The sequence below is a fragment of the Gorillibacterium sp. CAU 1737 genome (genome assembly GCF_039888655.1).
Taxonomy (GTDB): domain Bacteria; phylum Bacillota; class Bacilli; order Paenibacillales; family NBRC-103111; genus Gorillibacterium.
On sequence record NZ_JBDQQO010000001.1, the window covers coordinates 1 to 115,343 of the forward strand.

At 56.0% G+C, this 115,343-nt stretch carries 104 protein-coding genes and 2 riboswitches (1 of these 106 running past the window's edge); of the genes, 76 read left to right on the forward strand and 28 right to left on the reverse strand.

Annotated features, from left to right (window positions below; genetic code table 11):
- Positions 1 to 169 precede the first annotated feature (169 nt).
- The 4 genes from AAFN83_RS00005 to AAFN83_RS00020 all read right to left on the reverse strand — a co-directional run bounded on the left by AAFN83_RS00005 (position 170) and on the right by AAFN83_RS00020 (position 4,927).
- Positions 170 to 2,107 (reverse strand): LPXTG cell wall anchor domain-containing protein, encoded by a 1,938-nt coding sequence (locus AAFN83_RS00005; RefSeq protein WP_347766264.1) that lies wholly within the window; start codon positions 2,105 to 2,107, stop codon positions 170 to 172.
- 299 nt (positions 2,108 to 2,406) lie between these two features.
- On the reverse strand, positions 2,407 to 2,835 hold the full coding sequence (locus tag AAFN83_RS00010) for a DUF4183 domain-containing protein (protein WP_347766265.1): 429 nt from the start codon (positions 2,833 to 2,835) through the stop codon (positions 2,407 to 2,409).
- 80 nt (positions 2,836 to 2,915) lie between these two features.
- The gene (locus AAFN83_RS00015; RefSeq protein WP_347766266.1) at positions 2,916 to 3,302 is read right to left on the reverse strand and encodes a DUF4183 domain-containing protein; all 387 of its coding nucleotides are present in this window, start codon (positions 3,300 to 3,302) and stop codon (positions 2,916 to 2,918) included.
- Between the two features lie 83 nt (positions 3,303 to 3,385).
- A complete protein-coding gene (locus AAFN83_RS00020) occupies positions 3,386 to 4,927 on the reverse strand; it encodes an NAD(P)H-hydrate dehydratase (protein WP_347766267.1) in 1,542 nt (513 codons plus the stop codon).
- A gap of 192 nt (positions 4,928 to 5,119) precedes the next feature.
- On the opposite strand from AAFN83_RS00020, the gene map reads away from it, so the two are divergent.
- Positions 5,120 to 5,878, forward strand: coding sequence for a type I methionyl aminopeptidase (map, locus tag AAFN83_RS00025; RefSeq protein ID WP_347766268.1), 759 nt, complete (start codon positions 5,120 to 5,122; stop codon positions 5,876 to 5,878).
- Between the two features lie 115 nt (positions 5,879 to 5,993).
- Here map and AAFN83_RS00030 read toward each other — a convergent pair whose 3' ends face one another.
- On the reverse strand, positions 5,994 to 6,305 hold the full coding sequence (locus tag AAFN83_RS00030) for a dehydrogenase (RefSeq protein ID WP_347766269.1): 312 nt from the start codon (positions 6,303 to 6,305) through the stop codon (positions 5,994 to 5,996).
- A gap of 170 nt (positions 6,306 to 6,475) precedes the next feature.
- Between AAFN83_RS00030 and AAFN83_RS00035 the strand changes: the two genes are divergently transcribed.
- From AAFN83_RS00035 to AAFN83_RS00085, 11 genes are all read left to right on the forward strand, one after another.
- On the forward strand, positions 6,476 to 7,438 hold the full coding sequence (locus AAFN83_RS00035) for an aldolase catalytic domain-containing protein (RefSeq protein ID WP_347766270.1): 963 nt from the start codon (positions 6,476 to 6,478) through the stop codon (positions 7,436 to 7,438).
- Positions 7,439 to 7,646: 208 nt separating this feature from the next.
- Positions 7,647 to 8,258, forward strand: a complete 612-nt coding sequence (gene uptA, locus AAFN83_RS00040; protein ID WP_347766271.1) for an undecaprenyl phosphate transporter UptA — start codon at positions 7,647 to 7,649, stop codon at positions 8,256 to 8,258.
- Positions 8,259 to 8,313: 55 nt separating this feature from the next.
- Positions 8,314 to 8,880 carry a thioredoxin family protein gene (locus AAFN83_RS00045; protein ID WP_347766272.1) on the forward strand — a complete coding sequence of 189 codons (567 nt, stop codon included), beginning with the start codon at positions 8,314 to 8,316 and terminating at the stop codon, positions 8,878 to 8,880.
- A 25-nt stretch (positions 8,881 to 8,905) separates the two neighbouring features.
- Positions 8,906 to 9,532 (forward strand): MBL fold metallo-hydrolase, encoded by a 627-nt coding sequence (locus AAFN83_RS00050; RefSeq protein ID WP_347766273.1) that lies wholly within the window; start codon positions 8,906 to 8,908, stop codon positions 9,530 to 9,532.
- Between the two features lie 140 nt (positions 9,533 to 9,672).
- Complete coding sequence (locus tag AAFN83_RS00055) at positions 9,673 to 10,056, forward strand: ATPase (RefSeq protein ID WP_347766274.1); 384 nt, start codon at positions 9,673 to 9,675, stop codon at positions 10,054 to 10,056.
- Between the two features lie 196 nt (positions 10,057 to 10,252).
- Positions 10,253 to 10,762, forward strand: coding sequence for a sigma-70 family RNA polymerase sigma factor (locus AAFN83_RS00060; protein ID WP_347766275.1), 510 nt, complete (start codon positions 10,253 to 10,255; stop codon positions 10,760 to 10,762).
- Complete coding sequence (locus tag AAFN83_RS00065) at positions 10,755 to 12,191, forward strand: DUF4179 domain-containing protein (protein WP_347766276.1); 1,437 nt, start codon at positions 10,755 to 10,757, stop codon at positions 12,189 to 12,191. Before AAFN83_RS00060 ends, AAFN83_RS00065 begins: the two co-directional genes overlap by 8 nt.
- 962 nt (positions 12,192 to 13,153) lie before the next feature.
- Positions 13,154 to 13,939, forward strand: a complete 786-nt coding sequence (locus AAFN83_RS00070; protein ID WP_347766277.1) for an Imm49 family immunity protein — start codon at positions 13,154 to 13,156, stop codon at positions 13,937 to 13,939.
- Between the two features lie 457 nt (positions 13,940 to 14,396).
- The gene (locus tag AAFN83_RS00075; RefSeq protein ID WP_347766278.1) at positions 14,397 to 14,792 is read left to right on the forward strand and encodes a hypothetical protein; all 396 of its coding nucleotides are present in this window, start codon (positions 14,397 to 14,399) and stop codon (positions 14,790 to 14,792) included.
- 544 nt (positions 14,793 to 15,336) lie between these two features.
- Complete coding sequence (locus AAFN83_RS00080) at positions 15,337 to 15,657, forward strand: DUF7716 domain-containing protein (RefSeq protein ID WP_347766279.1); 321 nt, start codon at positions 15,337 to 15,339, stop codon at positions 15,655 to 15,657.
- A gap of 131 nt (positions 15,658 to 15,788) precedes the next feature.
- On the forward strand, positions 15,789 to 16,238 hold the full coding sequence (locus AAFN83_RS00085) for an SMI1/KNR4 family protein (protein ID WP_347766280.1): 450 nt from the start codon (positions 15,789 to 15,791) through the stop codon (positions 16,236 to 16,238).
- Between the two features lie 86 nt (positions 16,239 to 16,324).
- On the opposite strand, the gene AAFN83_RS00090 is transcribed toward AAFN83_RS00085, so the two are convergent.
- Positions 16,325 to 17,245: an aldo/keto reductase gene (locus AAFN83_RS00090; protein ID WP_347767334.1), complete on the reverse strand. Its 921-nt coding sequence runs from the start codon at positions 17,243 to 17,245 to the stop codon at positions 16,325 to 16,327.
- A 241-nt stretch (positions 17,246 to 17,486) separates the two neighbouring features.
- On the opposite strand from AAFN83_RS00090, the gene AAFN83_RS00095 reads away from it, so the two are divergent.
- The 8 genes from AAFN83_RS00095 to rpiA all read left to right on the forward strand — a co-directional run bounded on the left by AAFN83_RS00095 (position 17,487) and on the right by rpiA (position 26,237).
- Positions 17,487 to 17,759, forward strand: coding sequence for a DUF1294 domain-containing protein (locus AAFN83_RS00095; protein WP_347766281.1), 273 nt, complete (start codon positions 17,487 to 17,489; stop codon positions 17,757 to 17,759).
- A gap of 48 nt (positions 17,760 to 17,807) precedes the next feature.
- The gene (locus AAFN83_RS00100; RefSeq protein ID WP_347766282.1) at positions 17,808 to 18,002 is read left to right on the forward strand and encodes a hypothetical protein; all 195 of its coding nucleotides are present in this window, start codon (positions 17,808 to 17,810) and stop codon (positions 18,000 to 18,002) included.
- Positions 18,003 to 18,082: 80 nt separating this feature from the next.
- Positions 18,083 to 18,517, forward strand: coding sequence for a hypothetical protein (locus AAFN83_RS00105; RefSeq protein ID WP_347766283.1), 435 nt, complete (start codon positions 18,083 to 18,085; stop codon positions 18,515 to 18,517).
- A 402-nt stretch (positions 18,518 to 18,919) separates the two neighbouring features.
- The gene (gene pheS, locus AAFN83_RS00110; protein WP_347766284.1) at positions 18,920 to 19,951 is read left to right on the forward strand and encodes a phenylalanine--tRNA ligase subunit alpha; all 1,032 of its coding nucleotides are present in this window, start codon (positions 18,920 to 18,922) and stop codon (positions 19,949 to 19,951) included.
- Between the two features lie 61 nt (positions 19,952 to 20,012).
- Positions 20,013 to 22,451: a phenylalanine--tRNA ligase subunit beta gene (gene pheT, locus AAFN83_RS00115; protein ID WP_347766285.1), complete on the forward strand. Its 2,439-nt coding sequence runs from the start codon at positions 20,013 to 20,015 to the stop codon at positions 22,449 to 22,451.
- Positions 22,452 to 22,511: 60 nt separating this feature from the next.
- Positions 22,512 to 25,019: a cell division protein ZapA gene (zapA, locus tag AAFN83_RS00120; protein ID WP_347766286.1), complete on the forward strand. Its 2,508-nt coding sequence runs from the start codon at positions 22,512 to 22,514 to the stop codon at positions 25,017 to 25,019.
- A gap of 3 nt (positions 25,020 to 25,022) precedes the next feature.
- Positions 25,023 to 25,550 (forward strand): CvpA family protein, encoded by a 528-nt coding sequence (locus AAFN83_RS00125; protein ID WP_347766287.1) that lies wholly within the window; start codon positions 25,023 to 25,025, stop codon positions 25,548 to 25,550.
- 9 nt (positions 25,551 to 25,559) lie between these two features.
- Positions 25,560 to 26,237 carry a ribose-5-phosphate isomerase RpiA gene (gene rpiA / locus AAFN83_RS00130; protein ID WP_347766288.1) on the forward strand — a complete coding sequence of 226 codons (678 nt, stop codon included), beginning with the start codon at positions 25,560 to 25,562 and terminating at the stop codon, positions 26,235 to 26,237.
- Positions 26,238 to 26,347: 110 nt separating this feature from the next.
- Here the strand turns inward: rpiA and AAFN83_RS00135 are convergent, their stop codons facing one another.
- Positions 26,348 to 27,181, reverse strand: coding sequence for a GNAT family N-acetyltransferase (locus AAFN83_RS00135; RefSeq protein WP_347766289.1), 834 nt, complete (start codon positions 27,179 to 27,181; stop codon positions 26,348 to 26,350).
- A 146-nt stretch (positions 27,182 to 27,327) separates the two neighbouring features.
- Positions 27,328 to 27,690, reverse strand: a complete 363-nt coding sequence (locus tag AAFN83_RS00140; RefSeq protein WP_347766290.1) for a phage holin family protein — start codon at positions 27,688 to 27,690, stop codon at positions 27,328 to 27,330.
- 229 nt (positions 27,691 to 27,919) lie between these two features.
- On the opposite strand from AAFN83_RS00140, the gene AAFN83_RS00145 reads away from it, so the two are divergent.
- The 19 genes from AAFN83_RS00145 (at position 27,920) to AAFN83_RS00235 (ending at position 47,138) form a co-directional block, all read left to right on the forward strand.
- Positions 27,920 to 30,277: an endonuclease MutS2 gene (locus AAFN83_RS00145; RefSeq protein ID WP_347767336.1), complete on the forward strand. Its 2,358-nt coding sequence runs from the start codon at positions 27,920 to 27,922 to the stop codon at positions 30,275 to 30,277.
- Between the two features lie 133 nt (positions 30,278 to 30,410).
- On the forward strand, positions 30,411 to 31,088 hold the full coding sequence (locus AAFN83_RS00150) for a PspA/IM30 family protein (RefSeq protein WP_347766291.1): 678 nt from the start codon (positions 30,411 to 30,413) through the stop codon (positions 31,086 to 31,088).
- A 129-nt stretch (positions 31,089 to 31,217) separates the two neighbouring features.
- Positions 31,218 to 31,613, forward strand: a complete 396-nt coding sequence (locus AAFN83_RS00155) for a DUF350 domain-containing protein (RefSeq protein ID WP_481810458.1) — start codon at positions 31,218 to 31,220, stop codon at positions 31,611 to 31,613.
- 87 nt (positions 31,614 to 31,700) lie between these two features.
- The gene (locus tag AAFN83_RS00160) at positions 31,701 to 32,201 is read left to right on the forward strand and encodes a hypothetical protein (protein ID WP_347766293.1); all 501 of its coding nucleotides are present in this window, start codon (positions 31,701 to 31,703) and stop codon (positions 32,199 to 32,201) included.
- A 134-nt stretch (positions 32,202 to 32,335) separates the two neighbouring features.
- Positions 32,336 to 33,271 (forward strand): cysteine synthase A, encoded by a 936-nt coding sequence (gene cysK, locus AAFN83_RS00165; protein ID WP_347766294.1) that lies wholly within the window; start codon positions 32,336 to 32,338, stop codon positions 33,269 to 33,271.
- A gap of 123 nt (positions 33,272 to 33,394) precedes the next feature.
- The gene (locus tag AAFN83_RS00170) at positions 33,395 to 33,883 is read left to right on the forward strand and encodes an Lrp/AsnC family transcriptional regulator (protein WP_347766295.1); all 489 of its coding nucleotides are present in this window, start codon (positions 33,395 to 33,397) and stop codon (positions 33,881 to 33,883) included.
- 16 nt (positions 33,884 to 33,899) lie between these two features.
- Positions 33,900 to 35,096 carry an aminotransferase class I/II-fold pyridoxal phosphate-dependent enzyme gene (locus AAFN83_RS00175; protein WP_347766296.1) on the forward strand — a complete coding sequence of 399 codons (1,197 nt, stop codon included), beginning with the start codon at positions 33,900 to 33,902 and terminating at the stop codon, positions 35,094 to 35,096.
- A gap of 221 nt (positions 35,097 to 35,317) precedes the next feature.
- The gene (locus tag AAFN83_RS00180; protein WP_347766297.1) at positions 35,318 to 35,599 is read left to right on the forward strand and encodes an aspartyl-phosphate phosphatase Spo0E family protein; all 282 of its coding nucleotides are present in this window, start codon (positions 35,318 to 35,320) and stop codon (positions 35,597 to 35,599) included.
- Between the two features lie 187 nt (positions 35,600 to 35,786).
- The gene (locus AAFN83_RS00185; protein WP_347766298.1) at positions 35,787 to 36,587 is read left to right on the forward strand and encodes a Nif3-like dinuclear metal center hexameric protein; all 801 of its coding nucleotides are present in this window, start codon (positions 35,787 to 35,789) and stop codon (positions 36,585 to 36,587) included.
- A 14-nt stretch (positions 36,588 to 36,601) separates the two neighbouring features.
- Complete coding sequence (locus AAFN83_RS00190; RefSeq protein ID WP_347766299.1) at positions 36,602 to 38,956, forward strand: glycoside hydrolase family 2 TIM barrel-domain containing protein; 2,355 nt, start codon at positions 36,602 to 36,604, stop codon at positions 38,954 to 38,956.
- 153 nt (positions 38,957 to 39,109) lie between these two features.
- A riboswitch (cobalamin riboswitch) is annotated at positions 39,110 to 39,303 on the forward strand.
- 169 nt (positions 39,304 to 39,472) lie between these two features.
- On the forward strand, positions 39,473 to 40,519 hold the full coding sequence (locus AAFN83_RS00195; protein WP_347766300.1) for an ABC transporter substrate-binding protein: 1,047 nt from the start codon (positions 39,473 to 39,475) through the stop codon (positions 40,517 to 40,519).
- 1 nt (position 40,520) lies between these two features.
- Positions 40,521 to 41,552, forward strand: a complete 1,032-nt coding sequence (locus tag AAFN83_RS00200) for a FecCD family ABC transporter permease (RefSeq protein ID WP_347766301.1) — start codon at positions 40,521 to 40,523, stop codon at positions 41,550 to 41,552.
- Positions 41,553 to 41,556: 4 nt separating this feature from the next.
- Positions 41,557 to 42,354: an ABC transporter ATP-binding protein gene (locus tag AAFN83_RS00205; RefSeq protein WP_347766302.1), complete on the forward strand. Its 798-nt coding sequence runs from the start codon at positions 41,557 to 41,559 to the stop codon at positions 42,352 to 42,354.
- A 30-nt stretch (positions 42,355 to 42,384) separates the two neighbouring features.
- Positions 42,385 to 43,443, forward strand: coding sequence for a nicotinate-nucleotide--dimethylbenzimidazole phosphoribosyltransferase (cobT, locus tag AAFN83_RS00210; RefSeq protein ID WP_347766303.1), 1,059 nt, complete (start codon positions 42,385 to 42,387; stop codon positions 43,441 to 43,443).
- A 2-nt stretch (positions 43,444 to 43,445) separates the two neighbouring features.
- Positions 43,446 to 44,024 carry a bifunctional adenosylcobinamide kinase/adenosylcobinamide-phosphate guanylyltransferase gene (gene cobU, locus AAFN83_RS00215; protein ID WP_347766304.1) on the forward strand — a complete coding sequence of 193 codons (579 nt, stop codon included), beginning with the start codon at positions 43,446 to 43,448 and terminating at the stop codon, positions 44,022 to 44,024.
- Positions 44,025 to 44,058: 34 nt separating this feature from the next.
- On the forward strand, positions 44,059 to 45,003 hold the full coding sequence (locus AAFN83_RS00220; RefSeq protein WP_347766305.1) for an adenosylcobinamide-GDP ribazoletransferase: 945 nt from the start codon (positions 44,059 to 44,061) through the stop codon (positions 45,001 to 45,003).
- 91 nt (positions 45,004 to 45,094) lie between these two features.
- Positions 45,095 to 45,682: a cob(I)yrinic acid a,c-diamide adenosyltransferase gene (locus tag AAFN83_RS00225; protein ID WP_347766306.1), complete on the forward strand. Its 588-nt coding sequence runs from the start codon at positions 45,095 to 45,097 to the stop codon at positions 45,680 to 45,682.
- 48 nt (positions 45,683 to 45,730) lie between these two features.
- Positions 45,731 to 46,726: an RluA family pseudouridine synthase gene (locus AAFN83_RS00230; protein ID WP_347766307.1), complete on the forward strand. Its 996-nt coding sequence runs from the start codon at positions 45,731 to 45,733 to the stop codon at positions 46,724 to 46,726.
- A gap of 43 nt (positions 46,727 to 46,769) precedes the next feature.
- Positions 46,770 to 47,138, forward strand: a complete 369-nt coding sequence (locus AAFN83_RS00235) for an arsenate reductase family protein (protein ID WP_347766308.1) — start codon at positions 46,770 to 46,772, stop codon at positions 47,136 to 47,138.
- A gap of 15 nt (positions 47,139 to 47,153) precedes the next feature.
- Here the strand turns inward: AAFN83_RS00235 and AAFN83_RS00240 are convergent, their stop codons facing one another.
- Positions 47,154 to 48,017: a metallophosphoesterase gene (locus AAFN83_RS00240; protein WP_347766309.1), complete on the reverse strand. Its 864-nt coding sequence runs from the start codon at positions 48,015 to 48,017 to the stop codon at positions 47,154 to 47,156.
- Positions 48,018 to 48,399: 382 nt separating this feature from the next.
- On the opposite strand from AAFN83_RS00240, the gene AAFN83_RS00245 reads away from it, so the two are divergent.
- From AAFN83_RS00245 to AAFN83_RS00255, 3 genes are all read left to right on the forward strand, one after another.
- Complete coding sequence (locus AAFN83_RS00245; RefSeq protein WP_347766310.1) at positions 48,400 to 50,457, forward strand: glycosyl hydrolase; 2,058 nt, start codon at positions 48,400 to 48,402, stop codon at positions 50,455 to 50,457.
- A gap of 55 nt (positions 50,458 to 50,512) precedes the next feature.
- The gene (locus AAFN83_RS00250; protein ID WP_347766311.1) at positions 50,513 to 52,279 is read left to right on the forward strand and encodes a cellulase family glycosylhydrolase; all 1,767 of its coding nucleotides are present in this window, start codon (positions 50,513 to 50,515) and stop codon (positions 52,277 to 52,279) included.
- Between the two features lie 207 nt (positions 52,280 to 52,486).
- Positions 52,487 to 53,398: a 5'-3' exonuclease gene (locus AAFN83_RS00255; RefSeq protein WP_347767338.1), complete on the forward strand. Its 912-nt coding sequence runs from the start codon at positions 52,487 to 52,489 to the stop codon at positions 53,396 to 53,398.
- A gap of 83 nt (positions 53,399 to 53,481) precedes the next feature.
- On the opposite strand, the gene AAFN83_RS00260 is transcribed toward AAFN83_RS00255, so the two are convergent.
- The 5 genes from AAFN83_RS00260 to AAFN83_RS00280 all read right to left on the reverse strand — a co-directional run bounded on the left by AAFN83_RS00260 (position 53,482) and on the right by AAFN83_RS00280 (position 59,212).
- A complete protein-coding gene (locus tag AAFN83_RS00260) occupies positions 53,482 to 53,760 on the reverse strand; it encodes an STAS domain-containing protein (protein ID WP_347766312.1) in 279 nt (92 codons plus the stop codon).
- Complete coding sequence (locus AAFN83_RS00265; RefSeq protein WP_347766313.1) at positions 53,760 to 55,772, reverse strand: methyl-accepting chemotaxis protein; 2,013 nt, start codon at positions 55,770 to 55,772, stop codon at positions 53,760 to 53,762. Before AAFN83_RS00265 ends, AAFN83_RS00260 begins: the two co-directional genes overlap by 1 nt.
- A 45-nt stretch (positions 55,773 to 55,817) precedes the next feature.
- Positions 55,818 to 56,213 (reverse strand): ATP-binding protein, encoded by a 396-nt coding sequence (locus AAFN83_RS00270; protein ID WP_347766314.1) that lies wholly within the window; start codon positions 56,211 to 56,213, stop codon positions 55,818 to 55,820.
- Positions 56,214 to 57,665 carry a SpoIIE family protein phosphatase gene (locus tag AAFN83_RS00275; RefSeq protein WP_347766315.1) on the reverse strand — a complete coding sequence of 484 codons (1,452 nt, stop codon included), beginning with the start codon at positions 57,663 to 57,665 and terminating at the stop codon, positions 56,214 to 56,216.
- A gap of 236 nt (positions 57,666 to 57,901) precedes the next feature.
- Positions 57,902 to 59,212 (reverse strand): hemolysin family protein, encoded by a 1,311-nt coding sequence (locus AAFN83_RS00280; protein WP_347766316.1) that lies wholly within the window; start codon positions 59,210 to 59,212, stop codon positions 57,902 to 57,904.
- 247 nt (positions 59,213 to 59,459) lie between these two features.
- On the opposite strand from AAFN83_RS00280, the gene ilvD reads away from it, so the two are divergent.
- Both ilvD and AAFN83_RS00290 read left to right on the forward strand, forming a co-directional pair.
- Positions 59,460 to 61,145 (forward strand): dihydroxy-acid dehydratase, encoded by a 1,686-nt coding sequence (gene ilvD, locus AAFN83_RS00285; protein WP_347766317.1) that lies wholly within the window; start codon positions 59,460 to 59,462, stop codon positions 61,143 to 61,145.
- Positions 61,146 to 61,310: 165 nt separating this feature from the next.
- Entirely contained in the window at positions 61,311 to 62,345 is a 1,035-nt protein-coding gene (locus AAFN83_RS00290; protein WP_347766318.1) for an HRDC domain-containing protein, read from the forward strand.
- A gap of 126 nt (positions 62,346 to 62,471) precedes the next feature.
- On the opposite strand, the gene corA is transcribed toward AAFN83_RS00290, so the two are convergent.
- Positions 62,472 to 63,407 (reverse strand): magnesium/cobalt transporter CorA, encoded by a 936-nt coding sequence (gene corA / locus AAFN83_RS00295; protein WP_347766319.1) that lies wholly within the window; start codon positions 63,405 to 63,407, stop codon positions 62,472 to 62,474.
- 447 nt (positions 63,408 to 63,854) lie between these two features.
- On the opposite strand from corA, the gene AAFN83_RS00300 reads away from it, so the two are divergent.
- The 19 genes from AAFN83_RS00300 to glnA all read left to right on the forward strand — a co-directional run bounded on the left by AAFN83_RS00300 (position 63,855) and on the right by glnA (position 89,347).
- Complete coding sequence (locus AAFN83_RS00300) at positions 63,855 to 64,763, forward strand: MerR family transcriptional regulator (protein WP_347766320.1); 909 nt, start codon at positions 63,855 to 63,857, stop codon at positions 64,761 to 64,763.
- 234 nt (positions 64,764 to 64,997) lie between these two features.
- The gene (locus AAFN83_RS00305; RefSeq protein ID WP_347766321.1) at positions 64,998 to 66,542 is read left to right on the forward strand and encodes a phytoene desaturase family protein; all 1,545 of its coding nucleotides are present in this window, start codon (positions 64,998 to 65,000) and stop codon (positions 66,540 to 66,542) included.
- Entirely contained in the window at positions 66,539 to 68,050 is a 1,512-nt protein-coding gene (locus AAFN83_RS00310) for a phytoene desaturase family protein (protein ID WP_347766322.1), read from the forward strand. Before AAFN83_RS00305 ends, AAFN83_RS00310 begins: the two co-directional genes overlap by 4 nt.
- On the forward strand, positions 68,047 to 68,934 hold the full coding sequence (locus AAFN83_RS00315) for a phytoene/squalene synthase family protein (protein ID WP_347766323.1): 888 nt from the start codon (positions 68,047 to 68,049) through the stop codon (positions 68,932 to 68,934). The genes AAFN83_RS00310 and AAFN83_RS00315 overlap by 4 nt, the downstream gene beginning before the upstream one ends.
- Positions 68,935 to 69,045: 111 nt before the next feature.
- Positions 69,046 to 69,177, forward strand: a riboswitch (SAM riboswitch).
- 84 nt (positions 69,178 to 69,261) lie between these two features.
- Positions 69,262 to 70,173 carry a homoserine O-acetyltransferase MetA gene (metA, locus tag AAFN83_RS00320; RefSeq protein ID WP_347766324.1) on the forward strand — a complete coding sequence of 304 codons (912 nt, stop codon included), beginning with the start codon at positions 69,262 to 69,264 and terminating at the stop codon, positions 70,171 to 70,173.
- A 13-nt stretch (positions 70,174 to 70,186) separates the two neighbouring features.
- Complete coding sequence (locus AAFN83_RS00325) at positions 70,187 to 71,362, forward strand: PLP-dependent transferase (protein WP_347766325.1); 1,176 nt, start codon at positions 70,187 to 70,189, stop codon at positions 71,360 to 71,362.
- Positions 71,359 to 72,543, forward strand: coding sequence for a trans-sulfuration enzyme family protein (locus AAFN83_RS00330; protein ID WP_347766326.1), 1,185 nt, complete (start codon positions 71,359 to 71,361; stop codon positions 72,541 to 72,543). The genes AAFN83_RS00325 and AAFN83_RS00330 overlap by 4 nt, the downstream gene beginning before the upstream one ends.
- A 211-nt stretch (positions 72,544 to 72,754) precedes the next feature.
- Entirely contained in the window at positions 72,755 to 74,104 is a 1,350-nt protein-coding gene (locus AAFN83_RS00335) for an EAL domain-containing protein (protein ID WP_347766327.1), read from the forward strand.
- Positions 74,105 to 74,273: 169 nt separating this feature from the next.
- Positions 74,274 to 75,416: a cyclic dehypoxanthinyl futalosine synthase gene (gene mqnC, locus AAFN83_RS00340; RefSeq protein WP_347766328.1), complete on the forward strand. Its 1,143-nt coding sequence runs from the start codon at positions 74,274 to 74,276 to the stop codon at positions 75,414 to 75,416.
- A gap of 121 nt (positions 75,417 to 75,537) precedes the next feature.
- Positions 75,538 to 76,404 (forward strand): sporulation protein YtxC, encoded by an 867-nt coding sequence (gene ytxC / locus AAFN83_RS00345; RefSeq protein WP_347766329.1) that lies wholly within the window; start codon positions 75,538 to 75,540, stop codon positions 76,402 to 76,404.
- A gap of 390 nt (positions 76,405 to 76,794) precedes the next feature.
- The gene (thrS, locus tag AAFN83_RS00350) at positions 76,795 to 78,738 is read left to right on the forward strand and encodes a threonine--tRNA ligase (protein WP_347766330.1); all 1,944 of its coding nucleotides are present in this window, start codon (positions 76,795 to 76,797) and stop codon (positions 78,736 to 78,738) included.
- Positions 78,739 to 78,858: 120 nt separating this feature from the next.
- Complete coding sequence (locus AAFN83_RS00355) at positions 78,859 to 79,515, forward strand: 3D domain-containing protein (protein ID WP_347766331.1); 657 nt, start codon at positions 78,859 to 78,861, stop codon at positions 79,513 to 79,515.
- A 180-nt stretch (positions 79,516 to 79,695) separates the two neighbouring features.
- Positions 79,696 to 81,087 (forward strand): methyl-accepting chemotaxis protein, encoded by a 1,392-nt coding sequence (locus tag AAFN83_RS00360; protein ID WP_347766332.1) that lies wholly within the window; start codon positions 79,696 to 79,698, stop codon positions 81,085 to 81,087.
- 244 nt (positions 81,088 to 81,331) lie between these two features.
- Positions 81,332 to 82,873, forward strand: coding sequence for a S1C family serine protease (locus AAFN83_RS00365; RefSeq protein ID WP_347766333.1), 1,542 nt, complete (start codon positions 81,332 to 81,334; stop codon positions 82,871 to 82,873).
- A 171-nt stretch (positions 82,874 to 83,044) separates the two neighbouring features.
- A complete protein-coding gene (locus AAFN83_RS00370; protein WP_347766334.1) occupies positions 83,045 to 83,737 on the forward strand; it encodes a response regulator transcription factor in 693 nt (230 codons plus the stop codon).
- Between the two features lies 1 nt (position 83,738).
- Positions 83,739 to 85,298, forward strand: a complete 1,560-nt coding sequence (locus AAFN83_RS00375) for a sensor histidine kinase (RefSeq protein WP_347766335.1) — start codon at positions 83,739 to 83,741, stop codon at positions 85,296 to 85,298.
- A 176-nt stretch (positions 85,299 to 85,474) separates the two neighbouring features.
- Positions 85,475 to 86,419: a 4-hydroxy-3-methylbut-2-enyl diphosphate reductase gene (locus tag AAFN83_RS00380; protein ID WP_347766336.1), complete on the forward strand. Its 945-nt coding sequence runs from the start codon at positions 85,475 to 85,477 to the stop codon at positions 86,417 to 86,419.
- 140 nt (positions 86,420 to 86,559) lie between these two features.
- The gene (aroF, locus tag AAFN83_RS00385) at positions 86,560 to 87,618 is read left to right on the forward strand and encodes a 3-deoxy-7-phosphoheptulonate synthase (protein ID WP_347766337.1); all 1,059 of its coding nucleotides are present in this window, start codon (positions 86,560 to 86,562) and stop codon (positions 87,616 to 87,618) included.
- A 304-nt stretch (positions 87,619 to 87,922) separates the two neighbouring features.
- Positions 87,923 to 89,347, forward strand: a complete 1,425-nt coding sequence (gene glnA, locus AAFN83_RS00390; protein ID WP_347766338.1) for a type I glutamate--ammonia ligase — start codon at positions 87,923 to 87,925, stop codon at positions 89,345 to 89,347.
- Between the two features lie 126 nt (positions 89,348 to 89,473).
- On the opposite strand, the gene AAFN83_RS00395 is transcribed toward glnA, so the two are convergent.
- The 3 genes from AAFN83_RS00395 to thpR all read right to left on the reverse strand — a co-directional run bounded on the left by AAFN83_RS00395 (position 89,474) and on the right by thpR (position 91,989).
- Positions 89,474 to 90,487, reverse strand: a complete 1,014-nt coding sequence (locus AAFN83_RS00395) for a LacI family DNA-binding transcriptional regulator (protein ID WP_347766339.1) — start codon at positions 90,485 to 90,487, stop codon at positions 89,474 to 89,476.
- A gap of 149 nt (positions 90,488 to 90,636) precedes the next feature.
- Positions 90,637 to 91,224 (reverse strand): MerR family transcriptional regulator, encoded by a 588-nt coding sequence (locus tag AAFN83_RS00400; protein WP_347766340.1) that lies wholly within the window; start codon positions 91,222 to 91,224, stop codon positions 90,637 to 90,639.
- A gap of 174 nt (positions 91,225 to 91,398) precedes the next feature.
- A complete protein-coding gene (thpR, locus tag AAFN83_RS00405) occupies positions 91,399 to 91,989 on the reverse strand; it encodes an RNA 2',3'-cyclic phosphodiesterase (protein WP_347766341.1) in 591 nt (196 codons plus the stop codon).
- A gap of 129 nt (positions 91,990 to 92,118) precedes the next feature.
- On the opposite strand from thpR, the gene serC reads away from it, so the two are divergent.
- Positions 92,119 to 93,204 carry a 3-phosphoserine/phosphohydroxythreonine transaminase gene (serC, locus tag AAFN83_RS00410; RefSeq protein ID WP_347766342.1) on the forward strand — a complete coding sequence of 362 codons (1,086 nt, stop codon included), beginning with the start codon at positions 92,119 to 92,121 and terminating at the stop codon, positions 93,202 to 93,204.
- Between the two features lie 85 nt (positions 93,205 to 93,289).
- Here the strand turns inward: serC and AAFN83_RS00415 are convergent, their stop codons facing one another.
- A complete protein-coding gene (locus AAFN83_RS00415) occupies positions 93,290 to 93,658 on the reverse strand; it encodes a hypothetical protein (protein WP_347766343.1) in 369 nt (122 codons plus the stop codon).
- Positions 93,659 to 93,716: 58 nt separating this feature from the next.
- Positions 93,717 to 94,484: a response regulator gene (locus AAFN83_RS00420; protein ID WP_347766344.1), complete on the reverse strand. Its 768-nt coding sequence runs from the start codon at positions 94,482 to 94,484 to the stop codon at positions 93,717 to 93,719.
- A gap of 152 nt (positions 94,485 to 94,636) precedes the next feature.
- Here AAFN83_RS00420 and trmL point away from each other — a divergent pair, with 152 nt between their 5' ends.
- The 3 genes from trmL (at position 94,637) to AAFN83_RS00435 (ending at position 96,790) form a co-directional block, all read left to right on the forward strand.
- Positions 94,637 to 95,101: a tRNA (uridine(34)/cytosine(34)/5-carboxymethylaminomethyluridine(34)-2'-O)-methyltransferase TrmL gene (gene trmL, locus AAFN83_RS00425; protein WP_347766345.1), complete on the forward strand. Its 465-nt coding sequence runs from the start codon at positions 94,637 to 94,639 to the stop codon at positions 95,099 to 95,101.
- Between the two features lie 125 nt (positions 95,102 to 95,226).
- Positions 95,227 to 95,472 (forward strand): AbrB/MazE/SpoVT family DNA-binding domain-containing protein, encoded by a 246-nt coding sequence (locus tag AAFN83_RS00430; protein ID WP_347766346.1) that lies wholly within the window; start codon positions 95,227 to 95,229, stop codon positions 95,470 to 95,472.
- Between the two features lie 79 nt (positions 95,473 to 95,551).
- Positions 95,552 to 96,790, forward strand: a complete 1,239-nt coding sequence (locus AAFN83_RS00435) for an MFS transporter (RefSeq protein WP_347766347.1) — start codon at positions 95,552 to 95,554, stop codon at positions 96,788 to 96,790.
- 149 nt (positions 96,791 to 96,939) lie between these two features.
- Here the strand turns inward: AAFN83_RS00435 and thrS (AAFN83_RS00440) are convergent, their stop codons facing one another.
- Both thrS (AAFN83_RS00440) and AAFN83_RS00445 read right to left on the reverse strand, forming a co-directional pair.
- Complete coding sequence (gene thrS / locus AAFN83_RS00440) at positions 96,940 to 98,685, reverse strand: threonine--tRNA ligase (protein ID WP_347766348.1); 1,746 nt, start codon at positions 98,683 to 98,685, stop codon at positions 96,940 to 96,942.
- Between the two features lie 611 nt (positions 98,686 to 99,296).
- On the reverse strand, positions 99,297 to 100,010 hold the full coding sequence (locus AAFN83_RS00445) for a DUF2161 family putative PD-(D/E)XK-type phosphodiesterase (protein ID WP_347766349.1): 714 nt from the start codon (positions 100,008 to 100,010) through the stop codon (positions 99,297 to 99,299).
- Between the two features lie 230 nt (positions 100,011 to 100,240).
- Here AAFN83_RS00445 and AAFN83_RS00450 point away from each other — a divergent pair, with 230 nt between their 5' ends.
- A complete protein-coding gene (locus AAFN83_RS00450; protein WP_347766350.1) occupies positions 100,241 to 100,885 on the forward strand; it encodes a GntR family transcriptional regulator in 645 nt (214 codons plus the stop codon).
- 45 nt (positions 100,886 to 100,930) lie between these two features.
- Positions 100,931 to 102,115, forward strand: a complete 1,185-nt coding sequence (locus AAFN83_RS00455; RefSeq protein WP_347766351.1) for a helix-turn-helix domain-containing protein — start codon at positions 100,931 to 100,933, stop codon at positions 102,113 to 102,115.
- A 242-nt stretch (positions 102,116 to 102,357) separates the two neighbouring features.
- Here the strand turns inward: AAFN83_RS00455 and AAFN83_RS00460 are convergent, their stop codons facing one another.
- Positions 102,358 to 103,254 carry an RraA family protein gene (locus AAFN83_RS00460; RefSeq protein WP_347766352.1) on the reverse strand — a complete coding sequence of 299 codons (897 nt, stop codon included), beginning with the start codon at positions 103,252 to 103,254 and terminating at the stop codon, positions 102,358 to 102,360.
- Positions 103,255 to 103,545: 291 nt separating this feature from the next.
- Between AAFN83_RS00460 and AAFN83_RS00465 the strand changes: the two genes are divergently transcribed.
- From AAFN83_RS00465 to AAFN83_RS00485, 5 genes are all read left to right on the forward strand, one after another.
- Positions 103,546 to 104,451: a carbohydrate ABC transporter permease gene (locus AAFN83_RS00465; protein WP_347766353.1), complete on the forward strand. Its 906-nt coding sequence runs from the start codon at positions 103,546 to 103,548 to the stop codon at positions 104,449 to 104,451.
- Complete coding sequence (locus AAFN83_RS00470) at positions 104,451 to 105,290, forward strand: carbohydrate ABC transporter permease (protein WP_347766354.1); 840 nt, start codon at positions 104,451 to 104,453, stop codon at positions 105,288 to 105,290. Before AAFN83_RS00465 ends, AAFN83_RS00470 begins: the two co-directional genes overlap by 1 nt.
- A 22-nt stretch (positions 105,291 to 105,312) precedes the next feature.
- Positions 105,313 to 106,629: an ABC transporter substrate-binding protein gene (locus AAFN83_RS00475; protein ID WP_347766355.1), complete on the forward strand. Its 1,317-nt coding sequence runs from the start codon at positions 105,313 to 105,315 to the stop codon at positions 106,627 to 106,629.
- Positions 106,630 to 106,642: 13 nt separating this feature from the next.
- On the forward strand, positions 106,643 to 107,638 hold the full coding sequence (locus tag AAFN83_RS00480) for a mannonate dehydratase (RefSeq protein WP_347766356.1): 996 nt from the start codon (positions 106,643 to 106,645) through the stop codon (positions 107,636 to 107,638).
- 133 nt (positions 107,639 to 107,771) lie between these two features.
- Positions 107,772 to 109,667 carry a PrkA family serine protein kinase gene (locus AAFN83_RS00485; protein ID WP_347766357.1) on the forward strand — a complete coding sequence of 632 codons (1,896 nt, stop codon included), beginning with the start codon at positions 107,772 to 107,774 and terminating at the stop codon, positions 109,665 to 109,667.
- Between the two features lie 82 nt (positions 109,668 to 109,749).
- Here the strand turns inward: AAFN83_RS00485 and AAFN83_RS00490 are convergent, their stop codons facing one another.
- Complete coding sequence (locus AAFN83_RS00490; RefSeq protein ID WP_347766358.1) at positions 109,750 to 110,565, reverse strand: diguanylate cyclase domain-containing protein; 816 nt, start codon at positions 110,563 to 110,565, stop codon at positions 109,750 to 109,752.
- A 176-nt stretch (positions 110,566 to 110,741) separates the two neighbouring features.
- Positions 110,742 to 111,326 carry a GNAT family N-acetyltransferase gene (locus tag AAFN83_RS00495; protein ID WP_347766359.1) on the reverse strand — a complete coding sequence of 195 codons (585 nt, stop codon included), beginning with the start codon at positions 111,324 to 111,326 and terminating at the stop codon, positions 110,742 to 110,744.
- 178 nt (positions 111,327 to 111,504) lie between these two features.
- Between AAFN83_RS00495 and AAFN83_RS00500 the strand changes: the two genes are divergently transcribed.
- Positions 111,505 to 112,671, forward strand: coding sequence for an MFS transporter (locus AAFN83_RS00500; RefSeq protein ID WP_347766360.1), 1,167 nt, complete (start codon positions 111,505 to 111,507; stop codon positions 112,669 to 112,671).
- A gap of 11 nt (positions 112,672 to 112,682) precedes the next feature.
- Here the strand turns inward: AAFN83_RS00500 and AAFN83_RS00505 are convergent, their stop codons facing one another.
- The 3 genes from AAFN83_RS00505 to AAFN83_RS00515 form a co-directional block, all read right to left on the reverse strand.
- Positions 112,683 to 113,219 carry a ferritin family protein gene (locus AAFN83_RS00505; protein ID WP_347766361.1) on the reverse strand — a complete coding sequence of 179 codons (537 nt, stop codon included), beginning with the start codon at positions 113,217 to 113,219 and terminating at the stop codon, positions 112,683 to 112,685.
- A gap of 90 nt (positions 113,220 to 113,309) precedes the next feature.
- A complete protein-coding gene (locus AAFN83_RS00510; protein WP_347766362.1) occupies positions 113,310 to 113,804 on the reverse strand; it encodes a hypothetical protein in 495 nt (164 codons plus the stop codon).
- Positions 113,805 to 113,922: 118 nt separating this feature from the next.
- Complete coding sequence (locus AAFN83_RS00515) at positions 113,923 to 114,891, reverse strand: D-alanyl-D-alanine carboxypeptidase family protein (RefSeq protein ID WP_347766363.1); 969 nt, start codon at positions 114,889 to 114,891, stop codon at positions 113,923 to 113,925.
- A 198-nt stretch (positions 114,892 to 115,089) separates the two neighbouring features.
- Between AAFN83_RS00515 and AAFN83_RS00520 the strand changes: the two genes are divergently transcribed.
- Positions 115,090 to 115,343, forward strand: partial view of a glycosyltransferase family 39 protein gene (locus AAFN83_RS00520; protein WP_347766364.1) — the 5' portion only. Its footprint extends 3,547 nt past the window's final position; the window shows 254 of its 3,801 coding nt (coding positions 1-254); the start codon lies at positions 115,090 to 115,092; its stop codon lies beyond the right edge, outside the window.

Genomic DNA, 115,343 nt, shown 5'->3' on the forward strand with positions numbered 1-115,343 from the left:
ATCCACTTTTATAACCACTGTCGACCACAACGAAGACTAAACAAGCTGACTCCGGTTGCGTACCGACGCCAGCTTGCTGCCTAGAGGCTTTTTTCACTGTCTACAATTCGGGGGCTTGACCAGACCCGAAGCAGGTGTTTCTTGCTTCGGGTCTTCTTTGTATTAATCGTTAGGATGGTTTACGAGAGCGGCGCAAAGCCATGAGGCCCACCCCGATGAGGAGCAGCCCGCCGCCATAGTAGCCGTAGGGAAGTGCTTCGCCGGTCTGCGGGAGCGTTCCTTTTGCAGGAGAAGAGGTTGTGCTTCCGCTTGCCGTCCCACCCGGCGTGTTTCCTTCACCCAGCGGAATCGGGTCGGGGCTGACCTCAATCAACCCCCCGTCATCGGTAGGGGAAGGCTCGGGTGACACGTTATCAGGTGACGGCGTAATCGTCGTCGTGTCTACTGCGGTGCCCGGGGTAGGCGTCGGCGTCGGACTAGCGGAATCAGACGGCGTAGCTGCAGGCGTCACGAGCACAGTAGGAGTAGGCGACGGAGTAGTGGGTTCGGACGGCGTCGGCGTAGGCGTGACCGGAGCAGTAGGAGTAGGTGACGGAGTAGTAGGTTCGGACGGCGTCGGCGTTGGAGTGACCGGATCAGTAGGAGTAGGCGACGGAGTAGTGGGTTCGGACGGCGTCGGCGTTGGAGTGACCGGAGTAGTAGGAGTAGGCGACGGAGTAGTGGGTTCGGACGGCGTCGGCGTTGGAGTGACCGGAGTAGTAGGAGTAGGTGACGGAGTAGTGGGTTCGGACGGCGTCGGCGTTGGTGTGATTGGGATAGTAGGTGTTGGCGATGGAGTAGTAGGTTCAGACGGTGTAGGTGTAGGGGTTACGGGTACAGTAGGAGTAGGAGTAGGAGTAGGCGTTGGTGTTGGAGTAGCTGTTGCGGTAGGCGTCGGAGTAGGCGTGGGTTCGCCAACTTCCAGGGTCGTCTTCTTGTGGCAAGGGAGGAGATCCACGGTCAGCTTATCGTGACCAGTGACGCGAACCGTCTCGATCCTCACTTCTCCTCCGGCCGGAATGATAACGTTCGTTCCCTTTTGTGCGGAATCGACCAAATTCCAATTGAATTTGGCCGGGACATCCAACTTGCTTTTGACTACCCACAGATAGCCGGTCGGGCTTATGGATACGGACAGTTCCAACGGCTGTGCGTTCCCTCGGCACGAATCCCAAATTTGCAGGAGGGACTTCAGATAAAGCTTGCCATGGCCGTCTTTTCCGGGTTGAACCAAGACCCCTCCTGCGTAAAGGTCGGTCTGATATGGACCGACATCCGGCAGATCGATCTCCAGGTCGTATACACCCGGCTCGAAGGTTCCGGAGAGGGTATCGTGCAGCTGCTGGAGCTCATAGGGACGCCCATCCTCCTGTACCACCGTTCCGAGCGGGTAGCGATAGCTGCTGAAGGAGATGGTCGCGATTCCTCCTGTTACCACAAGATGAAGCTTCGCCTTGCCCGTGATGGGGTCCTCGATGATGGAGGTCCTTCCCATATCGATGAAATGGGAGCCGTATTGCTTGGGATCCTGCTCCATATCCTTGGATGGTGCGGGAACCGTAAAGGTCTTCTGCTGGCCATCATAGCCGATCTGGATGGAGAAGGTTCGTTCGCTCTTGTATTTGCCAATCAGGGTAAAGGAGAACGAAAGGGTGTTGCCGTTCCCATCCGCCTGCAAAGCCGGGCTGAGCAATGTCGGCCATTCCGCCGGGTCGATAGGCAGAACCAGTTCGCTTGTGTTTACGACTCCATCCCGACCGGCAAAAGACAGGGTCTCCCCCAAACCCAATCGAAGGGCGGAGCCGTGAAAGCTCTCTGGAGCAATCGGGAGGCGTAGAGCATAGTGAAACCGTGTGTTTTGCCCGTTGTCGATCCGTTCGGAGCCGATGAAGTCCAGATACGTGCTGGCAAGCACGCTGTCTTCTGGGGACGGTGCCAGCGAATTCGCCTCTACCGAGGACTCAGGGGCCAAACCGGCTGCTGTCGCTTGCACAATGGGGGCGAGCGGTAGTACCAGCAGGGAGAGAAGCAGAAGCTTTGCCAGCAGGGAAAGCGAAGGTCTCTTCATAAAATCACCTCATGCAAGGAAATGGGGGTTGTTCTATAAAACGAACAAGCTGATGTGGAGAATGAACGCGAGCCAGCAAGAGCCTCACGGCCAAAGGGACGAAGGGTCGAGCATTAATAGGGACAAGTACTCCATATATCCCCTTTTTTTCAGCATCACCTTCATTTATTATTCTACAAATAGATACCCATTTGCAAGAGAATTATTCTTTATATAGAACAAAAATAAGAAAGGCGGTCCAGATGATAAGGACCGTCTTTCTTATTCAGATCACGAGTGCGAGCTAGCATCAAAATGAATCAGGTATTGATGGTCGTGCTCACCGTCAGATTGGGTGTTGAGGTCGAGGTGGAGGTTGTGCCGGAGTAATTATGGACCTCCACCACTACGGGCGTGCCAACGAGAATGGACGCAGTCGCCAGGACAAGCGAGGTGGCAGTCCAGGTACTTAAGCTCGACTCCTGCAGGAGGCCGTTGACATAGACATTGATGTAGCCGCCGGAGGACGGCAGAGGCAATCCGCTCGCCGTTACCGGGTTGCCGGCATCGTCGACGAAGCTGGTGTCCGGGATTGTGGTTGTCGTGTTGCCTGCATCGATCATGCCGAGCGTAATGCTCGCATTAAACCGGGCCACAGCATCGCTCACAGCGGTGGTGGTCACGGTATCGACGGTACCGGTTACGGTACTGGCCGCACCGACAAAAAGCTTGATTAAGGAAGGGGGCATTGCAATCACCTCCAATACGTTTTAGTAAAACGTATGTCCGGCGATTGCGGCCCGTCACGTTGTATGCCCGTTGGCTGTCTTTATCGGTAGAGACGAATCATCTGCAGAACAATCGGGGTTCCTTGCGGCGGAATGTCGCTCGTGAGCAGCTTGAGCCAGCCTGTTCTCACCGAATAATGGTTTGGAGGCTGGAGGACGGCATTCACGAAGAGGTTCACGAAGGAGACCTTCTTCGGATTCAGGATCCGCGAGCTTCCCGACACTTTTGAATCCCGGTTTCGATAAATGCGGCGTTGGCCGTCTGAAAACACCACGTAGCAGGTGCTCTTGCCTTTTAGCAGGATCGGCTTGCAAGGCGGCTTTCTTTTGTTAATGGAAGGGGGAGAGGCCGCAGAACGTGCGGAAGCAGAAGGCCGAGGGGCCTCCTCGGACCGGGTCGATGGTGGCTGGCTCGTTTGCTTCCCCATTGCGGATTCCTCCTGCCGCTCTATCTCAGTTGGAACCAGTTTATGTCATGACGATTCATTTGGTTTCTCGCATTCCGAGGAAGCTACAGACATTCAATGAGGTCGCTCGCCAGCAGCGTTCCGCCGGATCTCTCATTCCGGGCTATGTCTCCCGCGCGGCCGTGCAGCCATACGCCGAAGCAGGCAGCCTGCACGCCATTGAGCCCTTGGGCCAGCAAGCTGGCGATCACGCCGGTCAGGGCATCGCCCGTTCCGCCGGTGGACATGCCGGGATTGCCGGTCGTGTTGACGAAGACCGAACCGTCAGGAGCCGCGACGACGGTGCGGGAGCCCTTGAGCACGAGGATGACGCCGTGGCGAACGGCGTAGTCCCGCGCGGCTCCGATCCGGTCGGCCTGCACCTGAGCGGTCGGCTGCTTCAACAGCCGACCCATCTCGCCGGGATGCGGCGTAAGCAGCGTCGGCTGTTCCCGCCCTGGCCAATCGGCGAAGTCCTCGGCGTCGGCCACCATCCCGAGCGCATCCGCGTCCAGCACGAGCGGACAGGCGGTCCCTTCCCAGACCGCGCGAAGCCACTGGGAATCTTCGGCGTAGCGGCCGAGGCCGGGACCCATCGCGACGGCGTCTTTCCCTTCCGCGAGCGCAAGGAGCGTCTTGGCGGAGACGTGCGTCCAGTCGCCGTCACCGGCGTCGGGAACGCCCGCGAGCATCGCCTCGGGCAGCTGCCCGACCAGATGGCGTGCCAGACTGGACGGCATCGCCCACGTGGCAAGCCCGCAACCGGTGCGCAGCGCGGCCTTCGTCGCGAGGAGCCCCGCGCCGCTCATGCGTTGGGTACCGGCCGCAATGAGTACATGGCCGTACGTTCCCTTGTGCGTATCCTCCCGGCGGGTGCGGCTTACCTCCACCCCGAGGGCATCCGCCAGCGTCTCTTCCGTAATCAGCCGCGCAAGCGGCTTCGAGCGGTCAAGCGACGCCTCCGGGATGCCGATGGGGCGGACGACCACGTGTCCGGCATACTCCGCGCCGGGATGCTGGACGAGCCCTTGCTTCAGCCAGGCGAAGGCGACGGTGACCGTCGCCCGAATGCAAGGCTCGTAGGCAGCCCCGGTGTCGGCGTCGATCCCGCTCGGCAGGTCCGCTGCGACGACGGGCAGGCCGGTTTCATTCGCCGCCTGGATCAACTCGGCGACCGTCCCGCGGGGAGCGCCTTTCGTGCCGGTGCCGAGCAGGGCATCGACGATGCCCTCGTAGCGCCACCCCTCGATGCCTTCTGCGCCGACGGCGGCGGAAAAGCCAAGGCGTTCGGCGATGTCCCGCTGCAGAGCCGCGTCTCCGGCGAGCTCCTCGGGCGGGCAGGCGAATCGGAGGTCGGCGTGGATGCCCGCCTCCTGCAGGTGGCGAGCCGCGACCAAGCCGTCGCCTCCGTTGTTGCCTTTGCCTACGAGGATGAGCCAACGCTTCGTTAGCGGGCGTCCCTCCGCCTGAAGTCGGCTGGAGAGGGCGAGAACCTCTTCGGCCAGCGCGCGGCCGGCGTTCTCCATTAAACTAGCCGCCGGGATGCCGATCTTCTCGATCGCATGTCGGTCGGCGGCTCTCATTTGTTCTGATGTCATTATGTACAAAGGGAATTCCCCTTTCTAGGAAGTAGGTTCGTCATGAGGAAAGTGAGGGCGGTACAGGCTTCCCTTGCTTTTCCGATAGCGTCAATCTAGAATCAAGTATAGCGAAAATACGGCGAAATGACGAATGCCATCCTCCGCCGATCTCCGCATATAGTAAGGGAAGATAGCAAGTGATTGGAGGAGACCCTGAACGTGATCAAGATGAAGACCCCTGAAGAAATCGCAAAGATGAAAGCAGCCGGCGACATTCTTGCGGATTGCCATAAGGAGATTGCGAAGCTCATCGCCCCGGGCGTGACGACCTGGGAGATCGACCAGTTTGTTGAGAAGTTTCTGAAGGAACGCGGAGCCACCCCGGAGCAAAAGGGCTACAGCGGCTACGAATACGCGACCTGCGCCTCGGTGAATGAGGTCGTCTGCCACGGCTTTCCGAAGAAGGAGCCGCTCAAGAACGGCGACATTGTGACCATCGACATGGTGGTGAACCTGGACGGCTGGCTTGCGGACTCTGCATGGTCCTACACCGTTGGGGAGGTAAGCCAGAAGGCGGCGGATCTGCTGGAGGTGACGCGCCAATCCATGTATGAAGGAATCAAGCAAGCCGTTGTCGGCAATCGGATCGGGGACATCTCCCACGCCATCCAGGTGTTTGCCGAAGAACGAGGCTATTCTGTGGTGCGCCAGTTTATCGGCCACGGAATCGGCAAAGACATGCATGAAGCACCGGAAGTGCCGCACTATGGACCGGCCGGAAGAGGCCCCCGCCTGAAGGAAGGCATGGTACTCACGGTCGAGCCGATGCTCAACGTCGGCGGCTGGGAAGCTTATATCGAAGAGGACGGATGGACAGCCAAGACAGTAGACGGCAGCCTGTCGGCTCAGTACGAGCATACCATCGCCATCACGAAGGACGGCCCGGTTATCCTCACGGATCAAGGAGAGCCTCGCTGATTCTCGTCTCGAATCAGCCGTTCGGCTCACTCCTGACAAAGGACGCCTCCCTCGCGCGTTACGCGTGAAAGAGGCGTCCTTTTTGTCTTTTGACGAGGCCGAGTCGCTCCTGGAACTATCCGCCGAAGGCAGCGCGAAACGCGGCCGCCACCTGTTTCGGCTCCAGCTCCCAGAGAGCGGCGACTTCATCGGCCACATGCTCCTCGAACCAGTCGGCGAGCAGCGATTTGTTGCTTCCGTTCTGGACGATGTAGAGCAGATCGAGCATCACTTTCTTCCGGTACGCTTCCTCCGCCTTTTGCATCGCCTCTGCCGGGATATGCTTTGGGAGCCTTTTGGCCGTTCGGTATAGTTCCCTGGTACAAGCGCGCCGGATGTGCCGGGCTGTCGGGAGTGGCGCTTCGTGCTTGTTGTTCATCGGTTTCATGCGGGCACCGCCTTTCCGAGGCGCGATAAGCGCCGATACTCATTCCTATGCGGCAGGAGGGCGGACGGCTACCGCCGCGAAACCGCAGACGATAGGGAGAAGGTTCACGTTTGACAGGGATCATGGCTTGTGTTATAACTTGCGAAAACGAAGCGGGAAGGGGATCACCCATGAGGAGAAACACAGCAAACATTCTGGATTGCACCATCCGCGACGGCGGCCTTGTGAACAACTGGGCGTTCAGCGTCGAATTCGTCCAAGCCCTGTACCGGGCCCTGAGCGAAGCGGGTGTGGAATACATGGAGATCGGCTACAAGAATTCGCCCAAGCTGCTCAAGGGAGCGGACGCGGGGCCGTGGCGGTTTCTGGATGAAGCGTTCCTCCGCGAGGTCATCCCCCACAAGACGGCGACGAAGCTGTCTGCTCTGGTGGACATCGGCCGCGTGGACGAGAATGACATTTTGCCAAGAGAAGAGTCGCTGCTCGATCTGATTCGGGTTGCCTGCTACATCCGTGACGTGGGCAAAGGCCTTGAACTGGTCCAAACGTTCCATGACAAAGGCTACGAAACGTCGCTCAACATTATGGCGCTGTCGCATGTCCTCGAGCATGAGCTCGAAGAGGCCCTTACGCTGATCGCCAAGAGCCCGGTCGACATCGTCTATGTGGTGGATTCGTACGGCAGCATGGACCCGAGGGATATCGCCCTCATGGTGAACAAATTCAAGGAACTCGTGCCAAACAAGAAGCTCGGCATTCACGCCCACAACAACTTGCAGCTGGCTTTTGCCAATACGCTGACCGGACTGGATCATGGCGCCACCTTCCTCGATGCTTCCGTGTTCGGCATGGGCCGCGCCGCCGGCAATTGCAACACGGAGCTGCTGCTCAGCCAGTTGGACAACACCCGCTATGAGCTCCGCCCGCTCATTCAGGTCATCGAAGAGCACATGATCGGCATCCGGCAAAAATGGGAATGGGGCTACCTCATTCCGTACATGATCTCCGGCGTGTTTGACGAGCACCCGCGCATGGCGATGGCGCTTCGAGCCAGCGACAACCGCGATCATTACCTGGAGTTTTACGACACGCTCACGGGTCCGGAGTCCATCGTCGCGAAGAAGGCGGATTGAGCCTCATGCAGGGCAGCCTTGTCGGGAGCGGAGCTTGAAGCCGCGCCAGGCAAGGCTTTTTTACTGGTGGGATGAAGAACGGCAATCGGAAATGGGTTTTACCTGGCATTAAGGTTTCATGATTGCCATAGGGTTATGATAGAATGGTAGAGACAAGCGTCCACCGGGTGAACGCTACCCATCACATTTTCTGGAAGGCAGGTTGGCAATGGGCCAGTTTATTCAGCAACTCTTGGACTTTTTGACGGGACTTGGCTACTGGGGCATCATGCTCGGGCTTATGGTCGAGATCATTCCGAGCGAGATCGTGCTCGCGTATGCCGGATTTCTTGTAGCTCAAGGACAAATCAACTTCGTGGAGGCCATCATCTTCGGTACGATCGGGGGAGTTATCTCCCAATGGTTCATCTACTGGATCGGGTTGTATGGAGGCCGTCCGTTCCTGGAGAAATACGGCAAGTACATCCTCATCAAGAAAAAGCATATCGACAGTGCCGAGCACTGGTTTAACCAATATGGGGGCGGCGTCATCTTCACGGCCCGCTTCATCCCGGTCGTCCGCCACGCGATTTCCGTACCAGCCGGGATGGCGCGCATGCCGTTCTGGAAATTCACGACCTTGACCACGCTTGCCATCATCCCCTGGTCCGTTCTGTTCGTATGGCTGGGTGAGCGGCTGAGCAGCCTGGGCAAGAGCTGGAAAGATATCCACGAGCTATCCGGCCAGTATACACTTCCCTTCATCGCAGCAGCCGTCGGCCTTTTGTCCCTGTACTTCATCATCAAGATCGTACGCAACCGCAGAAAAGCTCAGCACTAAGCCGCTGTCGCAACCGGGCGGCTCACTCTAATCCATGTACAGGAGGGCTTCACTCATGACCCAAAACATCGCAGGCTCCATCGGAACCGGGATCAAACCCGCTGTTTTTATCGACAGCATGCAAAAGAATCGGGAAGACTTCCTGAACCACTTCACTTCCTTCGAATGGCCGAGCGAGGCTGACCGCGAGTTCTTCGAATCATTCAAGAACCGGGATGACATTCGCTGCTTGATCCTCGCGGCGGAATGGTGCGGAGACGTGGTTCGGAACATACCCGTTGTGTTCCGCGTGCTGGAGAACAGCGGGATTCCGCTGGAAGTGCTCGTCATGGAGCAGCACCTGGAGGTCATGGATCAATTCCTGACCTTGGGCGGCCGAGCCATCCCGGTTGTGATCTTCGCTGATACCGGCGGTTATGTTCTCGGCACATGGGGCCCGAGACCGGCTCACGTCCAGGAGGCGATGATCGCGTTCAAGGCGGCGAACCCGGATCGGGAAGCAGCCGATTATCAGGAGAAGCTGCAAGAGACCCGCGCTGAGATGGCGCGCCGGTACGGAGAAGGGACCGGTTACCAGTCGGTGATCGTTCAGGAGCTCCGGACCCTGTTGTCCTCTTTTTAATCACGGAACAAGGGAGAACAAGAGCATGACCATTCAGATCGACACCCTCGTGCTGGGGCCGCTTGGCACCAACGCTTATCTATTGAAGAACACGGAGACGAACCAAGCGATTGTCATCGATCCGGGGATGAAGCCCGCTGCGCTCCTTCGCCGAATCGAGCCGCTTCAGGTGGAAGCGGTGCTGCTCACCCATGCCCACTTCGATCATATGGCCGGAGTGGACGAGGTCCGCGATGCCAAGGGCTGTCCCGTCTACCTGCATGACCTGGAGGCAGACTGGATGACGGATCCGAAGAAAAACGGCTCGGGCCGTTGGCCAGAGGTTGGCGGAGCTATCACAGCGCGGCCAGCCGAACATGCGCTTGCAGAAGGCCAAGTGCTTAAGCTGGCAGGCATCGAGCTTAAGGTGCTGCACACGCCGGGGCACTCTCCGGGAAGCGTCAGCTTCCTCTGGGGAGACAAGCTGTTTGCCGGTGACGCGCTGTTCCGACTTGGCGTGGGGCGTACCGACTTGTACGGGGGAAGCGACCGCGACCTGCGGGATACGCTGCACGGCAAGCTGTTTAAGCTGGATGAAGCGGTTCAGGTTTTTCCGGGCCACGGCCCCAAGACGACAATCGGGTATGAACGCGCCAATAATCCGTACGCATAACGAAACAAATTTCAGGGGAGTACGTATAAGCCTAACAAGCTGCTTGCCCGAGCTGTGGTCCGTTGGACATGACAGAGGAATCACGGGTCCGGGCGAGCAAAAGTCGCATCCGCTGGGGGATGTCAAAAGGGGGAGACAGGATGCTGCGACTTGGGCAAAAGGTTTTTTTTGTAGGGGATTCCTTGGAGCAAGGGCTGCCGCTTGAGGAGTACGGCTATGTTATCGCATACGACCGCAATGCGGACAACGTATTCGATTACGTGGTACGGATTCCGAAGATGAACCGCCATGTAATGGTGCCTGCCGCTGACATCGAGCGGGAAGAGGTGCTGTTCATGCAGGAAGCGGACCGCATCGAGCGGGAAGCCCTGATCGATTTTGCGCTTGCTACGCGGAACGAGGAGCTGTTCTACCGCTTGGTGAACGGTGACGATCTGCAGGAGGAAGTCGTGGAAGAACCGGCCAAGGATTCGATGAGCCAAGAGGATTTCATAAAACAAATTAACCTGAAGGCCTGGATCTAACCGGGCCTTGGGCAACTGGCCTCCGGGGCCCCGCGTGGGGCTGTCGGGGGTTTTTGTTTATTTAAGAGGGAAGCGGAGGGACCCTCTGGCCCGCAGCGACACCAAATTGAGCCGAAAAATAACAGCAAAACCGAAAACCGTTTGGCCCCTTCCGCTGTCTAATAAGGGATCAACGGACAGGAGGGGCACTGTGAGCATGACGGATTGGGCTGCCAAAGCCCGAAGGGGAGATGATTCGGCGTTTGCCGAGCTGGCGCATGCCTGCAAGGAGAAGCTGTACCGAATCGCCTTCGCCTACTTACGAAATGAAGCGGATGCGCTGGAAGCGGTGCAGGAAACGGTGTGCCGGGCTTATCAGAAAATCCGCAAGCTGAAGGAGCCGGAGCACGTCCTGACCTGGATTACGCGCATTCTGCTTAATTATTGTGCGGATGAGGTAAAGCGGCGTTCCCGTTCCGGGATAGCTCCTGCTGACTATGCGGCGGCTGCGTGGGATCATCCATCTGATCCCGATCTTCAAGCAGCGGTTCGCGGCTTGGACCCGAAATATCGGCAAATTGTCATCTTGATGTATTTTGAAGGATACACCCTTACAGAAATCGCAAGCTTGCTCGACCTGCCGAGCGGTACCGTAAAGACGAGGCTCCACAAGGCGCTGCAAGAGCTTCGTCGCCATTTGGGAGAGGGGGAAGACGCACATGGATGAAGAAAAGAAGGAAACGCTGCTCCGGTCGGACGAACAATCATCCCCACTAGAGGGGAAACTAGCAGACTCATCGGCAGGAAACTTCGAATCGAGCGGAGAGAAAGACAAGCCGACCACGCTCGCCGAATGGAAGCAGTGCTACACCGAGACCCCTCTACCCGCTGGCCTGGACGAAGCTGTTCGAATCGGGATCGAACGCGGGGCCAGACGGCGTCGAACGCGAGGTCGCTCGCGGCTTGCCGCGTGGAGCGCAGCCGCTGTGCTGGTTCTGTTTCTCGGCAGCGTGCGGGTATCCCCGGCCTTTGCTGCCTACATCAGCCAGATTCCTGGTCTTGAAAGCTTTGTGGAGTGGCTTACGCTCGACAAGGGTCTTCAGCTCGCTGTAGATCACGACCTCGTTCAAGAGATTGGGGTCAGCGACACGCACGACGGGGTTGAGTTCCGCGTAGACGGTGTTATCGCCGATGAAGCGCGCATTGTGATCATGTATTCCTTTGTTGTTAAAACTCCGGGGGCCAAGATTCCGGATCAGGCTCACTTCCGGCTGGGCCTGTATGACTCGAACGGAAAACGGATTGAAGGGGGCTACGCCGTCAGCGGAGGAAGCTCTCCTGCAGAAGGAGATACGGTCTCTCGGGTGCTGGAAGTGGAACTGATGGAGGAAAACAACCCGGCTCCGCAGAGCCTTGAGGTAGCCATGGTTCAAGAGGCGGCAACCGGAATTACTGCCGGGGAATGGAAGGTTGGCTTCGATCTGGATACCGCCAAATTCCAGGGGATGCGGCAGGAGCAAGAGCTCCATCACACCTTTACGTCTGCAGGCCAAACCTTTACCCTCAAGAGGGCCATTTATTACCCGACGCGCATGAAGCTGGAGATTGATTCCGATCCGAACAATCGCCTGCACATCTTTGGTTTGACGGGTTTGAGTCTCACCGATGAGGAAGGACGCGTCTGGACGACAAAGACAGCAACGATCGATCCAGACGGATGGACGGTCTTTTTTGAAAGCAGCTATTTCACTCGACCGAAGCGTCTCACTCTGTCCGGTCTAGGGGTTAACGCGCTGCCGGAAAACGAAAGGGTTCTGCAACTCGATCTGGACAGCGGCAAGCTTACCGGCGGACCTGCAGATCTGTCCTTCGAGGGCTCTCGGGTCAATGGAAACGACAGATCATTCACTTTCAAGATGCCTTATGAGTCGGAGCACCCCATTGCTTTCCAAATGGAGAAGGTAACGGATTCCACGGAAAAAGCCTTCGAGTCCCATCTGTTTGAATCCCATCAAAGCGATGGAGGCATTTTGGAACAGACGATTACCTTCCAAGGAGGGAAAGAAATGAAGGGGACCCTCACCTTCCGGATCTCCGGTTATCCGCGTGTGGAGCGCTCTCCGTTCACCGTGGAATTTGAGACGCCGTTCCCCTGAGGGGACGGGTGAAGGTAATCACATCCCACCAGATATAGACCAAAGGTTAGAACAGATGGTCGATAACATAAGGGGTGAGGTTGGAAAACCTTATCTCCTACAGGATATGTTGGTGGTGCAGTAGTAGAAATTGAAGGTGCTACACCAAATAAAGGCATATAGTGGATATAATAATCGCCTTTCAAAAACGGATGCATTGAACCATGACTATGGCTATAAATTCAATGACCAAAACAGGATTTTCGATACTAAAAATAGAGAACGCCGTGTCCTAGTTGTTCAAGTGTAATAAAGCAATCTAAAGAGATATTTCCAAATGTAAAAGTGATAGTTAAATCTATGTATTAAACGAGGATAAGTTAAATGAATCAGTATGAAATCTGCTTTGCAAATGATTATATGACGAATTTATGCTCAAAAAGGCATTGAATACAAGGGATAAGTTGAGTGTAGAGAACTTATGTATCTTCAAAGATCCAACAGATCCTCTACAATTTTTATGCGTAGATTGTAATGACGGAGACTGGATTTATCCTCTAGTTGTTAGATGTGATGATGTCAAGAGAGATTTAGTTAAAAACTGTCTTCTACGATGGGATAAATTAATAAGAGAAGGATACGACCAAGAAATCAATCAAGAGTTACCAAACGTAATAGATAGCAATAATACTCTTCTTGGAAAAATTTAAAAAATTCTATCGTATCTCTTTTTAGTGGCTATCCATTTTTGTGTAAGCTCCCACTTTATAAAACAGGTTGATGATGGTCAAATACCGCCATGATTGACCTGTTTTTAATGTGGAAGTATCAGGATTTGGTTGTTGAAGATCACACATCGGTCATGGTATATGACAAAAGAAAATTTAGTTAGTTTGTAAAGATTGATAGTGTAGTATAAAGTTGTTTATTGTAAATGTAGATTCATTTTTAGCTATATATAGCTAAAGCAGGAGGTTCTTGACGTGAAAAAAAGTAAATATATTCAGTATTTCCCTGAAATTTTCAATGAAACAATTGAAGAAAAAAATGAACATATTGAGGATTTTAGAAAAAATGGATTACCAGGAAATGTAGGGTACTATTATGAATTACTTGCAGATGGATTCCGAGATATAGCTATTGGTGAAATCATTTTGAATGAGGATGTAGTTAAATCAAAACAGAGCTTTTACTTAGCAGGAAAAATGCAGGAAGCATTGTACCAAAATTACGATATGAAGAAAAATGACATCACTGCTGATTGTGTAAATACAAATAAATATACAGCACTATTGATGGCCTTAATTAGTGAGAATGAAGATTTGATTACTTCTTTAGCAGAGCTATTTGGAGGAAGAATTGAAGAAGAGGAAGAAGATCACGAGTTTAATAAGGCTTTTGGGTATGCTTTGAAGAATATACTACTTGGTCAAATGGAAGATGCCAAAGTTTTTATAGCAAAATTAAAGAGTCTCGAAGGCAGTAAAGAGATGAAGTATTATGATGGTTATTCGAAAGTACTGGATGGAATTATCGAAAAGGATAGCCATCAGGTGAACGAAAACTTAACCTATATGATACAATGCCATAAAAAGTTAAAAGGAGAGTATGGTGACACTCCCCAGGAGTTACTAAGTATACCGGTGTTGGGTCTAGCGAAAGTAGCTGCTAGAAACGGTATAGAGGTTAATATTATGGATACCCTAACTCCATCAGAATTGTTAGAAAGCCATACAATAAATTATCCTGTTGTTGATTTTATAGACTAGAAGGGTGAGAAAATGAAGGCTCTGGCTTTCTTACAACTTAGTAAAAAGCTATCAAAAGATTCTGATGCAGTCATTCAAGCAGTTAAATCATCTATTGATTCACCCGATACTTTTTTGTAGATCATAGGTGAAGTGGACAAACGGTCTTAAAAACCATCAATAGCTTAGTCAATAAAACTGAAATATAGAACGCGCAAGCTGGACGGGGCTATCCAGTGCCGAATGGAGGAAAGCAATGGTGTCAGATTGGGGGAAAAACCTAAATACGAAATTAGGGGACTCCCTGATATGCGTCATGAGAAGGCTTGTGAACATCATCTACAGGACGATGAAGGTAAGGAGTAAAGAAGAGAATGGTTTATTCAAATGAATGGATTGAATTCATAAACAAAAAAGAGGTTTTGAAAAAGCTTCTTTTTCCTTTAATAATCTAGAAGAAAATACAAAGAAAATTGATTTGAAAAAGGCATTAGAAACGAAAGATTTACTAAGTCAATTATCAGTTCTACGAATGATGGGAGAGGGTTATCTCTTTCCAGATTCGATTGAAGTAGTTCTCGAAGAGGTTGTGGAAATTGCAATAACTGGACACGAAGAGTGCGCGGGGTGGGCAGGAATTGCCTTAAATCATGTAAGTAAGAAAAAGTGGAAAGACAAGATCATTAAATTAATCTTTTTCTATACTGACCGAAATAGCGATGATCCTGTCGTATTTCATCAATCATGGCTTTTATTATATAGGCTGGGGTTTAAACAAGCGTTATTAGAATATATGGAGACTTACAAAAATGATATGAATGGGGAACTTGATGATGCTGACTTACGGGACATAGAAAATATGGTGGAACGGTAAGGTAAAAGAAAAGTACCAGACGCGGCTAGCCATCGAAGAGTTTTGTAAAACGGGAGAAAGAACAGACCAAGTGGGGTGGATTGAGGATACCGAAATGCCGGAAGACGGCCATTATTAATCATTACGGGGTCCCCTATGAGAGGTGAGTGAGGGAGGACGTGAAGCCATTCCGTTTTGTTTGGCAGCAGGGTTGGCTATTGGTCAAAACATAGCACAAACCAAACGGTTTGAAAGGTATGGTAATTGTTTACTATGCGAGCTTGGGCGAGTCGATTCAAAAAGAATTTAAAGAGAATTACGTAAGCTTGATAGGTGGACATGAGGCGGTAAGTGCATATGGACATAACATGATGAGAAATCACTCCAATTTCAGGAGCATCATCGAACATAAAATTGCTGTACGAGGTATTGACTTCATTGCCTAAATACAGGGGATGAGGAAGATAGAAAAACTGGCGAGATCGAAAGGGATGAAGCGACTGTCATTCATCCAGCAAACAAGACCATCGTACACATTCTATAACAAGGTGTAAGGAGAAGAACAATGGAGAAGCGAATGACATTGCGAACGATACTCACTCAAATTGAAACATTCGAGTGGTCGGATGCACTATTTCTTCCGGAAAATGAGACATGGAGTCTTGAAACACAAGGGGCAGTACTCGATCCAGATGATGTAGAAGATGATGAAGATGAGGTTCCGAAGTTTGCAAAGGACCATGATTTGATGTACGCCTTGGATATTCAAACGATACAAGGGATTGTTGAAAACGCTTATGAGCAAAAGAGCGAGTGTACAGATCAAGAGTTATTTGAAGCTTTTACCTACTATTATGATCACGATGCCTTTATCGTTATGAAATAATCCGTCACAATAACCCCCCACAGGGAATTCGGTATGGGTGAAATCCGAACTGAGGATCGGCGGGATATGGGGAAGAGGGATTATGGAGAGGACAACTGTCATCCAATAAAGGCGAATGGGAGAGTTTATCTATGAAGAGTGTAGAGGAATTGCGTGCGAGATATGGTCGGTTGTACCCTGAAGATGGGGTCGACGAGAATGTCTTACGAACAATTGAGGACATTCTTCAGGTAAAACTTCCCGACGATTTTTCCGGTATAGCAACCTTTTTCAGTGGCGGATCGCTGGGTGGAATAAGTTGCTTTGCGTTTGGACATGAAGATATTACACCTACTATCGTAGAGGAAACATTGAGGCATAGAACTGCTATAAAGTTACCACCTAATTTTATAGTCTTAGCTGAGCCGCCAGCCAGTTTGATTATAATGGATGTCTATCATCATCCATCTGTTATATGGTGTGATGCGACAGATGCCGAAAGAATACAAACCAAGTCTTTCATTTCGCCACCAGATACATGGAATACCTATACGGATTTTTTTGCTGCGTTAGTTGAAAATGAAGAAGAAGAAGGGGAATAGCGGAAACTTAACCAAAGTAAAAGGGCAGCCCCTTCCGCGAGGGAAGTAAGGCTGCCTTGTTCGATTTTTTACGGGTCGAGGGTGATTTACTCGTTCCAAGCCTGCGGGTGCTGGTTGCTGATCAGCTCAACCGCAGCCGCATTCGCCTCCACCTGGGCGGCGTCCTTGCAACCGGGGATAACTGCGGTTACCGCGTCATGCTTCAAGCACCAGGCGAGTGCCCAGGCGGCCATCGAGGTGCCGGCCGGTACTTCATTTTGCTGGATCTCCTCGACGAGCTTCAGCTTCGCTAAAGTCTTCTCGGGATCGTGGCGGTGCCGAACATCATCCGCACCGAAGACGGCTCCCGGCTTATACTTGCCGCTCAAGTAGCCGCTGGCGAGCGGAACGCGGGCGAGCACCCCGAGGTCCTGCTCCCGGCAGGAGGGGAACACCTCTGCCTCGGGCTCTCGATCCAGACGGTTGTAGACGACTTGAATGGCGGAAGCGCCGACTTTCGAAGCCGCCGCTGTCTGGTGGATGTTGGTGTTGGCGCCGATCGAGATACCGAGGTGGCGGATTTTGCCGGCTTGCACCTGTTTGTCGAGTGCAGTCCACAGGTCGTCTCGATCGAAGGACGAATCCGGGCCGGAGTGGAATTGGTACAAGTCGATGTAATCCGTACCAAGCGCCCGCAAGGAAGCATCCAGCTGGCGGAGGACATCTTCTGGATCATAGACATCGGTGCGATTGTAAGGTCCATGGAAATGATGGCCGAATTTCGTCGCAATGACCCAATCCTCGCGCTTGTCGTGGCGAAGGAACCCGCCGATTCTTTCCTCGGAGAGGTGATCCCCGTAGCACTCCGCCGTGTCGATGAGGTTGATGCCAAGCTCCTTGGCTCTCCCGAGAATACGGTCCGCATCTTCTTGTGCGAAGGTCTTGCCCCATTCTCCGCCGAACTGCCACGTGCCGACACCGACAATTGATACTTTCAGTCCGGTCTTGCCCAATCTGCGATATTTCATGGCCATGGTGCGCTCCTCCTTGGGAATGGTATGTCCAGCTTACACTCAGTCGTGAGGCTTGTTCCTTGTCATTTTACCTTACGAGCGACTCCGAGAGCAAAAGAGCTGGGGCGCTTCGCATCTCATCCCTCCTTGACTAGGGGCTACCGCTCTTGACGGAAGCGCTTCTTTCTCGGACAATCAAAAGCATAGAATAGAGCTCTCGCAAGAACACTAGATTTGGGTAAGGGGGAACGCTGCAATGATTTATCTGTTCGGGTATTTGGTGGCCATCAACCTCTTCGGCTTCGTTCTCATGGGAAGTGACAAAGCGCGAGCCCGGCGCAAAAAACGGCGCGTACCGGAAGCGAGACTCTTCCTGACCGCCTTTCTTGGGGGCGCGTTGGGCGTCTTGCTCGGGATGAACCGATTCCGACATAAAACACTGCACACATCATTCCGAGTAGGCATTCCGCTTCTTCTCATGCTCAATGCGGCGACCGTCGCTTTTGTCTGGCGGCTGCTGGAGCGATAGAGGGATTCCGAAAAAGAGAGATAAAGAGGAAAGGAGAGGACGAGCTGGATGGAGGAGCGAAAGCTCAATTGGCACAAGGAAAGAGCCGGAGCGGACAAATCTTCGTTTCGCTTGCGGCTGGAAGCGGAGGAGAGCGAGCCGGAGCCCGGAGATCGTCTGCGGCGAAGGATTCGGTGGATGCTGTGGTTGGCGACTGCTCTGGCGGCGATCTTAGGAGCCTACGGCTTGCGCTGGATGGAATAAAGAATTCGCGCCGAGACGTTCCTCAAACCAGGACGAGGCCTCCCTCGTCTTTTTTAGTAGGAACGGGGAGGGGAACCTTTATGGGGAAAGGAAAGATTGCCTTGCTGCTGCTCGCCATGGGCATGGCTTTGTCAGGCTGTCAGGAGGGAGAAGCGTCCAAGCCAGCGTCTGCTCCCTTATCAGAGAGGAAGGCGAAGCTGACGAAGGCCACAGTAGACGTGGAGAAGAAGGACAACTGGTGGGTGGTACCTGGCGATCGCACGAACCTAACCTTCCAAGTGGAAGCCTCTAACACGGATACGGTGCTGTTTTGGTACTACCCTGCGGGAACGGACGTGGAAGGCGAGAAGACGCTGCTTGGCTATGATTCGGACGGCCGTGATGGCTGGTCCTTCACGTGGGAGTTTGAGAAACGGGTTTTTCATGAATACATTCTTGTTCAAGCCATCGGCAGCGACGGAGCATCGCTTGCTTCGGAGACGTTCAACCTGCACACGGAAGATGGAAGCGAATGAGGGGCGTTTCTCACCCTTGCAATCGGCGGAGTGCTTGCTTATAATGGGGATTAATGCTAGTTGATGGTGAATACATGCGAAGATGGAGAAGAGTAAGCGGTACGATCCGACAGGGAGGAAACGCCGGAGATTGAGAGCGTTTCTCGGGGATTGCGGGCCGCCGAAGTTCGCTCCGGAGCAGCTTCTTGAACGCGCTCGTCAGCGCCAGTAGAGACAGCCGGCCGCGATGCCGTTATCGTCGCTTTGAGCAAGCGCAGCTCGATCTATGCATGCGCTTGAAATGAGGGTGGTACCACGGCGTCTTCGTCCCTTTCCCGGGACGAACGGCGTCTTTTTTGCGTTAGGGCGTGTTTGCAAGGCTGAGCAGGAAGAGTAGACCATACAAAGGGGCGAAGGATTCACATGAAAGAACGATTGATGGAATTGAAGCAGTTCGCGCTTCAAGAGCTGGAGGCGGCAGGCGGCAGCCAAAAGCTGAACGACCTTCGGGTGAAATACTTGGGCAAAAAAGGACCGCTCACGGAAGTGCTGCGAGGCATGGGCGCGCTCAGCGCCGAAGAGCGTCCGATCATCGGGCAGGTGGCAAACGAGGTTCGCCAAGCGATTGAGGAGCGGCTGAATGGCCTTCAAGCCGAGCTGCAACGCCGCGAAACGGAAACAAAGCTGAAGAGCGAGACGATTGACGTCACCTTGCCGGGACGTCCCGCTCCGCTCGGAACGATCCATCCGATCAGCCGCGTCGTGCAGGAGATCGAGGACATTTTCATCGGCATGGGGTACACCGTTGAGGAAGGGCCTGAAGTGGAACAGGACTACTACAACTTCGAGGCGCTCAACCTGCCGAAGAATCACCCGGCTCGCGACATGCAGGACTCGTTCTACTTGACCGAGGAGCTCCTGCTTCGTACGCACACCTCTCCGGTGCAAGTGCGCACGATGGAGCGCCGCAAGGGCGAAGTGCCGGTTAAGATCATCTGCCCGGGCAAGGTATACCGCCGCGATGAAGACGATGCGAGCCATTCCCATCAATTCACGCAGGTGGAGGGTCTCGTCATCGACAAGGGCATCCGCATGAGCGACCTGAAGGGGACTCTCTTGCAATTCGCCCGCGAAATGTTCGGCCCGCAAGTAGAGATTCGCCTGCGCCCGAGCTTCTTCCCGTTCACCGAGCCGAGTGCCGAGGTCGACATCTCCTGCATGTGCGGAGGCAAAGGCTGCCGGACCTGCAAGGGCACGGGCTGGATCGAAATCCTCGGCTCCGGTATGGTTCACCCGAACGTGCTGCGCATGGGAGGTTATGATCCCGAGGTGTACAGCGGCTTCGCCTTCGGCATGGGCCCGGAGCGGATCGCCATGCTGAAGTACGGCATTGACGATATCCGTCATTTCTATAGCGGCGATCTGCGATTCCTGAAACAGTTCGACCGAGTGTAAGCGCGAAATCGCAGAACCTGGAATCTTGAAACGACCATAACGAATAGGACGTGAACCGAACATGAACGTATCATACCGATGGCTGTCGGATTATGTAGCAGTAGAAGGCCATACGGCCAAAGAGCTCGCGGAGAAGCTGACGCGAAGCGGCGTAGAAGTGGACGAAGTCGAAGACCTGAACAAGGGAGTCGAAGGCGTCGTCGTGGGCTATGTATCCGCAAAAGAAAAACACCCCGATGCCGACAAGCTGAATGTCTGTACCGTAGATGTAGGCGCGGAAGCTCCTCTGCAGATCGTGTGCGGAGCGAAGAACGTAGCCGCCGGGCAAAAGGTTCCGGTTGCCATGATCGGTGCCAAGCTGCCGGACGGCCTCGTCATCAAGCGGGCGAAGCTGAGAGGCGTCGAATCGCAAGGGATGATCTGCTCGGCGAAGGAGCTGGGCTTGAACGACAAGTACCTGCCAAAAGAAATTCAGGAAGGGATTCTCGTGCTGCCGGAATTGACGCCGGTTGGCGCCAATGCCCTTGAAGTCTTGAACATTGACGATTCGGTCCTGGAGCTTGATCTGACCCCGAACCGCTCCGACTGCCTGAGCATGGTGGGAGCCGCCTACGAGATCGGGGCGATTATCGACCGCAAGGTCACGCTGCCCGATCCTCGCGAAGGACTCGTCGAGGAAGGCGCTGAAGCGGCCTCGCAGGTGTCGGTTACCATCAGCGCGCCGGAAGCATGTGACCTCTACCTGGCCCGCGTCGTGGAAGGAGTGCAGATCGGTTCGTCCCCGCTCTGGCTGCAAAACCGCCTCATGGCGGCGGGGGTTCGACCGATCAACAACGTGGTCGACGTCACCAACTATGTCATGCTGGAGCTGGGTCAACCGCTGCACGCGTTCGATGCCGACAAGGTAACGGGCGGGAAGATCGACGTGCGTTTTGCGCAGGAAGGCGAGAAGCTTGTGACGCTTGACGATCAGGAACGCGAGCTCACGACGTCCATGCTGCTTATCACTGACGCCGAGAAGGCGATTGCGATCGCAGGCGTTATGGGCGGAGCGAACTCCGAAGTCACGGCTGAAACCACTCGCATCATTCTCGAATCCGCCAAGTTTGCCGGGCCTTCGGTGCGCCGCACCTCCCGCCAGCTCGGCCTTCGCTCGGAGGCGAGCCTGCGCTTCGAGAAGGTCGTCAATGCGGAAGCCGTCGAGACGGCCCTTGATCGGGCGGCCTCCTTGCTCTGCCAGCTGGCAGGGGGGAAGGCCCTTGTCGGCCGCGCAGAGGCCGTGGCGAAGCCAGCCGAACAAGTGACCGTTTCCCTGTCACTGTCCAAGGTGAACGGATACCTGGGAACCGAGCTTACGCAAAAAGACGTAACCGATGTGCTTCGCCGGTTGAACTTCTCCTATCAGGTAGAGGGGGAAACCTTCCTTGTAACCGTCCCGGGACGCCGCGGCGACATTACCCGCGATGTTGACCTGATTGAGGAAGTAGCCCGCCTCTATGGCTACGACAACATTCCGACCACGCTGATGAACGGCGTGACGACACCCGGCTCCCTGAACCCGGCGCAAGCCATCCGCCGTTCGGTGCGCAACCTGCTCGCGGCAAGCGGCCTGCACGAGATCATCTCGTACTCCCTGACGCATCCGAGCCGCAAGGCCCGCTTCACCGGCGCTTACCCGGACGCTCGCCTGCTTCCGCTCGCGATGCCGATGAGCGAGGACCGCAGCGTGCTGCGCACGAGCCTCATCCCCGGCCTGCTCGACATCGCGGAATACAACAGCAACCGCAGCGAGACGGATATCGCCTTGTTCGAGATCGGCAAGGTCTACCTGTCCCAGGAAGAGAATCTGACGGTGCAACCGGTGGAAAAGCAATTGCTCGCCGCCGTCCTGATGGGCAACCGGACGTCCCCTCACTGGAAGCTTAAGCAGGAGAAGGTGGACTTCTACGACCTGAAGGGTCTTCTCGATAAGCTGACGGATGCCCTCGGTGTGGAAGGACTCGTCTACAAGAGCGCAGCCCCGGAAGGCTTCCACCCGGGCCGCACCGCAGAGCTGTTCCTCCAAACGGTAGAGGAAGACGTGTTCCTGGGCCGGATCGGTCAACTTCATCCGAGCGCGCAGGGCGATCTTCCGAGCGACGTATACCTGTTTGAGCTGGAGCTCGACACGCTGATCCAGCATGCAGGCCCGACCATTCAATACAAGACGCTGCCCCGTTACCCGGCCGTCAGCCGCGACATTGCCGTCGTGGTGGACCAAGCGGTTTCCGTCGGCGCTTTGCTTGAGACGGCACGTGCTGCGGCAGGCTCTCTGCTGGAATCGAGCGATGTGTTCGACATTTACACCGGCGAACGGCTTGGCGAGAACCGTAAGAGCGTGGCGTTGTCCTTCGTCTACCGGCATCCGGAGCGGACGCTGACCGAAGAGGATGTCACGCTTGCTCATGGCAAAGTGCTGGAAGCGCTGGAACAAACTTTTGCGGCCGAGCTGCGGAAGTAAAGGCAGGAACCCGGACCGCACTGCGCGAATAGGTAAACGAACGCGAGAGGAGGTCTTTCCATGGCCCAGGATGACAAAACGCGACTCACGGTTGACATATACGGAACGCCCTACAAGCTGAAGGGCAGCTCCAGTCCCGCTTATATGAAGCGGCTGGCCGCTCAAGTGAACGAGCAGATGCACAACATCGCCGGTTCCAATGAGCGGTACGACACCACGAAGATTGCCGTGCTGGCTGCGGTGAATATGGCGGATGAGCTGATGCGCGTCCGCGACCGGCTCGATGAGCTGGCGGAAGAGTGGGAACGGCTCTCGGCGAGCGAGCAGGCCCTTCGCGCGGTTGCCGAAGAGGCGGAGAAGCTGCGGGAGACGACGAATGCCCAGCAGCTCTCGCTCCAGGAGTACCGCAAGCAAGAGGAAGCCTGGCTCAGCGAGCGCGAACGCTTGACCCAGGAGCGAGACGGTTCGCGCGAGAACTTGGAGGTAAGTGCCAAGCGGGAGCAGGAGCTGAACGAACGTCTTGCCGATCTCCAAGGGCGGCATGACGAGCACGCGCGTGCGGTTGAGGAAACCGCACGGGCGCTCGCTTCGCGCGAAGAAGAGCTTGCGACCGTAAGCGCCGATTTCTCGAAGGAGCGGGATGCCCTCGCGGCCAAGGAAGCGGAGCTGTCCCGAGAGCTTGCGAAGGCGTCGGAGCGCATCAAGGAATACGAGAATGTCCGAAACTCGCTCATGCAGGAGCGCAAGACCCTGCAGGAGAAGACCGGCGCGCAAGATGCCCAGCTTGCTCAGCTTCGCAAAGAGCTGGATCAGGCTGCTTTGCGGCTTAAGGAGCTGGAGGCCTCGGAGCGACGCGGTCGCGAGCAATTGGAGACCGCTCGCTCGACCCATGCGAAGGCGCTCCACGAGCGCGAAGAAGCCCATGGTGCAGAGCTGACCAAGATGAAGGAAGCCCACGCGGCCGAGCTGGCCGGGCTGAGAGAAGCTCATGGCGAAGAGCTGACCTCTTATTTGGAGGAAGGCGAACGGGAAGCGGGCGAGGCTGCAGATCGTCACGCCCAAGAGCTCGCCAAACTGCAGGAGACCCGCTCTCAGGAGCTTCTGGAGCTGCAGAAGGCGCATGCCGAACGCCTCCAGGCGCTGGAGGAGGAGAAGCGCACTCAGCTTAGCGAGCTGCGCGAGGCTCACGAGGCCGAACTAGGAAGCTGGAGAGAGCGGCTTCATTCCGCTGAACAGAAACTGCAGGAGGAGCTCGGCCAGTTGGAAGCTGCTCATCGCGAGGAAGCGCAGCTTCTGAGGGAGCAGCATGAAGAGGAACTCGAGCGCAAGGACGTATTCCTTGCCGAAGAGCTGGAGCGTCTTCGCACCGAGCTAGCGAGCGCTGCGGAAGCCCGCCTTGCGAAGGCGGAGGAGCAAGCGCAGTTGGGGCAAGATCGGCAAGCCGAAGAGTTCGCTGTTTGGAAGAGCCGCAAGGAAGAGGAGAGCGACCTGCTCTTCCACGAGCTGGAGGAGGACAACCGCCGTCAACTCGCAGAGAAGGAAGCGGAAACAGCGAAACGGCTTGCGGATAAGGATGCCGAGACAGCTAAACTCCTTACCGAGAAGGAAGCTCGAACAACCCGGCTCCTAGCGGAAAAGGAAGCTCAGACGGCGCAACTCCTTGCGGAGAAGGAGACGGAGCTGACCCAGCTTCTCGCCGATAAGGAGGAGAAGCTGGCTCGTCTGCTCTCCGACAAGGATGCCGAGGTCGAGCAGCTCCTCGCCAAGCAAGAGGAGGAGTTTGCCCGCCGGCTGGCCGAGAAGGACGAAGCATTCGCTCGTCAAGTTACCGCCAAAGAGGCAGAGGCCGCTCGCCTCTTCTCCGAGAAGGAGGAGACGCTTACTCTCCTGCTGATGGAGAAAGAGGAGGAGACAGCCCGTCTCTTGACGGACAAGGACGCAGAGATTAGCCGGTTGACCGCAGAGCGGGAGGCCCTGCTTGCGGCTCGCCTTGCTGCCGAGGAAGCCGCTTCGGCCAGTCTTGTCGACAAGGCACGAGAAGCTGACGAGCAGGTAGCGGAGGCTCTGCAGCTCCTGGAGGAAGAGCAGGCGAAGGCTCGCGAGCTGGAAGCTGCCCGGGACAAGGAGCGGCAGGAGGCAGCCGAACGGCTGGAGAAGGAGCGCATGCGCTGGAGCGAGGACAAGGATCAGTTGGAGTACGCTCTTCTTGCCTTGCGCCGGGAACTGAACCAGACCGCGGAGAAAACCAAGCGGGAAGAGGAAGAACGTCAGGCGCTGCAGCAGTCTCTTCTCGTTGCAAACGAGCAGCTGACGGAACGGGACGAGCAGCTTCGAGAGCAAGCGGGAGCTTATGCTCTCCTGCAGCACGAAACGGAAACCCGTTTGGCGGAGCTGGCGGATGCCTTGCGTCAGGAGCAACAGCTGACAGAGGGGAACGACTCTGCCGATCAAGAGCTGTCTGCCAAATACCAGGCGCTTGAGCGGGAATATGAGCTGCTCAAGAAGGAATACAATGAATGGATTGAGCTGGTTATGGAAGAAACATCAGAAGAGCCAGGGAAAGCTTAATGAATGAATGGCATTGATGCGGGGATTGTCATTCTCTTGTTGGTCGCCTTCGTCTTCGGGTGGAAGCGAGGCCTGATCACCCAGTTGCTCTCGCTGGCCAGTCTCCTTATCGCCTGGTATGCTGCCTATCGGCTTACGCCGGTTTTCCTGCCGATTCTGGATGACCTCCTTCCGGCAGAGCTGGCGGGACGAATCGGTCATTATGAAGAGAAGCTCGGCGGGCTCGGCTTGGAGCAGCCGCTTTTGCGGGCGCTTACCTTCATTCTGATCGTGCTGGCGGTGAAGCTCGCCTTGACTCTGGTCGGCTACCTGCTCAATTTTATTGCAAAGGCTCCCGGCCTGAACGGCTTAAACCGATTTGGCGGAGGTCTGCTGGCTCTTCTGGAAGCGGCGGTCCTGACCAGTTTGGTCATCTACGCCTTGTCCGTGTTGCCGGGAGATCGCTTTCGAGAGAAAATGGCCGGGTCGCAAGCGGTCGATTTCATCATGGACCAGGTTCCCAAGCGAACGGGCAGCCTCGATTCCAAGTAACGGAGGGTGATGGGAACGGACAGAAAACGACTGGCGGCCGAAAAAGCTGCCGGCTACCTCAAAGACGGAATGATTGTCGGCCTTGGTACGGGATCAACGGCATATTGGGCGATACGGGAGATTGGACGCTTGGTCAAGGAAGGCTTGTCCATTCAGGCGATCGCCACCTCCAAACCGTCTGAAGCCCATGCCCGTCGGCTGGGTATCCCGCTGGTTACCTTCAAGGATGTGGATCGCATTGACATCACCATCGACGGCGCGGATGAAGTCGACACGCAGTTGCAGGTGATTAAGGGCGGCGGCGGTGCACTCCTGCGCGAGAAGATCGTGGCGAGTGCAACCAAGGAGCTAATCATCATCGTGGATGACGAGAAACTGGTGGATCAGCTCGGACGTTTTCCGCTGCCGGTCGAAATCGTCCCCTTTGGAAGTGAACGGACCCTTCGGCAGCTGGATGCACTCGGGTGCAACCCGGAGCTTCGGATGCATGAGGACACTCCCTTTGTGACCGACAACGGCAACTATACGGCAGATTGCCGACTCGGGCAGATCGAGAAGCCTTACGAGCTGCACGAGGCGATCAATCGCATGGTGGGGGTGGTCGATAACGGCCTCTTCCTCGATATGGCCCATCGCATAATCATCGGCTGCTCGGACGGCACCGTGAACGAATGGGAGAAGCGGTAAGTTGCCTGCCACGCCTCAATCTAATTGAAAAGAGCGACTCCTATCCCAATCACCTGGGCAGGAATCGCTCTTTTTTTGATCTCATTGCGCATTCGCAATCGGCAGGTTTTTTAGAGAGGCAAATGGAAATACGGGAGTCTGCGGACAGGCTCAAACCCAAGCTTCGTTGCCAGCTTGAGCGATCCGACATTTCCTTCCCGGCATCCCCATACGGGTTGAAATCCTTGAGCCAGGATGTTCTCGACAAGGGCAGCGGAGGCCTCGTAGGCGAAGCCTCTCCCCTGGAAGCCGGGGGCCGTCTCAATGCCAATCTCCAGCTCAGTTTCACTCCGATAGGCGACAAAGGCGACGGACGCGAGCTGCCCGTCTACGATGACTCCATAAGCGGTCTCGGGATCCGGGGAGACATGGGATGCCCCAAGGGTCTCGATCCGCGGCTCACCCGTAGGGCGCCAGAATGCTCGCGGGATGACAGCGCCTTGAAAACGGAGTGCTTCTTCCCGGGCAAGCGGTCGGATTTTCACAGACGCTTCCGGTGCGGCAACTTGCTGAGCCTGTCTCGAACGCCAATAGAGGTCTGGCTGGAACTGAAAATTGAGGCGGACGTGTTCCTCCACTGGACCGGCGGAGCCGAGGGCCGGAAGGACTTCTCTCCATACGGGAGTATCGATCTGGAGCCATTCCGCTTGGGTTCGCTGGTTCGCATCATTCGTTATGTAGCGGTTCACCTCTCTCACAAACGCCTCGCGACGCGGTTCCCCGGTCAACAGAGACATTCGGTACGGGTGAACGATGAAGTAAGCAGCAGGTTGAGCGTCATCGTCCACGTAAATGGCGCCCGGCGCTTTGTGCTCCACGACCGCTTGGGCGAACAAGGTATTCATGGGCAAGCTCTTCAGATGAAACCATAACGATTCTCGCAAAGAAGAAGGCAAAGGCAGCATGGACATAAACTCCTTTTACATGAACGTTTGGACTACGGGAATAGGCGAATTTCGTTCATTGTAAAGGATTTTGTGAACCGCTGCTGCCCTTGGTCTTGAACATTTTGTTACATTGTGGGTAATCTGGGGATTTCAGAGGAGGTGAATCAATGAATGCCTTTGTGCGTTCGCGGGTTTCCCGTTCCCGGCGTAGGCACGAACAGGTCGAAAATGCCGATCACGAGTGAGGCCACCAACGAACCGAGCAACGTAATGCGGCTGCCCGGTACAACCAGCGAGGCCAGGTAGAGGACAGCGGCACTGAGCAGAAATCCGACAGTTCCCCGGCTGAAGGGAGTTACTTCTCGGTGAAACAGCCGTTCGGTAAGCCAGCCCAACCCGGCAATGACCAGGGCAAGCAGGAGGGCGCTCGTAAAGCTGCCGATTCGGAAGCCGGGCACGAGCCAAGCTGTAATCATTAGCACGATGGCAGCCGCGAGAAACCGCAGAACGACTCCCCAAGCGCGCATGGCATGCACCTCCTTCCTAAAATTCAAGTAGTTGGTCAGCCCGCATTAATCCAAATTGATCCGCCAACCTTCATTAGAGTTCCCCGGAGAAAGCAACTCATGATGGAGAAGCGCGGGTGGAATTTTCCGTTATAGAAAACCCGTGGAATAGCTTCTCCCTGCCTCATTGGATATAATAGAGGCGAAATGCTGTGTGAAAAGATGGGAGAAGGATCCAGTGACAGGCACAATCGAAGGTAAAATTTTATCCACGTTGGAATTTCATAAAATCGTTGAACAATTAACCGCGAAGGCATCCACCAGCCTCGGGAAAGCGAAGGCGGAAGAGCTTTTGCCCGTGAGCGACCTCGAACAAGTGAAAAAGCGGCTGCAGGCAACGGATGAAGCCTCTGCGATCGACCGTTTGAAGGGCGGGGTGCCCTTCGGCGGCATACGCGACGTCCGTGCGCCTATTCGCCGGGCTGAACTCGGCGGCACGTTGAACCCGACCGAGCTGCTGGATATCGCCACGACGAGCCAAGGCGGGCGGAGGCTCCGGCGTTTTCTGGAGCTGGCTGCGGAAGACCATCCGATTCCGCTCCTGGTGGATCTGGCGAGTCTGATCAGCGAGGATCGGAGCACCGAGGAACGCATCCTCCAATGCATTGACGAAGGAGCCTTCGTCATGGATTCTGCAAGCCAGGAGCTGGCTCGGGTCCGTCAGGAGCTCCGAACCGGAGAAGCGCGCGTGCGGGAACGGCTCGATCAAATGATTCGCACCCCCTCCGTGCAGAAGATGCTGCAGGATAATCTGGTCACGATCCGCGGAGACCGTTATGTGATTCCCGTGAAAGCGGAATACCGCAGCCACTTCGGCGGAATCGTTCACGACCTGTCCGCATCGGGCGCAACCATGTACATCGAGCCCGAAGCGGTCGTTCAGATGAACAACCGGCTTCGTGAGCTGCGGATGAAGGAAGAGCGCGAGGTCGAGAAGATTCTCATCATGCTGACCACGCTCGTTGCCCAGGAGGCTGAGGTGCTTTCGGCCAATCTGGCGATCCTGGCCGAGCTTGACTTCATCTTTGCGAAGGCTGTGCTGGCCCGCGGAATGAAGGCGACGCTGCCGATCATGAATGACCGGGGCTTCTTGAAGATCAAGAAGGGGCGGCATCCGCTCCTGGCCAAAGATGTCGTTGTTCCGCTTGAGCTGGAGATCGGCAACCATTACTCGTCCATCATCGTAACCGGCCCCAACACAGGCGGGAAGACGGTGTCGCTCAAGACGGTCGGGCTTCTCAGCTTGATGGCGATGTCCGGCTTGTTTGTTCCCGCCGAGGACGACAGCCAACTCTGTGTGTTCGACGGCATCTACGCCGACATCGGCGATGAGCAGAGCATCGAGCAGAACCTCAGTACCTTCTCCAGCCATATGACCAATATCATCTCCATCTTGCGCGGAATGACGCCGAAGAGCCTCGTGCTTCTGGATGAGGTGGGGGCGGGAACCGACCCGGCCGAAGGCTCGGCGCTCGCCATCTCGATCCTCGACTACATTCATTCCATGGGCTGCCGCCTCGTGGCAACGACGCACTACAGCGAGCTGAAGGCGTATGCCTACGACAAGAATGGGGTCATCAACGCCAGCATGGAATTTGACGTTCAGACCTTGAGTCCGACGTACCGTTTGCTTGTCGGCGTACCCGGCCGAAGCAATGCGTTCGCCATCGCCGAGCGGCTCGGCCTGCCGAAGCGGATCATCGATCATGCCCGCGGGCAGGTGGCCGAGGAAGACCAACGAGTAGAATCAATGATCGCCACGCTGGAGGAAAACCGCCTCACCGCCGAGGCCGAGCGGGTAAGTGCGGAGAGCCTGCGCCGCGAGGTCGAAGAGACGAAGCGGAAGCTGGAAGAGGAGCGCCGCCGCTTCGAGGAAGAGCGCGGCAAGCTGCTTGTGAAAGCGGAGCAGGACGCGGCAGCAGCGGTGACTAAGGCGCGACGTGAAGCGGAAGAGGTTATTGCGGAGCTTCGCAAACTGGCCATGGAGGGAGCCAAGGTCAAGGAGCATGAGCTCATTGATGCTCGCCGCCGCTTGGACGAAGCGGTGCCGGAGCTTGCGCCGAAGCGCGCGGCTGTCCCTGCAAAGAAGGTTCGTGCCATCGAGCCGGGCGACGAAGTGATGGTCGCGAAGTTCGGGCAGAAGGGAACCGTAGTGGACGTCGGCGCTGAGGAAGCAACCGTTCAGCTCGGGATTCTCAAGATGAAGGTGGCGCTTGCCGAGCTGGAGCTGATCAAAGCAGCCCCTGCCAAGCAGAAGCACGTTCAGCAGGCAACCTCCAGCATCAAGCGAACACGGGATGAGAACGCCCGTCTGGAGCTGGATTTGCGCGGGAAGAACATCGAGGACTCCATCATCGATGTCGATCGCTTCCTGGACGAATCCTTCCTCGCGAACTTTCCACAGGTTTATCTCATTCATGGGAAGGGAACAGGCGCCCTTCGGATTGGTATCCAGGATTACCTGCGCCGTCACAAGCATGTGAAGAGCTTCCGCGTGGGGGCTTATAACGAAGGTGGAATCGGCGTAACGGTTGTGGAACTGAAATAATGATTTTTTTTGCCACTCGGCAGAAACATGTTGAAACCCCAGGCATCGATCCCCCGTAGATATGTCTTGTAAGCAACAAGGAAAGAAGAAAACCACATCACACTACAATAGATCATGGGAGGAATTGATTTACATGGGAATTTTCAAACGGCTTCGCGACCTGACGGCGGCTTCGATCAATGACTTGCTGGACAAAGCAGAAGACCCGGTGAAGATGCTGAACCAATTCCTGCGCGACATGGAGCAGGACATTCTGGAAGCAGAGGCTGCGGTTGCCAAGCAGATCGCCGTGGAAAAGAAATTCAAGCAGCAATCGGAAGAATCGCTGGACTTGGTCAACAAGCGCCAGCAGCAAGCGGAAAAAGCGTTGGAGCAAGGCAATGAAGACCTTGCCCGTCGCGCTCTTCAAGACAAGAAGGAGCACCAAGCCCGCTACGACGAGCTGAAGGGCCAATACGACATCGCCAAGGAAAACGCGGATCGTCTGCGCAAGCAGCTCGAAGAGATGAAAGACGAATTCAACAAGATGAAGAACAAGAAGGACCTGCTGATCGCTCGTGCGGAAGCAGCCAAGGCTCAAAAATCGATCAATCAGGTGATGTCCGGCTTCGGGACCGACAACGCGGCCCGCGGCTTCGACCGGATGAGCGACAAGGTCGCTCAGCTGGAAGCGGAAGCTCAAGCTGCAGGCGAGCTTCGTGACAAGAACCGCAGCCTGGATGACGAGCTCTCGCAGCTCGACCAGAATGACGGAGTCGAGGATGAGCTGGCCGCGCTGAAAGCGAAGATTGCTTCGAAGCAACAGCCGTAAGGCATCAGGTAAGCAGGCACAATCCTTTGCATCGCACAAAAGATCAAGCAAGAGACTGAAGAGCCGAATCTTCAGTCTCTTGCGGTGTTTGGAGGCGACTTCATTTTGAATCAAGAGGTGGACTTTATGATGAACAACATCTATCTCAACACGCTCGCTTTCTTTTCCGTGGCGGTGGTAGCGCTCGTTCTGTTCATGTTCGTATTCAACCTGATCACCAAGTACAACGACTGGGATGAGATCAAGAAGGGGAATCTGGCTGTTGCGATGGCGACAAGCGGCAAAATCTTCGGGATTTGCAATCTGTTCCGTTTTGCCATCTTGAACAACGATACCATTCTGGAATCCGTCGTCTGGGCCAGCTTCGGCTTTCTTCTCCTGCTCGTGGCTTACTTCCTGTTCGAGCTGCTTACTCCTTATTTTAAGATCGACGAGGAGATCAGGAATGGCAACAAGGCGGTGGGCCTTATCTCCATGGTGATCTCGATTTCCATTTCTTACGTCATCGGGGCAAGTGTTGCCTAATCCAGTCGGGTGTCCGCCTCGCTTGCATTTTCAGGTGCAGGAAGTCTATCATGGGGAAATGGACCACCATTCGTAAGGAGGAGCAACATGAACGAGCAAGAAACCCAGGTATGTCCCTGGTGCCAGACCGAGATCGTCTGGGATCCCGAGATCGGACCGGAGGAGGTCTGTCCTCACTGTCTGAATGAGCTGGGGGATTACCGCAGCGTCTCCATTCACGGCCACGATCAACCGCATGATCATGAAGCGGACGATGAGGATTCCGGGGAGGAAGCCGATTCCGATATCGACTATTCCGATTATGAAGAGGAAGAAGAACTTGATCCCTACCAAGAAAAGGTTCAGGCCCTCCTCGATACACAGCTCGAAGCACCGGAATGTCCAACCTGCGGCGAACTGATGCTGCGGGGAGGCCAGGTTCGTATGGCAGGCCATGGATTTGACCCTGCGTCGTCTGAGTTGCTGCCGGAGCCGTTCCTGCCGGACATTCTGGAGATGGACCTGTATGTGTGCCCGTCCTGCTTCAAGACGGAGACCTATTTGGCCGAGCCTGGAAGGATTCGCATGAAGGGAACATTAAGCAAGTAAGGAACCAAGAGTCCGCTGGAGTTAGAGCGTGTCTTCAAACCCATGGTAGGGCGACACGCTCCGGACAAGCCGGACTCTTTTTGTACGAATAAAACCGAAGTCAAATACCAAGGAAACAGCGAGGAGAGATTGGAATGGAAAAGCGGACCATGGTGAACCGGGTGACCGACTTGATCGGGCAAACCCCGGTTTTGCGGCTGAATCGGGTTGTCGAGGAAGGAATGGCCGAGGTGCTCGTCAAGCTGGAATCGTTTAATCCGAGCGGAAGCGTGAAGGATCGGGCAGCCTACAATCTGATCGAACAGGCGGAAAAGGAAGGCAAGCTCAAGAGCCGCGACACCATCATCGAACCGACAAGCGGGAACACCGGCATCGGATTGGCGATGGCGGGTGCCGCTAAGGGCTACAAGGTCATCATCGTCATGCCCGATAACATGACCAAGGAGCGCATCAATCTGCTCAAGGCCTATGGGGCGGAAGTGGTGCTCACGCCGGCCAGAGAACGGATGCAGGGAGCCATACGCAAGGCTGTGGGACTGAACGAGCAGATTCCGGGAAGCTTCATCCCCCAACAGTTTGAGAACAAAGCGAACCCCGATGTTCACCGGACTACGACAGCTTTGGAAATTATGGAGCAGACGGACGGAATTTTGGATGCCTTCGTCGCCTCGTCGGGAACCGGCGGGACGATCACGGGAACAGGCGAGGTGCTGAAGGAGAAGCTGCCGAACCTGGAGATCATCGTGGTGGAGCCCGCAGGCTCGCCGGTTCTTTCCGGAGGGCATCCGGGGCCTCACCTGCTGGTAGGAACAAGCCCGGGGTTCATCCCGCCGGTGCTCAACACCACCGTCTACGACCAGATCATGCGCGTGAAGGATGAGGATGCGCTTCGGATCACCAGCCTTCTCGCTGCACGAGAAGGGCTTTTGGTGGGACCGTCTTCCGGCGCAACCGTCTGGGCAGCTCTAGAGACGGCCAAGCGTCTCGGGCCCGGCAAGCGGGTTTTGTGTGTGGCGCCGGATACCGGGGAACGCTATATGAGCATGAACATCTTCGGACGAGAATTGTAAAAGGGCATCAAGAAGCTCCTTTCCAGAGCCTCGGATTCGTTGTATAGTGTACCTAATGTCCTTTCAAAAGGAAAGGAGATGCGTCGTTCAGGCGGCGTCATTCTACGTCAGGAGGTCATTCTTATGGTAGAACTGAAACTCAGAATCCTGGATCTTCTCAAGGAAGATGCCAGAACGGACGCGGAGACCGTAGCCACCATGCTCGGTGCGAGCCGGGAGGACGTGGAAGCGGCGATTGCGGAACTCGAAGCGGAGCATGTTATCGTCAAATATGCAGCGGTGATCAACTGGGCCAAGGTCAACGAGTCGGTAACCGCCTTGATCGAAGTACAGATTACCCCGGAGCGCGGCCGCGGCTTTGATGCCATCGCCGAACGCATTTACCTCTATCCCGAAGTGAATTCCGTCTTTCTCATGTCCGGTGCATACGACCTTCTGGTCGAGGTGCAGGGCCGTACCTTGCAGGAAGTGGCTTCGTTCGTTTCGAACCGGCTTTCGCCGATCGATCGGGTCCTTTCTACGAAAACGCATTTCATCTTGAAAAAATACAAGCATGACGGCATCATCTTCGAAGACCGGGAAGAAGACCGGCGGATGATGATCTCGCCGTGAGGGGAGGCATCACGGTATGGAATCCACAAGCCAGTCGTCGAAGTCGATGAAGAACTATTTAACACCAACGGTGCGCGATATTCCTCCCTCCGGTATCCGCAAATTCTTTGATCTGGTGAGCGGCAGCAAGGATATCATCTCGCTCGGCGTCGGCGAGCCGGACTTTGCCACTCCCTGGCATGTGCGCGATGCGGCCGTCGTCTCCTTGGAGCGAGGGTATACCAAATATACGCCGAACTCCGGATTGCTCGAGCTGCGGGAAGAGATCGTCCGGTACCTGCATGAGAACTTCCGGATCACGTATGATCCGGTCAAGGAAGTTATCGTGACCATCGGGGGCAGCGAGGCGATCGACCTTGCCCTTCGGGCGCTCATCAGCCCGGGGGACGAGATCCTGATTCCCGAGCCCTGTTATATCTCCTACAGCCCGATCACGACCTTGTCGGGCGGCGTTGTGGTCGGCATCGAAACCACAGCGAAGGATAACTTCAAGCTGACCGCGGAAGCGCTCAAAGCCAAGATTACCCCGCAGTCGAAACTGCTGGTGCTCTGCTATCCAAGCAACCCGACCGGCGGGATTATGACGTACGAGGATTTCCTTCCGATTGCCAAGCTGGTGGAAGAGCATGACTTGATCGTCATCTCCGACGAAATCTACGCCGAGCTGACATACGGTCAGAAGCACGTAAGCTTCGCCTCTCTCCCGGGCATGAAGGACCGGACGCTCGTCGTCAGCGGCTTCTCCAAAGCGTTTGCCATGACGGGCTGGCGCATGGGCTATGTGTGCGGGCATCCCGATCTGATTGCGGCCATGCTGAAGATCCACCAGTATACGGTCATGTGCGCTCCCGTCATGGGACAGGTCGCCGCCCTGGAAGCTCTTCAGAACGGCATGGAAGAGAAGGACCGGATGATGGAGTCGTACAACCAGCGCCGCCGCCTGATCGTCAAGGGCTTCCGCGATATCGGCCTCGATTGCCATGAGCCGCAAGGCGCGTTCTATGCTTTCCCGAGCATAGCTTCCACGGGACTAACCTCGGAAGAATTCGCTCAACGGCTGGTAGCGGAGGCACGGGTCGCCGCCGTTCCCGGCAATGTATTCGGTCTCGGAGGAGAGGGGCACATCCGCTGCTCCTATGCGACTTCCGTCACCCAGCTGAATGAGGCTCTGGACCGGATCAGCCAATTTGTCCGTCGGCTAAAAGAGATTTAATAAGTTTGATTTTTTTGCAAATAATGCTATATTAGTAGTAAAGATGAAAGGAAGCTTCTTTCATTTTTTGCTATATTTCGGATGAATCTTCTTGGTCTGGCAAATTGTGCGGGATAGGCCGAAGGTAGGGGCTTCTTCACTCCCTTATCGGGGGACATTTGGCGTCAAAGGATGACGATTGAGGTTTTCCTTTCTGTGAAGAGGACAAAGGAGGGGATTGAATGTTGTACAGCCATAGCGCGGTTGCGTCGAGAGGATTCCTATTGCGAGAACGCGGTTCGCGGCACTCCCACACGTCCCAGCAAGCAGCCTCAACCTCCCTGTCGCTCTCCTTCCTGGAGGAGGAGATTCATCGCCTGCGGCTCCGGATGGAAGTACTCTTTGAGCAGGAGCAGTCTTTAACCTCGCCGCATGTCGTGGAAGCGAGCAACGAATTGGATATCAAGATCAATGAATATATCAAGTGCAATGAACGCATTCGCAAGCCGGAACATCGGGCATAGGACGAAACGGCGATCGCACACGGCGGCTCCTTCATTCGAGGGAGCCGTTTTCGTTTCTATGCGGGAAGGCGAAGGATGAAATTCCTTAACCAACTCCTATAGATTATGGGGTTATTCATGGGATCGGTTTCTTCTACAATGGAACCGATGAATGTTCGATGCGCTTGAGTGGGGAGGACATAGGACGTTGAACAAGCCAAACTCTTATTCGATCGGAGACCTGCTGCCGCAAATCATCGGCGAGCATCCGGAGGGGGCTGTGGATCGCCTCCTGTGTGGCCGGCACGAGACACGGGTCACGGCAATCGCGACCGCCTTCGTCGCGTCTATGTCGGTTCTCCATCAGGCCGCTCAGCTTGGTGTGAACCTCCTGATCACCCATGAAGGCCTCTATTACAGCCATCATGAGGGAGAGGAATGGGGGAGAACGAGCCTCCCGGCTAAGGAGAAGGCCCGGTGGATAGAGGAAAATGGGATGGGCATCGTTCGCCTGCATGACCGCGTTCACCGTCAGTTCCCGGATCTGATCATGGAAGGGCTCCTTCGAGAGCTGGAGTGGGAGTATGCTGTCCTTGAAAGACAGGCCACTTACGCAATCGTGGAGCTGCCCGATTGGACACTTATAGAAGTGTCCGATCAAGTGAAGCGGAAGCTGGGGCTGTCTTATCTCCGAGCTGCGGGGCCTTCCTCGCTTCGCTGCCGCAGGGTCGGTCTGTTGGTGGGGTATCGCGGGAGCGGGGCTCAGACGATCCCGTTGTGGGAGCAGGCGAACGTCGACCTGATTATCGCCGGAGAAGGGCCGGAGTGGGAAGCCCCGGAGTATGCGCGGGATGCCGTCCGCCTGGGCTTGAACAAAGGACTCATCCTGCTCGGTCATGCCGAGAGTGAGAGCCCGGGCATGCGGCTTCTTGCAGATCAAATGGCTGTCAGGCTCCCCGGCCTTCCGGTTCATTATTTAGCGGATTCGCCAGTCTTTCGGATTCTGTAAGAGGGGGAACCAGAATGACAGGGAGAAGCGTGAGGCTCTGGAATCGGGAGTGGAGGTTCGCACTCGGCAACTATGCAGGCGCCGAAAAGCCCGGCTTCCCGGATGACGGTTGGAGGGAGCTGAGTGTTCCGCACGACTGGAGCATCGAGCAGGCCTTCGACCCGTATATGCCGGGTGGAGGCTTTCAGGCAAGCCTGCCTCGCTGGACGGTAGGCTGGTACCGAAAGCATTTTGAGGTGCCGACGGAAGATCGGGGGAAGCGAATTTATCTCCAATTTGACGGTGTTCATCACAACAGCGAGGTATGGGTTAACGGGTGCTTCGTAGGGAAGCACCCTTACGGATACGTGAGCTTTTGCTATGAGCTGACGCCTTATTTGCAGGATGGAGAGAACGTGCTGGCCGTAAAAGTCGACAACACGCCGATGCCGGCAGACCGCTGGTATTCCGGTTCGGGCATCTACCGTAAGGTTCAATGGGTTGCCGTCAATCCGCTGCATGTGGCGGAGTGGGGAACCTTCATCACCACCCCTCGAATAACCAAGGTAGCGGCGGAAGTCCATGCTCGCATTACCTTACGTAATCAAGGGGAGCGGGCTGCCGAGTGCCGGGTTGTGACCGAGCTGATCGATCCAGCAGGGGAACTTCGTGACACGCTTGAATCGGTGGTTCTTGTCCAACAGGGAGAAACCGTAGAGCTTGAGCAGGAGGGAAAGGTGGATCATCCTCGCTTGTGGTCCATCGAATCGCCCTCCCTCTATAAGGCCAGGACGCGGATCGAATGGGAAGGAAGCGTGCGAGATGAGGCTGAGACTTCATTTGGCATACGGGATATTTGCTTCGATCACGAGAAAGGCTTCTTCCTCAATGGCGTCCCAACCAAGCTCAAGGGGGTCTGTCTCCATCATGACCTCGGCTGCCTGGGTGCTGCTTACCGGGATGAGGCGATGGAGCGCCGGCTCATCACACTCAAGGAAATGGGAGTGAACGCGATTCGGTTTGCCCATAACCCGATGGCGCCTGAACTGCTGGATTGGTGCGACCGGATGGGCTTCCTCGTGATCAATGAAGCCTTCGACAAATGGAAATCACTCTATTACGAGCATCTATTCGAGGAGTGGTGGGAGAGAGACCTGGAGAGCCTGCTCCTTCGGGATCGCAACCATCCGTCGGTCATCCTCTGGAGCGTGGGCAACGAGGTGGAAAAGCAAGGGCAGCCGTCCATGCTGGCAATCCTGCGGCAGTTGGTCGCGTTTTGCCGCAAGCTGGATCCGACGCGACCCGTCACCTGTGCGTTGGAGCCTCACAATACCCCCATCCACTTGCGAGACGGCTCCATCGAGGGCAAAGTCGAGCATACTCGCGGACTGGCCGCGGAGATGGACATCCTTGGCCTCAACTATCAGGAACAATGGTATGAAGCTTACCGGGAGGCGATGCCAAGTACGCTCCTTCTCGGTACCGAGACCTTCCCGTATTATCGAGGACAAGGAAACCGGGTGAAGGGCTACCTGCCGCTAAACCCGTGGTTCGATGTCGAAAAGCATGACTATGTGATCGGCCAGTTCGTGTGGGCCGGGATCGACTACTTGGGAGAATCCGTCTACCCGTCAAAGGGATGGTCCTCCGGCTTGATCGATACATGCGGCTTTCGCAAGTCCTTATCCTATCTCCAGGAAAGCCTGTGGGCGGAGCGGAAGATGGTGCGCATCGCGGTGCTTGCTGAGAATGGCAAGCCGCGGCATACCCCCTCCTGGACCATGCATTGGCAAGCGCCGGAGATGGTCGAGCACTGGAATCACCCGGATTATACGGGCCGCCTCATTCGGCTGATCACCTTCACCAACTGTGAAACGGTGGAGCTTGTGGTGAACGGGGAATCGTACGGAACCCGCCGCCTTGCGGATTATCCCGATCGAATGATCGTTTGGCATCTTCCGTATGGGCCGGGGACCGTGAAGGCCATTGGCCGAACCGGCGACCGCATAGAATGCGAGCACGAGCTCGAAACAGCAGGAGAATCGGTTCGGGTACGCCTATCGGCCGACCGGTTAACGCTTCCGGCAAACGGCGCAGCTATCGCTCACGTCACCGCTGAGTTGGTTGACGCGGCTGGGATTCGAGTGCCGTTGGAGGAGAAGGAAGTCACGTTTACCCTGTCCGGGGGAGAGATCATTGGGGTGGACAATGGCGACTTGACGAGCGACGAGCCTTATCGGGGCTGTAAGCGAGCCGTTCGAGGGGGGAGATGCTTAGTCGTCGTGCAGGCAGGAACGATTCCGGGTTCGATGAGGCTCCAGGCGTCTCTTGCCGGGCTTCCCCCCGCCGAATTGCAATTCACTCTCTCCTCCGATGAGGAGCCGGGCTGATCGGCGGTTTTCCCGTCGTTTTTGCTGGCTGATGCGGTCACTGGGTGAGAGCTGTACGGGGCTTTTGACAGCCTGCCATTTTTGCTGGCGGCTTGTCAAAGCAGAGCGCATCCCCTATACTTTGGGACGGAGAGCTTTCTGCTGAACGGAAATCCACTATAGAGTCGCCAGGTGTCCATCTCTATGAAAAAGATGGGTGAAAAGGGAAGCCGGTGCAAATCCGGCACGGTCGCGCCACTGTAAGCCGGGATGTCGTCCCCATGAAGCCACTGTCCGAAGAGGAACGGGAAGGCGGGGAGGGTGCTGGATCCGGGAGTCAGGAGACCTGCCTGGCCGACAAAGCTGACGAACTCCTTCGCGAAAAAGGATGCAGCTTTACCGGCGAGTAACGTATGTTATGATGCGGTATGCTGACCTCTGTTCGCTTACGAGCAGAGGTTTTTTTGTTCTGGCTTGACTAGTCGGGAGCCCGGGTCGCGGATTGGCCTTACATTTGCAAGGAAAAGAGGAAAGCCGATGAAGAACACCGAGCAGGGGAACGTAGGGGTCAAGAAGAAGGGCTGGACATGGCTGGGGACGGCAGGTCTTGCCTTGGCACTTGCTGTCAGCTTGAGCGGATGCGGAGCGAAGGATTCGACCGAGGCAAGCTCATCGCCTACTACAAGCTCCGTACCTAGCGCAAGTGCGGCGGCTACGACCGCACCTTCGGCCACGACTGCGCCGACCACCTCGACGGATGCGGCAACGGTCTATCCGTTCACGATCAAGGATTCGACGGGAACTGAGCTGACGCTGAAGGAAGAACCGAAACGAATCGTGACGCTCGCGCCAAGTGAGACGGAAACCGTCTTCGCCGTAGGGGCAGGCGAGCGGGTTGTAGGCGTTGACCAATACAGCAATTATCCGGCGGAAGCTGCGGACAAGACCAAGGTCGGCGACTTGAACACGAACCTCGAAGCGGTGCTGGCGCTGAAGCCGGACCTGGTGATCGCGCACAGCGGCCTGCAGATCGACGTGATCAACAAGCTGCGCGAGCTGAACGTACCGGTTTATGCGGATGATCCGAAGACGCTGGATCAAGTCATCGAGCACATCGACAAGGTGGGGCAACTGGTGAATGATGTAGCAGGTGCTAACACAGTAACGGCCAAGATGAAGGCAGATCGTGACCAAGTGATCGAAGCCGTCAAGGGCGCACCGGCGAAAAAGGTGTACCTCGAATTCAGCGAAGGCTGGACGGTCGGCAAGGGCGAATTTTTGGACGAGCTGCTAACTTTGGCGGGCGGAACCAACGTGGCCGGTGACAAGAGCGGCTGGTTTGAAATCAATGCGGAATCGATCCTTCAATCGAAGCCGGATGTCATCCTGTACGGAACAGACGACTATACAGGCAATACCATCTATGATGCCATCTTGAAGCGGCCGGGCTTCTCTTCGCTCGATGCGGTGAAGAACAAGCAGCTGTTCCCGATTCAATCGGACCTGGTATCCCGGGTTGGCCCTCGTCTGACGGACGGCTTGGTGGAGATCGCCAAAGCCGTGCATCCAGACCGGGTAAAGTAAGATGCGAAAAGCATGGATCTATGGAGGAGGCTTCGGCCTTCTCCTCGTCGTATCCATGATCATCTGCTTGTCCATTGGGTCCGCGCGCGTTCCGCTCGGGGAGGTGTGGGGGATTCTTCTCCATCGCATCCCCGGGATTGGACCGCATCTCGCGGGAGAACCCGATCCGGCTTATGCGGTGATCGTGACGGATGTGCGCCTTCCGCGGGTAATCCTCGCCATGCTCGTCGGAGCCTCGCTGGCGGTTGCCGGAGCGGGCTTTCAGGCGGTGCTCCGCAATCCGCTGGCCGATCCGTACACTCTGGGGGTAGCATCCGGTGCATCCGCGGGGGCGGCCTTCGCCATTCTGTCGGGGATGAGGCTTGCATTCGGCATGTGGAGTATCCCGGCCTCTGCGTTTGTTATGGGACTTCTTACTCTTCTATTGGTGTACACCCTCGCGGGACGCAGCACGCGCAAGAGCATGGAAACGCTTATTTTGGCAGGCGTGATCGTCCAAGCTTTTTTCGGAGCGTTTGTCTCCCTGATGGTCTCGATGTCGCGAGGAGTCATCAATGAAATCGTCTTTTGGTTAATGGGAAGTGTAGCCCTGCGGGGCTGGGAATACTCCCGGCTGCTAGCGCCGCTCCTTTTGGTTGTGCTGGTTGTTCTGGTCGGCTACAGCCGCCAGCTCAATCTGTTTGCGATGGGCGAACGGCACGCAGCGCATATGGGGGCGAACGTCCATCGGACGAAGCTCATCGTTCTGGGGGCAAGCACGCTGTTGACAGCTGGAGCGGTCTCGGTTGCCGGAACGATCGGTTTCGTCGGATTGGTTGTGCCGCATTTGATCCGTCTTCTGGCAGGGCCTGACAACCGACTCCTCATTCCGGTCACGGCACTCGCAGGAGCGAGCTATGTGCTGTGGGCCGACACGGCGGCCCGCCTTGCCCTGGCCAATCAGGAGATTCCGCTCGGCGTGGTGACGGCTTTGCTCGGCACACCGTTTTTTGCCTACTTGCTGTTGAAACGAAAAAGGGCTTCGGGGGGATGAACGCATGATCGCAGGCAAGGACCTATCCCTCCGATTGGGGGAGAAGCCGGTGCTCCGCCAGGTAAGCTTGACCGTGGAAGCCGGTTGCTTCTACGGCATCATCGGCCCGAATGGCGGCGGCAAGTCCACCCTGCTGCGTCTCTTGTCCGGGGTGCTTGCGCCTGATTCGGGCTCCGTTCAGATTGAAGGCAGGGAAGCGACGGACTATCCTCGCAAAGAGCTGGCGAGAAAGCTGGCTGCTCTTCCCCAGGAGGGGGTAGACGCCCCGGGCTTTACCGTTCGGGAGGTGCTGCTCATGGGCCGCTATCCGTACCAGGGCTGGTTCGGGACGGAGGAGAACGACCCGACTCCGCTCTTGGAACAGGTCATGGAGCGGCTCGCCCTTCACGAGCTGGCGGATCGGGAGATCGATGCGTTAAGTGGGGGCGAGCGCCAGCGGGTGGCCCTGGGCAAGACGATGCTGCAGGAGCCGCGCATTCTGCTTCTGGATGAACCGACAACCTTTCTCGATATCGGTCATCAGGTGGAGCTGATGGATTACATTCGCGAGTGGCAGAGCGCCTCCGCCCAGCCGCTCACGGTAGTCGCGGTGCTTCACGATTTAAATCTGGCCGCGCAGTATTGTGACCGCCTGCTGCTCTTGAATCAAGGAATCGCCGAGGGGGAAGGAACCCCGCAGGAGCTTCTGGAGGCCGACCGCATTGAGCGGGTTTACGGGACGAGGCCGCTTGTGCTTCCGCATCCGGTTAGCGGGGTGCCGCAGCTTTTGCTGAGCTCCCGGCATGCAAGTTCAACACCATGAAAGCGATAGCCAACAGGGGAGAGATGACGGATGATTACTCTTCAGGAAATGTGCGACAAGGTTATGCCGCTCGATGCGGAAGCGATCGAGCAGGCCAAGCATCGGTTGAATCGGCTGACCAAACCTGAGGGAAGCCTCGGCAAGCTGGAGAATCTCGTGTGGCAAGCGGCCGGTGTCACCGGTGAGCTGCTGCCGGATTTGTCCAGCAAGGCGGTCATCGTGATGGCCGGGGATCACGGCGTAACGCAGGAAGGCGTCAGCGCTTACCCATCGGAAGTTACGCAGCAGATGGTCCTGAACTTCCTCGCCGGAGGAGCGGCGGTGAACGTCCTTGCCCGGCAGGCGGGGGCGGAGGTGCTCTGCGTCGACGTAGGCGTCGATGCCGAGCTGTCGCACCCCGACCTGATCGCGCGCAAGGTGCGCCGCGGAGCGGGCAATATCGCACGCGTTCAGGCCATGACCCGCGAGGAAGCGGAAGCGGCCATCCGCGCGGGATACGAGCTGGTGGCGAAGAAAGCCGCCGAAGGCGTTCGCGTGTTCGCCACCGGAGAGATGGGCATCGGCAACACGACGCCGAGCGCCGCTGTCTTCATGGCGCTGACCGGAGTCAGCGCCATGGACGCGGTCGGCCGCGGCACGGGCATCGACGATGCCATGCTCGTGAACAAGCGCCGCGTGGTGGAAGCGGCGCTCAAGCTGCACGCGCCGGCGGCGAGCGATCCGCTCGGCGTGCTTGCCGCCGTCGGCGGCTTAGAGCTGGCCGGGCTGGTCGGCGTCATCCTCGGCGCGGCGGCGCATCGCTGCCTCGTCGTCATCGACGGCTTCATTTCGTCCGCCGCCGCGCTTGCCGCCGTTCGCCTCTGCCCGGCCGTGCACGGCTCTCTCGTCGCTTCGCACGTCTCGCGCGAGCACGGGCATGCCCTGCTCCTCGCGGAGCTCGGCCTCTCGCCGCTGCTCGACCTGCACATGCGCCTCGGGGAAGGGACCGGCGCGGTATTGGCCTTCCATCTGGTGGATGCGTCGGCTCGGATCATCCGCGAGATGGCGACCTTTGACAGCGCAGGCGTCTCCGAGCGCAAGGGGGAATAACTGTGCTTCTCTTCATCACTGGCGGTGCGCGCAGCGGCAAGAGCCGCTTTGCAGAGGCCTGTGCATCCCGACTGGCTTCCTCCGGCCTCTACGTAGCAACCGCTCAGCTCTACGACAGCGAGATGGAGGAACGCGCTCGCTTGCACCAAGAGCGGCGGGCGTCCTCGGGTTTCGCCTGGACGGTGCGGGAAGAACCGCTCGTTCTGTCCGAGCTGTTGCGGCACCCGGCTGCCTTCGCCGCCCCGGAATTCCCCGCGCCGGGAGTGATCCTCATCGACTGCCTCACCCTCTGGCTGACCAATTGGCTGTTGAAGCTGGAGCAGGAGGGACGAGTCGCCGAGCTTCTGGATGTAATCGAGGAGCTTGGCACCGCGCTTGCGGCCTGCCCGCTTCCGATCATCGCCGTCTCCAATGAAGTAGGCGACGGCATCGTTCCGGAGTACCCGCTCGGACGTTTGTTTCGGGATTACGCCGGAATGCTCAATCAGCGGGTTGCTCGCCAGAGTGACCGCGCGTTTCTCGTGACAGCCGGAATTCCGGTCGATTTGAAACGCCTGGAGTTTCCATTAGAAGACCTGTAAGGCTACTTACCATCCTGTCGAAAGGGGATGCTCCATGCTCCGAAGAACGGGGAAGCCCACCCTGCAAGCGGCAATCTGCGCCTTGCAGTTTCTGACTCGCATCCCGATGCCGATCCAATTGGACTACACGCCGGCCCTCTTCCGCCGAAGTGTAGTCTTTTATCCGTTCGTTGGCGGTGTAATCGGCATCATCCTTTCTGCCTTCGCTTACGGGGCAGGAATGATTCTACCTGTCGGACCTGCCGCTGTCCTGACCCTGATCCTGTGGGTGGCCCTCTCCGGCGGATTCCACCTGGACGGATGGATGGATACCGCCGACGGCCTTCTCAGCCACCGCAGCCCGGACAAGATGCTGGAGATCATGAAGGACAGCCGCGTCGGGGCGATGGGCGTCATGGCGGCCGTCCTCCTTCTCCTTGCCAAAGCCTCCTTCCTCACCAGCCTGCTCTCCCCTGTCCATCTTGCCGGGCTAACCGGACAGCAGGGAATGGCGGGGGGCAGCCTCTCCTTGACCGGCGGCGCCTTGGCCCTCTTTGCGCCTTCCGCACAAGGAGGAGCCTCCGCCTTCTTGCTGCTCGCCGTCATCCCGGTATGGAGCCGCTGGTGGATGGTGATCGGCATGGCCGGCTGGCCTTATGCCCGCAAGGAGAGCGGCCTCGGCTCCCTCTTCCGTGAAGTAGGCCTTCGTCAGGCTGCTGGGTCAGCGCTCAGCGCTGGCATGACCACCCTGCTTCTGACCGCCCTCTACGCCATCGTCCTCAGTCCCGGCGAGTCCACTTCGGCCTTGGCCATCCTGTTGACAGCCTTCGTCCTCTCGGCGGCCGCCTTGTTGATCGTTTTCCTCGTCGGCTGGCCTTTCGCAAGAGCCGTCCATCGAAAGCTGGGCGGTCTCACAGGCGATATCTATGGCGCGATGAATGAGGGATTGGAGGCGGTGCTGCTGCTCGCGGCCTTGCTCTTCTCGGTCTGGTTCCGCTAGACTGGAACCAAGTGATATTCAAATGCAAGAGGCACGAATAAACCCGCGCCCCGTGCATCATCCATAAAATCATCGAATGGAGGCGTCCCGAATGAAGCTGTACACGCGAACAGGAGACGAGGGGAAGACGTCGGTGATCGGCGGCCGTGTCGGTAAAGATGACGCGCAGGTAGAAACCTATGGAACGATTGATGAGCTGAACGCCTTCGTCGGGGTTGCGATTGCTGCGATGAACGGCATGATCTACGATGACCTGAGAGCGGATCTGACCTGCATTCAGCATCAGTTGTTTGACTGTGGAAGCGACCTGGCTTACCTCGATTCGGCCAACGGAGCCAAGTGGAAAGTCGCCGGGGAGCTGGCGAGCGGCCTGGAGCCGCTGATTGACAAATACCATGAAGAAGCGCCGCCGATTCTCCGTTTCATTTTACCGGGCGGTGGGGCGGTTGCCGCTGCGCTCCATGTCTGCCGCACCGTGTGTCGCCGAGCCGAACGCCGTATGGTGACCTATGCCTCTGTCGGCGAGGTGAATCCAGCCGTTCGGGTGTATTTGAATCGATTGTCCGATTTCTTCTTTGCTGCGGCCCGGGCTGCGAATGCTCGAGAAGGACGGACGGATGTGGAATACGTGCGCGGGGCTAACGTGTTTGGAGGAGGCACCGACAAGAAGGCGGATTAACCGCCTCTTCTAGCAGCACCCAGAGAGTACGAAACAAGGAGCCAGCGAATGACGATAGAACAATCCTATTATGAGCCATTGGTGTATCTCGTGCCGGAGTCGGATGCGGGAATGAAGCTGGGGAACGTGCTCAAGAACCGGATGGGCATCTCCCGGACGCTGATGACACGAATGAAACAGACGGAGCAGGGCATCACCGTGAACGGGGCAAGAACCTATACCGACGCGGTCGTGCAAGCGGGAGATCGAGTAGAGGCGCGAATGCGCAAAGAGGAATCCGAGGACATATTGCCGGAGCCGATGGAACTGGCGATTCTGCACGAGGACGATCATCTCCTGATCCTCAACAAGCCGCCGGGTGCGATCGTTCATCCCACCCATGGCCATTACACGGGAACTCTGGCGAATGGAGTGGTCTGGCATTGGCAGCAAAATGGGGAGCTCGTGCGCTTCCGTCCGGTTCACCGTCTGGATCAGGAGACCTCCGGGGTTCTCGCCATTGCCAAGAATCCGTTCGTTCATCAACATATCTCGGAGCAAATGCAGCGGGGAACGGTGGACAAGGAGTACCGGGCCATCGTCCGGGGCAGGCTTGAAGCAGCGGAGGGGACGGTCGATGCGCCCATTGCCCGGGATGCGGATAATCCGCGGGTTCGCATCGTTACGCCCGAAGGAGATCGGGCCGTGACTCACTTTCGGACCGAAGAGGCCCATGAGGAGGGAACCGTTGTTCAGATCCGCCTGGAGACCGGGAGAACCCATCAGATTCGCGTTCATATGCGCCACTTGGGCCACCCTCTGTACGGGGACAAAATGTACGGTGTAGGCGGCGAAGCGGAGACCGGGATCATTCCTGGAAGGGAGGAAGCCCTGCTGGAGCCCTCGTTCGACGAGGAGCGGGAAGGAATAGCCCGGCAGGCCCTCCATGCGGAAAAGCTGGCATTCGTTCACCCGGGTACAGGAGAGCGAATGACCTTTACCGCTCCTCTACCGCTCGATATGCAGCACTTGATCGAACGGCTTCGGGGGCCATCCCGCTCCTGACTCGCCACCTGATCCTATCCTATCAGTGAAGGAGAGAAGAACGTTGAGCGTAACCTTTTACGGATATCCCAAATGCAGCACCTGCCGCAAGGCGAAGCAGTGGCTGGAAGTCAAGGGACATGTGCTGGAGGTCATCGACCTTGTGGTGACGCCGCCCAGCGCCGAGGAGCTGGACCGATTGCAAGTCTTGAGCGGCTTGGACTTGGCCAAGTTCTTCAACACGGCGGGTGAAGTATACCGTGAGCTTCAACTGAAGGACAAGCTCCCGGGAATGAGCCGGGAAGAACGGCTGAAGCTGCTCGCCAGTCATGGCAAGCTGATCAAGCGGCCGCTTGTTACGAATGGAGCGCAAGTAACCGTCGGGTTCAAAGAAGATGACTATGATGAGAAATGGGGAAACGGCGGCCGCTGACGGCACGCCGTTTTTTTATGGAGAAGAAGGTTTGGCTTGCAGCGTGACCACCACGATCTCGGGTCGGTTCAGCAAGCGCTGGGGAATGACGCTGTTGCCGAGGCCTCGGTTGACGATCATGACCGAGCCCTCTCGCTTGTGAGCGCCTTCGGTCAGCTGTGGTGAAAAGCCTTGGTCCGGGGCATAGAGCGGCCCCAGAAACGGAAGGCGGATTTGTCCTCCATGAGCGTGCCCGGTCAGGATTAAATCGAAGCCCTTGCGAACATAAAAATCAAAGATTTCCGGGCGATGAGAGAGCAGAATCGTATACAGGCCCTGCGGCCGATCCTGGATGGCTTGCTCCATGTGCTCGTTGACGATGACCTCGGTGTCCAGGCTGCCTGAGCTGCTGCCCAACCGAGGATCGTCGATGCCGGATAGCCAGATGCGTTCACCGCCCTGTTCGATTGGAACTCCGCGGTTGGCCAGCACATGAACGCCGACATCTGTTAGCTCCTGCTTAAGACTGTCCAGATTGGGGGAGAGCTCATGGTTACCGGTTACCCAATAGACCGGGGCAACGGCGGTCAGCCCCTTCATTAGTGTCAAGCTGCGGGAGCGGTCTCCCGGAGTATCCGAGTCGATCATGTCTCCGGTGAAGACGATGAGGTCCGGCTTTGCGCGGCGAACCTTGTTCAATAGAGGCCTCTGTTGATAGCCGAAGGTTTTCCCATGGAGATCCGAGAGCTGAACAATCCGATAGCCGTCGAAGGAGCCGGGAAGCTTGTCAGAAGCGACGGAAAAACGCGTAGTCGTCAACCAGTTGTTTTGCGAGTAGGAAAACGCAAGGACGGCAAGCAATAGAGCTAACACTGTGATGGGAATACGCCACTTTTTCACCCGGTTCACCCCGTATACCAAATTAAACCAATGGTAATCGCCAAGAGGAATTTCGTCAAAGGATTCCGCTGGAGCAACCTAAAAATAGGATAACAAAAAAATAACAAAAATAACAAAAAATGATGGACATCCTATGTCCCAAACAAGAAAAACATGCTAGAATGGAGTTGGTTGGAAGTAGTTGGATATTATGGGGGATTCCGATAGACCATTCAAAAGCCCCCGAGGGAGGTGTAGCCTGTATTTCTTCGTTTTTTTCTCGAGAAGAGGGGGAAAGCGGAGAAAGATGGATTTGAGCCGGTAGATTTGGAAGCGCTTCATTTTGTGGAATGGATTTGTCGAATTTAGGTAGATTTTTGCTCATTCGCTAAGGAGGGTAATGATGAAATCATCTTGGTTGCGCAAAGTTGGGAGTATAGCGCTGGTTGCAGCTCTTGGGGTAACAAGTTTTTACGGACTTTTTGGTTCTGCGGATACCGCCAAGGCAAGCGCGGTTCGCTATGAAGCGGAGAATGCCCTTTTGCAGGGGACAACGGTGGAATCGACGGCTGCCGGTTTTTCGGGTACAGGGTATGTGACAGGATTTGATACGGCAGGAGACTCGGTCACGTTTACGGTAAATGCCGCCGCGAAGGGGTTGTATGATCTCAAGGTGGGCTACCGCGCCCCTTACGGGTACAAGCAGAGTAACCTGTCCTTTAACGGGGCAGCGTCCGGGCAAGTGGTTTTCCCGGAAATATCGGTGTTCTCGGTGGCCTCCGCCGGCAAGCTCCTGCTGAATGCAGGCACGAACACGATCAAGCTGGAAAACGGCTGGGGCTGGTATGAAATCGACTACATTGAGCTCGCCCCCTCCGCTCCGCGCGCACCCCATCAAGTGACGAAGGCGTTGGTCAACCCGAATGCCTCGCAGCGGACCAAATCGCTGATGAGCTATATCGTAGACCAATACGGCCAGAAGATTATTTCCGGCCAGCAAGAAATCAGCGAAATCGAATGGATCAAGGCGAATGTCGGGAAGACGCCTGCCATGGCCGGTCTCGACCTGATTAATTACTCTCCGTCCCGCGTTCAGAATGGCACCCAATCGAATGCGGTTGAACAAGCCATCGACTGGTACAACAACAAGGGCGGGATCGTGACCTTCGCTTGGCACTGGAATGCGCCGAAGGGGCTGATCAACCAGCCGGAGAAGGAATGGTGGAGAGGCTTCTACACCTATGCTACGACGTTTGATATCGAGTATGCCATGAGCCATCCGGCATCGGAAGATTATACGTTGCTGATCCGCGACATCGATGCGATTGCCGTTCAGCTTAAGCGCTTGCAAGATGCCAACGTTCCGGTGCTCTGGCGTCCGCTGCACGAGGCGGAAGGCGGCTGGTTCTGGTGGGGAGCAAAAGGACCGGAGCCGGTCAAGGCCCTCTATCGCTTGATGTATGATCGCCTCACCAACTACCATCACCTGAACAACCTGATTTGGGTGTGGAACTCGGTTTCCCCGGACTGGTATCCCGGCGATGATGTGGTGGACATCGTAAGCTTCGACTCGTACCCTTCTGCCGGTGATTACGGTGCGCAAAGCGGCAAGTATGAGGAACTGGTCACCCTGGGCAAGGACAAGAAGATCGTAGCGATGACCGAGAACGGTCCGATTCCGGACCCCGACCTGCTTCAAGTCTATCAAGCCATGTACAGCTGGTTCTGCACGTGGAATGGAGAGTTCATCCGCGGAGGCTACCAAAACAGCCTGGCCCACATCAAAAAAGTATACGAAAGCAATCTGGTCATTACCCTGGATAAGCTTCCGGATCTGAAGAATTACAGCGGCGGCACGTCGACTCCGACTCCTACTGCAACACCAACGGCAACGCCGACCGCGACACCAACGGCAACGCCAACGGTAACACCGACTCCGACTCCAACGGCAACTCCGACCGCAACACCAACGGCAACTCCGACCGCAACACCAACGGCGACGCCAACCCCCACTCCGACCTCCTCTCCGGCAGCGGGATTGGTCGTGCAGTACAAGGCAGGGGATGCGAGCGCAACCGATAACCAAATCAAGCCCTTCTTCAACATTAAGAATAATGGCACGACAGCGGTGAAGCTGAGCGACCTTACCTTGCGCTACTATTTCTCGAAGGAAGGCAGTGCAGCGCTCGATTCCTGGATCGATTGGGCTGTCATTGGCGGCAGCAACATCCAACGGACCATCACCTCTACCTATGTCGAGTTGAGCTTCACGAATGCTGCAGGCTCCATCCCGGCGGGAGGACAGACGGGTGATATTCAGCTTCGCTTAGCCAAGACCGACTGGTCCAACTTCAATGAAGCCAACGATTACTCCTACGACGGCACCAAGACGTCTTATACCGACTGGAACAAGGTGACGCTGTACAAGAATGGACAGCTCGTGTGGGGGATCGAACCGTAAGAGGGGAAGGACGTACCCTATCCAAATCTACTAAAAAGGGAATGTGGTGAAGGACATGATTCATAAGCTCGGCAAGATCGCATTGGCCGGTATGCTCGTCCTTGCAGGTTTTACAGGTTTCGCCAAAGCTACCGAAACGAAAGCCGCCGCTGCATCAGGGTACTACGAAACCTCGGGAAGCCGGATCGTGGATTCGGCTGGCAACCCCGCTGTCTTTAACGGAATCAACTGGTTTGGCTTCGAGACATCCAACTATTCTCCGCACGGGCTGTGGGCGCGGTCCATGGACAGTGTTCTCGACCAAATCAAGCAAAACGGCTTCAATCTCATTCGCCTGCCTTACTGCAATGAGATGTTCGATTCCACCTCCCAGGTGAACAGCATCAATTACCTGCTTAACCCGGACCTGGTCGGACTAACGCCGATTCAACTGATGGATAAGCTGGTGCAGAAGGCGGGTGACCGCGGGATCAAGATCTTCCTGGATCGACACCGCCCCGATTCCGGCTCCCAATCGAACTTGTGGTATACGGCGAAGTACTCCGAACAGCGCTGGATCAACGACTGGAAGATGCTCGCTGCTCGTTATGCAGGCAACACGACGGTCATCGGAGCGGACCTGCACAATGAGCCGCACGGAGAAGTGTCCTGGGGAACCGGCGAGCTGGCAACGGATTGGCGGCTTGCGGCAGAGAGAGCGGGCAATGCCATTTTGTCCGTAAACCCGAACTGGCTGATTATTGTGGAAGGGATCGATACCCGCGTTCAAGGGGAAACGGGCAGCTATTGGTGGGGAGGCAACCTCAAGGGGGTCAAGAACAATCCCGTCCGTCTTGATGTGCCAAACCGCCTGGTGTATTCCGCCCATGATTATGGCCCGGGGGTTGCGGATCAGCCGTGGTTCCATGACGCGGCATTCCCGAGCAACATGCCTGCCATCTGGGATCAATACTGGGGCTACATCAGCAAGCAAAACATCGCGCCGGTCATCGTAGGCGAATTCGGCGGAAGAAGCGTCGATACGAGCACGGTGGAAGGCAAATGGCAAAATGCGCTCGTGGACTATATCAAGGCGAATGACCTGTACTGGACCTATTGGTGCGTGAATCCGAACAGCGGGGATACCGGCGGCTTGCTGCTGGACGATTGGCAAACGTGGAATCAACCGAAGCAGGCTATGCTGAACCGGATGATGAAACCGCTCACAACGCCAAGCCCGACTCCGACCGCAACGCCAACCGCAACCCCGACCGCAACCCCGACGGCCACACCAACAGCTACACCAACAACCACGCCAACAGTCACACCAACAGCTACACCAACATCGACGCCGACCACTACACCGACAGCAACGCCAACGCCAACCGTAACTCCGACGCCAACTCCTTCGGCTGGCAGCCTTGTGGTGCAGTACCGGGCGGGGGACACGAACGCTTCCGATAACCAAATGAAGCCGTTCTTCATCATCAAGAATACTGGCAGCCAGGCTGTGTCACTTCAGGATCTGAAGCTGAGGTATTATTTCACCAAGGAGGGAACAGCCGCGATCAGCTCCTGGATTGATTGGGCCGTCATCGGTGGGACGAATATTACCCGTACCGTAACCGATACCTATGTGGAGCTGGGCTTCACAACGGGTGCCGGCTCGCTTGTCGCAGGAGGACAGACTGGAGACATTCAATTGAGGCTGGCGAAAGTCGATTGGAGCAACTTCGATGAATCGAACGACTACTCCTATGACGGAACCAAGACGTCTTATGCCGATTGGAACAAGGTGACCCTCTATCAAAACGGTCAACTCGTCTGGGGCGTCGAGCCTTAACCCATCTCTTCCTGTGCAGCATTCTTGTTTATTTGATGGGAGAACCCGTGCTGATCATCGCGCGGGTTCTTTCCCGTCCATCAACTGCCAGTCCACCTCGATTGGCTCGTCCCGTGTTCTCATGGTAGAATGGGAGAACCTTCATGAATGAAGAAATCAGGATGTTAATCAGGAGGAAGCCTTGTGTCAGGACTAGAAAGTCTTCAAATGGAAAACGAACGCCCCCGCGTCATGCTGGTGGATGGCATGGCGCTCTTGTTTCGGGCTTATTACGCCACCTCCTATTCCGGGTACATCCGCCGTACGAGTACCGGTGTGCCGACGAATGCCGTGTATGGGTTTATTCAATATCTTTTTGATGCGCTGACAGCCTTTCGTCCGACCCACGCTGTATGCTGTTGGGATATGGGAAGCAAGACGTTTCGAACCGAACAGTTTGCGGATTACAAAGGAAATCGTCCCGAGCCGCCTCAGGACCTCATCCCCCAATTCGGCCTTGTTCGCGAGGTTGTCGATGCGATGGGACTGATCAGCGTAGGGCTTGTCGGCTATGAGGCGGACGATTGCATCGGCACGTTGTCTCGCCGCTTGGGGGCGGACGCCGATACGTGGATTCTTACCGGTGACCATGACATGCTCCAGCTTGTCTCCGAACAGGTAAAGGTGGTCATCATGAACAAGGGCAAGGGGAATTACACGGTCTACGATCCTGCCACCCTGGCTTCCCTCAAGCAGCTGACGCCAGCCCAGGTGATCGACCTGAAGGGCTTCATGGGAGATACGAGCGACAATTATCCCGGAGTAAAGGGAATCGGCGAGAAGACCGCGCTGAAGTTGCTGCTAGAGTATGAAACCATCGATGGCGTATTGGCGAACCTCGACAAGCTTCCGAAAGGAGTCCGCTCCAAGATTGAGGCGAGTCTGGAGATGCTTCACTTGTCCCGCGAGCTCGCTCGCATCCGCCTGGATGTCCCGCTCGAATGCGAGCTGGATGCTTGCTGCCTGACCAATCTCTCGCAAGAAGCCTCTCTTCGAAAATTCGAAGAGCTTGAGTTCGGTGGATTGTCCAAGCTCATCGACGCCCATTTTGACCGCCAGCACGATTTGTTTGCGGTCTGAAGCAGGAGCAATTGTAGAAGCCAGATGAAAAACTCCGATCCGCAGAACAGCGGGATCGGAGTTTTTTCGCTTTAAACCTAGGCTTATTGAATTTCAAATACGTTGATCAACCGGGTAAGCTCAAAGATCTTTCGCACGTTTGGATCAAGGGAACGAAGCCGAATGGTCCCTTGGTTCTCCACACATTTCTTGTAGGAGCTGACGATCACACCCAGCCCGGTGCTGTCGATGAACTTGCATTTGCTGAAATCGAGGGTGAAGCGAACGATTCCTTTCTCGATATAGCCGCGAACCTGCTCCCGGAACCGTGCGGCTTCTTCCACAGAGAAGAGCTCGGGGAGCTGGATTGTCATTTCTTCCATCAGTGATCACCCTTTACATGAAATTTCTCTACCATCAGCTCCAGCTCATTGGCCATGGCGCTCACTTCCTCCGCGGAGGAAGCGAAGTTGTTGACGGTCGCAGCTTGCTCCTCGGTCGCGCTTGCCACATTTTCGCTGTTCGCTGCGGCTTCCTCGGACACCGTTCCCATATAGTCGATCAATTTGACGATCTCCTCGGAGGTGGCCACCTCGTCTTTGGTGATATCGAGAATTTCGCCGATGCTGGCCGCAATGAGATCGACGGAATCGATGATGTCGATGAAGGCGTGGTCCGTCTGGTCCACAACGGCTACGCCTTCCTTGACCGCTGCCGTTGCGCCTCCCATGGCTTCCACAGCTGCCTGAATCCGCACGATCATGTCATGAACGAGCCCGGCGATTTCATTGGCATTCTGGTTCGTTTCCTCTGACAGCTTGCGAACCTCGCCCGCGACCACGCTGAATCCTCGGCCATGCTCGCCTGCCCGCGCCGCTTCAATCGCTGCGTTCAGGGCAAGCAGGTTCGTCTGCTGGGCTACAGAATTGATCGTCTCGATGATCAAGGCGACCTTGTCCGATTGCTCGCTCACGATATGAAGAAGCTGCTCGGTCTCGGCAGTGCTCCGTTCAATGCGGTCCATCGCCTGTACCGTATTGTTGACCTTGGTGCGCCCTTCTTGGGCGACGTGGCTTGTGGCGTTGGCGCTCGCTGAGGCGGATTCTGCTTTATTCTCGGCCAGTTGAACGAGGCTGGACAATTGAACCAGCACTTGCGAGGCGCTGACGACCGACTGGTTGTTCTTCTCAGCGCCAAGCGCGATTTCCTGGGAGCTCGAGCTGATCTCCTGAATCGAGGCGCTGATCTCCTCGGAAGAGGCGGCCATCTCTTCCGACATGGAGGTCAAGGAGTAGGAGCCCTCCCGTACTTTCGAGATCAGCTCCTCCTGCTTATCGATCATAACATTGAAGGAGCGTCCGAGCGATTCCAGCTCATCCTTGGTACGGATGGCGACATGAACGGTCAGATCGCCGTCTCCGGCGCGCGTCATGGCATCTTCAAGCCGCTTAAGGGGACGGATGATCCCGTAGTGGGAGAGAACGTACGACAAGGCGATGGCAATGACAAAGCAGATGATCGAGATGAGAAGCGTGTCGTTGCGGATGGCGAAAGCCGGCTCCATGTATTCGTTGTAATTGGCTGTCGTGGAGATCGTCCAATTGGCAGCCGGCTGCGAGGAGACATATTTGTAGATTCCTTCATAGGAATAAAAGCCGTCTACCGACTCTCCCTTTTTCATGGTCGCGACCAGGGCGTTCAGGTCCTTGCTCTTGGACTCGCTTACATTCTCGCTGAGCACCTTTTCCTGAACGGGGTGGTAGATAATCAGACCGTCCCGGTTGAGCATGTAGGCATACCCGCTTTTTCCTACCTTAATTTCGGCTGCGGGGGCGGTGAGCTTGTCGAAACGAACCGTGGCGACCAAGGCGCCAACAACCGTTTCATCCACACGAAGCGGCTCTGCTATGTAGACGACGGGTTTGCTCGATTCCTTGGACATCATGACATCACTGATCGTTTTCTTCCCTTGGATGACTTCCTTGAAATAGGCTTGATCCCCTACCTGGAACGTGGGCGACTTGGTGGTGTTCGAGATCATCGCTTTGCCGTCCTTATCGACAAGGACGAGGGATTCGATGAACTCGGCGCTTTCCTTCTGGATGTTGGTCAGGAACGTAAACACACGCAAATCCGTGGCATAATCCGATTGATGGGCGGCGGTTGCAGCCAGATTGGTATTGGAGCCGGCGATCAGCAGGCTGGTCTGGATATTGTCCACGGTCAGCTCCACTTGCTTCGCGGCCGAAAGGGTTTTGCTTCTTACTTGTTCTTCGATGGAATCCTGAAGGGCGTTCGAAGACAATCGATAGGAGAGAGTGCCGGAGCTGATTAGGGTAATGCTGATGACAAGGATGAGAAAAATGCCGATTTTGGCTCGTAGACTAAATTTCATAGTAAAGCGTCCCTCCTAGAATGGATCCCGGCTATTCCGGTTCAATCATGAGGCCGTTTGGCCAATCGTCTTGCGGATTTGAAGCTTGTTGCAGGTGAAGGTGACGCAGTCCGCGAAGCATCGAATCAAGTAAAGGCCTCGGCCGTTTTCCTCCAGCAGAGCCTCCGGCTCCACTTCGTCTGGAATCAAAACAGGGGTCAAGCCGTCTCCGCTGTCCTCGATTTCGAGCTGGACCAGGCTGCTTTGGCGGCTGTAGCGAACCCAGATGGGCAAGCGGTCATCTCCGCGATTCCCATGGAAAAAGGCGTTGCTGATGGCTTCGGACAGAATGAGGCGAACCTCGAAAGCGAACTCCTGCAAGTGAAGGTCCTCGATAATCTGATCGATGATCCCGAGGTGATGCCGGAGTCCGCAAAAACGAACCTCTGCTTGTACGTCCATTCATTCCCTCCGTTCGGGTCCAATGATTTGAAATCCCAGCCAGGTACAATCGTCCTGAAGGACTTGATGGGCCATCTTCTTCTCCAGCTGGGCTGCCGTTCCGCACAGCTCCTCATTGTGGAAGAGCAGCTCCATGCCGTCGCTGAAAAAGAAGAAGCGGTCGCCCGGTGCAAAAGAAATGAGGCGCTCCTCGTAGCAGCTCTCCGCGAACATCCCGAGAGGCGCCCCCTTGATGGTGACGCGTTCTTCTTTGGCGCTTGCCGGACTGTACAAAAACTCGTTGATGCCGGCCCCGGAAGCCCGTAGGCAGCCGGTCCGAAAATCAAAATGGAAGCAGCAAGCCGACAGGTACTCCTCGTCCAGGTGCTCCATGGCCATTCGATTCAGCTCGGTCAACAACCGGGCGGGCTCCTGCGTCAGGAGCAGACCATTTGAGATCAGCACCCGAATGGCGGAGATGTTCAGCGCTGCGGCGATGCCCTTGCCGGTTACATCCCCGAGAACGCCGATCACCTCGTCCTCATTCAGCTTGTGAAAGAGGAAAAAGTCCCCGCTCAGCGTCTTTGACGGGACATACAGCTTCTCGAAGGAAGCTTTATCGGCAAGGGGAAAAGGCGCCGAATACCGGTGTTCCTGAAGACGGACCGCCCGCTCCAGCTCGCGTCGGCTTTCCGTAATATCGCGCAGCACCAACTGAAGAGCCGAACGGTCCTGGTAGCGGATACGCGCTCCCGCCAGCTCCACGTCGAAGAGGCGGCCGTCGTGTCGACGCATGCGCTTCTCCATGCGGAATTGCCGGCTGTCCTTCACGCGGACACGAGAGGCATCTGCTTTCCGGTCGTCTGTCGCCTCCTCGAAGAAAGCCCGGATTTCTTGTCCGACCAGTTCCTCTTTGGACCTGCCGAACAAGAACTCCGACTGCTTATTCGCAAATAACAGTACCCCCTTTCGGATGACAATGATGGCCTCCGGGCACAGCTCCACCAAATCCCGGTAGCGCTCCTCACTTTCTTTAAGCCTTCTTTCCGCATGAGCCCGTTCAGAGATGTCATGAACGACCGAATAGATGCAGGTTTTCCCCAGCATGGAGATAATGCCGGTGTGAATCTCGACATCGACCTCGGTTCCACTCGCCAGTTGGTGCCGATCCGTGAACACTCGATTGAGGCTTGCTTCGGCTTCAGGAGCGGCATTCCGCAGGAAGGAGCCGATCGCATCCGAAACGTTCCCCATCAGATCCGCAATCGAGAGCTTGCGCAGGTCGGACAGGGAATACCCGTAGAACGAGCAAGCGGATCGGTTGGCATCCACGATGCGTCCGTTCTCAGGATCGACAAGCAGCGTGTTCAAATGGTTGTTTTCATAGATACAGCCATAATGCTCCTGGCATTCGGCGGGCTGGGGGTTCGGCCTTCCATTTTTGCAGGTGATAGGCTTCACATTCATCGTCATTCGGTCTCTCCAATCGGGCCTTGCAGATATGAATCACACAAGTATAGCCGTTTAACAGGCGCAATTCCGTGAAATTCGACACGTTTTTAACTTTTTTCTCAAGAATACTCCGGTTTTTTCGCATTTTTGAGTGAAATCTGACAGAACAAGTAAGAAAATGGCTGGATCGTGGGAGGTCCTCCTTTTGCATACAAAAAAAGAAGCGTTCCATGGAACGCTTCTTCCTTAAGCAGAGGTTAGGCTTCCGGTTCGATCACCAGAGATACTTTTACAATTTGCCGATTGTCCATCTCAATGGCCGACCAGATTTGATTGCGGTTGCGCACGGATCGGACGGTCTTGTCCAGCCCGGATAGTTGCAGCTGCAGCCATCCGCCGATGGTATCCACATGATCGGCATCCCTCTCGAAGGAAGTTCCGAATCGGTCCTCCAGGCTGGCGAGCAGAACCCGACCGCTGATGAGGTATTCGTTCTCCTTCGTTTGGACGATCTCGGCGGTTTCATCCTGGTCGAATTCGTCGCGAATTTCCCCGACGATTTCTTCCAGAATATCCTCCATGGTGATGATCCCGGCGGTTCCTCCGTATTCGTCGATGACGGCGGCCATGTGAACGCTTCTCTTTTGCATTTGATGAAGAACATTCTGCAAAGGAGTTGTTTCGAAGACAACCTCCATCGGGTGAGCATGGTCTCGAAGGGAGTACCCGCGGCCCATCAAGACGTTGGTCATGTACTCCTTCGCATTCATGTAGCCGATGAGCGAGTCCTTGTCCCCATTCTCGGTGATGGGATAGCGGGTATAGCGAAGGCTGTCGATCGCCTGGAGGATTTCCTCCCGGCTCATCGTTTCACTTAAGGTTGTGATCTGCCGGCGCGGTACCATTACATCGCGGGCTACCCGTTCGTCAAAGGCAAAGATATTCTGCATATACGAAAGCTCAGTTTGATTGATCTCGCCGCTCTGAAAGCTTTGCGTCATGATGATCTTCAGTTCTTCCTCGGAGTGGGCTTGTTCATGGCCTGCGGGTTTTACCCCGAACATGCGAAGGAACAGTTGGGCCGATCCGTTCAGCAGCCAGATGAAGGGAGAGGTCACCTTCCCGAACCAGACGAGAGGCGGTGCGAGCAAGAGCGTCATCCGCTCGGCAAATTGAATCGCCATCGTTTTGGGGGCCATTTCCCCCAGGACCACATGGAGAAAGGTCATGAGCGACAAAGCCAAAATGTAGGAGATTGGAGTAGCGAATGACTCCGGAATGCCGATCTGATTAAAGACAGGATGCAGCATCTTCTCAATCGTGGGTTCCCCCAGCGCGCCGAGTCCGAGCGCGGTCACCGTAATCCCCAACTGACATGCTGACAGGTAGTAATCCAGTCTTTCCACTACCCTTTTTGCCGCAACAGCGCTTTTGTTTCCTTCCGTAATCAATTGATCGATTCGGGAAATCCTGACCTTAATGACGGCAAATTCTGCGCCTACAAAAAAGGCCGTTAGCAAAACCAACAGAGCAACCAATACCAAATTCATGACTAGGCCAATGTCCAACCGTTTCCCCTCGAAAGGGGATTCACCTCCAGCGTAATGTAAAATAAAAAAAGCTTTAAGACACCAATACGGCTCACCTCCCGCTTTCGTTTCATTTTTTGTATGGGGTGCAGAGAGCATGCGATAGAAGGCTTTTATGCTGCAGATTGAAAATTGCTTTTGACATGAGCCTTCTCTCTGCATGCTAACGGCAGGGAAACATGGTAGAATTGAAAAAATGATCACCACCAGGAGGCGGAAAACGACAATGGCAGCATCCAAAAAACGCAGCGACATGATCACCAAAGGATTTGACCGCGCCCCCCACCGCAGCCTCTTGCGAGCAGCAGGCGTCAAAGAAGAGGACTTCGGCAAGCCGTTCATTGCGGTCTGCAATTCTTATATCGATATTGTACCCGGACACGTGCATCTTCAAGAATTCGGCAAGCTGGTTAAGGAAGCCATCCGCGAAGCCGGAGGCGTTCCGTTCGAATTCAATACAATCGGCGTCGATGACGGCATTGCCATGGGACATATCGGCATGCGCTACTCCTTGCCGAGCCGGGAAATCATCGCGGATTCGGTGGAAACGGTCGTCAACGCGCACTGGTTTGACGGGATGGTCTGCATCCCGAACTGCGACAAAATTACGCCGGGGATGATCATGGGCGCCATGCGCGTCAACATCCCGACGATTATGGTGAGCGGCGGACCGATGAAGGCCGGCCGCGACAGCAAAGGCCGCGCCTTGTCGCTCACGTCTGTCTTTGAGGGTGTTGGAGCTTTTCAAGCCGGCCACATCGACGAGAACAGCCTCTATGAGCTGGAGCAATACGGCTGTCCGACCTGCGGCTCCTGTTCGGGCATGTTCACGGCCAACTCGATGAACTGCCTGGCCGAGGTGATGGGACTTGCCCTGCCGGGCAACGGCACGATTTTGGCGGTGTCGGATGAACGCCGCGAATTTGTGAAGCGGTCCGCTCGTCAGCTGATGGAGCTGATCAAGCTCGATCTCAAACCGCGCGATATCGTGACGCAGGAGACCATCGACAATGCCTTCGCGCTTGATATGGCCATGGGCGGCTCGACCAACACGGTGCTGCATACGCTGGCAATCGCCGCCGAGGCAGGTGTCGAGTATTCGATCGAGCGGATTAACGAGATCGCCAATCGCGTGCCGCACCTCGCCAAGATTGCTCCGGCTTCGGATTACCACATCGAGGATGTGCACCGTGCCGGGGGCGTGAGCGCCGTCATTCATGAGCTGCTGAAGAAGCCGGGAGCGTTGAACGGGGAACGCATCACCGTCACCGGCAAGACGCTGGCCGAGAACGTGGAAGGCTGCGAAATTCTGGATGAGGATGTCATCCACCCGCTCACGAACCCGCACAGCGAGCGGGGAGGCCTTGCCGTCCTGTTCGGCAACCTGGCGCCGGAGGGCAGCATCATCAAGGTCGGCGCCGTAGATCCCTCCGTTGGCGGCAAGCATGTCGGCCCGGCCATCTGCTTTGATTCGCAGGACGAGGCACTCGCCGGCATTGCCGGAGGCAAGGTCAAGGAAGGCCATGTCGTCGTCATCCGTTACGAAGGGCCGAAGGGCGGGCCGGGGATGCCCGAGATGCTGGCGCCCACATCGCAGATTGTCGGCATGGGGCTTGGCGCGAAGGTCGGGCTGATCACGGACGGCCGCTTCTCCGGCGCTTCCCGCGGGATCAGCATCGGGCATATCTCGCCGGAAGCCGCAGAGGGCGGGCCGATCGCCTTCGTGCACGATGGCGACATCATCGAGCTCGACTTGATCGAACGCCGCATCGAGCTGAAGGTGAGCGACGAGGAGTTCGCCCGCCGGAAGGCGGAATGGAAGGGCTTTGAGCCGAAGATCAAGTCGGGGTACTTGGCCCGTTACTCGAAGCTTGTTACGAACGCAAGCATGGGCGGAATCCTGAAGATTTGACAAGCCGAATAGCGCTTGTAAGCGTGTGGTCTTAATGGTAAGATGAGGATAAATCGCGTACGGAGGAAGCACCTCTCGCTGCATCAAGCAGCGGAGGTGCTTTTTTGCGTTCCGATTCGAGCGTGGGGATCTCACGCTTATTCCATGAATCTGGGAGGTGTCTGCATGAGTTTGGTTTTCTTAAACAGCTTTGAACGCAAGCAGGAAGGCAAGGACGAATGGGCGAGGGTCAGCATTGCGGATGAGGAGGGGAATTGGCGGATTTCCTGGATGAGCCAGGAGCAGGGGCAAGGGCAGGAGCCGGAGGAGAGGAAGGAAGAGCTCTGGTTCGAGGGAGACAATTGGGCGTGCATGATGGAGGCGTTCCGCATGGGCGTCAAAAGCAAGCTGGCGGAGGGGTATGCACCGCTGATCGACACCAAGGTGGAGGAACGGTCCTTCATGGTCAGCCGCCGGGTTCAACTCTTCTACTGCTACAGCGAGAGTCACTACCACGCCGATGCCTTCGAGCAGCTTCGCTTATGGCGCAAGGAACAGGCTCGGCAGGAGAGCAAGTCTGCCTACATTCTTGCCTCGAACCGCATCCTTCAGATGATCGCGACCTTCCTTCCGCATACGGAGGAGGAGCTTGCGCAAATCCCGGGGATCGGACAAAGCCGTCTCGCGGCCTATGGTGAGGCCATTCTTGCTATTACGAGGGAATATCCGCGCGAGACTCCGTTTCCGCTCGATTGGGTCGCGGCCGCCATTCCTGCGGAGGACTTCGCTGCCTGGCAGTCGCAGACGGAGAAGGAGCGGTCGCGGCAGCAAGCGGACAAGCTGGAGACACGCAAGCTGCTGCTGGAGAAGATCACCCAGGGCTGCGGCTTGGGGCAGTTGGCCAAGGAGCTGAAGATGGGGCGCAAGGATCTGCTTGCCACTCTGGAACTGATGGAACGGGACGGGTACGACATCTCGCCGCTGGTGGACGCGGAACTCGACCGGATCACCCCGGAAGAGAGGGAACACGCCGACAAGCTCTTCTGTGAACTGGGGGATCGCTACTTGCGACCGGTCGTGACGCGGCTTCTCCCGGACGGCAAGCCAGGAGACCGGGAAGTTGACCGGGCTTACGAATGGCTGCGCTTGTACCGCCTGCATTATCGCCGCAAGGCCGTCGAGGGGAGGGAATTGCTGTCACCCGTCACCGCTCAGGCATAAGGGAGCGATAGAAAATGGAAAGCCCGTCTCTGCCTTCGTCCGGTGTCATTCCGGATCGTGAGGCAAGACGGGCTTTCGTATGGGATCTTGATCGGGTTTCAAGGCTTGGGTAGGGTTAGTCATCCCTCACAACCAATCTTTCTTGCGGAAAAAGTAGAGCATGAGGGCGCCGAGCAGGAGCATACCTCCGAGAACGAAGTATTCACCGCCGGGAACATTGATCAGGGGAAGAAATTGGAAGTTCATTCCGTAGATCCCGGTAATAAACGTGAGCGGCATGAAGATCGTGGTCAGGGCCGTGAACACGCGCATGATTTCGTTTGCGCGGTTGGCTACGCTTGACTGGTAGGCTTCTCGCAAGTTTCCCATCAAATCGCGGAACGTATCAAACGTATCGGCGATCTTGACGGCATTCTCATAGATGTCGCCGAAGTACTTTTGCAGCTGGTTGTCGATCAGCTTGAGTTCTTTCTTGTTGAGGGCGGCGATAAGTTCCTTTTGCGGACCCAGCACCCGTTTCAGCCACAGAATCTCACTTCGAAGCCCGATGATCTCATTCAAGTGAGTCTTCTTCGTGTTCATGAGAATCTGCTCTTCCAAGCTCTCGATCCGGTCTTCGATCCGGTCTCCAACCAGGAAGTAGTTGTCAACCACAAGGTCGATGAGGTGATACAGGAAGCGGTCGGGGGAGTTGACCTCCTCCTCCCACAGAATCGGCTTCAGCTTGCGAAGCTCGTTGATCTTCTGTTTCGTAACGGTGATGATATAGTGACGTCCGAGAAAGACGTTCAAGGCACGGAGGAAAATTTCCTCGTCGTCAAACCGGATGCTGTTGATGACGACAAAATAATGGCCGTCATAGATTTCCAGCTTAGGCCGCTGCTCTTCTTCCGTCATGCAGTCCTCGACGGCCAGATCGTGCAGGTGAAACAAAGGCTGAAGAATCTCCAGGTCCTCTACCTCGGCATCGATCCAGTAAAAACCGCTTTCTGGAGCGGTCACGCAATCCGCTGCATTCTCCATCAGCGTAAATACACCATTTTGCACCAGGCGTGCTTTCATGGCTGTTCACTCTCCTTCTCTCCTGCAATGGACACACGAGAAGAAACAGCCGACGCACAGGCTCGTTTGCAGGGATCAAGAGCGACATGTGCGGACACCGGCTGTTTGTAAGTTAGGATGGTCAATCGTCACGGTTCTACTCCTAGGTCGGTCTCCGTCCATTCGCCTGCACCCCATTTCTGGTCGTAAGATAGGTTTTGACTCGGGAGAACGTACGAATAGCCCCGTGAACCGAGGGGCGTACGCTCTAACTTGTTCAGTATACCTTGGCCATTGGCGGACTTCAAGATAGCAGACGGCCCGGATTTGATTTTTTTCAGGCGGGAAAAGGGGCCAAGGCGCCATATTGCCGGTTAAGATGCTCGTTATGTATAATGGGTGTACAATGTGCTGTATAATGTTAAGGATTGACGGATACGTCCGATCGGAAAGGAAGTGGGCTTGATCGTGTATTCCATCAAACAGGTTGTGGAGATGCTGGAGATTCCCTCCGTAACCTTGCGCGCGTGGGAGAACCGATACCAGGCTGTTGTTCCGGAGCGGACCGAATCCGGTTATCGGCTGTACAGCCGGGAGGATGTCGAGGATCTGCGCTGGTTGAAGGACCAGACGGAGCAGCAAGGCATCAGCATCTCACATGCCGTCCGTCTGCTTAAGGACCGCAAGGCGCAGGAGACGCGCAGCCGAGTCTCGCTGGAGGGTGACGGACCGCAGGATGTGTTCGGCAAGCTGACCAGCCAGATCTATGAAGCCTTGTTCGACTTTCAGGGGGAACGGGCGAATGCCCTGATGGATTTCGGATTCTCGCTCTATCCGTTTGAAGAGATGGTACATCACGTGCTCGTGCCTATTCTGGTGCAGGTGGGCGACGAGTGGGAAGCGGGAAGGGCCACGGTTGCGCAGGAGCACTATATGACCCACATGATTTCAAACCGCTTCTATCAGTTTTTCCATGCCTTCCCCGTCTATGCTCATCTTCCGAAGGTTCTCGCCTTCTGTCCGGCGGGTGAGCATCATCAAGTGGGGCTGCTGCTCTTCGCCCTCTTCCTTCGCAAGCGCGGAGCGGAGGTGCACTACCTGGGGCCGAATGTCCCGGAGGAAGGTGTCATCTCCATGCTGGACAAGCATAGCGGCATCGGCTGCGTATGCCTTTCGGTGACGGATTCTTCTCTGCGAGGCAAGAGCGAGGCGCTGATTCAGCGCATTCGCAGCCTGCACCCGCAGCTTACTTTTATCGTGGGCGGCAGAGCCTATGAAAAGCCGGGTGGCTCCTCCGTTGCCGATACCGTGCTCGGCGGCCAGACCGCGAAGTGGGAAGAATGGTACGATCAATTTCTTTCTCGAATGAGCTCTTGATAGCGATTGAAGAAGGAATACCTTGCCTTTGAGCAGGATGAGAAACAGACCCACCGTCGGCGGCTAACGCCGTTTCGGAGGGTCTGTTTTTATTTGGAAAGCGACATTCGATTGTCCTTGAGTCAAGAATATTTACTTTCAAGTATAATTTATAGTATGATAGCTGTATCATGTTTGTATCGTTTTTGTATAATGTTGGACATCTTGATTTGAGTGGCTTAGGAGGGTAAGGACATGACGGACAGAAAAGCGCCTAAGGTGGCGGTGATCGGAGCCGGACCCGGCGGTCTGGCCGCTGCCATGCTGCTGGCGGCCCAAGGCTATCGAGTTGATGTGTATGAGAAGCAGTCTGTACTAGGAGGACGCTCCAGCGAGCTTCGGCTGGGGGAGTACCGGTTTGATCGAGGTGCGACCTTTCTCATGATGCCTCATCTTCTGGAGGAGCTGTTTGCTCGTGCCGGACGCTCTCTGGATGATTATGTGACGATGAAGAAGCTTGACCCGCTCTATTCCTTGCATTTTGGAGATACGGTTTTCACCCCCTCTACAGACGAAGACCAGACGTACGCTCAGATCGAGCGGCTGTTTCCCGGCAATGGAGCCGGTTATCGGCGCTTTATGAAGGAAGAGCAGGAGAAGCTGGACCGGGTTACCCCGCTTTTGCAGCGTCCGTTCCAAACCTTTGGCGACTATCTGAAAAAAGACGTATTCCACGCACTTCCGAAGCTGAATGTGCTGGACACCGTCTACAACCGGCTGTCGAACTATTTTGAGGATGAACGCCTTCGTTTCGCTTTTACGTTCCAGGCCAAGTACCTCGGCATGTCTGCTTGGGAATGCCCGGGAACCTTCACAATCCTCTCCTTTATGGAGCACCGCTATGGTTTGTATCATCCCGTCGGGGGCGTGAATCAGATTTTCACGGCGATGGCTGCCATTACGAAGGAGTATGGCGGAGCCATTCATACCGGCTGCGGGGTGAAGAGGGTGCTGGTGAAGGATGGACGCGCGGAGGGCCTTCTTCTGGAGAATGGGGAGAAGGTGGAGGCGGATTATGTGGTGATCGGAGCGGATTTCGGCTCCGCCATGACCCACTTGTTCGAACCGGGGATATTGCGTAAATACACGCCGGAGAAGCTGGCGAAGAAACGCTATTCCCTATCGACCGCGATGCTCTATCTCGGGGTGGATGGCCCGGTTGACCTGGCCCACCACTCGGTTCACTTTGCGGAGGATTATCGACGTAATGTCGAAGAGATTTCGAAGCAAGGGAAGCTGTCCCTGGACCCCTCCCTGTATATTCATAATCCTTCCGTCCTGGATCCGACGCTAGCCCCGCAAGGCAAAACCTCCTTGTACGTGCTGATGCCCGTGCCGAATCTCCTCTCGGGCATCGATTGGACGGAGGAAGAGGGGCGGATTCAAGCCTTGATGATGGAGAAGCTGGAGCGCATTCCGGCTCTCGCGGGGCTCGCTGACCGTATCGAGGAGAAGCAGTATTTCTCTCCACTTGACTGGGCGAACAAGCTGGATGTCCACAACGGAGCGACGTTCAACCTGGCGCATAACCTCGGCCAGATGATGGCTCTCCGCCCTCACAATACCTTCGAGGACGTACGCGGTGTTTGGCTGGTCGGCGGAGGGACGCACCCTGGCAGCGGCTTGCCGACCATCTTCGAATCCGCCAAGATCAGCGCGCAGCTGCTGCAGGCGCATGATCGGGGAGAACGGCCGCAGTTCGTATCGGCGAGCATGGCGGGAAGCGGGGTATCCGTATGAGCAAGCATGCGGCCATTGTCGGCAGCGGAATCGGCGGGCTGACTTCGGCCCTGCTGCTCACGGAGCGAGGAGTGAAGGTCACGATCTACGAGCGGATGGACCGCATCGGGGGCCGGGCGATCTTCGAAGAAGAGGGGCCCTACCGGATTGACCAAGGGCCTACCATCGTGCTGCTGCCTGACATGCTGCTCGATATTCTGGAAGAAGGCGGCTTCCCTCGGGAGCAGCTTGAGCTCCTTCGCTGCGACCCGCTCTACCGCCTTCACTTTCGCAGCGGGCGAACGTTGACCAAGGTGAAGGACAACGAGGCGCAAGCGGCGGAGATTGAGCGCAGCTTCCCCGGTGAGGGGGCCGGGTTCTTGCGCTTCATGCGTGAGTTGGCCCCTCTCTTTCCTCAAGGGCAAAAGGCCATTTTGGGGCGCTCGTTTGAGGCCAAGAGGGACTTCTTCCATCCGGCAACCCTCCTGCTGCTGGCGAAGATGAAGGCGTACCGCAGCCTGCGGGGTGTGATCGGCGGTTACTTCCGCAGCGAGGAGCTGAAGGATGCCTATTCGCTCCAGAGCCTCTACATTGGCGGAGCCCCCTTCCGCACGCCCGGCATCTATTCACTGCTCCCCTATGCCGAGCATGCGTTTGGGGTGTGGATGCTGAAGGGAGGGTATGGACAGCTTCCGCTTCGGATGGCAGAGGAACTCAAGCGGCGCGGGGTAACGATCCACACGGGAACGGAAGTGGAGTCCCTGATCGTAGAGAAGGGGAGCTGCAAGGGAGTCGTCATCGGAGGGAAGGAGCATCGGACAGATGCTGTCCTCTACAATGGAGATTTCCCGAACCTGGAAGGGCTTCTGCCGCATCATGCGCTGGCTGAACGGGAGCGGCGGAGCGGAGGGAGCGAAAGCCGGGATACCCGAGCCTCATGGCGGCGTAAGCCGCGCTACCAGCCGTCCTCCGGCTGCCTGCTCATTTTTGCAGGGGCTCGGAAGCGCTGGCCGGACTCGTTGACGCATCAGTTTTTCTTGCCGGAGAGTCTTCATAAAAGCTTGCAGCACGTATTTGATCGCGGTGAAATCCCGTCGGACCCTTCGTACTACGTCTTCAACCCGGTTCAGCTTGATGAAAGCGCGGCTCCTCCCGGTGAGAGCGTCCTCTACTTCCTGATCCCCGTTCCGACCGAGGGCATTCGTTGGGAGGGGGAAGCGGAGAGGCTCGCGGAGCGCGTGTTGGCCGATGCGGAGAAGCGCGGCTTTGAAGGCCTTCGCGACAGCCTCGTCTGGAAGAAGCTGCGCACACCGGCCGATGCCCTGCGAGAGGGGCTGTATGGGGGCGGGAGCTTCGGCATTGCTCCTGTCCTGACACAATCGGGGGTCTTTCGCCCTCAGCCGAAGCCATATGCAATTGAGAATCTTTATGCCGCAGGCGCGTCCGTTCACCCAGGCGGGGGCATTCCCATCGTGATGCAGGGAGCCCGCCTGGCCGTCAACCAGATGCTAAAGGAGATGAAATCATGAACGAACCGAGATTGCCCATGCACGTCCTGTACAAGTGTGAGGAGATGATTCGCGTCGGTTCCTCGTCGTTTTATCGAGCCTTCGACGGTCTTCCCAGCCCGAACAAGCAGGCGGTGCACGTCATCTATGCGTTTTGCCGCCTGATCGATGACAGCGTGGACGAGCCGGAGAAGTCTCCATACAGCATCCATGAGCTGCGCTCCCTTTTCCTATCACTGGAGCAGGCGGAGGGACATTTCATATGGCCGGTGTTGCGTTGGCTCTTCGCCACCTTCCCGCATCTGAAGCCCGAGCCGTTTCTGGCGCAAATGGAGGGACAGCTTCGCGACCTCTCGTTTACCCATTACGAGACGATGGAGCAATTGGAGGAGTACTGCTACCTCGTTGCCGGAACGGTTGGGGAGATGCTCTTGCCGGTGCTGCGCGAGGATGATACAGAGGAAGCCCGCATAGCGGGAATTGCCCTTGGAAAGGGAATGCAGATCGTCAACATCATCCGGGATGTTGGAGAAGATAGGGAACGCGGACGGCGCTATCTTCCGCTGGAGCTGTTGGCGAGGCACGGGTATTCGGAACAGGAGCTGGAGGAGGGCATCGTGAACGATGCATTCGTCGCCATGCTGCAAGAGCTCAAGCAGACGGCCCTCCGTTGGTTCCGCGAAGGCTTGGCTAACGTGGATACGTACCCGCCGGCGAGCGGGATGGCGGTCGAGCTGGCTGCTGCATTCTATGCAGCGATTCTGGATGAAGTGGAAGCGGGAGGCTGCGATGTGTTCCGACGCCGGGCGATCGTCAGCGATGAGGCGAAGCTGCGTATGTTTCAGCGCACGGCCGTACGGTATGCGGATGTCATCCGCGGTATGAATCGGGCGGTAGGGTCCTGATGTCCTTTTCAAGAAAATTCCAAGGAAAGGCCTCGGTAAATCCCCTTGACGGGCGGTGCATTTTTCAGTACAGTTAGAGTAATTTTTAGGACAATTGCATATCGAACGTTGCTCTTATCAAGAGTAGGTGGAGGGACTAGCCCGATGACACCCGGCAACCGGCAACCTGACGCGTGAAGCGAAGGGACGCACGGTGCTAATTCTTGCAGGACGCGCAAGCTGCGTGGATCTGAGAGATGAGAGAGGATACGCCCACATTTTTTGTGACCAAGCGGCCTTTCTCTATGGAGAAAGGCCCTTTTTTATACCAAAGGAGGAGTGAAGCAAGTGCCGATTAAAGTACCCGATCATCTGCCCGCGAAGGAAATCCTCAACGGGGAAAACATTTTTGTTATGGATGAGACTCGGGCTTTCCATCAAGACATCCGTCCCCTGAAGATTGTCATCTTGAATCTGATGCCGAACAAGGAGACGACCGAGACCCAATTGCTTCGCCTCCTCGGCAATACTTCGCTTCAAGTCGATGCCGTTCTGCTGCACCCGAAGACCCATCAATCCAAGAACACCTCGACCGAGCATCTTGAAGCCTTTTACAAAACCTTTGAGGACATTCGCCACCGCTACTTCGACGGGATGATCATCACGGGAGCGCCGGTGGAAACCTTGGATTTTGAAGAGGTCAACTACTGGGATGAGCTGAAGGAGATCATGGATTGGGCGAGGAGTCACGTCACGTCAACCCTCTACATCTGTTGGGCGGCGCAGGCGGGCCTCTATCACCACTTTGGCGTACCCAAGCACCCCCTTCCGGAAAAGATGTTCGGCGTGTTCCCGCACACGATCACCCGACGCAACGTAAAGCTCCTGCGCGGCTTCGATGATTGGTTCTATGTCCCGCAGTCCCGCCATACGGAGGTTCGCCGCGAGGACATCGAGCAGGTGCAGCAATTGGAGATTCTATCGGAATCCGAAGAATCGGGGGTCTACCTGGTCTCCGCGAACAACGGACGTGAAATCTTCGTTACGGGCCATTCTGAATATGATCCGCTGACGCTGAAATGGGAATACGACCGAGATGCCGCCAAGGGGATGGACGTTCAGATTCCGAAAAACTACTACCCGAACGATGACCCCAGCCGTGACCCGATCACGCTATGGAGAGGGCACGCCAACCTGTTGTTCTTGAATTGGCTGAACTATTACGTGTACCAAGAAACGCCTTACGACTGGAGCATATAGGAGGAGACCGTCCATGAAAATCGAAAGCCGCCTCGCCCAGATCGGTTCGGTTCAGGAGCCGGTTACGGGGGCCGTCAATTACCCGATCTACCTAGCCACCGCCTTTCGTCACCCCCGCCTCGGACAAAGCACCGGGTTCGATTATGCCCGAACCAAGAGCCCGACCCGCTCCGTGCTGGAGCAAGCTGCGGCGGAGCTGGAGGAAGGGGATGCCGGATTTGCCACCAGCTCCGGTATGGCAGCGCTCACGACGGTCTTCGCCCTCTTCCAGCAGGGTGATCATCTTCTCGTGTCGCTCGATCTGTACGGCGGGACCTTCCGGCTCATCGAGCAGATCATGACTCGTTTCGGCGTAACCGCCAGCTACGTGGACACGAACGACCTGGATGCTCTTGAAGAGAGCCGATGTTCCTCCACGAAGGCCGTCTTGATCGAGACGCCGACCAACCCGCTGATGATGGTGACCGACCTCGCCAAGGTGAGCGCATGGGCGCGAAAACACGGGCTTCTCACCATCGTGGACAACACGCTGCTCACTCCCTTCTTCCAGCGTCCGCTGGCTCTCGGTTGCGATATTGTCGTGCACAGCGCGACGAAATACCTGGGTGGTCACAATGATGTCCTCGCCGGTCTCATCGTGACAAAGGGCAAGGAACTGTCTGAGCGGATGGGCTTCCTGCACAACTCGTACGGCGCGGTGCTGGGGCCTCAGGATTCGTACCTGCTCATGCGCGGCATGAAGACGCTCGCTCTGCGCATGGAGCGTCACGAATCGAACGCGCTCGCCATCGCAAACCATCTGTTGAAGCATCCGCTGGTCTCGAATGTGTACCATCCCGGGCTGCCCGAGCATCCGGGTCACGATGTTCAGAAGGCGCAGGCTTCCGGCAACACGGGCATTTTCTCCTTCAAGGTGAAGGACGCGGTGCTCGTGGAGCCGATCCTCCGCCACCTGAAGCTGATCGCGTTCGCGGAAAGCCTGGGCGGCGTTGAATCGCTTCTGACGTACCCCACGGTACAAACGCATGCAGACATCCCGGAGGAGATTCGCCTCCGTGTCGGCGTCGACGACCGCCTGCTGCGCTTCTCCGTCGGCATCGAGCATGTCGATGACTTGATCGCCGATCTGGACCAGGCGTTCGCACAGGCCGATCAGGAAACGAAAGCGAAGGGAGAGTCGCCATCATGAGCCAGCCCGTCCGGACAGAATCCGAAGACGCTCCGAAACGCAAGGACCAGTTCGCCACCCGTCTCATTCATTTCGGGGCGGAGGTGGACAAGACGACCGGCGCTTCCAGCGTCCCGATCTATCAGGCGTCGACCTTCCACCACTTTTCCCTCGAGGAACCGCCGGAGTATGACTACTCCCGCTCAGGAAATCCGACTCGCCAGGCTCTGGAAGACTACATCGCCAAGCTGGAAGGCGGTGTGCGCGGCTTCGCCTTCTCTTCCGGCATGTCGGCCATCTCCACCGCCTTCCTGCTGCTGTCGGCCGGCGACCACCTCATCTGTACCGAGGATGTGTACGGTGGAACCTATCGTTTCCTTACGGTCATCGCCAAGCGGCTCGGTATCGAAACCACGTTCGTGGACATGACCGACCTGGAGGAGGTGAAGGCCGCGATCCAAGGCAACACGAAGGCGGTCTTCATGGAGACGCCTTCGAACCCCACGCTCAAGATTACGGATGTGGCGGCGATTACGAACTGGGCGAAGGAGCATGACCTGCTCACGCTCCTCGACAACACGTTCATGACGCCGTACCATCAGCGGCCGATTGAGCTCGGCGTGGACGTGGTTCTGCACAGCGCCACGAAGTTCCTTGGCGGGCATAGCGACGTGCTGGCGGGTCTCGCGGTGGCGGCGAACGAAAGCCTCGGGCGGCGGCTGAAGATGCTCCAGAACAGCCTGGGCTCTGTGCTCGGCGTGCAGGACAGCTGGCTTCTCATGCGCGGCATGAAGACGCTGCAGGCGCGGATGGAACATTCCGAGAAGAGCGCGCGCAAGCTGGCCGAATGGCTTGTGACTCGCCCGGAGATCGAGCGTGTCTACTACCCCGGGCTGGAAGACCACCCGGGCCGCGAGATTCACGAGCGGCAGTCCAGCGGTTATGGCGCAGTGGTTTGCTTCGATACGGGAAGCGGAGAGGCCGCCCGGAAGGTGCTCGACAAGGTGCGCTTGCCGCTTGTGGCTGTGAGCCTGGGAGCGGTGGAGAGCATCCTCTCCTACCCGGCGCTGATGTCGCATGCAGCGATGCCGAAGGACGTTCGGCATGCGCGCGGCATCGGAGACGGGCTCCTCCGGTACTCTGTCGGCCTGGAGGACATCGATGATTTGATTGCAGATTTGGAGCAAGCGTTGGAGGGATAAGCCCCCGCTTCGTTCTCGGGGTTGAATTCGCCTTATTTCCAGTCGGAAATAAGGCGTTTTTATTGAAATGCATGGCGGTGCATAATTATGCGTTTCGTCAAGATTGGGCCTGTCGGACGTGCGGTTCCTATGGTAAAATAGGCCAATACGATCGGGATGATTGAAAGCCTGGAGAGTGACGTGCCTGGAAGACACGCCCTAGGAGGACCACATGGACGCATTTCGTTACCGCACTTGGAAAGACACCTTGGATATGCTGCTCCGCTTGCCTCTGCCTTCGAGAAAATTGAAATACCTGCCTCCTGATTTTGTGCTTCGCGATCCCGTATTCTCTTCGCTGCATGCGGCGAGGCAAAAGGGCGAATCCTGCGCCCTGCTTTATTTGGCCAGGCCCAATCCCGATTCAGCCCCCATTCACTACACGCCTGCTCAGAGGAAACAGCTTCGCCGCGCCTTTGTCACTGCGCTGTCCACTGCCTTTGAGGAGAAGCATGTTCTGGGAGTGAAGCGGCTCGATATGGGCTATGGAATCTTCCTTCGCTTCTCCGAGCCCCTCGCGGTCGATCAGCTGGAGCATGGACTGGCGGTTGTCCAAAAGCGTCTGGAGGGCATGATTGCCAGTTGGGCGGAGACGTCCAGGGCCGTTCCGTTTCGCCTCACGTCCTCCTGCTGCCCCATTGAGAAATACCCGCTCTGCACAGAGGCGGCTGTCCGTTCTGCCGTTCATTATGCTCAAGCGCTTGCCGAGGGCCGCTTGCCGATGCATTTTGCCCGCTACCGGCAGGAGATGGTCGGCATCTTGAATGAGGAATCGATCTCGGTGCTGACACAGCCGATCTTGAGCCTGGAGAGCGGGGATGTGCTCGGCTGGGAGGTATTGACCCGCGGGCCTAAGCACACTCCCTTCCATATGCCCACGGAGCTGTTTGACTTCGCCCAACAGGCGGGTCTCCTCATTCCCATGGAATGGTTGGTTATCCGCAAGGCGTTTCAGGAGATCGCCCGCAAGGGCATTCAGGAGCAGGTGTTCATCAACATCACGCCGGTGACACTCTCCCAGCCCTCCTTGCTTGACAAAATGCTGGAATGGCTGAAGGATTATCCAAATGTCGAGCCCAGCCAAATCGTGCTCGAAATTACGGAGCGCCATTCGATCACGGACTTCTCACACATGTCGCAGATATTGGCTCGCTACCGGGCACACGGCTTTCGCTTTGCGATCGATGATGCCGGAGCAGGCTACGCCAGCTTGCAGACGATTTCGGAGCTGACACCAGATATCATCAAGATCGACAAGTCCGTGATTCGCGACATCGACCAGACGCTTATCAAGCAGTCTATGCTTCAAGCGCTCCTGCAGATGGCGGAATCCATCAAATGCAAGGTCATTGCCGAGGGGGTCGAACGCGAGGAGGAGGCGAATGTCCTCTGCCGCAATCGCGTTCATATGGGCCAAGGGTATTTCTTCTCGCGACCGCAGCCGGTTCAGTTTGAATACGGCGCTCATTTCGCCAGCGTGAAGGAGAAGATCATTCAGCTCCGCGAAGCGAGCTGCCTGTAATCCGAATCATCCAGAGAAGCCCGAGTGGCTTCTTTTTTGCTTACGCGCAGGCTTACGTCCGCCTGTCAGGCTGGGGCGTTCGGTTCGACGGGAGACAGGGTCTGTGCTACCATAGAAGCATACGTCACATTTTTGACACACCACTTGTTAGGAAAGGGGAGAGAACCGGGTGAGCGCCATCGATTCGATTTTGGCCAAGGCTTTGCTCGGACACCGACTCACGGTAGAGGACGGAATCGCCCTCTTTGAATCGGATGAAATCGAGAAACTGGGGGACACCGCCAACCGCATCATGCAAAAATGGCATCCCGACCCGGTGACGACCTTTGTCATCGGCCGCAACGTGAACTACACCAACATTTGCGATACGTATTGCCGGTTCTGCGCCTTCTATCGGGCACCGGGTTCGCCAGAGGGTTATGTCCTGTCGGACGAGACCATCTTCCGCAAGATTCAGGAGACGATCGACGTCGGCGGAACGGAGATTCTCATGCAGGGCGGCACCAATCCCGACCTTCCGTTCTCTTATTACCTGGACCTCCTCCGCGGCATCAAGCAGCGGTTTCCTTCCATTACCATGCACTCCTTCTCGCCTGCCGAGATCTTGAAGATGCAGGAGGTTTCGGGCGGTTTGTCTCTGGAGGAAGTCGTTCGCCAACTGCATGAAGCCGGACTCGATTCCTTACCGGGAGGCGGCGCAGAGATTCTTGACGATCGAACCCGCAGCAAGATCAGCCGCAAGAAGGGCTCGTGGAAGGACTGGATGCAGGTCATGGAGACCGCGCATTCCGTCGGCATGAACACGACCGGTACGATGGTCATCGGCTTCGGGGAAACGCTGGAGGAGCGCGTGCTTCACCTCGACCGCATTCGGTCGGCGCAGGACCGGACTCAGGCTGCCGGGCATCCGACAGAGGGCTTCCTCGCCTTCATTCCGTGGACTTTCCAGCCGGATAACACGAACATGAGCAAGACCGAGAAGGCGACCCCGGAGGAGTACCTGAAGACGCTCGCCATCAGTCGGATTTACCTGGACAACATCCCGAACTTTCAAGCCTCCTGGGTCACGATGGGACCGGAGATCGGGAAGCTCACGCTCTCGTACGGCTGCAATGATTTTGGTAGTACCATGATTGAGGAGAACGTGGTCTCCGCCGCAGGAACGACTCATAAGGTCAACATCGGCTCCACGCTGTCTCTCATCCGCGAAGCAGGCAAAATCCCCGCACAGCGCAACACTCGCTACGAAATCGTCCGCACCTTCGAGGACGATGCCGCCGTGGAAAAGGACTTTGTGATGCAAAACGGCTGAGCCGACTCTGCCAAATACTTGATTGTATATCCCCACCTGCCGGACCATATACTTTACTGTGTCGCAAGAGCACGGCGTGCTTAAACGGCACGTCCTAAGGACCGGTAAGGGGGGCTTCTCGTTGGATCAAATTTGGATCACGCTGATGAACCGTACCGATGGCAAGGCGAAGAAGCTCCGGGATCTTCTGCACGAGCAGATCGGAACGCTGTCCTTCCTTGTTTCTTTGGATCAGGAAGATCACTTGCACCATACGGTGTTTTGTTGCTCCCGGATCGGCGATGTCAAATGGTCTTCCTCTGACATCCGCAAAATCCGTCGCGAGCTGGCGCGAGCCGTCACTCGCTACATCATGGAGGAAGAAGAGGAGACGCTGCTTCGGCAGATCGTCCAGCGCGAATACCGATATACCGCCGAACAGGACCTGGAAAAGCTGCTCGGCTTTTGCCGTCTGTCAGCCGGATCCGAGGAACCCGCCCGGAAAAAGGCGCAGGCCATCCGTCACTTTCGCGGGTTATCCGAGACGGTTGAGGCTTGCCTTCATCAGAACAGCTTCGTGAATGTGGAGGGGATCATGGCATTTCGCCTTGGTTCTTATCGGTCGGAGCTGAAGGATACGGTGGATTATGCGGTTGATGAATACTTAATGGATAAGCAATACCAGGAGTTCATCTCTCTGTTGAAGTATTTTGTGTACATTCAGCAGGTAAAGGTGCCCTCTGTTCATGTGATGCACAGGGGCGGCTCGGAATTTGAGCTGCTGGACGACAAGCTGGAAGCGCTGGAGCCGATTCGTTCCGAGGGAGGCATCACCTTCGAAACGCTGGAAAAGGAGCTCAACTTTGAGGATCTGATCGTGAGCAGCCTGATCACCATGGCCCCGGAACGCATCTACATCCACACCCAGGCTCCCGATACACAGGTCATTCGAACCATTCGTCAAATCTTTGAGGACCGGGTGATCCTCTGCGACGGTATCGCCAAGTAACCAGGAATGGAAGGGAATTGACTTCCGGCAGATTCCTTTCTTATAATGAAAGGGATAGCCAGTGACGGCTTTGACCAAAGACACGAATCGTCCGTACCCGCGGTCCAGAGAGAGAAGCGTTCGGTGCAAGCTTCTTCCGGCTGGTGGTCGATTTACCCCTTTGCAGCCGCGGGAAGGAAAGCGCACGTTCCGGGAAGGTTTTTGCTCGGGCTTTCGCCAGTATGTCTCGCCGGATCATCCCCGATACCGGATGCCAGAGGACAGCTGGATCAACCGCGCACACGCCGGAGTTTCGCTGTCGAAGTAGGGTGGAACCACGAGTCCGACACGCACTCGTCCCTTGGGACGATGCGTGTTTTTTATTTTCTCACAGAAAGAGGAGAGCGGAACATGTTGATTCACGTCACGCTGCCCGATGGAGCCGTTCGCGAATATGCCGCCGGAGTTACGGTGGAAACGATCGCGGAGTCGATCAGCTCGGGGCTGAAGAAGAACGCCATTGGCGGGAAGGTAAACGGAAAGGCGGTTGACCTGACCAAGGCTTTGCATGAGGATGCAGCCATCGAGATTTTGACGCTGGACAGCCCGGACGGACTGGAAATCATGCGCCACAGCACGGCCCACTTGATGGCACAGGCCATCAAGCGCTTGTATGGAGCGAATGTTCATCTGGGAGTTGGACCGGTCATCGAGGACGGCTTCTATTACGACATCGACCTGGATACTCCGATCTCGTCGGAGGATCTGAACAAGATCGAGAAGGAAATGGACAAGATTATCAAGGAGAACCTGCCGATTACGCGCCGGGAAGTGACCCGCGAGCAAGCGCTGCGCATCTACGAGCAGCAAGGCGATCCTCTTAAGGTGGAGCTGATCAACGATCTGCCCGAGGATTCGATCATCAGCATATACGATCAAGGTGAATTCTTTGACCTTTGCCGCGGGCCTCACTTGCCTTCAACAGGCCGAATCAAAGCCTTCAAGCTGCTTAGCGTAGCCGGCGCTTACTGGCGCGGAGACGCCAAGAACAAGATGCTTCAGCGCATCTATGGTACGGCCTTTGCAAAGAAGGCCGAATTGGACGAGCATCTGCACCTTCTGGAAGAAGCCAAGAAGCGCGACCACCGCAAGCTCGGCCGCGACCTGAAGATCTTCACCTTCTCCCGCGAAGTCGGCCAAGGGCTTCCGATTTGGCTTCCCGCCGGCGCGAAGCTTCGCCGCACGATGGAACGCTACATCGTTGACCTCGAAGAGCGCCTCGGCTACAGCCACGTCTATACGCCGGTGCTCGCCAACGTCGAGTTGTACAAGACCTCGGGTCACTGGGAGCACTACCAGGAAGACATGTTCCCGAAGATGGTGCTCGACAATGAAGAGCTCGTCCTGCGCCCGATGAACTGCCCTCACCACATGATGGTGTACAAGAGCGACATGCGCAGCTACCGCGACCTGCCGCTTCGGATCGCCGAGCTCGGCACGATGCACCGCTACGAAATGTCCGGGGCACTCACGGGCCTTCACCGCGTTCGCGCCATGACCTTGAATGACGCTCATATCTTCTGCCGTCCGGATCAGATCAAGGAAGAATTCGCCCGCGTTATCAACCTGATCAAGCAGGTCTATGAAGATTTTGGCATCAAGGACTACCGTTTCCGCCTGTCCTACCGGGACCCGAAGGACACGGAAAAGTACTTCCCGAACGATGAAATGTGGGAAATGTCCCAGCGCATGCTGAAGGAAGTCGTGGAAGAGCTAGGCTTGCCTTATTATGAAGCCGAAGGCGAAGCCGCGTTCTACGGACCGAAGCTGGACGTGCAGATCCGCACGGCGCTCAAGAAGGAAGAAACGCTGTCCACCGCCCAACTCGACTTCCTCCTGCCGGAGCGCTTCGAGCTGGAATACGTCGGCGACGACGGCCAGAAGCACCGCCCGGTGGTCATTCACCGCGGCATCATCAGCACCGCGGAGCGCATGACCGCGTTCCTGTTGGAGAACTTCGCCGGAGCGCTTCCGACGTGGCTCGCACCGACGCAAGCCAAGATTCTGCCGGTCACGACTGCGCTTGAGCCCTATGCGAAGGAAGTCACCGAGAAGCTGCTTGACGCTGGCATTCGCGCCGAGTATGACGGCCGCAACGAGAAGCTCGGTTACAAGATCCGCGAAGCCCAATTGGAAAAGATCCCCTACATGCTCGTCGTTGGGGAAAAGGAAGCCGAGGAAGGCACCTTCTCCATCCGCAAGCGGGGCGAAGGCGACATCGGGGCGAAGAGCGTCGATGAGACCGTCGCGCTGATTCTTGCCGATATCCGCAACAAGAGCAGAGACAGCGAATAATCTCACGTACACGAATAGAGCCGGTTGAACAGGGCAACCTACCGAGAGGATCGGTCTAAAGGAAAGGGCACAACGTCTGCCTTTCTGGCCGATCCGTTATCGGAAAGGGTGATTTATGCCATGTTAGCCGGCTCGAAGCTTCGGGCCATCTGGCTTCCGATGGGCCTCCTGCTTGCATGCGGAGGAATGGCCTTGGTGGAAAGCGAGGCCTTATCGGAGCCTGCCGGGCACAAGCCTTCGGTCACGTCGATGCCATCTGCGGGTCCGGCAACGCCGCTCGCATCCGCTGTGGTGGTGAAGCCGTCACCGGTGAGGCTTTCCCAGACGGAGCCGAGAGGGGAAGATCCGACGGAAGCCGTGTTTTCCTTCCTGGAGCCCCGTCATTTCAAGGCGGTAGAGGTAACGGCAACCGGATACTACGCGGGTCGAGAATCGACAGGCAAGTCACCGGGACATCCGGAATACGGCATCACATTTTCCGGTGTTCGGGTGCGCAAAGCGCTCTTTTCCACCGTCGCGGCAGACCCGAAGGTATTCCCGCTCGGCACGATTCTGTATATTCCCGGATACGGGTACGGAGTGGTGGCGGATACGGGAAGTGCCATTAAGGGAAAGAAGCTGGACCTTTACTTCGAAACGAAGAAACAAGTCTACGAGCGTTGGGGCAAGAAGAAGGTTCAGGTCTCCATCCTTCGATGGGGAGAGGGGCGAGTAACTGAGGCGTTGCTGGATCGGTTAAACGGAATCGCCGAGGTGACGGCCCCGGAAGCGCCATAAGTCTTCGCGATGCGAGCCCATGCTTGGATCAGACTTGGTATACACGAAACGGGAAAGGCGTTCGCAAGGCAGCGGACGTCTTTTTTGTGGTTTGATATGGAAAAATACATGACATGGTTCTTTCCATGAGCTGCCAGCCCGCGCTATAATGTGAAAAAAATGACGAAATCGGGTGGCCTCGTGTCGAGATGGCGGACGTGGTTTGAGAATGGAAGCTCAGAGAAGGCGAACGACGCAAAGGGATCCACGGAGTATTATCGCAATCTGGTTAACGAAGCTCAGGTGGCGGCAGACCGCCTGCATGCGATTATGGAAGAGCTGGAGGCTTCCTCCGGGCAGTTGACGTACATCGCGGAATCCTCCACACGGGCAGAGGAGACCCTGCAGGAACGAAGCCGGGAAGTTCTGGACGGAATCCGCGAAACCTCGAAGACGATTGAGGAAGCGGCTGCGAGCGCAGAGCAAATTCAACGTTCCTCGACCTCGATCCATCAAGAGAGTGCCAGCATCCAAGAGTCGGTCGACTCCGTATGTCGGGTGCTGGAGAACACGGAACGGGTCATGCAGCGGCTTCGAGCTTCGCAGCAGGCCGCAGACGAACGAATGGTGGAGCTTAGTCAGGGAACGCTGGAGCTCCAGGAGGTTAACCGTTTCCTCCATGAGGTGGTCAATCGCACGTCGCTTCTTGCGCTCAATGCCTCCATCGAGGCGGCTAGAGCAGGCGAGAGCGGCCGCGGCTTTGCGGTGGTTGCCCGGGAAGTGCGCCAACTGGCGGACCAGAGCAAGGAAGCGGTCGAGCGGTCGACCGGGATTATTGCGAAGATCGAACAGTTGGTGGAGCAGGTGGAGACCGCCTTTCAGGAAGAAGGGCAGGATGTTCTGGAGAGCGTGCAGGGTATGGCCGAGACGAAGAGGGGGATGGACCGGATTGCCGAGCAAAACCGCGAGGTCCATCGCTGGATCGAAATCGCGGAAGCAGACAGCCGTTCGCAATCCCGCTTGATGAAGCAAGCAACGGATCGGCTTGTCCCTGTCGTGGAAACGGTGGATGCGACTCTCTGCTCTGTAGATGACACCTTGGGGCTCATGCAGCGCCAAAGGGAACAGATTTCGCGGCTAGGGGAGGTTTCTCAGAGCCTTAGAGGCACGTCGTCCGAATTGCTCGACTCCCTTCGGATTTCAGACGATGCGGGGCTTCCTCAGCTGTCCGAAGAGAATGCGGCGGAGATTGCGCGAATGCTCGAAAGGCTGTCGACAGAGGCGGTTCTCCGCCGATTGGATCCGACTGCTCATGCATCTCGGCTTCGTCAAGTGCTGACCGAAGGACGCTACGGTCTGGAGGCCATCTGGTCCAACCAGGCGGACGGGAGCTTTCTGACCTCCCTTCCCGAGGCAGGATTGATGAATGCGAAGGGAAGAGAGTGGTGGAAGCGAGCGATGGATGGAGATACCTTTCTGTCGCCAGTCTATATTTCGGCCATCACCAAGCGGGCTTGCTTCACGGTCTCTTGCCCCATCCGAAACGAGGATGGGGCAGTGGTCGGTGTGTTGGGCGCTGATTTTCGGGTATAGGGTTGGAAGGGCTTCTTTTCCGGGATTCCCGGCTTTTTCTGAGGGCTTTGCCTTGTCATTTGGGGCATAGCCCTCTATGCTTTTATAGAAGAATCACTTTTTTAAGTTGCTTTTAGTTGGCTTTAAGGTTTCGTTAAGCTTTTTGGTGATAATGAAAAGAGAAGGGACACATGATCCCACGAGTTATTCGCGAAGGACATTCGTCTCGCTATCATAAGATTGAAGAAAGAGGAGGTACATGAAGATGGAAGACAACAAACGGGATTTCGATGATTTCTTCCGGGATGGCGTGAAACGCGATTCCGAGCCGCAAGAATCGAAGCAGGCGGATGAGCCTGCTGCTCAAAAGGATGAGCAGGATAACCCCTCCTACTACTATTCGTATGGACCTTATAAATCGGAGGAACAGCCCCCTGCCCAGGCGGCAGTGCAAGAAGAGGTGGAAATGACGCCTCCGCGTCCGGTTCGCCCGCTGGATGTAACCCCCCGCCCGGCTTACCAATGGGCCCCGAGCGAGCCTCCCAAGAAAAAGAAGCGCTCGCGGTTCATGTCCACGATGGCGACAGTGCTGGCAACGGCCCTTGTGACCGGCGGCCTGATGTTCGCTTCGGACCACTACAACCTGTTCACCGGCAAAGAGGCAGAGACGACCTCCGGCCGCACGGCGAACGCCGCAACGGTGAGCACGGCAAACGGAAGCGCCAAGAACGTGGTGGATGTCGTTCGCCCAGACAACATCCCGACCATTGTTCAGAATTCAAGCCCGGCCGTCGTCAAGATCGTTACGCTTCAGAAGCCGACGAGCCGTTCCAGCTCCTCCTCGTTGTTCGATGATCCGCTGTTCCGTCAGTTCTTTGGAGACAGCGGGCAGAACAACAGCCAGAACCAATCCAACCAGGAGCCGCAAATATCCGGCTACGGGTCCGGCTTCATTTTCGAAAAGAGCGGCTATATCCTGACGAACCAGCACGTGATCTCGGGCGCTGACGCTGTCCAAGTCTACGTAGAAGGAAAAGACGAGCCGTATACAGCCGAAGTGCTCGGCAACAGCTCGGATCTTGACCTCGCCGTTCTGAAGATTAAGGGCAATTCGGACTTCCCGACTCTGCCGCTTGCCGCCAACATCGACAATGCCAACGTCGGGGATTGGGTCGTCGCCATCGGGAATCCATACGGCATGGATCACACCGTCACAGTCGGCGTGCTGAGTGCCAAGGAACGGTCTATTGAGATCCAAGACGGCAGCACCGTTCGCAAATACAAGCACCTGATGCAAACCGACGCCTCGATTAACCCGGGGAACTCGGGCGGTCCGCTCCTGAACCTGAACGGGGAAGTCATTGGCATCAATACGGCGATCAACTCCGAAGCGCAGGGCATCGGCTATGTAGTGCCGATCAGCACGATCAACGAAGTCGTTGACAAGCTGAAGAACAACGTGGAAATTCCGAAGGAACCGGTGCCTTACTTGGGTGTACAATTGACTGAAATTCTTCAATCCTATGTACAAGAACTGGGCCTTGAAAACACGAACGGAGCTATGGTGAAGGAAGTCGTTATGGGCAGTCCGGCCTTTAAGGCAGGCATCAAATCCTATGATGTGATTCTTTCGGTGAATGGCAAAGAGATCAAGACAAGCCAAGCCCTTGTTGACACGGTTCAAACGCTGAAGGTTGGAGATAAAGCCGTTCTCGGTATCGTTCGTGACGGCAAGAAGATGGAGATCACGGTGACGGTTGGCGACAGCTCGAAGCTGCAAACCAGCACCTCCACCAGCAACGATTGATTGCTCATCAACGGAATGCGAGCAGACGGCGGGGCCCCGCGCCGTCTGCTTTTTTCATAAGCAAGAGAGGGGTGGACAGCGGTCCCGGGATCGGGAATAATGAAGACACATTCGTACTCATGGGCTCGAAACCCTCGATGCCGACAGATAGGTGCAGAAAGCAGGGATTTCATGCGTGAACAGATCTTGGTGATTGATGATGATGAGAAGATTACCTCCATGCTCCGGCGGGGACTCGCGTTTGAAGGCTATGCCGTAACGACCGCTAACGACGGCTTGGAAGGCTTGAAGAAGATGATGGAAGCGGAGCCCAACTTGATCATATTGGATATCATGATGCCGCGGGTGGACGGCTGGGAGGTGTGCCGCCGCATTCGGGAGAGCGGCAGTCAGGTGCCCATTCTCATGCTGACCGCAAAGGATGAAGTATCCGATCGGGTGAAGGGGCTCGACATGGGTGCGGACGATTACCTCATCAAGCCATTTGCGTTGGAGGAGCTTCTGGCCCGCGTTCGGGTGATGCTGAGAAGGCTGAGTGAGAAAGGCGATGCTTCATCGGCAAATCGCCTCGTCTATGACGATCTCGCACTGGACCCCGACACGCGCGAGGTATTTCGAGGAGAGCAGCGCATTGACTTGACGACGAAGGAGTTCGATCTTCTTCAGCTGTTCTTGCTCAATCCGAAGCGGGTGCTATCTCGCGATCTCATCATGGAGAAGATTTGGGGCTATGACTACAGCGGAGAATCAAATGTTCTGGAGGTGTACATCGCCCTTCTGCGGCAGAAGACGGAGGGGTTCGGGCACAAGCGCATCATCCAAACCGTTCGCGGCGCGGGTTATGTTCTGAGAGGGGATTCCTAGTATGTCTATACGCAAGAGGCTGACACTCTGGTATTCCTTCCTTCTCGGTACCCTCCTGCTGGTATTCGGCATTGGCCTATACACCTACATTTCGGTTAAGCTGTACGACAACCAGGATCGGGAAATGGCGGTTCTGGCGAGTGACCTCATGGTCAACGGCATGGAGATTTCGTCGAATCCCATTACCGGTCAAGTTGGGCTGTCCTTGCCGAACAAAGTGAATTTCCGCTATTCCGGCTATGCCGTTCAGGTGGTCGATCCAGGTGACGGAAGCATCATCAAATCGCTGCTACCGCAGGGGCAAGAACTGCCTCGATCAACAGAATCGATCAAGAAAGCGGTGGAAGACTCGACCGCTATTCAGAATCAGCGAATCGGCCAATCTAACTGGCGGTTCTTATATGTGGCCCTGCGGAGCGAAAGCTTGTTCAAAGGAGAGCCGTTCGGGGTTATGCAGATTGGAGTGCGGATCGATAGCATCGTGATCGTGCTCTCGCAGGTATCCCGATTCCTGATCATGCTGTCGCTCGTTGTTATCGCAGCAGCAGCATCCAGCGGGTGGTACCTGTCTCGGAAGGCGCTTCGCCCGATCGAGCAGATCATTCACACAACCGGGCTCATTCAGAGCAGCGACGACCTGGGCCGCCGCATTGAGTATAAGGGACCGCCAGATGAAGTGGGGCTCCTGACGGAGACCATCAACGGCATGTTAGATCGTGTAGAGGCGACGTACCGCGATCTGGAGGAATCCGACCGCATGCAGCGGCGCTTCGTCTCGGACGCCTCGCACGAGCTGCGCACGCCGCTTACGACCATTCGCGGTAATGTGGAGTTCCTGGAGAAGGTGTGGCGTCAGGGCAAAAACCCCGGAGGCATGTCGGAGGAAGAGAAGATGGAGCTGTCGCTTGAGGCGATGGCGGACATTGCCGGCGAAGCCAGCCGCATGAGCCGGCTCGTCAATGATCTGCTTGCACTCGCTCGCGCCGACTCCGGCCGAGAGATGGAGATGGAAGAGGTGGAATTCCGTTCGCTGGTCGAGGATGTGTACCGCAAAGCGGCGCTGCTTCCGAAGAAAGCAGAGTGGCGGCTCGGCGACCTGTCCCCGCTCGCCAGGGCCCTGGTAACCGGCAACTCCGATTCGCTCCGGCAGATGCTGTTCATCTTCATTGAGAATGCGTTCAAGTATACCCCCGAAGGCTACGTTGTGTTGGAGGGCTTGTCGGCTCCCGGACAGGTGGGCGTCCTCATCCGCGATACGGGAATCGGCATGGATAAGGATGAGGTGCCGCACATCTTCGAACGGTTTTACCGAGCGGACGAATCTCGCGGCAAGACGAGCGGAACCGGGCTGGGGCTCTCCATAGCCAAATGGATCATTGATCAGCACCGGGGTTCCATCGAGGTGACGACTCGGCTGGGCGAAGGCTCCGTCTTTAAAATCTGGCTGCCTGCGAAGGAAGCCCCCTCACTGCCGACGGGCGAAGTGCCCGCATTAAAGGAAGCCGACTCTCCAGCGGTTGAAGGTTTGGATTCAAAGGGTGTTGACTCGAAAGAAGAATAAAGCGGTACACATTAGGAAACCGGTTGGCCCAGAGGGCAGCCGGTTTCCTTTTCTACGATAGGCGAATGCGTTATACTGAAACGAGCAAGAGAAAGCTCCATGGGAGCGATTCTTGTGGGTTCCCCATCCTGGAAGTCTTGGATGGAAGGTTTTCATAGAAGGAGGGTATTCGGAAAATGGAAGTGGTCAAAATCTCACCGCGCGGCTACTGCTACGGCGTAGTGGACGCGATGGCGCTGGCCATGTCGGCCGCCCGCAACCTGGACTTGCCCCGTCCCATTCACATATTAGGCATGATCGTTCATAATTCGCATGTGACGCAATTTTTTGAGGAAGAAGGCATCATCACGCTGGACGGCAGCAACCGCCTCGAAATCCTGGAGACCATTCAGGAAGGATCGGTTATCTTCACAGCTCACGGGGTTTCACCTGAGGTGCGCAAGCGGGCTCGGGAGAAAGGACTGACGGTCATGGACGCAACCTGCCCGGATGTGACCAAGACGCATGACCTGATCCGCGAGAAGGTAGCGGAAGACTATGAGGTCATCTACATTGGGAAAAAGGGACATCCCGAGCCGGAAGGAGCGGTCGGGATTGCGCCCGGTCGGGTTCATTTGATCGAGAAAGCCGAAGAGATCGACATGCTTGCTCCGTCCACCGACAAGCTCATTATCACCAACCAGACGACCATGAGCCAATGGGACATACGCGAGATCATGAACAGGCTCATTGCGCGGTTCCCCTCTGCTGAGATTCACAACGAGATCTGCCTCGCCACGCAGCTTCGCCAGGAAGCGGTGGCCGAGCAGGCGAAGGAGGCCGATCTGGTCATCGTCGTCGGCGACCCGAAGAGCAACAATTCCTGTCGGCTGGCCCAAGTCTCCGAGGAGATCGCCGGCGTTAAGGCCTACCGAATCGCGGACATCACGGAGCTGAATACCGAATGGTTGAAGCCGCTTCGCAAAGTGGCGATCACCTCCGGCGCGTCAACCCCGACCCCGATTACCAAGGAAGTCATTCAGTATCTGGAGCAATATGACGTGAACGTTCCTTCTACTTGGGAGATCGTGCGAACCCTGAACAAGAAAAAGCTCATTCCCGTAGCGAAGGTTCGTGAATAGCTTCAGGAAGCGGTAAAGGAAGGACCGAGCAGGGATTGACACTCGGTCCTTTTCGCGTTATAGTTGCTTTAGCGATTAAAAGCGTATAAGCGTTGAAGTGTAAAACTAAACTTGTTCATTAGAATAATGGAGGAATCGTCATGATCGTTATTACATCCAATCAGACTCCGGACGAACGGATTGCGGAGATCGTTCGGTATATCGAGAAGCATGATCTGAAGACGCATCTGTCCCGTGGGGAAGATCATACCGTTATCGGCATCATTGGCAAGATTGAGCCGAAGCTGGCCGAGCATCTGCGTCAGATGCAGGGTGTGGCGCAAGTGATCAAGATTTCCAAGTCCTATAAGCTCGCAAGCCGTGACTTTCAACCGACGGATACCGTCATCGACATCAAGGGTGTGCAAATCGGCGGCCCAGACCTCGTCGTGATGGGTGGCCCCTGTGCGGTGGAATCCCCGAAGCAGATCGATGAGATCGCCCGTCTTGTTAAGCAAGCGGGAGGACAGGTGCTTCGCGGCGGCGCATTCAAGCCTCGCACCGGTCCGTACAGCTTCCAAGGGGTCGGGGTTGAGGGCTTGGAGATGATGGCTGAAGCCGGCGCCAAGCATGGCCTGCTTACCATTACGGAGGTTATGACACCGGAATACGTGGATGTATGCGCGAAGTACGCTGACATCCTGCAGGTCGGAACGCGCAACATGCAGAACTTCGATCTGCTTCGCAAGCTGGGGACCATTCAGACTCCAGTCCTGCTTAAGCGCGGCTTCAGTGCCACCTACGACGAATTCCTGAACGCGGCGGAATACATCCTGGCCGGCGGCAATCCGAACGTTATGCTGTGCGAGCGAGGAATCCGGACCTTCGAAACCTACACGCGCAATACGCTGGATCTTGCTGCGATTCCGGTACTGAAGCAGCTCAGCCATTTGCCTGTCATCTCTGATCCGAGCCACGGGACCGGGCGGCGTGAACTCGTCGAACCGATGACCAAGGCGTCTGTAGCGGCAGGAGCCGACGGTCTCATCATCGAGATGCATACCGATCCGGACAACTCGATGACGGGAGACGGGGTGCAATCGCTGTTCCCGGATCAATTCTCCCGGTTGCTGGAGGATCTTGAGAAGCTGGCCCCGATCGTCGGCAAGCGGTTTGAGACGGCCAAAGAGCCGGTATTGACTGGATCGTGGGCGCTTTAATCTATTACCCCTTCATGTCTTCCGGCCATATACAGGAACCAAAGCGAAGCGAGTTTTGCTTCGCTTTTTCCATTTATCGCTTCGTAAAGGCAAGAGCGCGTCTGCTTGCCGAACAATTTGTCAAATGCATGAACGAAAAAACAAAAGGTGTTAGTAAACCTTACACAAGTCAAAAAAATAGCTCACATAAGTATTGACGAACCATAGGGATCGATTTATAATTATCGCAAGATTGAGATCGAAAACCTGAACGTTAATCATGGATAATTGATAAATGTTCGGAATTTGGGAGGGGTAAAGAATCATGACGGCAGCTAGTGTGTTGGAATTGATTAAGGAGAAAAACATTGAATGGGTAGACTTCCGGTTTGTTGACCTTTCCGGTAAAGCTCACCACATCACGTTGCCTGCTTCCGAAGTCGAGGAAGAAACCTTCGTTAATGGCGTAGCCTTCGACGGTTCCTCCATTCCGGGCTTCCGCGGCATTGAAGAATCCGATATGGTCATGATGCCGGATGCAGAATCCTCCTTCGTGGATCCCTTCACCGCTCACCCGACCTTGGTTGTGATGTGCAACATCTTCACTCCGGATGGCGAACGTTATGACCGTGACCCGCGCAGCATTGCTCAGAAGGCAGAGGAATTCCTTAAGGCATCGGGTGTAGGTACGGCTGCTTTCTTCGCACCAGAATCCGAATTCTTCATCTTTGACGACGTTCGTTACGAAAGCGGCATGAACAAGTCCTACTACGAAGTGGACTCGGAAGAAGCTGTCTGGAACACCGGCCGCAAGGAAGAGGGCGGCAACCTGGGCTTCAAGGTTCGTCAAAAGGGCGGTTACGTTCCGGTGGCTCCTATGGACAGCCAGCAAGATATCCGCAGTGAAATGTGTCGACTCCTGATCGAATCGGGACTGCGCATCGAACGTCACCACCATGAAGTGGCGACGGCAGGTCAAGCGGAAATCAACTTCCGTTTCGATACCCTCACCAAAACAGCTGACAATCTGCTGAAATACAAATACATCGTGCACAACACGGCCCGTCAATGGGGCAAGGTTGCCACCTTCATGCCGAAGCCGCTGTTCGGCGACAACGGTTCCGGGATGCACGTCCACCAAAGTATTTTCAATGGCGATTCCCCGCTGTTCTATGAAAAAGGCGCATATGCCAACCTGAGCGAGATGGCACTCTACTACATCGGCGGGATTCTCCACCATGCACCGGCTCTGATCGCACTGACCAACCCAAGCACGAACTCCTTCAAGCGTCTGGTTCCAGGCTACGAAGCTCCGGTTAACCTGGTCTTCTCGAAGGGCAACCGCTCCGCGGCTGTTCGGATTCCGGTCGCTGCTGTAACGCCGAAGGGCTGTCGCATCGAGTTCCGTACCCCGGACTCCACGGCAAACCCGTACCTGGCCTTCGCCGCTATGCTGCTCGCCGGCTTGGACGGCATCCAAAACAAGATCGATCCTCGCAAGCTGGGCTACGGTCCGCTCGATAAGAACATCTACGAGCTGGCTACGGAAGAGCTGAAGGAAATCCGCAGCGTTCCTGCTTCCCTCGACGAAGCGCTTGACGCTCTGCAAGCGGACAGCGAGTTCCTTACCAAGGGCGGCGTCTTCTCGGAAGACTTCATCGCCAACTACATCGAATTCAAGCGTGGAGAAGCGAAAGCCGTATCCATCCGGGTTCATCCGCACGAATACTCGCTCTACTTCGATTGCTAATTCCGCACTTGATGTCTCTTATACCGGCATCCTCCTTGGAGGATGCCGTTTTTTTCATGGGAGGGAACAACACAAAAAAGCCCTGAGTCGCAAGAAATCGTTGCGATTCAGGGTTTAGCTTGCTTGCTACGAAAGCGGATGGACAGAACGGCCTTGCTTCAATTCAGTCGGCAGGACGACACGGCTCCAGGGCTTGGAGTAAGTTCGGTTCTTGATCCGCTCAAAAAGCAGCTGAGCGCCTTGATAGCCAAACTCATAAGCCTGTTGGGAGACAACGGTCATAAACGAATCGATCTCGGAAAAGGGGCCGAAGTCGTCAAAGCAACAAAGGGAGATGTCTTCCGGTACGGAGAGTCCTCGTCTTCTGAGCAGACGGATGGTCTCCAGGGCCAGAACATTATTGCCTGCAATAATCGCGGTGGGAAAGGGATCGAGGTTATCCAGCCACATCGCCATCTCGGTCAGGTCGCTGACCATTCCGAAGCTTGCCTCGAGGCAGTAGGTGTCCCGGACAGGAATCCCGTTTCGCGAGAGGCCTTCCAGGTAGCCGTGAAACCGATGACGGGCACTGGACACAGAGGAAGATCCGTTGATGAAGGCGATGTTTCGATGGCCTTCGGAGACGAGGTGGTCAACGATGGCATTTCCCCCTTCGTTGCTGTCACCAAGGACAACATCGCACTCGATTCCGGGGACCTCTCGATCCAGCAGGACGAAAGGAACATTGTGTTGACGAAGCAGGTTGAGATGAGGAAGAGAAGCGTCGCTTGTCGGAGCGATCAGCACCCCGTCCGCACGGCTGGACAGGATGGTATCGATGTAATCGGCTTCTTTCAACAGGTTCTCATCGCTGTTGCCGAACAAGAGACGGAAGCCGGATTCTTTGGCCGCATCCTCTGCTCCGCGCGCTACCGTCGTATAAAAAGGGTTGGTAATGTCGGTGATCAGCAGATACAAAAGGTTCGTTTGCTGCAGGACCAAGCTGCGGGCCATATGGTTTGGAACATAATGCATTTCCTCCATGACCTTCTTGACTCGCTGCCGGGTCTTCTCGCTGATGCGTCCGGATTCGTTAATGACTCGGGACACCGTCATGGCGGAGACTTTGGCTTTCTCGGCGATATCGTAAATCGTAACCATTCGAGCAGACTCCTTCAATTCTATTGCCTCTATCTTATAGAAATGTTGGAGCAGGGGCAAGGAATTCCTTTTTGGCTGCAAGAAAAATGCCGCAGCAATCGCCGCGGCCAAATAGAGGAGAGGAGAAAAAAAGGTTAGAAAGAAATGCCTTACAGAAGAGAGCCAATCCAGGATTTACGGCGAACGACAGGTCGATCCTCGGTTGCGGTGAGGCGTCTGTCGGTTGGTTCTCGAAGGGAGTGGGTGAGGGCGTCGAGCGAGCAAGCGAGCTCTCGAACGGATTGCCTCAGCTCATCAAGCTCTCGCCGATGCTCCAGAATTTGATACGTCACGATATCACCGGCTTTACGGTCGAGGCTGCGCTCAAGCTCCATCAGGCGGTCCTTGAGCTCTTCCCAACCGGGAGGATAGGCAGGGCGATCCCAGGAAGGAGAGACAGGCTTGCCCATCCGAACCGCACGGTGTGTGTTTCCCGTTGAAGGGTCTGCGGGAACGAGGACGGGGCCTTCCACCTTATCAAGTGGACTGGGGAGGGAAGGAGATGCATCTGGACCCGATCCTTCGCAATCCGCTGCCCCCTTCAAGGCAGATAGCCGGGGGAGATCATCCGGCTGAAAAACGTAGTGACCGGAGGCGTCCTTGCGAAATTGACCGGGCATCCTCGAGGCCCAGCGCTTGATGGTGGTGGGGCTGACCCCCAAGGCGGCCGCTGCTTCTTTGGTCTTCAAATAATCCATGCCTTACACCCGCTTTCCCGTTGATAGTGTTACCTAATTCGTCCGGAAAATAGGATTTCCTGCAAGGGTGACAAAGGTAGTCAGTGTTCGCTAAACAAAGTGGTTTTCCCGCTTTTCTCGCTCACGGACGCCTGTTTCACCGAACGGGAAACGACGGAATCGGCCACCCGATTCTCACTCGTGATTTAACGGAAAACGAGCGATGGGCTCGTACATGGGAGAGCGATTCAGATGACTTTGATACAAGGTGATGGAGTCAACAAGCCAAGGAAGCGGTAAAGCAAAGCTACCCTCCTCCGCTTCGTGCTGGAGGATGGCTTTGGGATCACCGTCGCCTTCATAGCGTTTGGCGAGTGTAATGTGCGGGGTGTAGGGCCGCTCCTCCACGGAGAAGCCGAGTGCCCCCATTCGGCGATGGATGGCGCCAGCCAGGTCAGAGAGCGAGCGGACATCTCCCTGGACCCCCGCATAGAGAATGCGAGGCGAATGAGGCGGACCGAAGGTACCGAGGCCCTGCATGGCAAGCTCGAACGGGGTGTACAGGCGTGATGCGTCGGCTAACTCGGCCTTGACCTTGTCCACTAACGGAGGAGATACCGGGCCGTGAAAGAAAAGGGTGACGTGGATGTCCTCAGGGTGGGTCCACTTCCGAAAGGGGAGCTTTTGCTGCAGCAGTCGGGTGCGTGATTCCAGCTCTTCCTTTATGGGGACCGGCAGAGACAGGGCGGCAAATAGACGGGGAACCGGGTTTGTAGAAGGATTCACAACACTTACCTCCTTGATAGATTTTTTTGTTTCCACGCGATGGGAGATTCCATTATAATAAGAAGAATCAGGCCACTGACGCGTTAAAGTCTGACCATATGATGGCCACTATGCGAAAGGTGTGGAACAATGAGCAAGCGAGCGTACAACTTCAACGCCGGTCCGGCGGCGCTACCGCTGGAGGTTCTTCAGCAGGCCCAGGAAGAATTGGTGGACTACCGTGGGATCGGGATGTCTCTCATGGAGATTTCCCACCGGAGCAAGGAATACGAAGCGGTGAATGCAGAGACGCAGCAGCTTCTTAAGGACCTGCTGGGCATTCCCGAGGGGTACAAGGTGCTTTTCCTGCAAGGCGGAGCGAGCACCCAGTTTGCCATGATCCCGCTGAACTTCCTTTCGGAAGGCAAGGTCGGGGCTTACGTGCACACCGGAAGCTGGGCGGAGAAGGCGATCAAGGAAGCAGAGCTGATCGGCCAAACGGCGATTGCGGCTGAGACAAAGCCGGGCACCTTGTCCATCCCTGCGCTTTCCGAAATCCAGATTCCGGAGAATGCGGCTTATCTTCATATTACCTCCAACGAAACGATTGCAGGAACCCAGTATCAGGAGTATCCGGATACGGGCTCGGTTCCGCTCATCGCGGACATGTCGAGCGACATTCTCAGCCACCCCTTTGATGTATCCAAGTTCGGACTGATTTATGCGGGAGCTCAGAAGAACCTCGGTCCTTCCGGCGTTACCGTAGTCATCATCCGCGAGGACTTGCTTGAGAAGGCGAACAAGAAGCTGCCGACCATGCTTCGCTACAGTGTTCATGCCAAGAATGACTCGCTCTACAACACGCCGCCTGCTTACTCCGTCTACATCGTCAACCTCGTGCTGAAGTGGCTCACGAAGCTGGGCGGTCTTGAAGCGGTAGCCAAGCTCAACAAGGAGAAGACCGACCTGCTGTACGACGTGTTTGACAACAGCGGCGGCTTCTACGAAGGGCTTGCCGAGAAAGGCAGCCGATCCACGATGAACGTAACCTGGAAGCTGAAGGACGAGGAGCTGGAGAAGAAGTTCATTCAGGAGTTCCCTTCCCAAGGGTTCATCGGCTTGAAGGGCCATCGCAGTGTCGGCCATCTGCGTGCCTCAACTTACAACGCTGTGCCGTACGAAGCTTGTAAAGCGCTCGCGGACTTCCTGAAGGACTTCCAGCAGCGCAACGGGTAACTCCTGTTCATCCGCTGTATACCTCCTGCCATTAAATCAAAAGCCTCCGTCCCAGAATCGGGATTCGGAGGCTTTTTTTGAGGGCTTAGTCTTGAAGCTTTTCTAGCACGGAGGACAAATAGATGGATTCCTCACTCGATTGGGGGAGTCCTGTAGATTGCATGAACTTCTCCAAATCCATACGGGTGATTCCTTTTTGGCGATAATCTTCCGCTTCATGCGTGGTTAACCATTCCAAGGAGTATTCCGACCCATCCTTCTCTAGTGGAGGCACGGAGACTTTCGGCAACTGATCAGCCTCATCACTTGGCATGGTTGTTTCGGGATTGTTGCTTGCCGAAATATCCTGCCAAAACGAGCAAGCTGGTGAAAACGTTGTAACCCGAAGGTTTGTTGTAATTTTTTGGGTAAGTTTATTCCGTTGTAAAAAAAAGAAAAGAGGCAGGATTCTCAATTTAAGGGTGAGAAATCCTGTCTCTTATTGTTCATTAAGGAGTGATGTAGTCTTTGCCCTATTCCCCTTCCGAGGAAAGAGCGGACATGGACGAATCTTTGAGCGTCCAACTGCCGGGGACAAAGCGGCGCGTTCCCTGCAGCTTGTAGCCGACATTGCGCACGGTCGTGATGTATTCCGGTTGGCGCGGGTTTTTCTCGATCTTGTCGCGCAGGTGGCTGATATGCACGTCGACGATTCGGGTATCGCCAAGGAAGTGATAATCCCACACGCCATGAAGCAGCTGAATGCGGGTCAGCACCTTGCCGGAATGACGGCAGAGGAAATGGAGAAGATCGAATTCCTTCGGAGTGAGATCGATCGGGTCTCCGTGCAGGGTGACCTCGCGGTTTGCGACTTTGATGCAGAGCGGGCCCGCCTCGAGCAGATCATCCTCGGGGATGCGGTCGGGGTTTTTTTCGGTACGGCGGAGAATGGCTTTGATGCGCGAGACCAGCTCCGGCGGGCTGAAGGGCTTCGTCATGTAATCATCCGCCCCGTTGTCAAGGCCGGCGATCCGGTCTTGAACATCCGTGAGGGCGGTAAGGAAAAGAACGGGGACCTGGTTGCCGGATTGACGCAACTGGCGGCAAACCTGAATTCCGTTGGCTTTTGGAAGCATCCAGTCCAGGATGATCAAGTCGGGACGAAAGACAGGCATCACTTCGAAGACCGCTTCGCCATCTGCCACCGACCGAACCTCGTAACCGGCCTGCTTCAGGTTGAACTCAAGCAGCATCGAAATGGACGGCTCATCGTCTACCACTAGAATCTTTTGTTTGCTCATGGGGATGCTTTGCTCCTCTCCGCTTCATTCTTTGTCTATTATCGCTCTGGTAAATCAAGGCCGGATTATCGATAAATAAACGGAATGTTAAATTTGTACCTGAGGGAGATTCATGTATAATAGAATAGAAGAGATGTGAGGTGCACCTTGGGATGGCTTTTCATATTGTATTAGTAGAACCTGAGATCCCGGCAAATACGGGAAACATATCACGCACTTGCGCTGCAACCGGCTCCTGGCTCCATTTGGTCCGCCCGCTCGGCTTTTCGACGGACGATAAGGTCCTGAAGAGAGCCGGGCTTGATTATTGGGACAAGCTTCATCTGGCGTATCATGACTCGTTTGATGAAGTGAGGCAGCAGTACCCGGATGCGCGTTTTTTTTGCGCGACGACCAAAGCGAAGCAGACGTACACCGATTTCGAATACCGGGATGGAGACTTTTTTGTGTTCGGAAAAGAAACGAAGGGGCTGGACCCTGACATTCTTGCCGCACACCCGAACACCTGCATCCGGCTTCCCATGGGACCGGATATCCGCTCGCTGAACTTGTCCAACTCGGTGGCCGTCGTCCTCTATGAAGGACTTCGCCAGACTGGCTTTCCCGGTCTGCACTAACCCACAGGGGTGAACCGGAACAGGATGGTTGGCCATCAATAGCCAATGCACTACCTTTGACACAGAGGTTCTTGTTTTCGGATGTCCATAAAAAGCATACTAAAGAAAGAGTGAGGGGATTCATCATGAAACCGGCTGGAATCGTAAGAAAGGTTGACCAACTGGGCCGCATTGTACTGCCGAAATCTCTGCGCAAGAGATACCAAATGAACGAGGGAGACCCGATCGAAATTCTCGTGCAAGGAGATCAAATTCTTCTGGAACGCTATCGTCCGAGATGTGTATTCTGCACAGGTATGGAGGGAGTTAGTGAATTCAAGGACCGCTTTGTCTGCAGCCAATGCTTTAGTGAAATGAATCAACTGAAGTAAGCCCCATTCGACCCACCCTATGCATGAAAAAAACGCGCCATCTTCAACGAGAGGATGGCGCTTTTGGTTAAGGAGACCTATGAGAGCTGAACGTTTTCGGCTGCGATCCCGCTTCGCTCCAGCAGCCGTTCCACCCGAGAAAAGGCTGTCTCAGGACGCCAAGCTGTCGCTCATCATTCATTTCCTTTTTCAGTTCGGGGCTTCCATGTCGGGGGTCTTCTTAAATCTGTACCTCTGGCGCCTTACTGAGAGCCTGACCATTAACGGAATCTATAACATCATCAACTTTGGGATTTCTCCCTTCGCCTTTGCTGTCGGGGGCTGGCTGGCCAAGAAGCGGGACCCGCTCTTCGTCTACCGGATCGGAATAGCCTGGATCGCCATCTTTTATCTCGTGGTGCTCCTGGTGCAGGAGCGGGTGGTCGAGCTGTATCCCTGGTTTGCGCTTCTCGGCGGCATCGGCGGCGGCTTGTATTGGGTGGGCTACCTGGTTCTCATGTATGATGTATGCACGGAGGCCAATCGGATCCGCTACCTGGCGTTCAACACCATTTTCTTCACAGCAGCGGGACTCGCCGGCCCTGCGATCGCCGGGTTCGTCATCGCAAGGAGCGGGCAGCTCAGCGGCTACCTGATCGTGTTCGCCAGCACCTTCGTCCTGCTTCTGCTCGCCGCGGTCGGAAGCTTGAAGATTCGGCCCATCCTCTCCCGGCGCAAGCGGTACTTCCTGCACTTCGGGCCGCTCATCATGCTGCGGAACCGGGAATGGCTGATTGGGCTCGGCGGCTACCTGGTGCTCGGCCTCTTTCAGGGCTCGATGCTGTTTCTTCCGAACATCCTGCTTTATCGAGTGCTGGCCCGCGAAGACTTCATCGGGTACCTGGGCGTGCTGTTCTCCGGTGTTTCCATCGTCGTTGCTTACTTCATCTCCCGCTATGCGAGGGAGGAGCGGCGCACCACCTACCTGTGGGTAGCCGGCATAGGTTTAGCAGGCGGGGCGGCCATCCTTCAGATCGGCTACGGGGTTGCCTCTATCCTTGGTTTCCTCGTGATGAATGCGCTCTTCAGCCCCCTCCAAGGGAATACGATGACGTCCTTCTACTTTGGGGTAACCTCTCGTCTTCCACTGAAAGGGCAACTTCGCGTAGAAGCGGTCGTCTTCCGCGAAGCCTTCCTCAACCTGGGGCGGATTCTCTCCATCAGCGTGCTGATCGTGTTCGCCGCAGATCTCGCGACCGACAAGCTGACCTTGATCCTGCTCGTCACCGCCTGCACCCAACTGGTGCTGCCGCTTATGGTTAGGCAGGTTCGACGGTAGCGGCGGCTTTTGCCCGAGAGTTATGGCCTTTTCTGCACGGCAGCCCCCTCTTCGTAGGAAGAGGGGGCTGTTTCTTTTATGGTCCCGTGCCGATGAGTGAGGGCTCTAGGAACGGTTGGCTTTATTCGGTTGAGGGAATGGCGGCTACATTACATCCTTGCAGCGATCTCCTTCGTCCAGTCCTCCACCAACTGCTCCACGGAGTGAACGCCTTGGTCCCCCTCGCCGCGCTTGCGGACGGCAGCCGTGCCCGCAGCTTGTTCCTGGTCGCCCAAGACGAGAACATAGGGCACCTTCTGAGCGCCGGCCTCGCGAATGCGATAGCCCAGCTTCTCGTCGCGGCCATCGACCTCCGCTCGGATGCCGGCCTGGGCCAGGCGCTGCTTGACCTCCAGCGCATAGGAGAGATGCTTCTGGGCGACCGGCAGCAGCTTGACTTGAACCGGCGCTAGCCAAAGTGGGAACTGGCCGGCGTAGTGCTCGATCAGAATGCCCATGAAGCGGTCAATCGAGCCGAATACGGCGCGGTGAATGACAACGGGGCGATGCTTGGCGCCGTCTTCCCCGATGTAGTGGAGATCGAATTTCTCCGGCATCTGGAAGTCGAGCTGAATCGTGGCGCACTGCCAGCTTCGTCCGATGGCGTCGCGGATATGGAAATCGATCTTCGGTCCATAGAAGGCGCCGTCCCCGGCATTCAAGCGGTATTCGCTGCCGCGATGGTTCAGCACGTTTGCCAAAGCCGATTCGGCTTGGTCCCATAGCTCCGGCGCTCCCATGGAATCTTCCGGCCTCGTGGACAGCTCCATCGAGTAGGAGAAGCCAAACACACGGTACATCTTGTCGATCAAATCGATGACTTTGCCGATCTCCTCCTCGATCTGCTCCGGCGTGACGAAGAGGTGGGCGTCGTCCTGGCAGAACGAGCGCACGCGCATCATCCCGTTCAAAGCCCCGGACAGCTCGTGCCGGTGCACCTGTCCGAATTCCGCCATGCGGAGGGGAAGCTCGCGGTAAGAATGCAGATCGTTCTTGTAGATCAGCATGTGTCCCGGGCAATTCATCGGCTTGAGGGCAAAGCGGGCATCATCGACATCCGCGAAATACATGTTATCGCGGTAATGATCCCAGTGCCCGGATTGCTCCCACATGCGCTGGTTCATGAGAAAAGGCGTCCGCACCTCGTCGTAGCCATTTTCACGCAGAAGCTCACGGGAGAACTGCTCCAGTTGGCCGCGGAGCACCGCGCCTTTGGGCAGGTAGAAGGGCATGCCCGGCGCTTCCTCCGAGAACATGAACAGCCCAAGCTCACGGCCGAGCTTGCGGTGATCCCGTTCGCGCGCTTCCTCCTGCTGCTTCAAGTAGGCATCCAGCTCCTCGTTCGATGCGAACAAGACGCCGTAGATCCGCTGGAGCATCGGTCGGCTGCTGTCTCCGCGCCAATAGGCGCCGGCCACGCTCGTCAGGCGAAAGGCTTCGGGCAGCTCCCCCGTGGACGCCAGATGCGGGCCGCGGCACAAATCGGCAAACTCACCCTGCCGGTAGAGCGTGAGCGACTCGGACTCGGGGAGATCCTGGATCAGTTCCACCTTGTAGCCTTCACCCTTCTTGGCGAAATGAGCAAGTGCGTCTTCCCGGTTTAGCGATTCACGCACAATGGGCAGCTGTTCCTGACGGATGCGGCGCATCTGGGCATCAATGTCCGCCAGATCGCTCGGCGTCAGCGTCCGGGGAAGCTCCAGGTCGTAGTAGAAGCCGTCTTCGATGACCGGTCCGATGCCCAGACGAACCTCTTGCTCCCCGTACAGGCGCTTCACCGCCTGAGCCAGGACATGCGCCGCCGTGTGACGGGCTACCTCAAGATTGAGCTTGTCGTTTGCTTGGCTGTCTTTCATGATTCGATTCCTCCTCAGGGATAGTTGAACGCAAAAAAACACTCGATCCCAAGGGACGAGTGCGTTCAGCTCGTGGTTCCACCCTGATTCGACTCCCCTCCATCGTCCGCAAAAGAAGCGGTGCGATCCTGAAGGGCGAGGAGTCCTCATTGACGATCCGGTAACGGGGATAAATCGGCTGTGCATAAAGCCGATCACCCTGGTGGGCGAGTCGGGTTCCGCACAGCGGCTGCAAAGGGGTAACCCCGTCTATTCGCTGAAGGTGCTTTCACCACGCACACCTCTCTCTGACAGCTAGCCGACGGGATCTTGTCTTTGGTCTTGGCCGATGGAATATTGTTGCTCATTATAGACCTGACTTTTAGGGAATGTCAACCCATGGATAATGAGAACCCAATTTCGCGTGATTGATATAAGTGATGCATGGCTTCGCGAAGCGTCAGCCAGTCGTCACTTTTTTCGGGAGCGAGATGCGGTTTCTTCCTTCTTGGTCGGCTTCTTTGCTCCGCTTTTTCGCTTAGCGGCGGGCTTCCGAGGAATGGGGGCTGCGGAGTCGCCCGTTTCAGACGGCGCAGCTTGCGAAGCCGGTATCACGGCGCTCTTGTCCTCGGCTAAAGAAGGTCATTCTCAGCTGCAACGGCCACTTGCGAGGCACGCGGCAGGCCCTCCAGCACATGAGCGTAGGTGGAAAGAGCTTCTTGGCCGATGGGCGTCAGCGCATAATGGCCCTTGTCCACATGCTCAAACCAGCGGTAGTAATTGATCCGCATGAGCGTGGCCGCCTTCTCATAGCCGGTGAGCCGCCGCACCTCGCGCGTACTGGCTCGGCCGCCCAGCTCGTGCAGGCAGCGCGCGCAGGCGAGCGCCTTCTCGCGGTAGGAGGTCACGAGCTTCACCTTCGTGCTGCCGCCTACATTGTAATCGCCGCTGCGCTCCTTGAACTCGCGCACGAGGCGGACGGTCTTCACCGCGCGGCGAGAATGCGCGTGCGAGAACGGCTCCGGGTCGCAGAGCGCTTCGACGGCGGGGGCTTTCGTCTTGTAGAAGCGTACGGTGAGCAGCCCGAGGCCGAGCCGCCGGCACAGCCGAACCAGCTCGCCCCAACCTAGCCCGTAAGGAGCTTTGCCCGTGGCGGGGCGCTCAACGGCAAGATATACGCGGTCCGAGCGCTGCAGCCGCTCGATCCCTTGGATGACGAGCGGCAGATTGAACGTCTTTTTCAATTCAACGAGAACCGGCGCTTCTTCGCCCCTCATGGCGACGAGATCGCAGTTCATCACCTCGGCCTTCACCTCGTAGCCGAGCCGTTCAAAAAATCGTTTCACCGGAGCATATAACTCCGTTTCACTATGGATCGGCACGTTCCTTAGCTCCCTGTAAGTACCAAACCGGCACGGTTTTAATGAGCCTATTATAGCATAGGGAAGAGAAATGGAACGGTTGTTCGCCAAAAAAGAGAGCAGAAAGACGGTTGATGAAAGCGTCCCCATCTGCTACAATAAAAACACCGATTATCGATTATCGATAATCGATAATCGAAGGAGTGAACCGAAAGATGAACGCAGCGAACGGCTCGTTGATATCGACCTCGATCAGCCAGCAAATCTATGATCAGATCAAGAAGGACATCGTAACCGGGGTATACACACCCGGTGATCGGCTGCTCGTCCTTGAGCTGGCGGATCGCTTTAAGGTAAGCCAAGCGCCGGTTCGCGAGGCGCTGGAGCGGCTTCGTCACAGTGAGCTGGTGATCAGCTCTCCCAATAAAGGCTCGGTCGTCTCCGACATCTCCGCGAAGGAGATTCGCGAAATTTTCGAGCTTCGCGAGATGCTCGAAGTCTATGCCATCCGCAAAGCGCTGCCCCGGCTGGCGAAGGACGATTACGACCAGATGGCACGCTCGGTTAACCTTATGGCAGAAGCGGTGGAACAGAAGGATATCATGTTAATCCTCCAAGCGGATCTCGACTTCCACGGGTATCTCTACGAGCACTCCGACAATCAGATGGCGCTCGACATTTGGAACCGGATGAAGCTGAAGATGAAGCGCTTCATGGCCATTTCGCTCAAGGTCGATACGATCGAATTCATGGTGGAGGAGCATTACAGTCTCCTGGAGCTGTTGAAGGCAGGAGACGCCGAAGTGGCAGAAAAACGGTTTGTTCAGCACATGCAGAGCTACAAGCTGTTCGATTTATAAACGATATCGAAACGCGATTCAACCAGGGAAAGGGAAGAGAAGCCTATGGATATCGAATTGCTTAGCGAATGCAGCACGGCCATCCAACGAGTGATCAGTCAACGTTTCCTAAGCGATCTCATTCGAAAGCCCGCCCGAAAAAACCTAACCATCACCGACCGGGAGCGATTATCCATTCCCGAGGAGTGTCGTTCGAACGCGGCCATTGCCATTCTGGATACGCGGACAAACCGGGAGGAACCGCCTGAAGTGGAGAGTCTTCGCGAGCAGCTTCATGTAGAGCTGGAGCATCAGCTTGGAGGTCGCTCTGTTTTTCTTCAAGCCGAAGAGGGGCTCTTTATCTGCCTGTTTCCCGCGAACAACAGTCCGCATTGGGAGCGAATTCAACGGGAAGCCTCTCGGTACGCTCCGTTAACGCTGAGCATCTCGATCGGGGAACGCAGCAAGGATCTTTCTCTCGTTCATGAATCGTATAGGCAAGCGGTTCGCTTGGCTCACGTGGTCTTCTCCAAAGGCCCGGGGGTCTATTATGCCGCCGACCATTTGCCTTACCAAGCCGAAGTGGAGTACCCTCATTCCTCGCAAAATGAGATTTTGGTCGAGATGGAGGAGAACTCTCTCGACGGACTTAAAGCAGCGGTTCACTCCTTCTATGAAGGGCTTTATGAGCAGGGTGTGATCGAAATCGACCTCGTTTACCTGATGACCATTCGGCTGGTCATTTCCTTGGAGCAAGCGCTAGCCAAAGGCGGGTCGGAGCGCTATGCGCTGCCGTTGTTGGACATCACGAAAACCGAGTATCGCTCGGAGCTTGAAGAGAAAGTCTATGGAATCCTCAACCAACTGCGCGAGCTTTCTCTCCTGGCCAAACCGCAGGAGGACGGCAATATCATTGAACGGTCCATCGAGCATATGAAAAAGGATGTCGCCAACACCTCGCTGCAGCAGGTTGCGGCTCAGGTATATGTGACGCCGAATTACTTGAGCATGCTGTTCAAAAGCCGAACCGGCAGAACGTTCATCGACACGTTGACCGATCTGCGCATGGAGGAGGCCAAGCGGCGCATTGCCGAGACGGGCTCCAAAAACTTCGAAATCTCTCAGGATGTCGGGTATCAGGACCCTCGGTATTTCAGCAAGCTGTTCAAGCAAAAGGTAGGCATGACCCCGAGCGAATATCGGGAGCGGATGGGCCGTTCCACGCTATTGGTCAGTCGGCAGCTAGGCTAAGCCTGTCACGCTGGAGACCGGAAGAAGCAGAACGTTTGGACCCGCTTCGAGCCAATCGATCAGCCGAGGGCTGGTCTTCGAAGAACAAGGAGCTTTCCCCAAGGCAGGTTTTGCTTGCTTTAGGGAAAGCTCCTTTTTGCATAAGAAGAAGCCAATCCCCCGTTGTAATAATAGAAGCCTATCCCGCGCTTGCGCAGGATAGGCTCGTTGTCGTTCTCATCTGAAATCGTTCTGCCAACCGCCTACGCTCGGACTTGGGGCAATCCCTCGTCGCCGCGGTTGCGGGCTTCTTCCAGCTCATGCTCCCAGATCAGATGACGGTATAGTTTAGCTTGCTCCTCTTGCTGGAACCAGGCCATGAAATCATCCCAAATCTCGACGGTCCAGGGTGAATCGATCTGAGCAGTTGAATACGTGCCCGAGCGGAGTCGGATGAAGCCGAAGATGTCGCGCACCTGCGATTTTTCCGCTTCGATTACCGCTTGCTCTGCCAGGTGAGGGGGAATGAAGATGACGCCGTTCGGTGTGCCGAAGACAATATCCCCCGGCAGGCAGACGGCGGCTCCGATGCGGCAAGGAACGTTCATGCCGGTCATGACGACATCGGCGATGGCGGTCGGGTCCGAGCCGCGGTAATAGACATTGATGCCGTCGATCTGCTCCACTTGGGAGTTGTCGCGAATCCCACCCCAGATCACAGCTCCGCCGCTGCCTGTCCGAGCGGCAATCGCCGTCGACAGGTTGCCCCCCACATAGGTTCCAAGGTGCACCTTGTCAAACATATCGACGACGGCAACGTCGCGATCCTGGAGCACGTCGATCACCCATTGGTTGTAAAAGCCTTTGCGCCCTTCGGACGCGCCAACTGCCACCAAGGTCTCGTGCAGGTCGGGCCGGGTCGGCACCATCACGGCGGTGACGGCACGTCCAACCATAACCTCGTTGGGGTGCACGATCTTAAAGCCGCCTTCAAATTGGAAGCGATAGCCGTTATTCCAGAGCGGCCCCCAAGCCTCTTCCAGGGTAATGCGTTTTACGCGATCCAAGAGATCATCGGATACCTTCGGTCTGCCGTTCTCGAAGCGCTCTCCGTTCCATTTTTCTGTCCATTTCAAGATATCTTCTTTGCGATCAAACATGAGTTCACCTCTCCTATCGATTTGGTCCCTTTCATCATAACCAGGATGCCTGCGGGGAACCATCCGCGAAAGTTACGCTCTTTTTTTCGAAATCCTGTAGATTTCTCTACGTCTTATTTCACTCGAGAGGCGAAGCGATGCCTTGGCGAGGTTTCGAATGAAATCGGTTACAAAATGCTTAAAAAGCTCCCCCCTCCAGAATAAATTCCTCTGCTTTTAAGGCAAAAAGGGCGGTGCTATAGTGGGAGCAGTCTTCTAAAACCCTAACGGAATCGAGGTGTTAGTCTTGAAATGAGTATCCTTTCTACAAAAGCCAAAAGAGAGGCAGGGCGCCATCTCACAGGCTATCTATTCATTTCTCCCTGGCTGGTCGGCTTTCTTGCCTTATCGCTCTGGCCGATCCTCCAATCCTTGTATCTCTCCTTCACCGATTACTCCTTGCTTGAAGCACCGAGATGGATCGGGTCGGCCAATTACAAGGACATCGTCCATGATCCGCTCTTCTACAAATCGTTAACCGTTACCCTCACCTTCGTTTTTGCATCGGTTCCGCTCAAGCTGGCCTTTTCCCTCCTGGTCGCCATGCTGCTGAATCGAAGCATTCGCGGGATCAACCTGTACCGCACCGCCTTCTATTTCCCTTCGTTGATCGGAGGTAGCATCGCGGTGTCGGTTCTGTGGAGAAACATGTTCGGAATGGACGGCTACATCAACAAGATTTTGTCCATCTTCGGCATTGAGGGGACCGGCTGGATCTCAAGCCCGGATACGGCCCTTGGAACCCTGGTGCTGCTCAATGTCTGGCAATTCGGTTCGACGATGGTCATTTTCCTCGCCGGACTGAAGCAGATTCCCAAGGAGCTCTATGAGTCCTCCTCGGTGGACGGAGCAGGCGTGTTCCGCAAATTCTTCAGCATTACCTTGCCCATGCTGTCCCCGGTTCTGTTCTTCAACCTGATTCTGGGCATCATCGGCTCCTTCCAAATGTTTACCTCTGCGTTCATTATCACGAAGGGCGGCCCCGCGAACGAGACGTACACCTATGCGCTGTTCCTATATGAAAAGGCATTCAGTCAATTCCAGATGGGCTACGCGTCCGCTTTGGCCTGGATTCTGCTGGTCATCATCGCGCTCTTCACGCTCTTGAACTTCGCCGCATCCAAGTATTGGGTGTTCTACGAAACGGAGGCGAGGTAATGGAACTCTCTCGATCCCGTTCTCGTTCCGTTCTGATTCATCTGCTCATGATCGCAGCCTCCATTGTCATGCTATACCCCGTGTTCTGGTGGGTGGGGGCATCGCTGAAGGATGCCTCCGAGATGAGCTCCGCCGCAATCTGGCCGAAGAAGCCGGTCTGGGATAACTTTGTCAAAGGGTGGAACTTCTCCAAGGAATATACGTTCGCCCGCTTCTTCGGAAACACCCTGCTCATGGAAGCCTGGAATGTGATCGGGGCTGTGATCAGCAGCTCGCTCGTCGCATTCGGTTTTTCCCGGATCAAATTCGCCTTGAGCAAGTTCTGGTTCGCCGTCCTGCTCATGACGATGATGCTGCCCGGGCAGGTCACCTTGATTCCCCAGTACATCATGTACAACAACCTGGGATTCGTGAACAGCTACGTTCCGCTGGTTCTGCCGCATTTTCTGGGAGGGGGCGCCTTCTTCGTCTTCTTGGTATGCCAGTTCATTCGCGGGATTCCGAGGGAGCTGGACGAAGCAGCCAAAATCGACGGCACGTCTACCTTCGGCCTGTATTATCGCATTATCCTGCCGCTGATCCTACCGGCACTCGTGAATGTGGCGATCTTCACCTTCATCTGGAGCTGGGATGATTTCATGTCCCAGATGCTCTACCTGAACAGCATTGATAAATACACGGTCGGTCTGGCACTGCGCATGTTTATCGACCAGTTTGACGTTCAGTGGGGACAGCTGCTTGCCATGTCTTTGCTCTCGGTAATGCCGTCTGCACTGATCTTCCTCTTCGCCCAACGATATTTTGTCGAAGGGATCGCTACAACCGGATTGAAAGGGTAACCATCACAGGGAGATGATACGAATGAGAAAACCAAAAGGGGCTCTTGCCATTCTGTCCACGGTAATCACCATGTCGCTTCTCGTAACCGCTTGCGGAGGCGCTAAATCGTCGAATAGCTCCGACCCGAAGAGCAGCGGATCCGCAGGAACGGCGGATACGGCGAAACTGAACATCATGTGGTGGGGGTCTCAGGAGCGCCATGATGCAACGGCGCAAGCACTCGATCTCTACACGAAAAACAACGCCGGCATCACCTTCTCGCCGCAGTATACGGACTGGGACGGCTATTGGAAGAAGCTGCCGACCTTGGCCGCATCCAAGTCGATGCCCGATGTTTTCCAAATGGATGCTGCCTACATTCAAGAGTATGTCAGCCGGGGATTGCTTGAGGACCTGACGGCGATTGACCTGGGCGGAACCATCGATCAGGGGGTCATCGACAAATCCAAGATTGACGGCAAGCTGTATGGGGTTCCCCTCAGCTACAATGGAACGGGCTTTGTGTACAACAAGCCGGAGCTGGAAGCCGCCGGGATGACCTTGCCGAAGAAGGATTGGACGTGGGATGAGTTCTTCGCCTTTGCAGAGGAAGGCCGTCAGAAGCTGCCGGCTGGCAAATACGCGATTGGCGACTATACAACGGTCTGGAATTGGTACCAAGACTACCAGATGGCATACGGCAAAGGCCCGATGTTCCAGGACGGAACGAAGCTGAACATCGACAAGGACCTCTGGTTCACCTTCCAGAAGAAATATGAGGATTTCCGTGCACGGGATATCATCCCGAAGGCGGCCGTTTCGGCAGCAACAGTGGAAAATGATCCGAAGGCCGACCCGCTGCTGTCTGGCTTGACGATGACGCGCGGTGTTGCAGTTGGCGCAGTCAGCGCCCTGGAGAAGATGATGCCGGGCAAGTTGGAAGTGGTCAACAATCCGGTCGGGCCAAACGGCGGCGGCTGGGCGCAGTCGACGATGTACTGGGTCGTCAGCAAAGACTCGGAGCACAAGGAAGCCGCTGCGAAATTCCTGAAATGGATCGTGTCGGATCCGGAAGCCGGTAAGATCCTGAAGACCACCCGCGGCATTCCGATCAGCAGCACCATCTTTGACTCGATCAAGTCGGAGCTGTCGGAAGGAGAGCTTCTCGGGATTGAAATGTACAACATGGCCGCGGACAAGGCGATGCCCTTCGCTCCGGCTCCTCCGGGATGGGCCGATTTCGTGAAGACCTATTCCGATACGATGACCGAGGTCATGTTCAAAAAGAAGACCCTGGATGAGGCATTTGACGTTATTATGAAGAAGGGCGAAGATACCCAGGCCCGATTAGCGAAGTGAGGATGGATGAGAGATGCAAGTAGCCGAAGCGTATTTCTTTCACGATTATGTGTGCGATTTTTGGGACCTGACGAAACAGATGGGGATCACGGATGCCGTTATCCCGCTTACCTCCTTGATGGAAGGGCCTGCCTGGGGAGTTGAGAATCTCTCGAAGGTAAAGCAGATGTACGAGAACGAAGGCTTGCGCGTGACGGTCATCGAAAACATGCCCCCCTCCAATAAAATCAAGCTCGGCTTGCCAGGTCGGGACGAAGAGATCGAGTATTTCAAAACGCTAATTCGTTCCATGGGCCTACTCGGCATCCCCGTCCTCTGCTACAACTTCATGGCAGAGATCGGCTGGTTCCGCACCTCGATGAACATGCCTACACGCGGAGGAGCGCTCGTTTCGGGCTACAGCCGGCAAGCGATGGAAGCGCTCCCGTTAACGGAGTACGGCCATGTCAGCGAGGAGCAGATGTGGGACAACTTGAAGTACTTCCTGGAACGAATCGTCCCCGTTGCGGAGGAAGCCAAGGTGAAGCTGGCGCTTCACCCGGACGATCCACCCGTCACCCCGCTTCGCGGCATTTCGCGGATCATCCGCGGTGCCGAAGGCCTGCAGCGCGCTATTGATCTGGTGCCGAGCCCTTACAGCGGCATTACCTTCTGCCAAGGAACGCTGGCAACGGCGGGAGAGGATATTCCATCGGCCATTCGGCAGTTTGGCAAGCAGGATAAAATCTTCTTCGTTCACTTCCGCGATGTGGCGGGAACCTCCGACAACTTCTACGAGACCTTCCATGATGACGGCAAGACGGATATGCTGGAAGCGATGAAGACCTATTATGAGGTAGGCTTCAACGGACCGGTCCGCGCGGACCATGTGCCGACGATGGCCGGGGAGCCCAATCACTATCCGGGCTACGAGATCATGGGCCGACTGTTCGGGAACGGCTACATGATCGGCTTGATGGAAGCCGCCGGCTACAAACGCGAGAAATCGCATGTGCAAACCGTGAAATAACCGTTCAGAAGCCTTCCATCCTCGTGGGGACACGGGGATGGAAGGCTTCTGTTTTCGGTTTTGGGCAACTTCCCCCCCTCTTTCGCATACACATTATTACGTTCATTTTATCGGAGAGGGAAAGGAGGCTGCCATGGACATCTTTGAACGAATCGCTCGCCATCGGGAAGAAAGTGAGAAGCTGACATGGGTTGGAACGTTTGCGGAATACATCGACAAGGTGAGAGAACAACCGGAGCTCGCGATGACTGCTCATGCCCGGGTCTACCGGATGATCGCTTCGGAAGGCATCGAAACCGTGAACGGCCACACCACCTATACCTTTTTTGCGAATGAAATCTTTGGGCTGGACCGCTCCCTGGAGCGCCTTGTGGAAGAGTACTTTCATTCGGCAGCGCGGCGACTCGACGTGCGCAAGCGCATCCTGCTCCTGATGGGACCGGTGAGCGGGGGCAAATCGACCTTGGTGACGATGCTGAAGAGGGGATTGGAGCGCTTCTCTCGCACGGAGGAAGGGGCGGTCTACGCGATCAAGGGCTGCCCGATGCACGAGGACCCTCTGCACCTCATTCCGCTCGAGCTGCGTCCCGATGTAGAGAAGGAGCTGAATGTTCGCATCGAAGGCACCCTCTGCCCTTATTGCCAGCTTCGGCTGAAGACAGAGTTCGCGGATCGCATTGAAGATGTTCCGGTGGAGCGAGTCGTCATTTCCGAGACCGCTCGGATCGGAATCGGCACCTTCAGTCCATCGGACCCGAAATCTCAGGATATCGCGGACCTGACGGGGAGCATCGACTTCTCCACGATTACGGATTACGGCTCCGAATCAGATCCCCGCGCCTATCGCTTCGATGGGGAATTGAACAAGGCGAATCGCGGCATGATGGAGTTCCAGGAGATGCTGAAATGCGACGAGAAGTTTCTCTGGAACCTGCTCTCGCTGACGCAGGAGGGGAATTTCAAGGCTGGCCGATTCGCGCTCATCTCGGCTGATGAGCTGATCGTCGCACATACGAACGAGACGGAATACCGGGCGTTCATCGCCAATAAGAAGAATGAAGCCTTGCAGTCGCGGATGATCGTCATCCCGGTGCCTTACAACCTGAAGGTGTCCGAGGAGGAGAAAATCTACGCCAAGCTCATTCATCAGAGTGAAATGAACCATGTGCATATCGCTCCGCACGCCCTTCGGACCGCGGCGGTGTTCTCCATTTTGACTCGACTGAAGGAATCGAAGAAGCATGGAATGGACCTCGTCAAGAAGATGCGGATGTACGACGGGGAAGCCATCGAAGGCTACAAGGAAGCAGATTTGAAAGAGATGCAGAATGAGTTTCTCGACGAAGGAATGTCGGGCGTCGATCCTCGCTACGTGATCAACCGAATCTCCAGCGCGCTCATCAAGCCTGATGCGGCCTGCATCAATGCCCTGGACGTCCTGCGCGCCATCAAGGAGGGCTTGGACCAGCACGCTTCGATCACGAAGGAGGAGCGCGAGCGCTACCTGAACTTCATCTCGGTGGCGCGCAAGGAATATGATGACCTGGCCAAGAAGGAAGTGCAAAAGGCATTCGTCTATTCCTTCGAGGAATCGGCCAAGACGCTCTTCGAGAATTACCTCGACAACATCGAGGCATTCTGCAACTGGGGCAAGATCAAGGACCCGCTCACCGGCGAGTCGGTGGACCCGGACGAACGGCTGATGCGGTCCATCGAGGAGCAGATCGGCGTATCTGAGAACGCGAAGAAGGCATTTCGCGAGGAGATCCTCATCCGCATGTCCTCCTACTCCCGGAAGGGCAAGAAGTTCGACTACAGCTCTCACGAGCGGCTTCGCGAAGCGGTGGAAAAGAAGCTGTTTGCCGATCTGAAGGACGTCGTGAAGATCACCACCTCGACGAAAACACCGGATGAACGCCAGTTGAAGCGCATCAACGAAGTGACAGCGCGGTTGATCGACAGCCACGGTTATTGCCCGACCTGCGCCAACGAGCTTTTGCGCTACGTCGGCAGTCTGTTGAACCGATAACGGAACAGGCCCCCTAACGAAAACAAAAGCCCGCCCTTCTTCACCTTGCGGTGAGAAAGGGCGGGCTTGATTCCTTTTTGCTTTATCCATTCATGCGGCGAAAGACGCTGTACCGGCCGGAGCCGAGCTGCTTGGCGGTGTACATCGCGGAATCGGCTTCCTTCAGCAGCCGATCCCATTCGACCTTCTCATGGGAACGGTTTATGCTGATGCCGATGCTCCCCGAGATGGAGAGGGTATGTTTGTCCAATACATAGGCGTCCGTGATCCGTTCCAGGATGCGGACCGCCAGTTCCTCGGTTTCTCTCTGCGTGTAGCCGCGGGCTACCATGACGAACTCATCTCCGCCGATGCGATAGATCATTCGCCGGCGGCCGGCAAACTCGCCAAGACGAATACCGATCGCTTGAAGCAGCAGATCCCCAATATGATGACCGAGCGTATCGTTTACACTCTTGAACCGATTCAAGTCCAGGAAAAGGACCGCAATTCGCTCGCGACCCTTGAGCTTGTTCCGCAGGTCGTCCAACCCGTTCTTGTTATAGAGGCCGGTGATGTTATCCACATAAGCGAGCTGGCGGAGGCTCTTGCGCTCTTCCCGATAATCATTCAGGCGGAAGCCGGCAAGCAGGAAGAGGAAGATGACCAGACAATAGGCCAGAAAGGCAGGAAGCCACTCGCTCAACCGGAAGAGAGGAATGCCTTCCGGCTTATTGAGCACATGCATCAGCATGAGACCGGAAAGGCCGATGAGGAAGGCGCTTAAAATCCGGAGAGGAAGCGGGAACGCTTTCGCTTTGCGGCTCGTTCGCAGTGCGAGAAGGATTCCGGCAGTCAGGATGGCGATGACGATGGAAAGGAGTGCGAAGCTAAATTCGCGAACTTCATTCAATGGCATGTTGACCCAACTCTCACTTGCTTCAAGATGGTAACGTTCAAGGATAATCCAAGCTCCTATTCTATCACGGCGGACTGAACGGTTTCTGAACAACCTCACCGGGACTAGTCTGGACTCAGTATACTCGATCGTCTTATCCTCTGTCAGCAGGAGGAATGCTGGGAGCCCGACCGGAGCTAGAAATCAATGCCGCGCACCTTGGAGAACACCATGGTGTCGCTCAATTCTCCGCTCGTGTTGTTGGAGTCCTGGCGAAGGATTCCCTCCAGGGTAAAGCCGCATTTTCTCGCAACCTCTGCGCTCGGGATATTGGTGCGATCACAACGGATCTGAATCCGGTTGGCGCCAAGCTCGCGGATCGCAAAATCGGTAATGGCCATTACCGCCTCCGATGCATAGCCCTGGCGAAGGCGTGAGGAGCGAATCCAGTAGCCGGTCTCGAAGCTCCGGGAGTCCCAATCAATCCGGTGCAGGCCGCTGCTTCCTACCAATTCACCGGTTTGCTTGTCCAAGAGCTGCAGGCGCATATCACTTCGCTCCAAAAACCGAAGGTAGGCCCGTCGGACGTTGATCTCGGAGTCTTCCACCTCGGGAACCTCGGAAGCCCAGGGCATCCACGGGGCGAGCAGCGCTTGGCTTTCTCGAACGGCTTCATTCAGCCCGGGACCGTCTCCTGGAAGCGGTGTTCGGATGACAAGACGTTCGCTTTCAAAGCGGCTGGGGAAATCCAGCAATATTGGGTCCTTGGGTTTGATGTCCATGATTGCACCTCCACATAGGGAAAAAGTTCCTGTTACTCTACCACAATCGTTCTCGCGGGAGCAATGACTTTTGTTGAAAAAAGCGATGGAACGTTTGCGCCGAGAGGGCTACAATGGAGGGCAAGCTCAAAAGCCGGAACCGAACCATCTACTAAAGTGAAATGAGGATTCCATCATCATGAATCGCCAGCCTTCTTTGTTCTCCTTAAAGCTGTACAACCTGTTCACCTATGGCTCCTTAGCGGTGCTCTCCGTCTATTTCCCGCTCTATTTCAGCGAGCTCGGCTTGTCCAAGCTGGAGATCGGCATGATCATGGCCGGGGGGCCGATGATCTCGATCTTCTCGGGGCCGTTCTGGGGCTATGTAAGCGACCGCCGACAAAATATTCGAATGACCCTCGTCATTCTGCTTCTCGGAAGTCTCGTCGTTGTACAGGGCGCTTTCCAGCTCCGGGCCTTCTGGCCGTTGTTTGCCTTGATGTTGGTTTTCTTCTTCTTTCAAAGCCCTACCAATTCCCAAGGCACCAGTCTGATGCTGAACGCGATCGAAGGGACGACCCATAAATTCGGCCGCCTCCGGCTGTACGGCTCGCTCGGCTACGCCGTGATTGCTCTGGGAGCCGGTCCGCTTTTGGCGCGTTCAGGAAACGGAATGCTTATCTTTGCTTATTCCGCCCTGCTGAGCGCTGCCCTGTTCACCACAATGTTCTTGCCCAAGGGACACGAAACGGCAGCAGCTCATCCCTTTACCGGACAAGGCTATCAGGAAATCTTCCGCCACCGGGGGTTTGTGCTGTTTCTCTTGCTCGGCGTGTTTGTGTCCATCCCGAATGCGGTGAACTCCACCTTCGTCTCGTTGTACATTCGCGAGCTGGGCGGCTCCGATGTGATGGTCGGCTGGGGTTCCTTCCTGTCCGCGTTCTTCGAAATCCCGGTGTTTCTGTTGCTCGACCGAATCGTCCGAAAGAACAGTCGGTATCTGCTGGCAGGCTTGCTTCTCGTAAGCCTGCTGTTCTCCCTGCGCTGGTACTTGATGTCGCTTGCGACGGCCCCGATTCACGTTCTTCTCACTCAGATGCTCCACAGCGTGAGCTTCGGGGTCTATACCTACCTGGGCACTACCCTGACCTCGCTCTGGGTAGCTCCTCAGTACCGAGCATCCGGCCAAGCTCTCTTCACCCTCACCTGGGGAGGGTTCTCCGGCATTGTGGCGGGATTCGCCGGGGGGCTTCTCTATGACACCGTCGGGGCTGCCATGCTCTACCGGTTAGGGACGGGCATGGCGTTCATCGGAGCCGCCGGGTTCCTGTGGCTCGTGAGAAGAGAGCAGAAGGGGGCTGTGTGATAACAGAAGCTTTATAGGCGAGAGGCTTTTGCCCGCATACGGGCGGCCGTTTGATTCAAGGTATACAGGTAATTGTACTTCGTCGCATGTTTCTGTTCGTCCATGATGATCCCAAGAAGCGTATCCTGGTAGACCCCTTGGGGAAGGCCCGACCAGATGGACCGATAGCGCTCCACGGCACCCAGCTCGCCAAAAAGTGCATCTACCAGACCTTCCGTATAGGAGGTTGGTTTCTTATACGGTTCATCGGGGGCCGGCGGAACTTCTTGGCCGGTTAAGCTCCGGTACATGTCCCGAAACATCCGATTATGGGAGCGCTCATCCTCGCGAATGGAGGCAATGATCTTTTGTTGTTCCTCGTCTGGGGCGAGTGCAATCAAATCGCTGTAGAAGCGTTCGTCATTCTTTTCACCTTGCACCGCTTTCTTGATCATTTCGATCGCTTGAGCATAGGACACGGCCCAAACGGGAGCAAATGAGGTGCGGAAGGGCAAGGGGGAACGGGGGCCGGGATAAACCGGTGCCGGGTGAAACGAAAAACCATACATCGAGGACACTCTCCTATTCATGGGGATAGGTATCCATATGCGCAGGAGCCCGCTTTTGTTCGAAGGGGAATAATCAAGAGTCTCCCCGAGTCAGACCGGGGCTTCGATGTGATAGGCCTTCAGGAAGGGCTTGAGATCATAGGGAAGCACGATCAGGTGCATGCGGGATTGATCGTCAATAAACAGCAGGCGATGAGGACCGGCGGGCTTTTCCACAAACAGAAAGAGCTCGCGTACTGGGCCGTGGTACCACGGCTTGTTGACCTCTACGGGAGGAATAAACGGGATGCGAAGACCGATCCCGCCCCTTGGCTCGAACGCCGTTTCCTGAGCCGCGCCGCTTCCGGCGTCCAGCCACCGGATCGCCTCCTGCCGCAACCGGTCGTCCGTCGGAAGAAGGCGCACCACTTGCTCCTTCTTCACATCAAACAGTTCGGCATCCGGCAGCTTTCTCATTGAGAGAGAGGCAGGAATCTCGGCGCGGTTCGTTCGGTTACTCTGGATGCTCAGGAGTGTGGCGGTCATCATTAGGAAGAGCAACAGGATGAGGAGAAGCGGACGGGGACGGGAATGAGGAAAACGCATCGATCAGGCTCCTTTCAAGCAGCTCGTTTTATCCGCTAGTATGGCCTGCCAATCTTCGAAACTTACATCAAAAAAACGAACCCGAGAAAGAAGGGTTCGTTTTTGTTAGACAGCCGCCTTATGGTGCTTGAACGGGGACAGCCTCATTGAAATATTCGTCGAGGGTGAGCCCTGACTTGGTGACATCCGCAGCGAGCTCTTTCCCCAGGTAACGAATATGCCAAGGCTCATACATATAGCCTGTGATTTTTTCGGTGCCCTTCGGGTAACGAATAATAAAGCCATAGTCCGGGGCATGCTTTGCCAGCCATTTGCCCTCCTTTGTATCTCCGAAAGCCTCGGTCAACTGATACTTTGCAGAAGCGCTTGATACGTCCATAGCCAGCCCTGTCTGGTGCTCGCTCGTCCCCGGACGGGCGCTGTACCGGGCGGCGGCTGCCTCTCCATCACGCTTCGAATAAGCGCTGAACAGCGATTCCTGGGTCTTGTAGGAACGGTAGCCGGATACGGCAAACAGCTTCACACCTTCTTTGTCCGCGGCGGCAAAGAGTTTTTCGAGAGCGTCTGCGGCTTCCTTGCGCAGCTTGCGCTTATCCAGCTTTTCGCTGAAGGAGAAGCGGACGTTCGGCACCACCAGGTCGGTAGGGACATAGTCGGCGGGAAGCTTGCGGGTTTTGTTCACCCACACGGCAATCTCCGCAGGCTTGGCGATCGTCGTGACGGCGCCCTGCGGCTTTGCCGATGGGCTCGGCTTGGCCGTTGGTTTAGCGGTTGGTTTCACCGTCGGCTTGGCCGTCGCTTTTGGTGTTGCGGCAGGAGTCGGCTTGGCGGTCGGTTTCGCCGTTGGCTTCACGGTAGGCTTGCTGGACAGGTTAACTACAGGCAATGGAGTGGAAGTGCCTGCTTGCGGAGCCTCAGAGGCTTCCGGAATCAGTGTTCCCGTGGGGCTCGCGGTTGGAGCGCCTGTCAGACCGGAGGAATCCGGTTCGGCTGAGCTTGCAAACTTCCCGGAAGAGGTGCAGCCGGCTGTAGCCAGAAGCACTCCCGACAGCAGTACGGTCAGCGGCCAGGTAGGTCGGGTATTCATGAGGAAACCTCCATGGATGAGAATGATAAGGATAAGGAAGGGACAACGTTCTTGGGATCTTCTAAAATTGGACGTAGAAATGAAGGGAAAAGTTGCGGTTTGGAATGTTTTGGAAGCGATTTCGTCGAACAGACTACCTTTTCCGTTCGCAATTTGGCATAATGGACGAAGGATACCTGAACGGAAGGGGACATTTCCTTGTTCAAGAAAGGATTCGGACTACTTTTGGCCGCATTCTTGTTGGCCACCCAACTTCCCGGTTCTACCGGATATGCAGAGGGGGAAGGAGGACTCATTCAGAACGGCGGTTTTGAAAGCGTAGGGGCAGGGCAGCCTAGCTCGTGGACCGTCGACAGCTGGCATGCGGGGGAAGCTTACTCTCGCCTTACCATTCAACAGGAAGTCGTTCACAGCGGCTCAAATGCAGCCCTCATCGAAAACCTTCAGCCAAA

Bases quoted from the DNA above. Each gene is read 5' to 3' on its own strand.
- AAFN83_RS00005 (WP_347766264.1), bottom strand. From the start codon at position 2,107: ATGAAGAGACCTTCGCTTTCCCTGCTGGCAAAGCTTCTGCTTCTCTCC.
- AAFN83_RS00010 (WP_347766265.1), bottom strand. From the start codon at position 2,835: ATGCCCCCTTCCTTAATCAAGCTTTTTGTCGGTGCGGCCAGTACCGTA.
- AAFN83_RS00015 (WP_347766266.1), bottom strand. From the start codon at position 3,302: ATGGGGAAGCAAACGAGCCAGCCACCATCGACCCGGTCCGAGGAGGCC.
- AAFN83_RS00030 (WP_347766269.1), bottom strand. From the start codon at position 6,305: ATGAAACCGATGAACAACAAGCACGAAGCGCCACTCCCGACAGCCCGG.
- AAFN83_RS00035 (WP_347766270.1), top strand. From the start codon at position 6,476: ATGAGGAGAAACACAGCAAACATTCTGGATTGCACCATCCGCGACGGC.
- uptA (WP_347766271.1), top strand. From the start codon at position 7,647: ATGGGCCAGTTTATTCAGCAACTCTTGGACTTTTTGACGGGACTTGGC.
- AAFN83_RS00045 (WP_347766272.1), top strand. From the start codon at position 8,314: ATGACCCAAAACATCGCAGGCTCCATCGGAACCGGGATCAAACCCGCT.
- AAFN83_RS00050 (WP_347766273.1), top strand. From the start codon at position 8,906: ATGACCATTCAGATCGACACCCTCGTGCTGGGGCCGCTTGGCACCAAC.
- AAFN83_RS00055 (WP_347766274.1), top strand. From the start codon at position 9,673: ATGCTGCGACTTGGGCAAAAGGTTTTTTTTGTAGGGGATTCCTTGGAG.
- AAFN83_RS00060 (WP_347766275.1), top strand. From the start codon at position 10,253: ATGACGGATTGGGCTGCCAAAGCCCGAAGGGGAGATGATTCGGCGTTT.
- AAFN83_RS00065 (WP_347766276.1), top strand. From the start codon at position 10,755: ATGGATGAAGAAAAGAAGGAAACGCTGCTCCGGTCGGACGAACAATCA.
- AAFN83_RS00080 (WP_347766279.1), top strand. From the start codon at position 15,337: ATGGAGAAGCGAATGACATTGCGAACGATACTCACTCAAATTGAAACA.
- AAFN83_RS00085 (WP_347766280.1), top strand. From the start codon at position 15,789: ATGAAGAGTGTAGAGGAATTGCGTGCGAGATATGGTCGGTTGTACCCT.
- AAFN83_RS00090 (WP_347767334.1), bottom strand. From the start codon at position 17,245: ATGAAATATCGCAGATTGGGCAAGACCGGACTGAAAGTATCAATTGTC.
- AAFN83_RS00095 (WP_347766281.1), top strand. From the start codon at position 17,487: ATGATTTATCTGTTCGGGTATTTGGTGGCCATCAACCTCTTCGGCTTC.
- AAFN83_RS00100 (WP_347766282.1), top strand. From the start codon at position 17,808: ATGGAGGAGCGAAAGCTCAATTGGCACAAGGAAAGAGCCGGAGCGGAC.
- AAFN83_RS00105 (WP_347766283.1), top strand. From the start codon at position 18,083: ATGGGGAAAGGAAAGATTGCCTTGCTGCTGCTCGCCATGGGCATGGCT.
- pheS (WP_347766284.1), top strand. From the start codon at position 18,920: ATGAAAGAACGATTGATGGAATTGAAGCAGTTCGCGCTTCAAGAGCTG.
- pheT (WP_347766285.1), top strand. From the start codon at position 20,013: ATGAACGTATCATACCGATGGCTGTCGGATTATGTAGCAGTAGAAGGC.
- zapA (WP_347766286.1), top strand. From the start codon at position 22,512: ATGGCCCAGGATGACAAAACGCGACTCACGGTTGACATATACGGAACG.
- AAFN83_RS00125 (WP_347766287.1), top strand. From the start codon at position 25,023: ATGAATGGCATTGATGCGGGGATTGTCATTCTCTTGTTGGTCGCCTTC.
- rpiA (WP_347766288.1), top strand. From the start codon at position 25,560: ATGGGAACGGACAGAAAACGACTGGCGGCCGAAAAAGCTGCCGGCTAC.
- AAFN83_RS00135 (WP_347766289.1), bottom strand. From the start codon at position 27,181: ATGCTGCCTTTGCCTTCTTCTTTGCGAGAATCGTTATGGTTTCATCTG.
- AAFN83_RS00140 (WP_347766290.1), bottom strand. From the start codon at position 27,690: ATGCGCGCTTGGGGAGTCGTTCTGCGGTTTCTCGCGGCTGCCATCGTG.
- AAFN83_RS00150 (WP_347766291.1), top strand. From the start codon at position 30,411: ATGGGAATTTTCAAACGGCTTCGCGACCTGACGGCGGCTTCGATCAAT.
- AAFN83_RS00155 (WP_481810458.1), top strand. From the start codon at position 31,218: ATGAACAACATCTATCTCAACACGCTCGCTTTCTTTTCCGTGGCGGTG.
- AAFN83_RS00160 (WP_347766293.1), top strand. From the start codon at position 31,701: ATGAACGAGCAAGAAACCCAGGTATGTCCCTGGTGCCAGACCGAGATC.
- cysK (WP_347766294.1), top strand. From the start codon at position 32,336: ATGGAAAAGCGGACCATGGTGAACCGGGTGACCGACTTGATCGGGCAA.
- AAFN83_RS00170 (WP_347766295.1), top strand. From the start codon at position 33,395: ATGGTAGAACTGAAACTCAGAATCCTGGATCTTCTCAAGGAAGATGCC.
- AAFN83_RS00175 (WP_347766296.1), top strand. From the start codon at position 33,900: ATGGAATCCACAAGCCAGTCGTCGAAGTCGATGAAGAACTATTTAACA.
- AAFN83_RS00180 (WP_347766297.1), top strand. From the start codon at position 35,318: ATGTTGTACAGCCATAGCGCGGTTGCGTCGAGAGGATTCCTATTGCGA.
- AAFN83_RS00190 (WP_347766299.1), top strand. From the start codon at position 36,602: ATGACAGGGAGAAGCGTGAGGCTCTGGAATCGGGAGTGGAGGTTCGCA.
- AAFN83_RS00195 (WP_347766300.1), top strand. From the start codon at position 39,473: ATGAAGAACACCGAGCAGGGGAACGTAGGGGTCAAGAAGAAGGGCTGG.
- AAFN83_RS00200 (WP_347766301.1), top strand. From the start codon at position 40,521: ATGCGAAAAGCATGGATCTATGGAGGAGGCTTCGGCCTTCTCCTCGTC.
- AAFN83_RS00205 (WP_347766302.1), top strand. From the start codon at position 41,557: ATGATCGCAGGCAAGGACCTATCCCTCCGATTGGGGGAGAAGCCGGTG.
- cobT (WP_347766303.1), top strand. From the start codon at position 42,385: ATGATTACTCTTCAGGAAATGTGCGACAAGGTTATGCCGCTCGATGCG.
- AAFN83_RS00220 (WP_347766305.1), top strand. From the start codon at position 44,059: ATGCTCCGAAGAACGGGGAAGCCCACCCTGCAAGCGGCAATCTGCGCC.
- AAFN83_RS00225 (WP_347766306.1), top strand. From the start codon at position 45,095: ATGAAGCTGTACACGCGAACAGGAGACGAGGGGAAGACGTCGGTGATC.
- AAFN83_RS00230 (WP_347766307.1), top strand. From the start codon at position 45,731: ATGACGATAGAACAATCCTATTATGAGCCATTGGTGTATCTCGTGCCG.
- AAFN83_RS00245 (WP_347766310.1), top strand. From the start codon at position 48,400: ATGAAATCATCTTGGTTGCGCAAAGTTGGGAGTATAGCGCTGGTTGCA.
- AAFN83_RS00250 (WP_347766311.1), top strand. From the start codon at position 50,513: ATGATTCATAAGCTCGGCAAGATCGCATTGGCCGGTATGCTCGTCCTT.
- AAFN83_RS00255 (WP_347767338.1), top strand. From the start codon at position 52,487: ATGGAAAACGAACGCCCCCGCGTCATGCTGGTGGATGGCATGGCGCTC.
- AAFN83_RS00260 (WP_347766312.1), bottom strand. From the start codon at position 53,760: ATGGAAGAAATGACAATCCAGCTCCCCGAGCTCTTCTCTGTGGAAGAA.
- AAFN83_RS00265 (WP_347766313.1), bottom strand. From the start codon at position 55,772: ATGAAATTTAGTCTACGAGCCAAAATCGGCATTTTTCTCATCCTTGTC.
- AAFN83_RS00270 (WP_347766314.1), bottom strand. From the start codon at position 56,213: ATGGACGTACAAGCAGAGGTTCGTTTTTGCGGACTCCGGCATCACCTC.
- AAFN83_RS00275 (WP_347766315.1), bottom strand. From the start codon at position 57,665: ATGACGATGAATGTGAAGCCTATCACCTGCAAAAATGGAAGGCCGAAC.
- ilvD (WP_347766317.1), top strand. From the start codon at position 59,460: ATGGCAGCATCCAAAAAACGCAGCGACATGATCACCAAAGGATTTGAC.
- AAFN83_RS00290 (WP_347766318.1), top strand. From the start codon at position 61,311: ATGAGTTTGGTTTTCTTAAACAGCTTTGAACGCAAGCAGGAAGGCAAG.
- corA (WP_347766319.1), bottom strand. From the start codon at position 63,407: ATGAAAGCACGCCTGGTGCAAAATGGTGTATTTACGCTGATGGAGAAT.
- AAFN83_RS00305 (WP_347766321.1), top strand. From the start codon at position 64,998: ATGACGGACAGAAAAGCGCCTAAGGTGGCGGTGATCGGAGCCGGACCC.
- AAFN83_RS00310 (WP_347766322.1), top strand. From the start codon at position 66,539: ATGAGCAAGCATGCGGCCATTGTCGGCAGCGGAATCGGCGGGCTGACT.
- AAFN83_RS00315 (WP_347766323.1), top strand. From the start codon at position 68,047: ATGAACGAACCGAGATTGCCCATGCACGTCCTGTACAAGTGTGAGGAG.
- AAFN83_RS00325 (WP_347766325.1), top strand. From the start codon at position 70,187: ATGAAAATCGAAAGCCGCCTCGCCCAGATCGGTTCGGTTCAGGAGCCG.
- AAFN83_RS00330 (WP_347766326.1), top strand. From the start codon at position 71,359: ATGAGCCAGCCCGTCCGGACAGAATCCGAAGACGCTCCGAAACGCAAG.
- AAFN83_RS00335 (WP_347766327.1), top strand. From the start codon at position 72,755: ATGGACGCATTTCGTTACCGCACTTGGAAAGACACCTTGGATATGCTG.
- thrS (WP_347766330.1), top strand. From the start codon at position 76,795: ATGTTGATTCACGTCACGCTGCCCGATGGAGCCGTTCGCGAATATGCC.
- AAFN83_RS00355 (WP_347766331.1), top strand. From the start codon at position 78,859: ATGTTAGCCGGCTCGAAGCTTCGGGCCATCTGGCTTCCGATGGGCCTC.
- AAFN83_RS00365 (WP_347766333.1), top strand. From the start codon at position 81,332: ATGGAAGACAACAAACGGGATTTCGATGATTTCTTCCGGGATGGCGTG.
- AAFN83_RS00370 (WP_347766334.1), top strand. From the start codon at position 83,045: ATGCGTGAACAGATCTTGGTGATTGATGATGATGAGAAGATTACCTCC.
- AAFN83_RS00375 (WP_347766335.1), top strand. From the start codon at position 83,739: ATGTCTATACGCAAGAGGCTGACACTCTGGTATTCCTTCCTTCTCGGT.
- AAFN83_RS00380 (WP_347766336.1), top strand. From the start codon at position 85,475: ATGGAAGTGGTCAAAATCTCACCGCGCGGCTACTGCTACGGCGTAGTG.
- aroF (WP_347766337.1), top strand. From the start codon at position 86,560: ATGATCGTTATTACATCCAATCAGACTCCGGACGAACGGATTGCGGAG.
- glnA (WP_347766338.1), top strand. From the start codon at position 87,923: ATGACGGCAGCTAGTGTGTTGGAATTGATTAAGGAGAAAAACATTGAA.
- AAFN83_RS00395 (WP_347766339.1), bottom strand. From the start codon at position 90,487: ATGGTTACGATTTACGATATCGCCGAGAAAGCCAAAGTCTCCGCCATG.
- AAFN83_RS00400 (WP_347766340.1), bottom strand. From the start codon at position 91,224: ATGGATTATTTGAAGACCAAAGAAGCAGCGGCCGCCTTGGGGGTCAGC.
- serC (WP_347766342.1), top strand. From the start codon at position 92,119: ATGAGCAAGCGAGCGTACAACTTCAACGCCGGTCCGGCGGCGCTACCG.
- AAFN83_RS00420 (WP_347766344.1), bottom strand. From the start codon at position 94,484: ATGAGCAAACAAAAGATTCTAGTGGTAGACGATGAGCCGTCCATTTCG.
- trmL (WP_347766345.1), top strand. From the start codon at position 94,637: ATGGCTTTTCATATTGTATTAGTAGAACCTGAGATCCCGGCAAATACG.
- AAFN83_RS00430 (WP_347766346.1), top strand. From the start codon at position 95,227: ATGAAACCGGCTGGAATCGTAAGAAAGGTTGACCAACTGGGCCGCATT.
- AAFN83_RS00435 (WP_347766347.1), top strand. From the start codon at position 95,552: ATGAGAGCTGAACGTTTTCGGCTGCGATCCCGCTTCGCTCCAGCAGCC.
- thrS (WP_347766348.1), bottom strand. From the start codon at position 98,685: ATGAAAGACAGCCAAGCAAACGACAAGCTCAATCTTGAGGTAGCCCGT.
- AAFN83_RS00450 (WP_347766350.1), top strand. From the start codon at position 100,241: ATGAACGCAGCGAACGGCTCGTTGATATCGACCTCGATCAGCCAGCAA.
- AAFN83_RS00455 (WP_347766351.1), top strand. From the start codon at position 100,931: ATGGATATCGAATTGCTTAGCGAATGCAGCACGGCCATCCAACGAGTG.
- AAFN83_RS00460 (WP_347766352.1), bottom strand. From the start codon at position 103,254: ATGTTTGATCGCAAAGAAGATATCTTGAAATGGACAGAAAAATGGAAC.
- AAFN83_RS00465 (WP_347766353.1), top strand. From the start codon at position 103,546: ATGAGTATCCTTTCTACAAAAGCCAAAAGAGAGGCAGGGCGCCATCTC.
- AAFN83_RS00470 (WP_347766354.1), top strand. From the start codon at position 104,451: ATGGAACTCTCTCGATCCCGTTCTCGTTCCGTTCTGATTCATCTGCTC.
- AAFN83_RS00475 (WP_347766355.1), top strand. From the start codon at position 105,313: ATGAGAAAACCAAAAGGGGCTCTTGCCATTCTGTCCACGGTAATCACC.
- AAFN83_RS00480 (WP_347766356.1), top strand. From the start codon at position 106,643: ATGCAAGTAGCCGAAGCGTATTTCTTTCACGATTATGTGTGCGATTTT.
- AAFN83_RS00485 (WP_347766357.1), top strand. From the start codon at position 107,772: ATGGACATCTTTGAACGAATCGCTCGCCATCGGGAAGAAAGTGAGAAG.
- AAFN83_RS00490 (WP_347766358.1), bottom strand. From the start codon at position 110,565: ATGCCATTGAATGAAGTTCGCGAATTTAGCTTCGCACTCCTTTCCATC.
- AAFN83_RS00495 (WP_347766359.1), bottom strand. From the start codon at position 111,326: ATGGACATCAAACCCAAGGACCCAATATTGCTGGATTTCCCCAGCCGC.
- AAFN83_RS00500 (WP_347766360.1), top strand. From the start codon at position 111,505: ATGAATCGCCAGCCTTCTTTGTTCTCCTTAAAGCTGTACAACCTGTTC.
- AAFN83_RS00505 (WP_347766361.1), bottom strand. From the start codon at position 113,219: ATGTATGGTTTTTCGTTTCACCCGGCACCGGTTTATCCCGGCCCCCGT.
- AAFN83_RS00510 (WP_347766362.1), bottom strand. From the start codon at position 113,804: ATGCGTTTTCCTCATTCCCGTCCCCGTCCGCTTCTCCTCATCCTGTTG.
- AAFN83_RS00515 (WP_347766363.1), bottom strand. From the start codon at position 114,891: ATGAATACCCGACCTACCTGGCCGCTGACCGTACTGCTGTCGGGAGTG.